The 115,343-nt window shown below is 36.0% G+C and carries 118 protein-coding genes, 4 pseudogenes and 5 other annotated features; of the genes and pseudogenes, 29 read left to right on the top strand and 93 right to left on the bottom strand.

The features are described from left to right. A pseudogene (locus tag RTP99_RS14865) lies at nt 1-546 on the bottom strand (collagen-like protein); the annotation flags it as partial. A 362-nt stretch (nt 547-908) separates the two neighbouring features. Here RTP99_RS14865 and RTP99_RS14870 point away from each other — a divergent pair. Further along, complete coding sequence (locus tag RTP99_RS14870; RefSeq protein WP_000284989.1) at nt 909-1,412, top strand: DinB family protein; 504 nt, start codon at nt 909-911, stop codon at nt 1,410-1,412. A gap of 80 nt (nt 1,413-1,492) precedes the next feature. On the opposite strand, the gene RTP99_RS14875 is transcribed toward RTP99_RS14870, so the two are convergent. The 7 genes from RTP99_RS14875 to RTP99_RS14905 form a co-directional block, all read right to left on the bottom strand. Then, nucleotides 1,493-2,188, bottom strand: coding sequence for an ABC transporter permease (locus RTP99_RS14875; RefSeq protein WP_000945203.1), 696 nt, complete (start codon nt 2,186-2,188; stop codon nt 1,493-1,495). Nucleotides 2,189-2,212: 24 nt separating this feature from the next. Continuing rightward, the gene (locus RTP99_RS14880; protein WP_000720985.1) at nt 2,213-3,082 is read right to left on the bottom strand and encodes a DUF4097 family beta strand repeat-containing protein; all 870 of its coding nucleotides are present in this window, start codon (nt 3,080-3,082) and stop codon (nt 2,213-2,215) included. Nucleotides 3,083-3,108: 26 nt separating this feature from the next. Further along, the gene (locus RTP99_RS14885; RefSeq protein ID WP_000475539.1) at nt 3,109-3,813 is read right to left on the bottom strand and encodes an ABC transporter permease; all 705 of its coding nucleotides are present in this window, start codon (nt 3,811-3,813) and stop codon (nt 3,109-3,111) included. A gap of 34 nt (nt 3,814-3,847) precedes the next feature. Further along, on the bottom strand, nt 3,848-4,009 hold the full coding sequence (locus tag RTP99_RS14890) for a hypothetical protein (RefSeq protein WP_000931764.1): 162 nt from the start codon (nt 4,007-4,009) through the stop codon (nt 3,848-3,850). Then, nucleotides 4,002-4,925: an ABC transporter ATP-binding protein gene (locus RTP99_RS14895; protein WP_000221082.1), complete on the bottom strand. Its 924-nt coding sequence runs from the start codon at nt 4,923-4,925 to the stop codon at nt 4,002-4,004. The genes RTP99_RS14890 and RTP99_RS14895 overlap by 8 nt, the downstream gene beginning before the upstream one ends. A gap of 125 nt (nt 4,926-5,050) precedes the next feature. Further along, a complete protein-coding gene (locus RTP99_RS14900; protein WP_011040738.1) occupies nt 5,051-5,986 on the bottom strand; it encodes a HAMP domain-containing histidine kinase in 936 nt (311 codons plus the stop codon). A gap of 1 nt (nt 5,987) precedes the next feature. After that, on the bottom strand, nt 5,988-6,680 hold the full coding sequence (locus RTP99_RS14905) for a response regulator transcription factor (RefSeq protein WP_000018055.1): 693 nt from the start codon (nt 6,678-6,680) through the stop codon (nt 5,988-5,990). Between the two features lie 169 nt (nt 6,681-6,849). Here RTP99_RS14905 and RTP99_RS14910 point away from each other — a divergent pair, with 169 nt between their 5' ends. Continuing rightward, entirely contained in the window at nt 6,850-7,023 is a 174-nt protein-coding gene (locus RTP99_RS14910) for a hypothetical protein (protein WP_001293581.1), read from the top strand. Then, complete coding sequence (locus RTP99_RS14915) at nt 7,024-7,218, top strand: YwbE family protein (RefSeq protein ID WP_001014318.1); 195 nt, start codon at nt 7,024-7,026, stop codon at nt 7,216-7,218. Between the two features lie 39 nt (nt 7,219-7,257). On the opposite strand, the gene RTP99_RS14920 is transcribed toward RTP99_RS14915, so the two are convergent. Beyond that, on the bottom strand, nt 7,258-8,457 hold the full coding sequence (locus RTP99_RS14920; RefSeq protein WP_001255962.1) for a class I SAM-dependent rRNA methyltransferase: 1,200 nt from the start codon (nt 8,455-8,457) through the stop codon (nt 7,258-7,260). Nucleotides 8,458-8,755: 298 nt separating this feature from the next. Between RTP99_RS14920 and isdG the strand changes: the two genes are divergently transcribed. Then, the gene (gene isdG / locus RTP99_RS14925) at nt 8,756-9,079 is read left to right on the top strand and encodes a heme oxygenase (protein WP_000587815.1); all 324 of its coding nucleotides are present in this window, start codon (nt 8,756-8,758) and stop codon (nt 9,077-9,079) included. A gap of 66 nt (nt 9,080-9,145) precedes the next feature. On the opposite strand, the gene srtB is transcribed toward isdG, so the two are convergent. The 14 genes from srtB to zapA form a co-directional block, all read right to left on the bottom strand. Beyond that, nucleotides 9,146-9,910 carry a class B sortase gene (gene srtB / locus RTP99_RS14930; RefSeq protein ID WP_046648426.1) on the bottom strand — a complete coding sequence of 255 codons (765 nt, stop codon included), beginning with the start codon at nt 9,908-9,910 and terminating at the stop codon, nt 9,146-9,148. A gap of 32 nt (nt 9,911-9,942) precedes the next feature. After that, nucleotides 9,943-10,713 (bottom strand): ABC transporter ATP-binding protein, encoded by a 771-nt coding sequence (locus tag RTP99_RS14935; protein WP_000403753.1) that lies wholly within the window; start codon nt 10,711-10,713, stop codon nt 9,943-9,945. Then, nucleotides 10,703-11,686, bottom strand: a complete 984-nt coding sequence (locus tag RTP99_RS14940) for a FecCD family ABC transporter permease (RefSeq protein ID WP_001036854.1) — start codon at nt 11,684-11,686, stop codon at nt 10,703-10,705. Before RTP99_RS14940 ends, RTP99_RS14935 begins: the two co-directional genes overlap by 11 nt. Before the next feature lie 27 nt (nt 11,687-11,713). After that, on the bottom strand, nt 11,714-12,595 hold the full coding sequence (gene isdE, locus RTP99_RS14945; protein WP_011040739.1) for a heme ABC transporter substrate-binding protein IsdE: 882 nt from the start codon (nt 12,593-12,595) through the stop codon (nt 11,714-11,716). Nucleotides 12,596-12,664: 69 nt separating this feature from the next. Beyond that, on the bottom strand, nt 12,665-15,436 hold the full coding sequence (locus tag RTP99_RS14950; RefSeq protein ID WP_011040740.1) for an NEAT domain-containing protein: 2,772 nt from the start codon (nt 15,434-15,436) through the stop codon (nt 12,665-12,667). A gap of 49 nt (nt 15,437-15,485) precedes the next feature. Further along, nucleotides 15,486-16,196 (bottom strand): heme uptake protein IsdC, encoded by a 711-nt coding sequence (gene isdC / locus RTP99_RS14955; protein ID WP_001226901.1) that lies wholly within the window; start codon nt 16,194-16,196, stop codon nt 15,486-15,488. A gap of 488 nt (nt 16,197-16,684) precedes the next feature. Next, the gene (gene brnQ6, locus RTP99_RS14960) at nt 16,685-18,010 is read right to left on the bottom strand and encodes a branched-chain amino acid transport system II carrier protein BrnQ6 (protein WP_000842667.1); all 1,326 of its coding nucleotides are present in this window, start codon (nt 18,008-18,010) and stop codon (nt 16,685-16,687) included. A gap of 121 nt (nt 18,011-18,131) precedes the next feature. Further along, nucleotides 18,132-18,383: a binding site (T-box leader), on the bottom strand. A 108-nt stretch (nt 18,384-18,491) separates the two neighbouring features. Further along, nucleotides 18,492-19,181, bottom strand: coding sequence for a 23S rRNA pseudouridine(2604) synthase RluF (locus tag RTP99_RS14965; RefSeq protein ID WP_000700720.1), 690 nt, complete (start codon nt 19,179-19,181; stop codon nt 18,492-18,494). A 75-nt stretch (nt 19,182-19,256) separates the two neighbouring features. Beyond that, nucleotides 19,257-19,754, bottom strand: a complete 498-nt coding sequence (locus RTP99_RS14970) for a hypothetical protein (protein WP_000263487.1) — start codon at nt 19,752-19,754, stop codon at nt 19,257-19,259. Next, nucleotides 19,739-21,949 (bottom strand): KAP family P-loop NTPase fold protein, encoded by a 2,211-nt coding sequence (locus tag RTP99_RS14975; protein WP_011040741.1) that lies wholly within the window; start codon nt 21,947-21,949, stop codon nt 19,739-19,741. Before RTP99_RS14975 ends, RTP99_RS14970 begins: the two co-directional genes overlap by 16 nt. Before the next feature lie 248 nt (nt 21,950-22,197). Then, nucleotides 22,198-24,558 (bottom strand): endonuclease MutS2, encoded by a 2,361-nt coding sequence (locus RTP99_RS14980; RefSeq protein WP_000893718.1) that lies wholly within the window; start codon nt 24,556-24,558, stop codon nt 22,198-22,200. 19 nt (nt 24,559-24,577) lie between these two features. Next, nucleotides 24,578-26,296, bottom strand: coding sequence for a DNA polymerase/3'-5' exonuclease PolX (polX, locus tag RTP99_RS14985; RefSeq protein ID WP_000867511.1), 1,719 nt, complete (start codon nt 26,294-26,296; stop codon nt 24,578-24,580). Nucleotides 26,297-26,351: 55 nt separating this feature from the next. Further along, on the bottom strand, nt 26,352-26,891 hold the full coding sequence (locus RTP99_RS14990) for a CvpA family protein (RefSeq protein WP_000565408.1): 540 nt from the start codon (nt 26,889-26,891) through the stop codon (nt 26,352-26,354). Nucleotide 26,892: 1 nt separating this feature from the next. Then, complete coding sequence (zapA, locus tag RTP99_RS14995) at nt 26,893-27,162, bottom strand: cell division protein ZapA (RefSeq protein WP_000082701.1); 270 nt, start codon at nt 27,160-27,162, stop codon at nt 26,893-26,895. A gap of 124 nt (nt 27,163-27,286) precedes the next feature. On the opposite strand from zapA, the gene rnhC reads away from it, so the two are divergent. The 3 genes from rnhC (at nt 27,287) to RTP99_RS15010 (ending at nt 28,856) form a co-directional block, all read left to right on the top strand. Continuing rightward, nucleotides 27,287-28,222: a ribonuclease HIII gene (gene rnhC / locus RTP99_RS15000; protein ID WP_000071611.1), complete on the top strand. Its 936-nt coding sequence runs from the start codon at nt 27,287-27,289 to the stop codon at nt 28,220-28,222. Between the two features lie 116 nt (nt 28,223-28,338). Next, nucleotides 28,339-28,608 carry a hypothetical protein gene (locus RTP99_RS15005; RefSeq protein ID WP_000925560.1) on the top strand — a complete coding sequence of 90 codons (270 nt, stop codon included), beginning with the start codon at nt 28,339-28,341 and terminating at the stop codon, nt 28,606-28,608. Continuing rightward, the gene (locus tag RTP99_RS15010; protein ID WP_000994755.1) at nt 28,605-28,856 is read left to right on the top strand and encodes a hypothetical protein; all 252 of its coding nucleotides are present in this window, start codon (nt 28,605-28,607) and stop codon (nt 28,854-28,856) included. Before RTP99_RS15005 ends, RTP99_RS15010 begins: the two co-directional genes overlap by 4 nt. Nucleotides 28,857-28,897: 41 nt before the next feature. Here the strand turns inward: RTP99_RS15010 and RTP99_RS15015 are convergent, their stop codons facing one another. The 5 genes from RTP99_RS15015 to RTP99_RS15035 form a co-directional block, all read right to left on the bottom strand. Continuing rightward, nucleotides 28,898-29,032, bottom strand: coding sequence for a YuzL family protein (locus RTP99_RS15015; RefSeq protein WP_000039588.1), 135 nt, complete (start codon nt 29,030-29,032; stop codon nt 28,898-28,900). 93 nt (nt 29,033-29,125) lie between these two features. Beyond that, nucleotides 29,126-30,517, bottom strand: a complete 1,392-nt coding sequence (asnS, locus tag RTP99_RS15020; protein WP_000432167.1) for an asparagine--tRNA ligase — start codon at nt 30,515-30,517, stop codon at nt 29,126-29,128. 52 nt (nt 30,518-30,569) lie between these two features. Next, nucleotides 30,570-30,821, bottom strand: a binding site (T-box leader). A gap of 153 nt (nt 30,822-30,974) precedes the next feature. Beyond that, the gene (gene pheT, locus RTP99_RS15025) at nt 30,975-33,395 is read right to left on the bottom strand and encodes a phenylalanine--tRNA ligase subunit beta (protein ID WP_000498165.1); all 2,421 of its coding nucleotides are present in this window, start codon (nt 33,393-33,395) and stop codon (nt 30,975-30,977) included. A gap of 18 nt (nt 33,396-33,413) precedes the next feature. After that, on the bottom strand, nt 33,414-34,448 hold the full coding sequence (gene pheS, locus RTP99_RS15030; RefSeq protein WP_000388219.1) for a phenylalanine--tRNA ligase subunit alpha: 1,035 nt from the start codon (nt 34,446-34,448) through the stop codon (nt 33,414-33,416). Between the two features lie 43 nt (nt 34,449-34,491). Further along, nucleotides 34,492-34,720, bottom strand: a binding site (T-box leader). A 48-nt stretch (nt 34,721-34,768) separates the two neighbouring features. Continuing rightward, nucleotides 34,769-35,566, bottom strand: coding sequence for a TrmH family RNA methyltransferase (locus tag RTP99_RS15035; protein WP_041184708.1), 798 nt, complete (start codon nt 35,564-35,566; stop codon nt 34,769-34,771). 82 nt (nt 35,567-35,648) lie between these two features. Between RTP99_RS15035 and sspI the strand changes: the two genes are divergently transcribed. From sspI to RTP99_RS15055, 4 genes are all read left to right on the top strand, one after another. Then, nucleotides 35,649-35,858, top strand: coding sequence for a small acid-soluble spore protein SspI (sspI, locus tag RTP99_RS15040; RefSeq protein WP_000009513.1), 210 nt, complete (start codon nt 35,649-35,651; stop codon nt 35,856-35,858). A gap of 176 nt (nt 35,859-36,034) precedes the next feature. Continuing rightward, nucleotides 36,035-36,592 (top strand): HD domain-containing protein, encoded by a 558-nt coding sequence (locus RTP99_RS15045; RefSeq protein WP_000554788.1) that lies wholly within the window; start codon nt 36,035-36,037, stop codon nt 36,590-36,592. Between the two features lie 139 nt (nt 36,593-36,731). Then, entirely contained in the window at nt 36,732-37,445 is a 714-nt protein-coding gene (locus RTP99_RS15050) for a CPBP family intramembrane glutamic endopeptidase (protein ID WP_001182127.1), read from the top strand. A 241-nt stretch (nt 37,446-37,686) separates the two neighbouring features. After that, entirely contained in the window at nt 37,687-38,361 is a 675-nt protein-coding gene (locus RTP99_RS15055) for a CPBP family intramembrane glutamic endopeptidase (protein WP_000059263.1), read from the top strand. A 51-nt stretch (nt 38,362-38,412) separates the two neighbouring features. Here the strand turns inward: RTP99_RS15055 and RTP99_RS15060 are convergent. Beyond that, a pseudogene (locus RTP99_RS15060) lies at nt 38,413-38,845 on the bottom strand (sigma-70 family RNA polymerase sigma factor); the annotation flags it as partial. Between the two features lie 143 nt (nt 38,846-38,988). On the opposite strand from RTP99_RS15060, the gene RTP99_RS15065 reads away from it, so the two are divergent. Both RTP99_RS15065 and RTP99_RS15070 read left to right on the top strand, forming a co-directional pair. Further along, complete coding sequence (locus RTP99_RS15065; protein ID WP_000950042.1) at nt 38,989-39,360, top strand: hypothetical protein; 372 nt, start codon at nt 38,989-38,991, stop codon at nt 39,358-39,360. Nucleotides 39,361-39,397: 37 nt separating this feature from the next. After that, nucleotides 39,398-39,754, top strand: coding sequence for a hypothetical protein (locus RTP99_RS15070; RefSeq protein ID WP_000467040.1), 357 nt, complete (start codon nt 39,398-39,400; stop codon nt 39,752-39,754). Between the two features lie 23 nt (nt 39,755-39,777). On the opposite strand, the gene RTP99_RS15075 is transcribed toward RTP99_RS15070, so the two are convergent. Both RTP99_RS15075 and RTP99_RS15080 read right to left on the bottom strand, forming a co-directional pair. After that, nucleotides 39,778-41,577: a DHA2 family efflux MFS transporter permease subunit gene (locus RTP99_RS15075; protein ID WP_000094780.1), complete on the bottom strand. Its 1,800-nt coding sequence runs from the start codon at nt 41,575-41,577 to the stop codon at nt 39,778-39,780. Nucleotides 41,578-41,589: 12 nt separating this feature from the next. Beyond that, nucleotides 41,590-42,243 (bottom strand): HlyD family secretion protein, encoded by a 654-nt coding sequence (locus tag RTP99_RS15080; RefSeq protein ID WP_001071400.1) that lies wholly within the window; start codon nt 42,241-42,243, stop codon nt 41,590-41,592. 297 nt (nt 42,244-42,540) lie between these two features. Between RTP99_RS15080 and RTP99_RS15085 the strand changes: the two genes are divergently transcribed. Further along, nucleotides 42,541-43,158: a TetR/AcrR family transcriptional regulator gene (locus tag RTP99_RS15085; RefSeq protein ID WP_000023673.1), complete on the top strand. Its 618-nt coding sequence runs from the start codon at nt 42,541-42,543 to the stop codon at nt 43,156-43,158. 40 nt (nt 43,159-43,198) lie between these two features. Here the strand turns inward: RTP99_RS15085 and RTP99_RS15090 are convergent, their stop codons facing one another. The 19 genes from RTP99_RS15090 to RTP99_RS15180 all read right to left on the bottom strand — a co-directional run bounded on the left by RTP99_RS15090 (nt 43,199) and on the right by RTP99_RS15180 (nt 63,386). Beyond that, a complete protein-coding gene (locus RTP99_RS15090; protein WP_000163568.1) occupies nt 43,199-44,284 on the bottom strand; it encodes a M42 family metallopeptidase in 1,086 nt (361 codons plus the stop codon). Between the two features lie 69 nt (nt 44,285-44,353). Continuing rightward, a complete protein-coding gene (locus RTP99_RS15095; RefSeq protein ID WP_000365050.1) occupies nt 44,354-44,845 on the bottom strand; it encodes a dUTP diphosphatase in 492 nt (163 codons plus the stop codon). A 469-nt stretch (nt 44,846-45,314) separates the two neighbouring features. Further along, the gene (gene rplT / locus RTP99_RS15100; protein ID WP_001138362.1) at nt 45,315-45,671 is read right to left on the bottom strand and encodes a 50S ribosomal protein L20; all 357 of its coding nucleotides are present in this window, start codon (nt 45,669-45,671) and stop codon (nt 45,315-45,317) included. Between the two features lie 37 nt (nt 45,672-45,708). Next, entirely contained in the window at nt 45,709-45,909 is a 201-nt protein-coding gene (gene rpmI / locus RTP99_RS15105; RefSeq protein ID WP_001125945.1) for a 50S ribosomal protein L35, read from the bottom strand. Nucleotides 45,910-45,930: 21 nt separating this feature from the next. After that, a complete protein-coding gene (gene infC, locus RTP99_RS15110) occupies nt 45,931-46,434 on the bottom strand; it encodes a translation initiation factor IF-3 (protein WP_000973214.1) in 504 nt (167 codons plus the stop codon). Between the two features lie 62 nt (nt 46,435-46,496). Beyond that, nucleotides 46,497-46,617, bottom strand: a sequence feature (ribosomal protein L20 leader region). 210 nt (nt 46,618-46,827) lie between these two features. After that, nucleotides 46,828-48,765, bottom strand: coding sequence for a threonine--tRNA ligase (thrS, locus tag RTP99_RS15115; RefSeq protein ID WP_000786083.1), 1,938 nt, complete (start codon nt 48,763-48,765; stop codon nt 46,828-46,830). Nucleotides 48,766-48,812: 47 nt separating this feature from the next. After that, nucleotides 48,813-49,041, bottom strand: a binding site (T-box leader). Between the two features lie 31 nt (nt 49,042-49,072). Next, a complete protein-coding gene (gene ytxC / locus RTP99_RS15120; RefSeq protein ID WP_046648447.1) occupies nt 49,073-49,954 on the bottom strand; it encodes a putative sporulation protein YtxC in 882 nt (293 codons plus the stop codon). 280 nt (nt 49,955-50,234) lie between these two features. After that, complete coding sequence (gene dnaI, locus RTP99_RS15125; RefSeq protein WP_000400100.1) at nt 50,235-51,173, bottom strand: primosomal protein DnaI; 939 nt, start codon at nt 51,171-51,173, stop codon at nt 50,235-50,237. 33 nt (nt 51,174-51,206) lie between these two features. Further along, the gene (locus tag RTP99_RS15130) at nt 51,207-52,613 is read right to left on the bottom strand and encodes a replication initiation and membrane attachment family protein (protein ID WP_016718640.1); all 1,407 of its coding nucleotides are present in this window, start codon (nt 52,611-52,613) and stop codon (nt 51,207-51,209) included. 127 nt (nt 52,614-52,740) lie between these two features. Next, nucleotides 52,741-53,202 (bottom strand): transcriptional regulator NrdR, encoded by a 462-nt coding sequence (gene nrdR / locus RTP99_RS15135; protein ID WP_001203687.1) that lies wholly within the window; start codon nt 53,200-53,202, stop codon nt 52,741-52,743. 284 nt (nt 53,203-53,486) lie between these two features. Beyond that, nucleotides 53,487-53,870: an adenosylmethionine decarboxylase gene (gene speD / locus RTP99_RS15140; RefSeq protein WP_002003660.1), complete on the bottom strand. Its 384-nt coding sequence runs from the start codon at nt 53,868-53,870 to the stop codon at nt 53,487-53,489. Nucleotides 53,871-54,257: 387 nt separating this feature from the next. Further along, the gene (locus tag RTP99_RS15145) at nt 54,258-55,286 is read right to left on the bottom strand and encodes a glyceraldehyde-3-phosphate dehydrogenase (protein ID WP_000198972.1); all 1,029 of its coding nucleotides are present in this window, start codon (nt 55,284-55,286) and stop codon (nt 54,258-54,260) included. Between the two features lie 109 nt (nt 55,287-55,395). Beyond that, nucleotides 55,396-55,998: a dephospho-CoA kinase gene (coaE, locus tag RTP99_RS15150; RefSeq protein WP_000219317.1), complete on the bottom strand. Its 603-nt coding sequence runs from the start codon at nt 55,996-55,998 to the stop codon at nt 55,396-55,398. 51 nt (nt 55,999-56,049) lie between these two features. Beyond that, nucleotides 56,050-56,682, bottom strand: coding sequence for a sporulation membrane protein YtaF (ytaF, locus tag RTP99_RS15155; RefSeq protein ID WP_000281752.1), 633 nt, complete (start codon nt 56,680-56,682; stop codon nt 56,050-56,052). Nucleotides 56,683-56,754: 72 nt separating this feature from the next. Continuing rightward, complete coding sequence (gene mutM / locus RTP99_RS15160) at nt 56,755-57,585, bottom strand: DNA-formamidopyrimidine glycosylase (protein ID WP_001114498.1); 831 nt, start codon at nt 57,583-57,585, stop codon at nt 56,755-56,757. Between the two features lie 12 nt (nt 57,586-57,597). Then, nucleotides 57,598-60,231 (bottom strand): DNA polymerase I, encoded by a 2,634-nt coding sequence (polA, locus tag RTP99_RS15165; protein ID WP_000412821.1) that lies wholly within the window; start codon nt 60,229-60,231, stop codon nt 57,598-57,600. A 285-nt stretch (nt 60,232-60,516) separates the two neighbouring features. After that, a complete protein-coding gene (phoR, locus tag RTP99_RS15170; RefSeq protein ID WP_001032130.1) occupies nt 60,517-62,280 on the bottom strand; it encodes a sensory box histidine kinase PhoR in 1,764 nt (587 codons plus the stop codon). Beyond that, entirely contained in the window at nt 62,273-62,992 is a 720-nt protein-coding gene (gene phoP / locus RTP99_RS15175; RefSeq protein ID WP_001065225.1) for a two-component system response regulator PhoP, read from the bottom strand. Before phoP ends, phoR begins: the two co-directional genes overlap by 8 nt. 154 nt (nt 62,993-63,146) lie before the next feature. Then, complete coding sequence (locus RTP99_RS15180) at nt 63,147-63,386, bottom strand: hypothetical protein (protein WP_000415561.1); 240 nt, start codon at nt 63,384-63,386, stop codon at nt 63,147-63,149. A 94-nt stretch (nt 63,387-63,480) separates the two neighbouring features. On the opposite strand from RTP99_RS15180, the gene RTP99_RS15185 reads away from it, so the two are divergent. Continuing rightward, a complete protein-coding gene (locus tag RTP99_RS15185; RefSeq protein ID WP_001241582.1) occupies nt 63,481-63,612 on the top strand; it encodes a hypothetical protein in 132 nt (43 codons plus the stop codon). A 56-nt stretch (nt 63,613-63,668) separates the two neighbouring features. On the opposite strand, the gene RTP99_RS15190 is transcribed toward RTP99_RS15185, so the two are convergent. From RTP99_RS15190 to RTP99_RS15210, 5 genes are all read right to left on the bottom strand, one after another. Then, nucleotides 63,669-64,142, bottom strand: a complete 474-nt coding sequence (locus tag RTP99_RS15190) for a MaoC family dehydratase (protein ID WP_000914180.1) — start codon at nt 64,140-64,142, stop codon at nt 63,669-63,671. A 216-nt stretch (nt 64,143-64,358) separates the two neighbouring features. Continuing rightward, nucleotides 64,359-65,297 carry a malate dehydrogenase gene (gene mdh / locus RTP99_RS15195; protein WP_000153232.1) on the bottom strand — a complete coding sequence of 313 codons (939 nt, stop codon included), beginning with the start codon at nt 65,295-65,297 and terminating at the stop codon, nt 64,359-64,361. A gap of 19 nt (nt 65,298-65,316) precedes the next feature. Next, complete coding sequence (gene icd / locus RTP99_RS15200; protein WP_000206903.1) at nt 65,317-66,609, bottom strand: NADP-dependent isocitrate dehydrogenase; 1,293 nt, start codon at nt 66,607-66,609, stop codon at nt 65,317-65,319. Nucleotides 66,610-66,769: 160 nt separating this feature from the next. Then, nucleotides 66,770-67,918, bottom strand: a complete 1,149-nt coding sequence (citZ, locus tag RTP99_RS15205) for a citrate synthase (protein ID WP_000503657.1) — start codon at nt 67,916-67,918, stop codon at nt 66,770-66,772. A 387-nt stretch (nt 67,919-68,305) separates the two neighbouring features. Then, nucleotides 68,306-68,767 (bottom strand): DUF441 domain-containing protein, encoded by a 462-nt coding sequence (locus RTP99_RS15210; RefSeq protein ID WP_000625507.1) that lies wholly within the window; start codon nt 68,765-68,767, stop codon nt 68,306-68,308. Nucleotides 68,768-69,329: 562 nt separating this feature from the next. Between RTP99_RS15210 and ytvI the strand changes: the two genes are divergently transcribed. Continuing rightward, nucleotides 69,330-70,448 (top strand): sporulation integral membrane protein YtvI, encoded by a 1,119-nt coding sequence (gene ytvI, locus RTP99_RS15215; protein ID WP_001081377.1) that lies wholly within the window; start codon nt 69,330-69,332, stop codon nt 70,446-70,448. 589 nt (nt 70,449-71,037) lie between these two features. On the opposite strand, the gene RTP99_RS15220 is transcribed toward ytvI, so the two are convergent. From RTP99_RS15220 to dnaE, 8 genes are all read right to left on the bottom strand, one after another. Then, complete coding sequence (locus RTP99_RS15220) at nt 71,038-71,427, bottom strand: FxsA family protein (protein ID WP_000871623.1); 390 nt, start codon at nt 71,425-71,427, stop codon at nt 71,038-71,040. A 198-nt stretch (nt 71,428-71,625) separates the two neighbouring features. After that, entirely contained in the window at nt 71,626-73,383 is a 1,758-nt protein-coding gene (gene pyk, locus RTP99_RS15225; RefSeq protein ID WP_001232661.1) for a pyruvate kinase, read from the bottom strand. Nucleotides 73,384-73,436: 53 nt separating this feature from the next. Continuing rightward, entirely contained in the window at nt 73,437-74,396 is a 960-nt protein-coding gene (pfkA, locus tag RTP99_RS15230) for a 6-phosphofructokinase (protein WP_000821163.1), read from the bottom strand. A gap of 128 nt (nt 74,397-74,524) precedes the next feature. Further along, a complete protein-coding gene (accA, locus tag RTP99_RS15235) occupies nt 74,525-75,499 on the bottom strand; it encodes an acetyl-CoA carboxylase carboxyl transferase subunit alpha (protein ID WP_000818797.1) in 975 nt (324 codons plus the stop codon). Then, nucleotides 75,487-76,356 (bottom strand): acetyl-CoA carboxylase, carboxyltransferase subunit beta, encoded by an 870-nt coding sequence (accD, locus tag RTP99_RS15240; protein ID WP_000942865.1) that lies wholly within the window; start codon nt 76,354-76,356, stop codon nt 75,487-75,489. The genes accA and accD overlap by 13 nt, the downstream gene beginning before the upstream one ends. A gap of 185 nt (nt 76,357-76,541) precedes the next feature. Further along, on the bottom strand, nt 76,542-77,186 hold the full coding sequence (locus RTP99_RS15245) for a FadR/GntR family transcriptional regulator (protein WP_000204442.1): 645 nt from the start codon (nt 77,184-77,186) through the stop codon (nt 76,542-76,544). A 14-nt stretch (nt 77,187-77,200) separates the two neighbouring features. Continuing rightward, entirely contained in the window at nt 77,201-78,409 is a 1,209-nt protein-coding gene (gene ystJ / locus RTP99_RS15250; RefSeq protein ID WP_011199012.1) for an NADP-dependent malic enzyme, read from the bottom strand. A 133-nt stretch (nt 78,410-78,542) separates the two neighbouring features. Next, nucleotides 78,543-81,869 carry a DNA polymerase III subunit alpha gene (gene dnaE / locus RTP99_RS15255; protein ID WP_000673748.1) on the bottom strand — a complete coding sequence of 1,109 codons (3,327 nt, stop codon included), beginning with the start codon at nt 81,867-81,869 and terminating at the stop codon, nt 78,543-78,545. Between the two features lie 42 nt (nt 81,870-81,911). Here dnaE and RTP99_RS15260 point away from each other — a divergent pair, with 42 nt between their 5' ends. Further along, entirely contained in the window at nt 81,912-82,325 is a 414-nt protein-coding gene (locus tag RTP99_RS15260) for a YtrH family sporulation protein (RefSeq protein WP_001998397.1), read from the top strand. Next, nucleotides 82,322-82,825: a sporulation membrane protein YtrI gene (ytrI, locus tag RTP99_RS15265; RefSeq protein ID WP_001265736.1), complete on the top strand. Its 504-nt coding sequence runs from the start codon at nt 82,322-82,324 to the stop codon at nt 82,823-82,825. Before RTP99_RS15260 ends, ytrI begins: the two co-directional genes overlap by 4 nt. 51 nt (nt 82,826-82,876) lie before the next feature. On the opposite strand, the gene RTP99_RS15270 is transcribed toward ytrI, so the two are convergent. After that, nucleotides 82,877-83,809 (bottom strand): DHH family phosphoesterase, encoded by a 933-nt coding sequence (locus RTP99_RS15270; RefSeq protein ID WP_000545151.1) that lies wholly within the window; start codon nt 83,807-83,809, stop codon nt 82,877-82,879. Between the two features lie 240 nt (nt 83,810-84,049). Here RTP99_RS15270 and RTP99_RS15275 point away from each other — a divergent pair, with 240 nt between their 5' ends. Further along, nucleotides 84,050-84,355, top strand: coding sequence for a YtpI family protein (locus tag RTP99_RS15275; RefSeq protein WP_001144773.1), 306 nt, complete (start codon nt 84,050-84,052; stop codon nt 84,353-84,355). A gap of 7 nt (nt 84,356-84,362) precedes the next feature. Here RTP99_RS15275 and RTP99_RS15280 read toward each other — a convergent pair whose 3' ends face one another. The 4 genes from RTP99_RS15280 to RTP99_RS15295 all read right to left on the bottom strand — a co-directional run bounded on the left by RTP99_RS15280 (nt 84,363) and on the right by RTP99_RS15295 (nt 87,564). Next, entirely contained in the window at nt 84,363-84,626 is a 264-nt protein-coding gene (locus RTP99_RS15280; RefSeq protein ID WP_000099741.1) for a DUF3949 domain-containing protein, read from the bottom strand. A gap of 89 nt (nt 84,627-84,715) precedes the next feature. After that, nucleotides 84,716-85,657 carry a phosphotransferase enzyme family protein gene (locus RTP99_RS15285; protein WP_000345526.1) on the bottom strand — a complete coding sequence of 314 codons (942 nt, stop codon included), beginning with the start codon at nt 85,655-85,657 and terminating at the stop codon, nt 84,716-84,718. Between the two features lie 103 nt (nt 85,658-85,760). Further along, complete coding sequence (locus tag RTP99_RS15290; protein ID WP_000538209.1) at nt 85,761-86,084, bottom strand: hypothetical protein; 324 nt, start codon at nt 86,082-86,084, stop codon at nt 85,761-85,763. Between the two features lie 166 nt (nt 86,085-86,250). Further along, nucleotides 86,251-87,564 (bottom strand): CBS domain-containing protein, encoded by a 1,314-nt coding sequence (locus RTP99_RS15295; RefSeq protein WP_000201583.1) that lies wholly within the window; start codon nt 87,562-87,564, stop codon nt 86,251-86,253. 244 nt (nt 87,565-87,808) lie between these two features. Here RTP99_RS15295 and RTP99_RS15300 point away from each other — a divergent pair, with 244 nt between their 5' ends. Continuing rightward, nucleotides 87,809-87,970, top strand: coding sequence for a hypothetical protein (locus tag RTP99_RS15300; protein ID WP_000976302.1), 162 nt, complete (start codon nt 87,809-87,811; stop codon nt 87,968-87,970). Between the two features lie 40 nt (nt 87,971-88,010). On the opposite strand, the gene RTP99_RS15305 is transcribed toward RTP99_RS15300, so the two are convergent. Then, on the bottom strand, nt 88,011-88,694 hold the full coding sequence (locus RTP99_RS15305) for a metal-dependent hydrolase (protein ID WP_000868938.1): 684 nt from the start codon (nt 88,692-88,694) through the stop codon (nt 88,011-88,013). Nucleotides 88,695-88,843: 149 nt separating this feature from the next. Here RTP99_RS15305 and pepQ point away from each other — a divergent pair, with 149 nt between their 5' ends. Next, nucleotides 88,844-89,941 carry a Xaa-Pro dipeptidase gene (gene pepQ, locus RTP99_RS15310; protein WP_000994055.1) on the top strand — a complete coding sequence of 366 codons (1,098 nt, stop codon included), beginning with the start codon at nt 88,844-88,846 and terminating at the stop codon, nt 89,939-89,941. 29 nt (nt 89,942-89,970) lie between these two features. On the opposite strand, the gene RTP99_RS15315 is transcribed toward pepQ, so the two are convergent. Beyond that, on the bottom strand, nt 89,971-90,345 hold the full coding sequence (locus RTP99_RS15315) for a hypothetical protein (RefSeq protein WP_000816732.1): 375 nt from the start codon (nt 90,343-90,345) through the stop codon (nt 89,971-89,973). A 94-nt stretch (nt 90,346-90,439) separates the two neighbouring features. Between RTP99_RS15315 and RTP99_RS15320 the strand changes: the two genes are divergently transcribed. Continuing rightward, nucleotides 90,440-91,267 carry a DUF2785 domain-containing protein gene (locus tag RTP99_RS15320; protein ID WP_000941488.1) on the top strand — a complete coding sequence of 276 codons (828 nt, stop codon included), beginning with the start codon at nt 90,440-90,442 and terminating at the stop codon, nt 91,265-91,267. Nucleotides 91,268-91,281: 14 nt separating this feature from the next. Here RTP99_RS15320 and RTP99_RS15325 read toward each other — a convergent pair whose 3' ends face one another. The 9 genes and pseudogenes from RTP99_RS15325 to RTP99_RS15365 form a co-directional block, all read right to left on the bottom strand. Next, nucleotides 91,282-91,488: a hypothetical protein gene (locus RTP99_RS15325; protein ID WP_001248905.1), complete on the bottom strand. Its 207-nt coding sequence runs from the start codon at nt 91,486-91,488 to the stop codon at nt 91,282-91,284. Nucleotides 91,489-91,551: 63 nt separating this feature from the next. Next, nucleotides 91,552-91,743, bottom strand: a pseudogene (locus RTP99_RS15330) (anti sigma factor C-terminal domain-containing protein); the annotation flags it as partial. A gap of 136 nt (nt 91,744-91,879) precedes the next feature. After that, nucleotides 91,880-92,335, bottom strand: coding sequence for a GNAT family N-acetyltransferase (locus RTP99_RS15335; RefSeq protein ID WP_001222303.1), 456 nt, complete (start codon nt 92,333-92,335; stop codon nt 91,880-91,882). Between the two features lie 72 nt (nt 92,336-92,407). Beyond that, complete coding sequence (locus tag RTP99_RS15340) at nt 92,408-92,752, bottom strand: DUF6176 family protein (protein WP_001100210.1); 345 nt, start codon at nt 92,750-92,752, stop codon at nt 92,408-92,410. A 2-nt stretch (nt 92,753-92,754) separates the two neighbouring features. Next, a complete protein-coding gene (locus RTP99_RS15345; RefSeq protein WP_000736737.1) occupies nt 92,755-93,543 on the bottom strand; it encodes a GNAT family N-acetyltransferase in 789 nt (262 codons plus the stop codon). After that, on the bottom strand, nt 93,540-93,872 hold the full coding sequence (locus tag RTP99_RS15350; RefSeq protein WP_000450952.1) for a cupin domain-containing protein: 333 nt from the start codon (nt 93,870-93,872) through the stop codon (nt 93,540-93,542). Before RTP99_RS15350 ends, RTP99_RS15345 begins: the two co-directional genes overlap by 4 nt. 45 nt (nt 93,873-93,917) lie before the next feature. Next, nucleotides 93,918-94,346 carry a hypothetical protein gene (locus RTP99_RS15355; protein ID WP_000534937.1) on the bottom strand — a complete coding sequence of 143 codons (429 nt, stop codon included), beginning with the start codon at nt 94,344-94,346 and terminating at the stop codon, nt 93,918-93,920. Nucleotides 94,347-94,485: 139 nt separating this feature from the next. Then, nucleotides 94,486-95,619 carry an alanine dehydrogenase gene (gene ald / locus RTP99_RS15360; protein ID WP_048532549.1) on the bottom strand — a complete coding sequence of 378 codons (1,134 nt, stop codon included), beginning with the start codon at nt 95,617-95,619 and terminating at the stop codon, nt 94,486-94,488. 213 nt (nt 95,620-95,832) lie between these two features. After that, on the bottom strand, nt 95,833-96,624 hold the full coding sequence (locus RTP99_RS15365; protein ID WP_016718658.1) for an SDR family oxidoreductase: 792 nt from the start codon (nt 96,622-96,624) through the stop codon (nt 95,833-95,835). A 147-nt stretch (nt 96,625-96,771) separates the two neighbouring features. On the opposite strand from RTP99_RS15365, the gene RTP99_RS15370 reads away from it, so the two are divergent. Next, complete coding sequence (locus RTP99_RS15370; protein WP_001066673.1) at nt 96,772-97,230, top strand: universal stress protein; 459 nt, start codon at nt 96,772-96,774, stop codon at nt 97,228-97,230. A 41-nt stretch (nt 97,231-97,271) separates the two neighbouring features. Here the strand turns inward: RTP99_RS15370 and RTP99_RS15375 are convergent, their stop codons facing one another. After that, nucleotides 97,272-97,967 carry a hypothetical protein gene (locus RTP99_RS15375; RefSeq protein ID WP_001252885.1) on the bottom strand — a complete coding sequence of 232 codons (696 nt, stop codon included), beginning with the start codon at nt 97,965-97,967 and terminating at the stop codon, nt 97,272-97,274. Nucleotides 97,968-98,062: 95 nt separating this feature from the next. On the opposite strand from RTP99_RS15375, the gene RTP99_RS15380 reads away from it, so the two are divergent. Then, the gene (locus RTP99_RS15380; RefSeq protein WP_000342760.1) at nt 98,063-98,242 is read left to right on the top strand and encodes a hypothetical protein; all 180 of its coding nucleotides are present in this window, start codon (nt 98,063-98,065) and stop codon (nt 98,240-98,242) included. Between the two features lie 45 nt (nt 98,243-98,287). Here the strand turns inward: RTP99_RS15380 and RTP99_RS15385 are convergent. The 3 genes and pseudogenes from RTP99_RS15385 to RTP99_RS15395 form a co-directional block, all read right to left on the bottom strand. Beyond that, nucleotides 98,288-98,640: pseudogene (locus RTP99_RS15385) on the bottom strand (DUF3139 domain-containing protein). Between the two features lie 98 nt (nt 98,641-98,738). Further along, nucleotides 98,739-100,127 carry an argininosuccinate lyase gene (argH, locus tag RTP99_RS15390; protein WP_000041259.1) on the bottom strand — a complete coding sequence of 463 codons (1,389 nt, stop codon included), beginning with the start codon at nt 100,125-100,127 and terminating at the stop codon, nt 98,739-98,741. Beyond that, nucleotides 100,124-101,329 (bottom strand): argininosuccinate synthase, encoded by a 1,206-nt coding sequence (locus tag RTP99_RS15395; protein WP_000412314.1) that lies wholly within the window; start codon nt 101,327-101,329, stop codon nt 100,124-100,126. Before RTP99_RS15395 ends, argH begins: the two co-directional genes overlap by 4 nt. Nucleotides 101,330-101,495: 166 nt before the next feature. Here RTP99_RS15395 and RTP99_RS15400 point away from each other — a divergent pair, with 166 nt between their 5' ends. After that, nucleotides 101,496-101,813, top strand: a complete 318-nt coding sequence (locus RTP99_RS15400) for a hypothetical protein (RefSeq protein WP_000417205.1) — start codon at nt 101,496-101,498, stop codon at nt 101,811-101,813. A gap of 28 nt (nt 101,814-101,841) precedes the next feature. On the opposite strand, the gene RTP99_RS15405 is transcribed toward RTP99_RS15400, so the two are convergent. Beyond that, a complete protein-coding gene (locus RTP99_RS15405; RefSeq protein ID WP_000910290.1) occupies nt 101,842-102,036 on the bottom strand; it encodes a hypothetical protein in 195 nt (64 codons plus the stop codon). 855 nt (nt 102,037-102,891) lie between these two features. Here RTP99_RS15405 and RTP99_RS15410 point away from each other — a divergent pair. After that, nucleotides 102,892-103,554 (top strand): YitT family protein, encoded by a 663-nt coding sequence (locus RTP99_RS15410; protein WP_001244531.1) that lies wholly within the window; start codon nt 102,892-102,894, stop codon nt 103,552-103,554. Between the two features lie 31 nt (nt 103,555-103,585). On the opposite strand, the gene RTP99_RS15415 is transcribed toward RTP99_RS15410, so the two are convergent. Further along, nucleotides 103,586-104,419, bottom strand: a complete 834-nt coding sequence (locus RTP99_RS15415) for an EcsC family protein (RefSeq protein WP_001256870.1) — start codon at nt 104,417-104,419, stop codon at nt 103,586-103,588. 136 nt (nt 104,420-104,555) lie between these two features. Here RTP99_RS15415 and RTP99_RS15420 point away from each other — a divergent pair, with 136 nt between their 5' ends. Together RTP99_RS15420 and RTP99_RS15425 are read left to right on the top strand one after the other, a co-directional pair. Then, nucleotides 104,556-105,191: a DUF1796 family putative cysteine peptidase gene (locus tag RTP99_RS15420; protein WP_001053726.1), complete on the top strand. Its 636-nt coding sequence runs from the start codon at nt 104,556-104,558 to the stop codon at nt 105,189-105,191. Nucleotides 105,192-105,413: 222 nt separating this feature from the next. Beyond that, nucleotides 105,414-105,848 carry an NUDIX hydrolase gene (locus tag RTP99_RS15425; RefSeq protein WP_000283483.1) on the top strand — a complete coding sequence of 145 codons (435 nt, stop codon included), beginning with the start codon at nt 105,414-105,416 and terminating at the stop codon, nt 105,846-105,848. Nucleotides 105,849-105,871: 23 nt separating this feature from the next. Here the strand turns inward: RTP99_RS15425 and ackA are convergent, their stop codons facing one another. From ackA to RTP99_RS15450, 5 genes are all read right to left on the bottom strand, one after another. Further along, nucleotides 105,872-107,065, bottom strand: coding sequence for an acetate kinase (ackA, locus tag RTP99_RS15430; RefSeq protein WP_000034576.1), 1,194 nt, complete (start codon nt 107,063-107,065; stop codon nt 105,872-105,874). Between the two features lie 299 nt (nt 107,066-107,364). After that, nucleotides 107,365-108,351 carry a class I SAM-dependent methyltransferase gene (locus tag RTP99_RS15435; protein WP_000084356.1) on the bottom strand — a complete coding sequence of 329 codons (987 nt, stop codon included), beginning with the start codon at nt 108,349-108,351 and terminating at the stop codon, nt 107,365-107,367. A 197-nt stretch (nt 108,352-108,548) separates the two neighbouring features. After that, nucleotides 108,549-109,049: a thiol peroxidase gene (gene tpx, locus RTP99_RS15440; protein ID WP_000024530.1), complete on the bottom strand. Its 501-nt coding sequence runs from the start codon at nt 109,047-109,049 to the stop codon at nt 108,549-108,551. Between the two features lie 134 nt (nt 109,050-109,183). Continuing rightward, nucleotides 109,184-109,579 carry a GerW family sporulation protein gene (ytfJ, locus tag RTP99_RS15445; RefSeq protein WP_000350002.1) on the bottom strand — a complete coding sequence of 132 codons (396 nt, stop codon included), beginning with the start codon at nt 109,577-109,579 and terminating at the stop codon, nt 109,184-109,186. A 13-nt stretch (nt 109,580-109,592) separates the two neighbouring features. Then, nucleotides 109,593-110,231 carry a DUF2953 domain-containing protein gene (locus tag RTP99_RS15450; RefSeq protein WP_011040757.1) on the bottom strand — a complete coding sequence of 213 codons (639 nt, stop codon included), beginning with the start codon at nt 110,229-110,231 and terminating at the stop codon, nt 109,593-109,595. A gap of 205 nt (nt 110,232-110,436) precedes the next feature. Between RTP99_RS15450 and RTP99_RS15455 the strand changes: the two genes are divergently transcribed. After that, the gene (locus tag RTP99_RS15455; RefSeq protein ID WP_000785165.1) at nt 110,437-111,240 is read left to right on the top strand and encodes an NAD kinase; all 804 of its coding nucleotides are present in this window, start codon (nt 110,437-110,439) and stop codon (nt 111,238-111,240) included. Between the two features lie 173 nt (nt 111,241-111,413). On the opposite strand, the gene RTP99_RS15460 is transcribed toward RTP99_RS15455, so the two are convergent. The 3 genes from RTP99_RS15460 to mbcS all read right to left on the bottom strand — a co-directional run bounded on the left by RTP99_RS15460 (nt 111,414) and on the right by mbcS (nt 115,176). Further along, a complete protein-coding gene (locus RTP99_RS15460) occupies nt 111,414-112,982 on the bottom strand; it encodes an amidohydrolase (protein WP_000503977.1) in 1,569 nt (522 codons plus the stop codon). Between the two features lie 71 nt (nt 112,983-113,053). Then, a complete protein-coding gene (locus RTP99_RS15465; protein WP_000600360.1) occupies nt 113,054-113,485 on the bottom strand; it encodes a VOC family protein in 432 nt (143 codons plus the stop codon). 104 nt (nt 113,486-113,589) lie between these two features. Then, entirely contained in the window at nt 113,590-115,176 is a 1,587-nt protein-coding gene (gene mbcS, locus RTP99_RS15470; RefSeq protein ID WP_000817737.1) for an acyl-CoA synthetase MbcS, read from the bottom strand. Between the last annotated feature and the right edge of the window lie 167 nt (nt 115,177-115,343).

Genomic DNA, 115,343 nt, shown 5'->3' on the forward strand with positions numbered 1-115,343 from the left:
TACTCCTGTCGCTCCCGTTACTCCTGTCGCTCCCGTTACTCCTGTCGCTCCCGTTACTCCTGTCGCTCCCGTTGGACCCGTTGCTCCCGTTATTCCTGTCACTCCCGTTGGACCTGTTGCTCCCGTTACTCCCGTCACTCCGGTTGGACCTGTTGCTCCCGTTATTCCTGTCGCTCCCGTTGGACCCGTTGCTCCCGTTATTCCTGTCGCTCCCGTTGAACCTGTCACTCCCGTTGGACCTGTTGCTCCCGTTATTCCTGTCACTCCCGTTGGACCTGTTGCTCCCGTTGCTCCCGTTATTCCTGTCACTCCGGTTGGACCTGTTGCTCCCGTTGGACCCGTCGCCCCAGTTGGACCTGTCGCTCCCGTTGGACCCGTTGCTCCCGTTGGACCTGTCGCTCCCGTTGGACCCGTTGCTCCCGTCGGACCAGTTGGACCTAGCTTAGGCACTGTCCCATCGCAACTAAAACAACACGAATCAACATGTACACCATTTTGATTATTACACTCACAATACCCATTTATATTATTGCGCCATGAAGACATGTTGATCCCCTCCTTCAAATTCAATCTTTTAAGTATAAGCAACAAATAAAAAAACACCTATCAAATACCCCAGAATAACTTTACTCCGTACATTCTAATAATTATTACATGCGATTTTTACCCCTTTTGCTTGTACTTTTGCCTTCTTACTCAAACGAAATTCTTTTTCTTAATAAAACCACTTGATGTTCTCGTACTTGGAGCACCTTATTTCTTATAGTTGATGAGGGAGAGTGGGAAGAAAGTTAATAAAAAAGAGGCTTCTTGTTAGGAGTCTTCTTTTTTATTTGTTCTTATAGGCCAAAAGGAAACTATCTTTTTTTCACGAATGTAACCTATGAACATAACTAGGAGGGATAACTATGTACCAAACAATTGAAGGCTTCTTGCAATCATGGACATACGAGACTGAGTCTACTCAAAAAATGCTCGATGTACTAACAGATGAATCTTTGTCACAAGAAATCGCACCTGGGCACTGGACGTTAGGAAGAGTCGCTTGGCATATCGTGACGGCAATTCCTGTTATACTATCTGGCACAGGGCTAAAGTTTGAAGGAGAAACGAAAGATTATCCCGTACCAACTTCAGCAAAAACAATTGCAGATGGATATCGTAAAGTGAATACAGCTTTTGTTGAAGCACTTCAAAGCGAATGGACGGATAAAGACTTAACTACTATTAATGACTTCTTTGGCCGCCCTATGCCAAATTCTATATTTTTAATGACACTCATTAATCATCAAAATCACCACCGCGGACAAATGACAGTTTTAATGCGCCAGGCTGGCTTAACAGTTCCTGGCGTATATGGTCCTGCAAAAGAAGAATGGGCTACAGCTGGAATGGAAGCTCCTAAAATGTAACTACAGAAAAAGACAAGGTGTTTACACATCTTGTCTTTTTCTGTAACTTGTTTCATGTGAAACTATTTTACGTATTCTTATCATACAGTTATATCTTCCTTCTCTATATTTTTAATTCCGTAATATGCAATGGCAACTCCAATTGCTGCCAATGCTAGTTGAAGGGGAAGAAAAGTTGCCGTTGAAAACATTGGGGTGTTATTAATTGCAATTGATACAACGATAATTGATGAAACAATTGTAGTTGGCACTGAACGTTTAAGCATTCCGAAATATAGTGGGATTAAACTTATTCCCGCAGTTGCAACGGCTAAAGGAACAAGGTTTATCCCTTCTTGCATCAATTGATCTACTGTGAATGAATGAGGAAGAATTGAAAAATAGCTATCTATCCCAAAGAAAACTCCTACTACTAAAATATTAGATAAAATAACTGTTATAAATGTTAATGTTGCTGTAATAATCAACTTACTAACCATCATTTTCTTTCGGTTAATTGGATAAGAAAACATAAGTAGTATTGTTTTGTTTTTATATTCACCAATTATTAATCTTGCGATTAACACACTACCAAAAATAATAAACGTTGCTCTTACTAATGTACTAGCCATTAACAAAACCATCTGTGGATCTCTTATTTCTGGATCGCCTTCTATTTGAGAAACGATGCTCGTAAAGATCAGTAATGTCAGTATAGCGATATTTGCAATAATCGCTCCCCTTACATACCATCCAAGCTTAAACTTCTTCATTTCTAGCTTCATAAGACGTAGCATAATAGTCCTCCTTTCATTTGAAATTTAATCGATATAAATCGCTCCTGTTTTACTTAAAATCTTCATTTCGTTTTTCGCATCACCAATGGTTCCTGCTTTTACATGTTCTGTATTTTTATCTTTCTTAAGTCCTTTTACATTCACCATTACGTCAGACGAATTACTTTTAGCCGTAAGTTTTAAAGAAGTCGGAACACCTTTATACCGTACGCCAATATCTCCTGATTTTGTTTCTACAAATAACGATTTTCCTTCTTTCATATCCTTCAGTAATACTTCTCCCGATGTTGAAGTGATGTTCATATTTGAGTTACTTACATTTGTTATATAGTTATCACCAGTCGTAGACTTTATATTTAATTCTTGTACTGAACTATCTTTTACAGCTAACTCTCCACTTTGCGATATGAATTCACCTTTCTCAGCTGATAGTCCTACAACCATTTCATCTCCAGACTTGCTTTTTGTCACGATACTTTTTACTACTATATCGCTTATTTTCACATCACCCGATTTATTATTTAATACAATTTTATCTATTTCTTTCTTCGGAATAGCTATACATATACTATTTTTCTTCCTAAACGTGAAACCATTAAAAAATCTGGTCGCCTTTTGTTTTTGCTTAACTATAACTTTATTCCCTGCCTGTTCTATTTCGACAGGATCTACCTCTTTATCTAAACGTTTACCTTGAGCCGAAATGACTATTTTGTTAGCTTCTGTACTTTTAAATTCAATATCCCAGTTTTCATTGTCCACTTCTATTTCTTTTATATTATTTATCTCAAAAGACTTTTCTTTCTTAAAATCTTTCCCCTGAAATACTTTAAAACAAAAAAACGCACTAGCAATTGTAATGAATAATATTGCAATTACTATTATTTTTTTCACTATTCATACCCCAGTTCGTTATTGTTTTATGCTACATCGATCTTGTCGATTTTACGATACGATAAATAACTAATAAAAATTCCTAATAAACAGAGTACAATTGGGATAAATATAAAATCATACATACTTACTTGACCGCTTCCAGGACCTACGTTACTGTTCATTAGCATCCCAATTATTACTGCAGAAGTAATTGTTGTCGGTGTAGATTTCTTTCTCATCCCAAAAAATAAAGGAATTAAGCTTATACCAGATATCATAAATGCACTTATAAAGGTAGCTGGAACAGTAGCTATTATTTCACCCATCGTAATAGGTGTTTCAATTAACCCCATCATTGGGTTCATAAAAAATATGAGCAAACTAATAGTGAACGTAGCAATAATCATGCTGATAAAACAAAAACTAAAAACAATTGTTAATTTCGCCCTCATTAGCAATTTCCTTTGTAATGGGTACATAAACAATAGTTGCATTGTTTTGTTCTTATATTCATCAATTACTAAACGCGATAAAATGACTGCACTAAAAATAAGAAATGTCATTCTTATAAAAATGTTTGCTAAAGTCATATATTTTGTGAAATCAGTGAGGGCTGCGTCTACTTCACCTTTCACTCCCACCCCCATAAGACTTACCGCAGCAAAAATTGCTATAATACAAATTGCTACCCCTTTAAAATAACTAGATAATTTATGTTTCTTCCATTCAAGTTTCATCAATTTAAACATATAAACCAAGCCTCCATTACTGACATAACTATCTCTATGCTACTAACATTCTAATTCCAGCAGTAACTACGCTCATCATTCCTATCACTATTATAATTAACAACCATTTCCGCTCAGGTTTTCTATAATATAAAATTGCACTTATAAACATTACGATTAATCCACTCACTAGATTCACTAACAATCCATTAAGCATGAATGCCCTCTCCATCCATTACATTTAAGAAATACTCTTCTAAGGAACTATGTTTCTTATTCATACTTTCTATTTCCACATCGTTCATAATAAGTGCTTTTGAAATAGCCTGCTGCGTCGCCTTCAATTCATACACGCGAATCATATTTCCACTCATTATTTTGTAATTTTTTATACCGAGTTTATCTTCTAAAATATAAGCTGCACGCTTCACATCAAGAACAGTAATTTCAATGTACTCTGTTTGTTTTCCGTTAATACTCTGCATTGAAACTTCTTTTATTAGTTTTCCATTTTGAATTACACCAATTGTATCCGCCATTAGTTCCATCTCACCTAAAATATGACTAGAAACTAATAACGTAATGCCATATTCTTTGCAGAGCATTTTAAATAAGTCTCGTAACTCTTTAATACCAATTGGATCTAAACCGTTAATTGGCTCATCTAAAATGAGTAATTCTGGCTTTGTCATGATCGCCCTTGCAATACCAAGTCGTTGCTTCATCCCTAATGAAAAATCTTTTACTTTTTTATTATCGATCCCTTGCAATTTTACTAAATGTAAAGCATGGTCAATTGCGTTTTTATCGTAATAGCCCATATATTCACAATGTAATTCTAAGTTTTCTTTCGCCGTTAATTTATCATAAAAGATTGGATATTCGATAATTGTCCCCATGCGCTTTAATACTTCATAAGATGTATCCGTTAACTTCTCACCGAAAATTTCAATATCACCGCTCGTCGGTTTTATTAAATTTGTGATCATTTTCATAATCGTTGTTTTACCAGCACCATTCGGTCCTAAGAAACCGTATATCTCTCCTTTTTTCACATGCATGTTAACGCTAGAAATAACTTCTTTCCCCTTAAACACTTTCGTTAACTGATTCGTTTTTAATATATATGTCATGTCGTTTTCTCCTTTCGCACTACTTTATACTTCTATAATAGACAACGGAAATCTCTTTTTTCTTACCCGTTCCTTACAAATTCCTTACGCTGAAAAAAAGCTTGTAGAATCTACTTCTCTACAAGCTAAAACTGCATCTTTGTTAATACAATTGTAAAAATTGTTTTTTCATACGGCTTACTAAAAAGATGTATTTCTCCGTCCATCGCTTCTACAAGCCTTTTCGTAATCGTTAAACCTAGACCGCTTCCTTGGTACAATCTATTTCTGGAATCTTCAAGTGTGTACATACGCTCAAACACTTTATCAATATGAGATTCATCAATTCCTTTTCCTGTATCCCATACATCTATATACACATTCGTTTCATCATCTCTTAACGTCATACCGAGCGTCTTTCCATCATCTCCATATGTAATTGCATTTGATATTAAATTATTCAATACTCTACCTAATACTTCTACATTTCCAAGTGCATATATATTTTTTTCTGGTATATTAATATGAACATGAAAACCTTTCGTCGTCACTAAATCATAAAAAGATAAAATTTTCTCACGGCAAACTTCATTCATATTTACTTTTGTCATCTCGATTGCCTTGTCACCAGATTCTAGTTTTGCTAAATCAAAAAACTTATGAATCAGTTCCATTACTTCTAATGTTTTCACATGCACCTTTTCAAGTAATATTTGTTGTTCTTCTTTATTTATCGTTTTATCCTTATTTAACATTTCTGTATATCCAAGAATAACTGTTAGTGGTGTTTTCAAGTCATGTGAAATATTTGAAAGCATTTTTCTCATCGAAATTTCTACTTTCGCATGATCAGCATTCGTTTTCTGTTTCGCATCTAACAATTGATTAATTGCCACTAACAACTTTTGCAATTCTAGATCATCTGTCATAACGAGTAACTTCTCGCCTGTTTTTTCATTAACAATACTTTCTAATTTTTCATATGTGTATCGCAAATTTTTGCTATTATTTTTCCTCATTTTATATTGTAGATAAATGACACATAACAATATAAAAATAATACCTATTAACAAATTGACCATATTACATCACGTCCAGCTTATAACCGATACCCCATAACGTTTTAATGTATTCTGGATTAGATGGATCACTTTCGATTTTCTCACGCAATCTTCTCATATGAACATTAATAACGTTATCGTCACCGTAATACTCTTCGTTCCAAATTAGCGTATATATTTGTGCTTTCGTAAATACACGATTTTGATTCTTTACAAACAGTTTTAAAATCTCAAATTCTTTTAAAGTAAGTTTGAGAGGCTTCCCGTTTTTTTCCACAGTAAAATTAATTGGATCGAGTGTTAAATCGCCAATTTGAATCATCTTTTCTGTTGTTTCTGTAGCTGAATATTTCGTAGACCTCCGAATACCCGCTTTTACACGCGCCGCCAATTCAATCATAGAAAATGGCTTACAAATGTAATCATCTGCTCCTAGTCCTAATCCAACAGCTTTATCAACATCTGTATCTTTTGCCGACATCATTAAAATCGGTACTGCACTTTTTTCTCGAATGATTCGTACAACCTCTAAGCCATCTAACTTTGGCATCATAATGTCGAGGATAATCAAATCAAATGAACCTTGTAAATATGTGTTCACGCCTTCCTCTCCATCAGACGCGATTGTAACTTGAAAGCCCTCTTTTATTAAATACTTCTGCACCATCTCTTGAATTGAAATATCATCTTCCACTAATAAAATATGATGTGACATATATCTATCCCCTTTTTTACAAACATTAACATTTTAATTGTATCGTAACTACTACAGACTGGAAACAATTATATGAATTTTCAAACCAACTTCCCTTCCTTCCATAACAATGATATGATGAAATTTACTACGATAGTTCATAATTAACTTTATATAAAGGAGACTTATCATGTCAGAAAACAAAAAAGTAAGCTTAGCTGATTTAATGCGTGAACAACTTGCAAAGAAAAAGCAAGGTAACGGTAATGGTCAAAATACAAAAAACCAAAGCCAAGAAACAAAAAAACTACAAAACCAACAAACAAAGAAAACAAACAACCAACGTAGACGTACAGGTGTATAAATGAACGGACAAAAACGTTCTAATATCGTACCCGGCCTTGAAGTTGATATTGTATTAAAACAAAATCAACGAACTGGCAAATTAACACGTGGCATTGTAAAAGATATTTTAACGAACTCCCCTTCCCATCCGCATGGCATTAAAGTGCGCTTGCAGGACGGGCAAGTCGGCAGAGTACAAAATATCGTTCAATAAGAAAAGGAGCTCAACTAAACTCGAGCTCCTTTTTCTTTATTACCCTTTAATTTTCTCAATGAAAACTACTTTTAAATAGTCTCCTTCTTTAAATTGATCGATTGTACGGAAATCTTCTGGTAAAGAATGTTCTTCTAATATTTTATATTTGCCATTCATTTCTTTAAATGCTGTATCGATAAACCCTTTAAACTTTTTCATATCGAATGCGCTACAATTTGTTGAAGCAACGATAATCCCGTTATTTTCTGTAATGGCAATTGCTTCTTTTAATAAGTTTTTATAATCTTTCGCTGCACTAAATGTATATTTTTTTGAACGCGCAAAGCTTGGAGGGTCAAGTACGACCATATCAAATTTCATTTTTTTCTTCGCTGCATATTTGAAGTAAAGAAATACATCTTCTACAATGATATCTTGCGCTTCATAATCAACTTCATTTACACTAAACTGCTCAATCGTTTTACTTAAACTACGATTTGCAAGGTCGACACTCGTCGTTTTGCTCGCTCCACCAAGCGCTGCAAATACAGAAAAGGCACCTGTATAAGAGAACATATTTAACACTGTTCTTCCCTTCGCATACTTATCACGAATTTGTTTTCGCACGTTACGCTGATCTAAAAATACCCCAACCATCGCTCCGTCATTTAAATAAACAGCAAAGTTCACACCATTCTCTTTTACGATAAGCGGGAACTCACCGCGCTCTCCTGCTACAAAATCATCGCCTTCAATGTATTTTCCTTTCGTATCAAAACGCTTCTTCTCATAAATACCTTTAAAATTTGCTACTTTTTGAAGAGCTGCTATAATCTCATCTCTGAAAGTATAAATCCCTTCGCTATACCAACTTACTACATAATAGCCGTCATAATAATCGATGATTAAGCCTCCAAGCCCATCACCCTCACCGTTTAGAACACGGAATGCTGTCGTATCACTTGATTTGTAAAATTGCTTTCGTTTATGTAAGGCAGATTTTATTTTACTTTCAAAGAAAGATTGATTAATTTGTTCACTCTCTTTTCTCGTTAAAATCCAGCCGTATCCTTTATTTTGTTTTCCATAATAACCTTTTCCGACAAAGTGGTTCTTCTCATCTACCACTTTAATGATTGTTCCTTCTTCCTGAACATCATTTAAATTTTGAATCGCATCTTTTAAAATAAGCGGATATCCACTTTTAATTTCTTTTATAAATTTCGGTTTTATTTTTACAGTTACTTCTGATCGCATATAAAAACTTCCTTTCCATTTGCATGCTTTCTCTATAGGAAGCATTTGAAAAACGAGACTGAAAAAACAGCCTCGTTTCACTATACCATATTATTGCTTTGCTAGTACAACTCACTCATTCTCTCGCTTAACCGCCACCTATTTACTACATTTTGAAATGGAAATCTTACTGTCCAACATAATAGAAAAAATACTTATATATTTCATATTTACCATTGACAATGATAATGATTTTCATTATCATTTAATGTATATGAGTTCTCGAAAATAAAGGCTACAACTTATAGGAGGAATAAACATGATTATTGTTACAAATACAGCTAAAATCACAAAGGGAAATGGACATAAATTAATTGATCGTTTTAATAAAGTAGGTCAAGTCGAAACAATGCCAGGATTTTTAGGATTAGAAGTTCTTCTAACGCAAAATACAGTTGATTATGACGAGGTAACAATTAGCACGCGCTGGAATGCAAAAGAAGATTTCCAAGGTTGGACAAAGAGCCCAGCATTTAAAGCAGCTCACTCACATCAAGGCGGAATGCCAGATTATATTCTCGATAATAAAATCTCTTACTATGATGTGAAAGTTGTACGTATGCCAATGGCTGCAGCACAGTAAAAACTGTTTTTTTAAAAGTATAGAATATGAGAAGCGTTACCACTTCTCATATTCTATACTTTTTATTTACTGTCTTTTTACTAGTTTCGCATGTACGACTAATCTTCCTGCTTCTGGATCAAGTGCATAGTCACATGTAGAAAGTGTTATAATTTCATCATTAACCTTCAATTTCGTATCCGTTTTGTAAAGGGATTTATCTTGAATTTGCTTTAAGAACGCTGTATACGCTGCATCGCTTTCAAAATCCGTTTCAATGTAATAAAAGTCCGTCGTTGTCGTATATACTGAAAAAACTTCAACGTCGTATCCTTCAAATAATGTATCGTAATACAATTTACGATGGGACATGAAGAAATCTTCATCCAACATCTTTTTTAAACTTCCAAACATAGAACCGTCCTTCATACGATGACCATATAAAATAGTATTTCGGTTTTGAGATTTCACATCATTACGATAATCCATAAAAATACTTCCCGCTCTCATATCCTCGCCTTTATAATTACGAAATAAATAGTAATCATTATCCTTCGCTTGAACGATTGGATAATTGATTTGTGTATCATCCATCGTAATCCATCCCACTATTTCTGGATTAATTTTTTGGAGAGCTTGAAACTGTTTACGTACTTCCCCATCTTCTGATTTTTCTTCCATTGGACTTCTCTTATAAATATGTTGCGCTTCAGCCATTACTTTACGATTTTCATAATAATCCATGAAAATCCCACCCAATTCATACATTGAATAGAAAAAGATTCCTAAAAATACAATTGTAAGTATTCGTTGAAAAAAAGAATTCTTTTTCCGTTCTTTCTTACTATTCAAATTATCACCTCAAAACGGATTATGCCCATCCTTTAAATTCCCATTGGTACCATGTATAACCCTGTATCTTCGTCTTGTTTTACAACGACATCTACACCGTATATTGCTTTAACCATTTCTTCTGTTATTACCTCATTAGGATTACCTTTCGTAACAATTTCCCCATCTTTCATAACGATAATATGATCACTATAACGAATGGCTTGATTAATATCATGTAGCACCATCACAATCGTTAATCCATACACTTCATTTAACTCTTTCACTAACTCTAATATTTCTAGCTGATAATAAATATCTAAATAAGTTGTCGGTTCATCTAAGAAAAGCATTGGTGTACTTTGAGCTAATGTCATCGCGATCCAAACCCGCTGTCTCTCTCCGCCCGATAAAGCATGAATTGGCTTTTCACGCTTACTTTGCAAATTCGTACATGTTAGTGCACGCTCAATTGCTTCTCTATCTTCATCAGTTTGCGAAGAAAAAACATTTTTATATGGCATACGTCCAAAGCTTATTAGTTTTTCCACTGTAATATCTGCTGGCGCCTCATTTTGTTGATGGACAACTGCTAACTTTCTAGCAAACTCTTTCGGTTTATACTCACTAATCGCTTTTCCATCAAGTATTACTTCCCCACTATTAGGAGCATGATTTCTAGACATAACACCAAGTAATGTTGATTTCCCGCAACCATTCGGACCAATGATTGTTGTAATTTTCCCAATTTCTATTTCACTACTAACAGACTTTAAACGATTTGTTACATTATCGTATGAAAAGGTTACATTTTTAATTTCCATGAACTTTATCACTCTTTCTAAGCAAGAATATTAAGAATGGCCCACCAATGACCGCCATAATTGTTGCTGCTGGAATTTCATTAGGTGGCACAATTAACCTTCCAATCGTATCCGCCGTCAAAATTAATAACGCTCCTGCAAGAGCAGAAAATGGAATCAACACTTTATGGTCTGAACCAACTAGTTGTCTCGAAATATGCGGAACAAGTAATCCAACAAAAGCAATGACTCCTGCAATCGCTGTTGATACTGCCGCTAAAAGTACTGCAATGGCAGAAATAATAAGACGAACTCTCGTCACATGCAAACCTAAGTTTTTCGCAGTCTTATCTTGTAGTGATAATAAGTTACACCAAACTCCTACCAACAGTGCAAGAATAAGACCAATTGTTCCATACGTAACCATTATTTCTACATCACCCCACGTCTTCATCGTTATGTTAGAAGTCGTCGTTTGCTTAATACTCTTAATGAAATATCCACAAATCGTAACGAACGATTCATTTAATCCAGTAAACATCGCATTAATAGCTATACCAACTAAAATAATGCGAAGTGGACTTAACCCTGACTTCCATGAAAAGGCATAAACGAGATAACATGCAAATGCACCACCTAAAAAGGAAAATACTGGTGCCCAGAAAAAGAATTGCGGGAATAACGTAATAATAACAAGTGTCATAAAACTTGCTCCTGAAGATATCCCGATTACACCAGCATCAGCGAGTGGATTTTTCATAACAGCTTGAAAAAGCACACCTGAAACTGCAAGAGCCGCCCCAGTGAACAGCGCAATAATAATACGCGGGAAACGTAAATCTTTAATCACTTCCACATCTTCATTAGCCCCTGTAAATATTCCTTGTACAAGGTCTACTATCCCTATTTCTAAACTCCCTTTCATTGCTGACAATGATGTCATAACAATAAGTAATACAGTAACAATGAGGAAACTCCAAGTTTTTTTATTCATTCCACTCTTCCTTTATATTAAAATGCATCACGGATACATCATTTTTTTCAATTCATCTAACGCTTCAATTGCTGCTAAGTTTCCTGTCGTTCCAAATAAACGCTCTTCTAAATCGTAAACACGATTATTTTTAACTGCCGCAAAATGTTTCCAAATGTCATTCGTTTTAAATTCTTTATCGAACATTTTTACAACTTCATCAGGCATACCGTGTGCTGCTCGTAAAATAATATCTGGATCAGCTTTCTTTAAATACTCTGTATTAGAAGCTAAATACTCTACTTGTTCACCTTGTACAATGTTTTTACCACCTAGTTGTTTTACTAAATCTCCAATATAAGAATGCTCTGTTGCCACTAAATAACTCCCCGGAACACCTAATAAAATAAGCACTGTCGGTTCTTTCTTTCCTTTTACTTCTTTTTGAATGCTAGCGACTTTTTTATTTAACTTAGTCACAACTTCTTCCGCCTGCTTTTCGCGTCCATATTTCTTACCTAAATCGTTAATTGAATTTTGCATGTTTTTCAAACTTGTTAAATCTAAAAAGTTTGCTTTCATACCCACACCATCAAAAACTGGCTTTAATTCATATTCAAGTGTTGTCACGGATAATACTTCTGACGGCTTTAATGATTTTACTTTTTCCATATCAGGGCTCATCGGATTCCCTACTTCTGGTAAACCTTTATATCGTTTTGGTAAAATTTTAGAACTTGTTGGAACACCAACTAAATCTACTTCTAATGCATCCATAATTTCAGTTACAGCGACTGTCGTTGCAACAACTCTCTCTTTACTCTCGCTCTTTACCTGCTTCGCCGTTTCTTTCTTTGATGATGAGCACCCAGCTATACTCACTAATAAAATAATAGCCATTAGTACACTTGCAATTTTCTTCACTCTCAATCACCACTCCTTTCCATACAATATGAAACAAGTCTTGATGCACGCCAACATGCATCAAGACTTCAAAAATTACAATCTACCTGCTCTATATTTACGAACTAGTAAAGCAAGTGAACCAAGCAGTAGCACCATGTATAACCCAAGCTGTGCTGTGTCTGCAGTTTTTGAGTTTTTCTCTTTTTTCGCATCATTATTTGTAGCTTCATTTTTCTTTTTACCATCTGCATTTCGGTTAAAATCAGGAGTTCCTACTGTTTTTACATTATCTACTTTCGGTGTAGTTACTGGATTTTCCGGATCATTCTTCGGATTTTTTTTTGGATCCTCTTTAATCGTTCCTACCGCTCCGATGTTATTTGTATCAAATTGAATTTGTACATCGTAGAAGTGATGGTAGTTCATTGAATCGATATCTACTTTTACTTTTGCATTTAATTTTGCAAATAAATCATTAGCTTCAAATTCTACGACTCTTGTATTTGCAGCCTTATCTTCACTTACTACTTTCGCATCTGCAAATCCACCATTATTTTCTGTTTGGAATTTTGTAATCCATTCACTATTTTTTAGTGTCATTGCAACATACTTCTTACCATCTTTCACAGTTAATCTTGCTGGACTTACAACATATTGATTCATCATTGAAATTTCTTCAGTCTTATCTTTTAACACTTTAAAAGCAATATCGTACTGACCGTCTTTTAAATTTTTCGGATCAACTGTTGGATTTTCATTTAGGTTATTCGTTCCATCTTGGTTGTTGTTTCCGCCCTGATTATCGTTACCATCTTGGTTATTACTTCCACCTTGGTTATCGTTTCCGCCTTGATTACTGTTATCACCTTGGTTATTGTCTCCACCCTGATTACCTAAAGCTTGAATACTATTTTTATCAAATACAAATTGAATATCGTAAAAATGATGATAATTCATTGCATCAATATCCACTTTCACTTTTGCATTTAACTTTTTAGATAAATCATCTACTTCCACTTCTACTACTCTTGTATCTTGCTCTTTATTTGCTCCTAATACTTTCGCATCGATGAACGCACCATTCTTTTCAAACTCAAATTTTGTAATCCATGAGCTATTCGTTAATGTGAATGATACATATTTCTTACCATCTTTTACTTTCAAGATACCTGGACTCTTCGTATACGTGTTCATCATTGAAATTTCTTCAGTTTTATCTTTTAACACTTTAAAAACGATACTATATTCACCGTCTTTAAGAGCGTTTGGATCAATTGTTGTGTTATTGTCTTGATTATTGTTTCCGCCTTGGTTATCGTTTCCACCTTGGTTATCGTTTCCGCCTTGGTTGTCGTTTCCGCCTTGGTTATCGTTTCCACCTTGGTTATCGTTTCCGCCTTGGTTATCGTTTCCGCCTTGGTTATCGTTTCCGCCTTGGTTGTCGTTTCCGCCTTGGTTGTCGTTTCCGCCTTGGTTGTCGTTTCCGCCTTGGTTGTCTAACGGTTTAATGCTATCTTTATCAAATGCAAATTGAATGTCGTAGAAATGGTGATAATTCATTGAATCGATATCTACTTTTACTTTTGCATTTAACTTTTTAGATAAATCGTCTACTTTCACTTCCACTACGCGTGTATCAGCTTTTTTATCTTCACTTAATACACCTGCATCAACAAACGAACCATCTTTCTCAAATTCAAACTTTGTAATCCATGAGCTATTCGTTAATGTGAATGATACGTATTTTTTACCATCTTTCACCTTTAACACACCTGGACTCTTTGTATACGTGTTCATCATTGAAATTTCATCTGTTTGATCTTTTAAAGCTTTGAAATTGATGCTGTATTCGCCGTCTTTAATTGTTTCAACATTCGGCTTCTCTACTTCTGGTTTCTCTACCTCTGGCTTCTTATCACCATCTGGTTGCTTTTCTTCGTTTTTAATTGGCTCAAGTTTATCTTGTTCAAATAAAAGTTGTACATCATGCGTTTGCTTATAATTTCTTGATGCCATTTCGATAAATACTTTTGTATTTAGTTTTTTTGATAAATCGTTTACTTCAAACTCTACTACTCTTGTATCTTTTGCTTTGTCTTCACTCACTACTTTTGCATCAACAAATGCACCATTTTTTTCCGTTTGGAAATTTTTAATTAATGAGCTGCTTTTTAGTGTTACAGTTGCTTTTTTCTTACCATTTTCTACTTTTAATACTCCTGGATTTACCATGTAAGTATTCATCTTAGATTCTTCATCTGTTTGATCTTTTAACACTTTAAATGGAATACTGTACTCTCCATCTGCAATTGTGTTAGAATTTGGTTGTTGATCTGGGTCAGGCTTTTGGTCGGGCTTCTGACTTGGATCCGGTTTTTCATTTGGATCTGGCTTATTTGCTGGATCCTCTTTTTCATTTGGTTTTTCTACATGAATCGGTGTAATACTATTTTGATCAAATGCAATACGCACATCATAGTCATGATGATAATTTAAAAAGTCTATGTCTACTTTTACTTTCGCATTTAATACCTTCTCTACATCTTCTACATCAAATTCTACTACTCTTGTATCTTTTTCTTTATCTTCACTAATTACATTTGTCGCAACTAGCTTACCTGCTTTTTCTGTTTCAAACTTCGTAATCCATGAACTATTCGTTAATGTAAAGGATACTTTCTTTTTCCCATCCTTCACTTTTAAAGTTCCTGGACTTACAGAGTATTGATTCATCATAGATTCTTCATCTGATGTATCCTTAAGAACTTTGAAACCTATTGAATATTCACCGTCAGCTAGTTGGCTTGCTGCTTGAACTGCAAGAGGTTGTAATGTTGATACGAATGTAAATATCATTAAACACATCGCAACAACAATTTTAAGATATCTATTCAATGGAATAACGCTCCTTTATTTAGTTTTGACGTACTTTACGAATGAAGAAAACACCTGAAATAAGAATTAGCGTTGCAAACAATCCAATACGTGCTTCATCGCCGGTTTTGGGGTTATCTGTTTTTTCAGCTTTTCCATTTTCATTTTTTGTTTCTTTGCTCGCTTCTTTAGCTGTTTCCTTACTCTCTACTTTTGTTTTCTCTTCTTTTACTTGTGTATCTGTTTTCGCTTGATCATTATTTTTTGTTGCAGCAGTCACGCCGTTATCACCACCTACAGCTTTTACATTTGCATCAAACGCAAAACGAATTGTATAGTGGTGGTCATAGTTTGCACTTGGTACAACAACATGAATTTTTACAGCTGCCGGCTTAGATAAGTCATCTACCTTAAACTCTACAGTTCTTTTATCTGCTGCTTCATCTTTACTAACAACTTTTGAATCAACAAAATTCCCGTTCTCAGGTGCTTTAAATTCTGTAATCCAAGCACTATGATTCATGGGAATTTGCACTCTCATCTCACCATTTTTTACAACTAACTTAGCTGGTTTTTCAAAATAATCATTTGCCATTGAAGCTGAATCATTTTCCGCTTTTTGGATGACATAGTTAATATCATAAGTACCGTCAGCTAGTTGTGCTGAAACTTTCCCATATGGCATGACAAGAAAAGCTAGCATACATACGAACGTTATAATAAAAGCGGGTAATACAGAAATCTTTCTCATTTGGCTTACTTCCTCCTTGTTCTCCTTCATTCACACTTTTGAAAATGATAATTATTCTCAATTTATAAGAAAAAATAATAATCCTTTATCATTATTTAATTGTAATTTGTTTATGTACTATAGATATTATTGATTATCATTCTCAATACATGTTAAAAATAATATCCCTCTCTATTCCTTATAAAGAGCGATTCATATTTTAACATAAGTCCTATTTGTTGATTATCATTCTCAATGAAACCCAAAAAAATAAAACTACCATTCTCCTACTCTATCACCTCTATCTACAAAAATGATATCGTTATAGAAAACCTTATACCTTCCACTCCTCACTTTCCTTCCAATATTTCCACAACTAAATCAATCTTAGCCTACTCATAATTTTTTTGTCAACTATATTACGTATAAAATTTTAAATATCTAAATTCCTCTATATGAGGCTTTTTCTACAAAAAAAGAGGCTTTCTTTCATAGAAAGCCTCTTTTCACTATTTTTCTACAACAACTTCTTGCTTTTGGAACAACGAAATGACATATCCAATTACAATACCTACTAGAGCAGGAACTAACCAACCAATCCCTACACTATATAATGGAATTTTATTTAAAATAGGTGCTAATGCCGCAATTTGAAGATTCGCATTGTGCAACCCATCAAAGAAGCTGATCATAAATGCTCCTACAATACCACCTACATACATTACTAAAGGAAGACGAATATAGTTTTCAACTAGCGATAATACAATCAGCACGATACCAATTGGGTAAATTGCAATTAAAATTGGTAATGCTAATGCATTTAACTGCGTTAAGCCAAGATTTGCTACCATAAATGCTAATACACAGAAAATGAAAACGACTTTTTGATAAGAAAGCTTTGGTAATAAAGAAGAGAAATAATCACCACAAGCTGCAACAATACCTACAGAAGTTGTTAAACATGCTGCTGTAATTGCGATTCCTAATAATAGAGTTCCGTAACTACCGAATAAATGATTTACAACGTTTGTTAAAATAATCCCTCCGTTTGCTCCCATTCCAAGAGAGACACTAGAAGCTCCGAGATAAGCAAGCGCCAAGTAAACTAGTAGTAAACCAAGTGCCGCAATAAATCCTGCAAAAATTGTTACTTTTGCAATGCTATTTTTATTTGTAATACCTTTTTCTTTTAACGCATGAATTACAACATTTCCGAATACAAGTGCTGCAAGTCCATCTAAAGTTAAATATCCGTCAATAAAACCTTTAAATAGCGGAGCACTATATGCTTCTGTTGGTGCACCAAATTCACCCATTGGTGTAATAAGTGCTTTCACTACAATAATTGCAATAACAGCTAATAAAATCGGAGTTAATACTTTACCGATGCGGCCCACTAATTTTGATGGGTTTAAAGCTAAATAGAAAGTGACAGCAAAGAAAATAAATGTAAAGATAACAAGTGGATACGATTGACCAGCTATTTCACTTGATAAAAACGGTGCAACACTCATTTCATAAGCAACAGTTCCTGTACGCGGCACACTTACGAATACGCCTAAACATAAATAAATTGCAGTAATAAAAACTAGTGCGAATATAGGGTGTACACGCCCTGCTAGCTCATTAATATCTCCCTTTAAAGCTATAACGATAACTCCTAATAAAGGCAATCCAACGCCTGTTACGACAAAACCAAATAGCGCGATCCATACATCTGTTCCAGCGCCTTGTCCTAATGCTGGTGGAAAAATCATATTACCCGCACCGAAAAATAGTGCAAATAACATTAAACTTATTGCAAACATCTCAGAAAACTTTAAAGATGATTTCATTTCTACTAACCTCCTACATAATAATTATAAATTAACAAAATATTCTGAATCAAAATCCGTCGCATATCCTCTTTCAAGCATACTTCCCCGTAAAAGAACGCAAAAAAACACCCGTCCCTAACAAAGGGACGAGTGTTGAAATCGTGGTTCCACCCTTATTCTAATAAAATGAATTTATAACGAAATAAGCTCATTTTATAGCTCGTGTAAATTGATAACGGTTTTATCCGCCAAGAATTACAATGCATCATGCAGTTCACTCTTGAAGTTTAGAGGTGGTAAGTCTGTCTTTTCGTATTAGGAAGCTCACAGCCTAAGGCTTCCCTCTCTGAGAATCGTAAAAAACAACTCATGTCCTCATCATTACTTTTATAAAATATCTTGTCGAAACTTGTTGTTTTTTATTATATGGGCTATTTTTAAAAAAATCAATAGTTTTATTTTTTCTGACAAAAAAATATAGGGAGAAAATTTTCCCTCCCTATAGCTGCCCTATTAATATTTCTAATTCCCCATCTGTAATGTTTCGCCATTTTCCCACTTCAAGATCGTCTAGCTCTATATTCATAATGCGTTCTCTCTTTAACTTTGTTACAGTAAACCCGAAAGCCCGACTCATTCTACGAATCTGTCTGTTCATTCCTTGCGTTAAAACGATTCGAAATGTAGACTGATCAACCCTCGTCACTTTACACGGCTTCGTCATCCCATCTTTAATCTTTACACCGCTGGACATCTCATCAATAAACCAATCTGTAAAAGGTTTATCGACTGTGACAACATATTCTTTCTCATGCTCATGATCACCGTGTAAAATTTGATTTGCAATCGCACCGTCATTCGTTAATAAAATAAGTCCTTCTGACGCTTTATCTAATCTTCCAACAGGAAAGATACGCTCAGGATAATTAATATAATCAATAATATTATCCTCAATATGATCGGCTGCTGTACAAGTAATGCCAACTGGTTTATGAAAAGCGATATACACCTTTTCCTTCTCTTCTTTTGCAAGAACCTGTCCATCAATCGTTACAACATCACCATCGTTCACGATTGCACCGTGCGTACAGATTTCGCCGTTAATAGCCACGCGTCCTGCTTTAATAAGGCGGTCTGTTTCGCGTCTTGAGCAAGATTTTGCTTCGCTTATGTATTGGTTGATTTTCATTTTTTATTCCTTTTCATATAAATTGTTTAAAGATAAGACGCATCAATCCATGGTGATGTCTATAGGACCTCAGAATTAATTAACGCTCACAATATTTCTATTCTTTAACTGAACAACACTGCTCTGTATTATATCTTGTAATCTTTTGTCCCCATACTTCTCCAAGCATTTTAAGCTTTCCTCAAGATTATTTATGAATATAGACTCTTGATAGTCTATATTGCCAAATCTAGTTGTCAAAGCATTCTCACTGTAATCTTTTTGCTCTATTATCCAATCTAATGTATTAACAAGGGATTCTCCTATATTTTCCACTATGTTTCTCAGCTTAGATAAATTAGGATATTCTGCTCCACTACAGTTTTCGTTATTTTCGTCCAATTCTAAATAATTTTTGATTTCTTCTACATCTATTAACTCAATAATCCTAATATATCGCCCTATAAGATTTCTATTCTCGCCACCGATTGGATAAAGTATCAGTGGCATTAGCATCTCAAGATCATCCTTTTTTTGTATCCACTGTCTAATGATTTTTCTCTTTTTTTCTATATCTTCTATTTTATCCCACAATAAAAAAATTCACCGTTATCCTTAAAACTATATTTATTAAAAATATCTTTGGAACTACGAACTACCATGTATTTCCTTATAGCCTTGTTTAAATTATCAATCAAATATTGAACTTCAGTTACTGAAACTTGATTAATTTTGCTAACTTCATTTATCCCACTTATATATCCAGTTAAAATTTTATTAATTCTAGGTAATAGCCATATATCTAAATCCCTATTAAAAATAGGATTTTTTTCACTGTCTCTCAAATAAATACTCAGTACAACAATTAATCTTACATATTCTTCATGATAGCTATTTTTTTCTCCTCGCTCTTTTATAAGCAATCCCTGCAATATTTCTATTACGTTTGTATACTGTATCTCATTAAATCTATCTACATTATATTCCACAATAGCAAAAACTTTCTCCACAGAATACAAACTCAAAAGAATTTCAAATTGACCACTTAGTTCTTCTAATCGTTGAAATTTTAGCTCCTCAAAGAATTTAGATAGAACCTTTTCACTTTCTGGTACATCATACATAAAATATCTTTTAAAATAATCTTCTGAGCAAATTCGGTTCTTTCTTTCTATTGCATAATACTTCCTAGAATCCTTGTCATCCTTAGTTCCAAAATCAGGGAACAAACTATTTATTATCATTTCGTATCCTGAGTACTTTGTGTCAATTCCTCCCCTCACCAGGGTATTGGTTGAATTATTCCCCAAAAGTTCAGATGATGATACTCTAATGATTTCATATAAACCTGGCGCACTAACTTTAATAAATAATAAATAGAGCAAATCATCAATATAAGTTTCATCTTTTAGAAGCGGAACCATAAACTTTAATATATTCAAATATCGGTTAATATTTCGAGGACTAAATTCAAACTTTTGCAAATCAATTAATCGATGCATACTCGATTTTTCAATTCTTAAAAATTCAGATTTTCCCATCAGATCATTTTCTTCTAAAATCTCTCTGACACCAGCCCATAACATTTCATTCAGACTGTAGACATCCGTTTCTGGTATATACAATGGAATTTGAATAAACTTCTCTAAATAATCTCTACCGATTTTTTTAGCATCACCATTCTCATCTTTCCCATGTAATTCAGCTAAAGCAGAAGCAACAATCTCTTCATCTAACGCTACAATATATGTTATGTTAGGAAAATCGCAAATTAATCTTACTAACCTAAATATTGTTTGAATCTCTTCTTTATTTAGCCTATCTATATCGTCGATAAATACTACAATTTTTTTATTAGAAGTTTCAAGTGATTTTTCAATAGCCTCTTTAATATCTTTTATACTTTGAGATTTTTTGCCAAATAATTCTTCAATTAAACTATGAGTTTCTTTTAAATTAATAGTGATTCCAGGTAAACGCAGACTAATAGAAGAAAGAGCATTTGAATACTTAATAATATTTTTTTCAATTTTAGGATCAAATCCATTTGATTTTCTTATTTCACTTAATAATTGCTCGAGAAATTCAACAATTATTTCATGATCTTCTTTTCCAAAATACCAAGGCTTAAATTCAAAAATTAAGTATTCATCCTTATTATTTCCGTCCTCAATTTTTTCTTTGATCATCTTGAAAATAGACGTTTTCCCTGTGCCCCACTTACCATAAAATCCAATTGTTAAATTTTCTCCATTTATCTTATTTAAGCTACTAATAACATGATCAACAAATTTTTCTCTATGCAATCTATCGTCTTTATTATTAATAACTGGATTATCAGAATAAAAATATGCATTACTATCTTTTTTCTGTTCCTCCATTTTTGGATGTATCCTACGCTTATTTAGTGCATATAAAATAAATACACCTATACTAATACTCGAATAACAAAAAGCAATATCAAATAACACTGACAATAAATTCCCCTGAAAGTTCATTTGATGTAATGGAGGAGTTAGGTAATTCAAAACTACCCCTATCCAGAACACTAATTGTATTAGATAACGCTTTGGAAGGTATTCATCCCCTCTATAATATGAACCTTCGAGCTCCACTTTTATATTTATATAACTCACTAAAAATAATACATATGCAAAAATTGCAATGAAAAATAATTGCATCATATTATTTACAAATAAATTATTCAAAGTAGCTAAATTCAATCTACAAATAGACAATATAAAATATATAAATATACTCCCTATAGCTACTCCAAAAAACTTTTTCATATATTCTTAGTCCCCTTCTCTAGTATCCGTATAGCCTTATACAAAGATACATTCTTTTCTCTAAATAAAACAGCGTCTATCCAATGATATACTCACCATTAAAGATTGACGCTGTTCACAATTCTTCACTTCGCAAAAACAACTAAATAAATAACCCCAATCACCAAAAATATTCCGCAACAAGCTAACAATACTTTTGCAAGTTTGTCCATAAACATATAATGGTTTCCCCTTTGTTTCGTTGTTTTCTATTTTAATTCGACAACTGTTACGCCTAGGCCTCCCTCGCCCATATCACCGTAACGGAATGTTTTCACACCGCGATGCTTCTTCAAGTAATCTTGTACACCTTGGCGAAGTGCTCCTGTTCCTTTACCGTGAATGATTGATACGCGAGGATAGCTTGCAAGCTGGGCATCGTCTAAATATTTCTCGACGCGCGCCATTGCATTTTCAAATCGTTCTCCACGAAGGTCAAGTTCTAAAGAAACGTGATAGTCTCTACCTTTTACTGTTGCAACTGCTTTTTTCTCTGTTTGCTTCGGTGTGTTAATGTATTCCATATCGGATTCTTTTACTTTCATCTTCAGAATACCGATTTGTACGCTCCACTCTGTATCGCTTACTTTTTCAAGTAATTGACCTTTTTGACCGAACGTTAATACTTTTACTTCATCACCTGCGCGCAACTGTTGTTTCGGCGCAGTGTTTTTCACGTTTACCTTTTGTTTCTTTACAAGCTCTGGCGCTGCGCCTTCTAGACGGCTCTTCGCTTCAATTAGCTCGTGATCTTTCACGTTTGCAAGCTGTGCTTTGCGCAATTGACGAAGTTCTTGAATAATGCCTTCTGCTTCTTTCTTTGCAGCTTCGACTTTTTCTTCCCCTTCTTTTTGCGCTTTTAATAATCGTTCATCACGTTCTTCGTTAAATTCAATAATTTGACGTTGTAATTCGCGATGCAGTTTTTCCGATTGCTTGCGAAGCGCTTCTGCTTCGTTCCAGTCACGCTCTGCATTCTTTTGACTTTCTTCTAGCTTCGCAATCATATTTTCAATTTTGTTTGTATCTGTACTAATGTGGTTACGCGCTTGTTCAATGACGCGATCAGATAATCCAAGACGTTTCGAAATTTCAAAGGCATTACTACGTCCTGGTACACCGATTAATAATTTATACGTTGGGCTTAACGTGTTTACATCAAACTCAACGCTCGCATTAATAACTTGCTCACGGTTATATCCGTATGCTTTTAATTCTGGATAATGCGTCGTAGCAACAACGCGAGCACCACGATTACATACTTCATCTAAAATGGAAATGGCTAGTGCAGCCCCTTCTTGCGGGTCTGTTCCAGCACCTAACTCATCGAATAAAACTAAGCTTTCAAAATCAGCTTTTTCTAAAATATCAACAATGTTCACCATATGTGAGGAGAACGTACTTAAACTTTGTTCAATCGATTGCTCATCACCGATATCAGCAAAGATATTTTTGAATACACAAATCTCTGACTCATCCATTACTGGAATGTGAAGACCTGATTGCGCCATTAATACACAAATACCAACTGTTTTCAGCGTAACTGTTTTACCACCTGTATTCGGTCCCGTAATAACAATTGTCGTGAAATCTTTCCCTAACATAATGTTATTTGGCACGATAACTTCTGGATCAATAAGCGGATGACGTGCCTGTCTTAAATCCATATAACGCTCGTTATTTACGATTGGCTTCGTTGCTTTAATACGCTTCGCATAAAAAGCTTTCGCAAAGATGAAGTCAAGATTTGCAACTACTTCTACGTTTGATAAAACGATATCCGCTTCTACTGCCACTTCTTCTGTTAACATTAATAAGATGCGTTCGATTTCTTGTTTTTCTTTCACACGTGCTTCTTGAAGCGCGTTATTTAATTCTACAATGACTTGCGGTTCAATAAATAACGTTTGTCCAGAAGCCGATTGATCGTGAACAATACCGCCATATACGCCGCGGTATTCTTGTTTTACTGGGATTACGTAACGTTCGTTACGAATCGTTACAATCGAGTCAGACAGCATCTTTTGCGCGTTTGAAGAACGCGTCATATTTTCTAACTTTTCACGAATACGGCTTTCCGCAGTACGAATTTGAGTACGAATACCGCGCAGTTTATCACTTGCGCTATCGACTACTTCCCCGCCATCACCGATACAATTTGTAATTTTCTTTTCTAAATCATATAAAGATACAATTTGAGCAACATGCGTTTCTAAAATGGGAAGATCGACACCATTATCAACCATATCTTCAATGAAACGTTTCATATTGCGACTACCATACATCGTATTCGCAATATCAAGTAGTTCATTTGGACTTAACATACTTCCAATCTTTGCACGCTTCACATTGGAGCGAATATCCGTAATACCACCTAATGGTGCACTACCTTTTAAACGAATGACTTTCGCTGCTTCATCCGTTGTATCTTGCATTTCTACAATTTCTTCAAAATCAGTGCTCGGCACTAAATGCTTCACTTTGTCACGACCAAGTGAAGATGCTGTATGTTCAAGTAATTGTTCTTTTACTTTATTGTATTCTAATACACGCAACGTTCTTTCTAACATGTTGCAGGTCCCCCTTGTGTTACTTATTACGTTTAATATAGTCTAATAAACGTTCAATATCCCACGTGTTAATCACGTTATCTTTTTGAATCCAACCTTTACGCGCTGCCGCTACACCTGTTTCCATATCTTCTAACATTTCAAGTGTATGAGCATCCGTATTAATCGCTACTTTTACACCAGCATCTTGTGCTTGTTTTAATAATTTCGCGCTTAAATCTAGACGGTTTGGATTTGCATTTAATTCTAAAACTGTATTTGTTTCTTTTGCGAGTTCGATTAATAAGTCTGTATCTACATCATAACCTTCACGGCGTCCAAGAAGACGTCCTGTCGGATGAGCAATCATTGTGACATGCTTATTCTCTAGCGCCGCACGAAGACGTTTCATAATCGTTTCACGGTCTTGTGAGAAGCTCGAGTGAATTGCTCCAATGACATAATCTAATTCTGCTAATACTTCATCATCAAAATCAAGCGAAGCATCCGGTAAAATGTCCATTTCAATTCCGCGTAAAATTGTAATGTCTGGATACTTTTCGTTCATACGTTCAATTTCTTTCGCTTGTTCACGAAGGCGCTCTTTCGTTAAACCGTTCGCTACTTTCAAGTATTGTGAGTGATCCGTAATTGCCATAAATTTATATCCACGAGCACGGCATGCTTGTACCATCTCTTCAATAGAAAAAGCACCGTCACTCCATGTTGTATGCATATGTAAATCACCTTGTATGTCAGAGAACTGAATTAAGTTTGGATACTCTTTAATTAATTCAATTTCTTTTCCATCTTCACGCACTTCTGGCGGGATAAATGGAAGACCGAAATGAGCAAAGAATTCTTCTTCCGTCTCGAATGTTTTCACTTCACCTGTTTCCAAGTTCTCCACGCCATATTCACTAATTTTCTCGCCTTTATCTTTTGCGATTTGACGCATTTTTACGTTATGGTCTTTTGATCCTGTGAAATGGTGAAGAGTTGTAATAAACTCTTCTGGTTTTACTAAGCGGAAATCAATCGAAATATCATATTCATATTGAAGACGAACAGAAACTTTCGTATCCCCGCTCGCAATTACTTCAATCATATTATCGAATTGTAGTAAATGCTCACGTACTGCAGCTGGTTCTGTCGTTGCAATAATAAAGTCTAAATCTTTCACTGTTTCACGAACGCGGCGCAAACTACCAGCGCGCGAGAAACGAATTACCTCAGCAATATTCGACAATTTCTCCTCTATTTCCCCGGCAATAGGCAATACCATCGCGATTGGTAAACGCTCCGGACGAGATCCTACTTGATCGATTGCTTCTAATATTTTCTCTTCTGTCTTCTTACCGAAACCAGCTAAAGCTTGTACTTTATTTTCCTCACAAACCGCTTTTAGCGATTCCATATCAACAACACCAAGTTCTTTATATAACTTAGCTACCTTTTTACCACCAAGGCCTGGTAATTTTAATAACGGTAATAAGCTACTTGGCACTTCTTTTTCAAGCTCTTGTAATACTTCAGATGTTCCCAACTCTATATATTCTTGAATAACTGCTGCTGTTCCTTTTCCAATGCCAGGAATCTTCGTGAAATCTTCAATCTCAGAAAGACTACGATCATCACTTTCTAATGCTGCTGCCGCTTTACGAAACGCCGATATTTTAAATGGATTCGCGCCCTTTAGTTCCATAAAAAGCCCGATTGTCTCTAATAATTTAATCACTTGTTTTTTATTTACTTTCATCATTGTCCCGCCTTTCTTTCATAGAAAAAAACTTCTCTTTCCGAAAAAAGAGAAGTTATACTCTGCTACCTGTCTGCCATAGTTCCTTCACCTTTTCAGAGAGAATCGGTGTATCGTCTACAATTATTTTGCTAATTGATGATTGTTGTAATGGTGTTTGTAATTGTTCAATCGGAAGAATGTTCCCAATGATAATTAAGACAAACAAAATAATATATACTTCTAAAAATCCGAGGATTGCCCCCGCAAACGCATTTACTTGCTTTAAAACCGGTATTTCTGCAAACATATTTAACAAATTACCAAGTAATGAAAGTGCAATTTTTGTGATAATAAACAATATGATAAACGCAAGCGCTTGATAAAATACTGTCTCAATATTATTTGCATCAATCCATTCTGGAACAGATACGTTTTTATCAAATGGATACGGAATAAATTTCGCAAGTGCTGGCGCTAAATCTTTACAGTACCAGTATGCAACAAGGTATGCGATAATAAAGCTTGTTAACTTTACAAGTTGCAAGATGAACCCTCTGCGTAAGCCGAGGAAAAATCCCATAACAAGCAGTAAAATGATAATAATATCAATCATGTTATTCCATTCCTTTTTTTGTCATACTTTCTTTCAATTTCTCATGTTCTTCTTTTAATTTTATGTAATCGTGTATGACGTTTACCGCCGTCAATACCGCTAGTCTACTCGTGTCAAGCGAAGGATTCTTGGCATTGAGTTCGCGCATTTTATCATCCACAATCGCTGCTACCATGCGGATATGACTTGTACTTTCATCGCCAACAACTGAATATTGCTGACCATAGATTTCTACATTAATTCGACTTTTCTTTCCCTTTTGTTGTGACAACTCACCGGCCTCCAATCACGTACAGAATCCTAAAGTTTATCATACCATGAACCTTCATAATATGGAAACAGAAAGAACAATCCGATATGATAAAAATAACAATATAAAAAAAGGGGCGACCATTATGTCAAATTCTATCGTAATTCAAACAAGTTCTACAGTAATTGAAGACATGAAACAACAATATAAACATTCGCTTAGCCCGAAAACTCCGCAAGGCGGAATCTTCATGGCAAAAGTGCCATCGTGCACCATTACAGCGTATAAATCCGGAAAAGTAATGTTCCAAGGTGGACGTGCTGAAGCAGAAGCTGCCCGTTGGCAAACTGTCTCCCAAACTCCAAAAACAGCTGTAAAAAAATCTGTCGATTCACACCGTTATGCACCGCCTGCTTCTATCGGTACAATGTCAATCGTAGGGTCAGATGAAGTGGGTACTGGTGATTTCTTCGGACCGATGACAGTAGTTGCTGTATATGTGGATGCGAAGCAAATCCCACTACTAAAAGAGCTTGGTGTAAAAGACTCTAAAAACTTAAATGACGAACAAATTACTGCCATTGCGAAACAACTTCTTCACGTTGTCCCTTACAGCTCTCTCGTCCTTCATAACGAAAAATATAACGAGCTATTTGATAAAGGAAACAACCAAGGTAAGTTAAAAGCTTTACTACACAATAAAGCTATTACAAACTTATTAGCTAAAATTGCACCTACAAAACCTGAAGGCGTCTTAATCGACCAATTTACACAACCTGATACATACTACAAATATTTAGCAAAACAAAAACAGGTACAGCGTGAAAATGTTTATTTTGCGACGAAAGGCGAAAGCGTCCATTTAGCAGTAGCCGCTGCTTCCATTTTAGCTCGTTACTCATTCGTAAAACAGTTTGATGAACTAAGTAAAAAAGCTGGTATGCCGCTTCCAAAGGGTGCTGGTAAACAAGTTGATATCGCCGCTGCTAAATTAATTCAAAAGCTTGGTAAAGAGCGATTACCTGAGTTTGTGAAACTGCATTTTGCTAATACAGAGAAGGCGTTTCGCTTATTAAAATAGTATCGACAAAAACAGGAGCCTACAAACTCCTGTTTTTTGTTTCACCCTACTATTGTCCTTATAGTTTTGTTATAATTATAATATACAGATTATTCTAACATAGGAGGAGATTCCCATTGCTACTTCTACAAATGATTCTAAATATTTTACTAGGTAATCCACACGAAAGACAGTTTGAAATTAGAGAAAACATTCAGCTACTCAGTGAGCAACGAGAGTTCAACGATTTAATAGAGCGTTACGGCCGGTCTTTCTTATTAAACTTTCGGATTCGAAGATTTATCGGGAAACACGATGCCCGCTCGTTAATACATAATCCAGCAAAACTACAACACTTCTGTGAGGAACTTGAATGTATGATTAGAAAAAGAAGGTTTTTCATATGAACGCTGTAAAAGTTAAAAAGGTACTATATGCTTTCGTACACATCGTAGGTCCTCTTTCTTACCTCACTATTTCTACCATTTGGGGAGCTTTTTTCACTACTAAATCTACATTTGAAAATATATCTGATAATCTCGGCGTGATGGCCATCTATTACGTGTTCATAAGTTTACTGTGGTTTTTCTATTTAGATCGATTAGACAAAGATGTAGATAATATTACAAAAGAGATTCATGATAAAAAGATGTAATACATAAAAAAGGAGAGTCTTGGCGACTCTCCTTTTTTATGTTAGCTTCGTTTCTGCTTCTTATTAGATGAAGGTACTTTATGAGAACCTGTTTCATGTGTCGTCGTTCCTTGTCCTTCTACTTCTGGAGAACCTAGGCCCGATCTTGAATGATCTTTTTTCACTTTTTTACTCATTTTATATTCACCCCTTCGCGTTACTTTTTGCTACGAGGGAATAAACTATACAAAATAAAAAGCGAGAGGAAATCCTCTCGCTTTTTTCACATTTTAGAATTCAGAAGAACCTGGAGTTCTTGGGAATGGAATTACGTCACGGATGTTAGCCATGCCAGTGATATACATTAGGAAGCGCTCGAAACCTAGACCGAATCCAGCGTGTTTTGTACCGCCGTATTTTCTAAGTTCTAAGTACCACCAGTAGTCCTCTTCGTTCATACCTAATTCTTTAATTCTGTCTACTAAAACGTCCATTCTTTCTTCACGTTGACTTCCGCCGATTAATTCACCGATGCCAGGAACTAGAAGGTCAGTAGCAGCCACTGTTTTACCGTCGTCATTTAAGCGCATGTAGAATGCTTTAATGTCTTTCGGATAGTCCGTTACGAATACAGGGCGTTTGAAGATTTCTTCTGATAAGTATCTTTCATGCTCTGTTTGTAAGTCAATACCCCATTCTACTGGGTATTTGAAGTCAGCACCTGATTCTTGAAGTACTTTAATTGCTTCTGTATAAGTGATGCGACCGAAGTCAGAGTTGATTACGTTGTTCATGCGCTCTAGAACTGTTTTATCAACGAAACTGTTGAAGAATTCCATTTCTTCTGGTGCATGCTCTAATACGTATTTCATTGCATATTTCAGCATATCTTCTGTAAGGTTCATTACGTCACCTAGTTCAGCGAATGCAATCTCAGGCTCAACCATCCAGAACTCAGCTGCGTGGCGAGTTGTGTTTGAGTTTTCTGCACGGAATGTAGGTCCGAATGTGTATACATCACGGAATGCTAATGCATAAGCTTCAGCGTTCAGCTGTCCACTTACTGTTAAGTTTGTTTCTTTGCCGAAGAAGTCTTTTGATTCATCAACTTGTCCGTCTTCGCCTTTTGGTACGTTGTTTAAATCTTGCGTTGTTACGCGGAACATTTCGCCCGCACCTTCTGTATCACTACCAGTGATGATAGGTGTGTGAACATGTACGAATCCACGCTCTTGGAAGAATTGGTGAATCGCAAATGCTGCGATAGAACGTACGCGGAACGTTGCAGAGAATGCATTTGTTCTTGGACGTAAGTGAGCGATTGTACGTAAGTATTCAAACGTATGACGTTTCTTTTGAAGTGGGTAATCAGAATCTGATAAGCCCTCAATATCAATTTTTTCTGCTTTAATTTCAAATGGTTGCTTCGCTCCAGGCGTTACAATTACTTTACCTTCTACTTTAACTGAAGAGCTAAGTGGAAGTTTTGCAATTTCTTTGAAGTTATCTAATTCTGTATCGAAAACGATTTGAACGCTTTTGAAGAAGCTACCGTCGTTTAATTCGATGAAACCAAACGCTTTTGAATCACGTAAGTTACGAATCCACCCTGATACTTGTACTGTTTGACCTGCGTATTTATCTGTATCTCTATACAGACTTTTTACTAATGTGTTTTCCATAGTGAAATTCTCCTTTGCTGATATATTTAAATACAAAAAAACCTTTCATCCATAAAGGGACGAAAGGTTAAACTTCGCGGTACCACCCAATTTGTCATAAAGACCAACTTTAACTCGTATGTAATACATACTTCCCGGTTTGTAACAGGCCGGATTCCCGTCTAAGTCTACTCTTGAATACAAGATTCAATTTCGGTTAGCAACTCCAAGGTGTTCTTCACATATACCGCCTCATCAGGCTTTCACCGTCCCTGACTCGCTTTGGATTATAGTATATACTACTTTTCCTTATCATCGTCTTTCATTTTGTTAAACTAAAATTAATGTACTACATTCGAGAGAAAGATGCAAGATGTCGGAAAATATATCGGCGATTTTTGTAATATATCGACTTACCGACATTTTCCGACAACCAATCCAATAAAAAAATCACCGGAATAAATCCGGCAATTTCTTATTACTTACGTAACTCCGCACCAAATTTCTCTTCTACCGCTGTTAATACACGGTTATGTGCTTCTGTTACTTCTTCGTCTGTTAACGTACGCTCTGGATCGAAGTAGTTCATAGAGAATGCAAGTGACTTCTTGCCTTCTTCCATTTTTTCACCTTCGTATAAGTCAAATAGTGTTACGTCTTTCAGAAGTTCCCCGCCAGCTTCAGCAATAACTTGCTTCATTTCGCCAGCTTTTGTTTCTTTCGTTACGACAACAGCCATGTCACGTGTCATGGATGGGAAACGTGGAATCGCTGAGTAGTAAGTTTCTTCTGCGTCTGCACCGAATACTTTTACAAGAGATAGTTCAAATACGAATGTATTTTTCACATCTAATTGTTTTTCTGCTTCTGGGTGCAATTGACCGATGAAACCAATTACTTCGCCATCTAATACGATGTCAGCTGTACGACCTGGGTGCATACCTTCACGTTTTGCTGGTGCATATGTGATTTGGTTTGAAACGCCAAGTACGTCGAATAGTCCTTCTAGTACACCTTTCATAACAAAGAAGTCTACTACTTTTTTCTCACCTTGCCATGCATGGTGAAGAGCAAGACCTGTCATAACACCTGCAAGATGTTGTTCTTCTTTCGGAAGTTCTCCTTCTTCTGTCGGTAAGAAGATAGAACCTACTTCGTATAAAGCAACACTGTCGTTTTTACGTGCAACGTTGTATGAAACTGCTTCTAACAATTGTGGTACTAAGCTTAAACGAAGTTGGCTACGTTCTTCACTCATTGGAAGTGCAAGAGCGACAGGCGCCTTTTCGTTTGGCTCAACCATATATTGTTTCGCTTTGTCAGTGCTTGTTAATGAATACGTGATTGCTTCATATAAACCAGCACCTTCTAAGAAGCGACGTACTTTACGACGTTTCGTTTGTGCTGATGTTAATTTACCACGAGTCATTGTTCCAGAAGGTAATGTAACTGGAATGTGGTCATAACCGTATAGACGGCCCACTTCTTCTACTAAGTCTTCTGAAATTGTAATGTCAGGACGACGTGCTGGTACATTCACGTGGAATGTTCCTTCTACTTCTGTGAATGGGAACTTTAAGTTTGTGAACATTGTACCCATTTCACTTGCAGAAATATTTGTACCTAATACACGGTTTACTTTGTCAGCAGTAACAGATACTGTACGCTCTTGTACTTGTAAGTTGTCAGCTTCTACTACACCTTCAAGCGCCTCACCGCCAGCGTATTTCGCCATTAAAGCAGCTGCGTGTTGAATTGCTTCAAATGTACGTGTTGGGTCGATTCCTTTTTCGAAACGCGCACTTGACTCACTGCGAAGACCTAAGTCTTTTGATGTACGGCGCACTGTTTGACCCGCAAAGTATGCAGACTCAATTAGAACGTTTACTGTCTCATTTGTAACTTCAGAATCCGCTCCACCCATTACACCAGCAACAGCTAAAGCTTTTGTACCGTTTGTAATGACAAGATGGTGGCTTTGTAATGTACGTTCTTGATCATCTAACGTTTCAATTTTTTCACCTTCTTTTGCAAGACGAACAACGATTTCTTTTGAACCTAATTTATCGTAATCGAATGCATGTAACGGTTGACCGTATTCCATTAAAATGTAGTTTGTAATATCAACTACGTTGCTAATTGGACGAATGCCAGCTGCCATAAGGCGCGTTTGCATCCACATTGGTGACGGACCAATTTTTACGTTCTTTACCATTTTTGCAATGTATAATGGGTTTTCTTCTTTCGCTTCTACACTTACAGAAATGTAATCAGCAGTTTTTTCTGCTGTTTCTTGTAAGTCGATAGCTGGAAGTTTTACTTCACGGCCATAAATAGCAGCTACTTCATATGCAACACCTAACATGTTTAAGCAATCTGCACGGTTTGGTGTTAAACCAAGCTCAAGTACTTCATCATGTAAGTTTAAAATTTCAAGTGCATCTGCACCAACTTCAGCGTCACTTGGGAAGATGAAGATACCATCTGCATATTCTTTTGAAACTAACTTTCCATCAATGCCAAGCTCTTGAAGAGCACAAACCATACCGTGAGAAGCTTCACCACGTAGTTTTGCTTTTTTAATTTTGAAATTACCAGGTAGTACAGCGCCAACTTTTGCAACTGGCACTTTTAAACCTTTTGCAATGTTAGCAGCACCACAAATAATTTGAACTGGTTCTTCTTCACCGATATCGATTAAGCATTTGCTTAACTTATCAGCTTCTGGGTGTTTTTCACATTCTAATACGTGACCAACTACAACACCTTTTACACCTTTATTTAATACTTCAACGCCTTCTACTTCAATACCACTTTTCGTGATTTTGTCTGCTAGTTCTTGTGCCGTTACATCTTTAATATCTACATACTCTTGTAACCAACGATATGATACGAACATACTTATCCTCTCCTTCCCTTACGCTCGTTTGAATTGTTGTAAGAAACGTACATCATTTGTATAGAAATGACGAATGTCATCTACGCCGTATTTCAACATTGCGATACGCTCTGCGCCCATACCGAATGCGAAACCTTGATATTCTTTTGAATCATAACCAGCCATTTCAAGTACGTTCGGGTGAACCATACCTGCGCCTAAAATTTCAATCCAACCAGTTCCTTTACAAGTGCCGCAACCTTTGCCGTGACACATCATACAAGAAATATCCATCTCTACAGATGGCTCTGTGAATGGGAAGAAACTTGGACGAAGACGGATTTCACGATCTTCACCGAACATCTTTTTCACGAATACTTGCAGTGTACCTTTTAAGTCACTCATACGAATATTTTTATCAATTACAAGACCTTCAATTTGCATGAACTGGTGTGAATGCGTCGCATCATCGTCATCGCGGCGATACACTTTACCAGGACAAATAATTTTAATTGGGCCTTTTTCTTTATTATTTTCCATCGTACGTGCTTGCACAGAAGATGTATGTGTACGTAGTAACGTTTCTTCTGTAATGTAGAATGTATCTTGCATATCACGTGCTGGGTGATCTTTCGGTAAGTTTAATGCTTCGAAGTTGTAGTAGTCTTTTTCTACTTCTGTTCCTTCCGCTACTTCATAACCCATACCGATGAATACATCTTCAATTTGTTCAACAACAGCTGTTAACGGATGGTGACAACCTGTTTCAACAGGACGACCTGGTAAGGTAACATCAATTGTTTCAGTAGCTAATTTCGCTTCAATTACTGCTTTTTCTAAGTTGCTGATTTTGTCATCTAGACGCGTTTGAATCGCTTCACGTACTTCATTTACTAATGCTCCCATACGTGGACGCTCTTCTGCTGATAATTTTCCCATGCCGCGTAATACTTCTGTAATTGGACCTTTTTTTCCTAAATACGCTACGCGTACATCGTTTAAGCCTTTTAGCTCTTTCGCTTCTTCAATAAGCTCTAACGCTTTTTGCTTTAGCTCTTTTAAACGTGCTTCCATTTGGAACCCTCCTAATTTTAAAAATAAAAAAACCTCGCTCCCAAAAAGGGACGAGGTAAATTCGCGGTACCACCCTAAATTGACAGAACATGTCTGCCCACTCATTAGTTATAACGATCAATTCTGACCGGAACGCCTTTACATATACATGGTCCTGGCGTCAACTCCAGAGGTGAATTCACTTCCGTCTACCATAAGAATGCTTTCAGTCTACGGCATTCTCTCCCTATATGGCGATTTTGTAAGCTACTCTTCTCTATCAACGTTTTTCGTTATTTAACTTTTAATATAATGTACTTCAACTTATTATAAGAAGTTTTTTATTTGTTCGCAACCGGGCTTTGCAAATAATACGTTAAAATCCCTGCTGCAACTGCAACATTTAATGATTCTGCCCCGCCGTAAATCGGAATATACAAGTTTTGATCCGTTTTCGCAAGAATTTCTTGACGTACGCCGTTTCCTTCATTTCCTACAATTAATGCAAAACTACCAGCTGGTGTTACTTCCCCGTACGGAACTCCATTTTCAAGAGCTGTTCCATATACAGGAACGTTATTTTCTTTTAACTTGTCTACCCATTCTTCTAAGTTCCCTTTTACAATTGGTAAGTGGAAAATAGAGCCTTGTGTAGAACGGAGTACTTTACTATTATAAACATCAACACAACCTTCTCCAAGCACAACGGCATGAATGCCAGCTGCATCAGCTGTACGAATAATCGTCCCTAAGTTACCTGGGTCTTGCAGACCATCTAGTAAAAGAAACTTTCCATCAGCAAGAGCTACTTCTTTCTCATGCTTTTCACAGACAGCAAATACACCTTGCGTCGTTTCTGTTTCACGAAGTACTTTTACGATTGATTCCGGTACGATATACATCTCTACATCATTAACTGTCCAATCTTTCGGAAGGTCTGTCTGATCTGAAACGATAAGTTCTGTTACAACTCCTACTTTTAAAGCTTCCTCCACTAAGTGGAATCCTTCTACAAAAAATAAACCTTTTTTATCGCGTTCTTTTTTCGTTTGCAGCTTTTTCCACTGCTTCACACGCGGATTTTGTACTGAATCAATGTTTTTCATAATATGTATTTCCCTCTCTTCTTGTCTTATCATTATAGCCTATTTTTCATACATATTTACATAAAAAAGAACAAAAACTAACGTCAGTTTCAATTCTGAAGAAGAGGTGAAAACAATGAGTTTTAATTTACGCGGTGCTGTATTAGCAAATGTATCTGGTAATACACAAGATCAATTACAAGAAACAATTGTCGATGCAATTCAAAGCGGTGAAGAAAAAATGCTACCAGGTCTTGGTGTTTTATTTGAAGTCATTTGGAAAAACGCCGATGAAAATGAAAAGCACGAAATGTTAGAAACACTAGAGCAAGGATTAAAAAAATAAGCAATTTGAAAATCACCTTTGCATAGGCCAAGGTGATTTTTTTTGCGGAAAAATTTTTTCTTCTCCTAAACATTTCTACTTTACTAACGAACTATGATGGAGTACAATGTTCAAAATACATTTAAACCGATCGATTTTCTTTATAGACACCATAAGATAAAAGGAGTGAATGTTTTATGCACCGTATTACGCTTGAACAAATTTTTAAACACCATATTACACAAAAATACGTAAATCGTTCTGGGATGGTCCACGCGATTGCTGTCGCTTACCATGCGTTTCACTTAGCTAAAAAGCATCACGCCTCAGTCGATGCTGCTACAAAGGCTGGTTTCCTTCATGATATCGGACATCATACGTGGTACACAGGCGGCGAATGGGACTATGATTTATATAAAAAGAATGATATACACGCAATTAAAGGAGCAGAAAGAGCTCATAAATTGCTTATTAGATTAGGAGAGCACCCTAAACTAGCAAAAGAGATTTCTATCGCCATTCTTCTTCATACTGATTCTTTCTTAGTAGAACAAGAAATCGAAAGAACATCTCTTCAAAACATTATTAAATGGGCAGACGAAGCAGATGAAGAACCGGGCGGAGCGCATCATTATCGAACAATTTCTTATGAAAAAGCATTAAAAGCTATTCAACAGTTAGACCGTTTAGTAGAGCGTGAATTGCAAATAGAGCAATCAAAATCGAATAACAAAGCAGAACATAGTTATCAATAAGAAAGAGGCATCACTATAGGGTGATACCTCTTTTATTATTTTATGGAAAATACACCTTTATATGTAATATTTAAATGTTACACCCGAAAACAATATGCTTTATAATTAAATATACAAATATAAAGAGGTGATTTTACAAATGCAACCCGCTACACAACTTTCTAATGAACAGAAATACTCTATGTCATGGTTACAATTTATTAGCTCCGTTTTATTCGCTTTTTTCGGAACCGGACTTATTACTGTGTTCCTCGCAATGCCATTAACAATTTATACAGCTGGTCTCACAAATAAAAAACAAATTGCCCTGTACGAATCTATTGCCAATACCGCAAGTACCGTATTACAACTAGCCGTACTGTTATTCTTCATTTTTAAATTCGAACCCGCAAAAAAATTACTACTAAAATCTTTTAACTTTAAAGCACTGAAAGAATGGCGCACATACGTATATTTACTTCTTTTCTTCGTTATAAACATCGTACTCAATTACATACTGTTAAATTATGTGTTCCAAAATGCAACGAAGCAGCAATCTTCCGCACTAAGCTTAGACGTCTTTAAGCAATATCAAATATTATTGCTTCTCAGCTTCGCCATACTCACACCCATTTTTGAAGAACTTATTTTCCGTGGTTTTATACTTCGCTTCTTCTCAGAACGCTTTCCATTTTGGATCGCAGCCATCGTAACAAGTTTCTTCTTCGGTATCGCTCATACATACTCACTTGGGGTTATGGTAATTACTTTCTTCATGGGATTATTAATGGCTATTTTATGTAAAAAAACAAAATCCATTATTCCAGCTATGTTATTTCATATTATGAATAATATGTTGGCGTTCTTGAGTTAAAAAGAGGTATCATCGCGATACCTCTTTTATCATAACTTCAAACTCTTCTTCCGTTTACACAGAACATCAATGTAAAATTACTACGGTCTGTAAATATTAGCCTCAAAATATCATTTTTATTACAATGATGACTTTTTTGTATAAATATCCTATAATTTTTATATATAATTATAAAGTATAAAAGGATAGGTGATTCACTATTATACAAGCCACGCAACTAACTTACCCACAAAAACATCCTATGTCACTCTCACAATTTCTATTTTCACTCGTTTTTGCAATTTGGGGAACAGGATTTCTAGCCGACCTCTTTATAGGTCTTCCTACCGTTATTTATACAGAAGGTTTAACCAATTCAAAACAAATTGCTTTAACAAAATCACTTACTACTTTTGGGAAGAATTTATTTGTATTGTGCATTTTATTAATTTTAATTTATGCATATAAGCCATTAAGAAATTTAATTGTCCCAACACTAAACTTTACAGCATTAAAAAAAGTAAGCACATACATCTATATCATTCTTTTTTATGGACTACATATCGTTAATGATATATTTATAATTAATAATATTCTTCCTGATGCGGTAAAAGAGCAGTCATCCGCTTTAGACCTAGAAATGTTAAAACAATACAAACTATTATTACTAATAGGTGGCGCTATACTTGTACCTATTTTTGAAGAACTTATAGTCCGCGGTATTATTCTTCATTTCCTACTACAGCGTTTCCCATTTTGGATTGCAGCGCTTGGGTCTAGCTTCCTCTTCGGAATAGGTCATATATACTCAACTGGTGTGATGTTTAGTATGTTCATCATGGGTCTATTTATGGCCATTTTATGTAAAAAAACAAAATCCATTATTCCAGCTATATTACTTCATATTATGAATAATATGTTAGCCTTTTTAGGATAAAGAGAGGTATCATCACGATACCTCTCCTTACTCTTTTATCACAACTTCAAACTCTTCTTCCACATAATGCTTCATAAAGATTTCTTTATCTTTCTTCTTTAAATGATTTAATATATGTTTCATATCATTACTAATCTCTTTTTTAGTAGTATCGGTATGTACCGCTATTTCATCTATTTGATCTATTCCTTTTTCATTTACTGTCTTCGCATATTTTCTCGCATAATCGATAGATTTATATTTTGTAATAGCTGCAATCCAATTTTTCAGCATATTTTTCTCTTCATCATACTTTTCAATATGATTTCAAATTGCCAATAACACATCATCCATCCATACATTCCTCTTGCACATCTTGAAACGAAGCTAAATGCTTCTGAATAATACTTTTTATTAGTCCGCTGTACTGCTCGATAATAAAATATAATGCTTTTTCGTCCCTTTTCCTTAGCTGATTCACAACATTTTCTTCTGTAATTTTCATACGTCTCCTCCTCTCTCATGCTCTACATCTATTAATTCGTATCGGTACTACTCATTTCTATCAATTTATACATATTTATTAATAATATCCAAAATAAACCTAATGTAGTAAAATATAACTGATTACAAAGAAGGAGATTATATATGTTGAGCTTACTTTGGATTGTTTATATGCCACTTCTTGTTTTATGCGGATTTTTCGGTGGTATTTTTTTAATTGTTACTAGCGTGAAACACCGTAAATTATTTGTCGGTTTAATGGGGCTACTTAGCTTTTCCTTTGTCACACTACCTTTTGTTTTTTGGGGCATGGGAGTGGAGAGCAATACAATCATCCCTATTTCAACTACTTTATATTGGATACTGTTTTCTTTAACTGGATTATTAGCAGGGATAAGTGGATTACAAGCCAAAATTAAAAGTATACGTAATATGGGATTCATTATTTTTACCGCTGGAATATTAGGGGTTATTTTCTGGGTGCTCATGTCTGTAGGTGATTCATTCTATATATAACATTTTTTGAAACCCAAAAATCGGATGTAATACAAAAGTGTTCGGAATATTAATTCAGATGATTTTAGCTCTTACTTTCATGTTACGCGAATTCATCGTCGGCATTTTTTTAATTATTGCTGGCATGAAATATCGTAAATTACTTACTATTATAGCTGGTTTCATTAGCATATTACTTATCGTTGTTCCTATCTTTTGTATAGGTTCTGGAATAGATTTAGAAGGGATGGTTCCAATTTCGGGAACTTTATATTGGTGCTTCTTCTCTTTAACTGGACTATTAGCTATTATAAGCGGCAGACACATATCGAGTATTCGTTCTATGGGGACGATTTTGTTTATAGCAGGGCTTTGCTCCGTAGCTGGTTATCAGCTTTTATATGTAACTGCATAAAGAACACAAAAAAAGCAGGGAAATTAATTCCCTGCTTTTCTATTTGGTTTATTTCCTGATTGTAAGAAGAACGATAACACCCATGCAACACCTGCTAATATTGTTGCAATTAAGAATGCATCGTTAATACCGTTAATTGCAGATAGCTTTGAAATTTGTCCATATAATAGTTGCGTGCTCATCGCATCTCCTGCTTGCGCTGATCCAGCTAAGGCCGCTAAGCTTTGCCCCATGCCATGTACTTTATCAACTAAAATTGGGTTTGACGTTGTTAACATGTTACCGTAATCTGCTACGTGAGCAGTTGTTTGTTGCGTCATAAGTGTGATTAAAATCGCTGTTCCGATTGAACCAGCTACCTGCCTTGATGTATTTTGCGTTGCTGTACCGTGAGAAATTAATTTCATCGGCAGTGCGTTCATACCAGCTGTCATAATTGGCATCATAATGAATGACATACCAATTGAACGTATAATATAGTCCGTCATAATAACGCTATATGGCGTATCCATTGATAACTTTGTAAATTCATATGTCGCAAACGTTGTAATAGCTAATCCAACAATCGCTAACGGACGAATTCCATATTTATCAAATAGTTTACCTGCAATAGGTCCCATGATTCCCATAATTAATGAACCTGGAAGTAATAATAAACCTGATTCAATTGGTGTGAAGCCACGAATGTTTTGCAGATATACTGGAAGTAGTAACATACCTCCGAATAATGCCATCGTAACGATTGCGTTAATTAATAAAGTGAAAGTAAATACTGGATATTTAAATACTTGTAAATCAAGCATTTTATTGTCTGTTGTCAACTCTCTCCAAATAAATAACGCTAAACCAATTACACCGATAACAAGTGAAATAACAACTTCGGCACTAGTCCAACTATTATTTCCAGCTTCACTAAATCCGTACAACAAGCTTCCTAGTCCAATACTTGAACTAATAACACCAAATACATCTAATTTCGTTTTAGATACTGGCTGAGCTAGTGTAAAGAATTTTAAAGATAGGAAGGTAATAATTAAACCGATAATAAACATCGCATAGAACATTAAGTTCCAGCTGTAGTTTTCAATTACCCAACCTGTTACAGTTGGTCCGATAGCTGGAGCTAAAATCATCGCTACACCTAGTAATCCCATCGCTGCTCCGCGCTTATGAGGTGGGAATAATGTCATGAAGATATTCATACCAACCGGCATTAAAATACCTGCACCGACCGCTTGAATAATACGACCTGTCATCATCATTGTAAAGTTTCCTGATGTAGCACAAATGATAGATCCTACAGTAAAGAATAACATTGCTGCTACGAATAATTTACGATACGTAAATCGTGAAACTAAAAAGGCACTAATCGGTACTAAAATACCATTTACAAGCATGAATCCTGTAATTAACCATTGTGCTGTTGAAGTTGATACGTTAAATTCATTCATTAACGGTGGCAATGCAACGTTAATAATTGTTTGGTTTAAAATAGAAACGAACATACCGAGAATTAATACTGTTACAACTGCTTTTACATTTACATTCTCTATAGGCATAGACGTTTGTTTTTTCGGCATTTCTTTTTCTTGTTTTACTTCTTCTTGCTTGCTTGTTTCTAACTCAACTACATTAGAAATTTCTACTTCTTGCTTTTGTTCATTTTCTTTCTCTTCTGTTTCTACCTTACTTACTTCTATTTTACTTACGGCTGGGACTTGTTCTTCTCCCACGTTCGTTTTTTTCTTTCGTAAAAGACGATTTACAAGGAAGAAGACGATTATACAAAATAGTGCATATCCTACAATTGCAATTGAGGACATCTCATCTCCCCCTTACTTATGAATACGAACTGACACATTCATTCCAGGAACAATATTTACTGATTTACTATGATCTAAAGAAATTTTAACTGGTACAACTTGCTTTACTTTCGTATAGTTCGCTGTTGCGTTACTTGATGGTAACATTGAGAATGTGTTCGCTGTTGTTAAGCCAACTTGTTCTACTTTTCCTGTTAACGTTGTATCTGGGTATGCATCTACATATACATCTACTGTTTGGCCTTTTTGAACATCATCAATTACTGTTTCTTCAATATTTGCTGTTACCCATAAATTGTTCATATCAAATGCATAAGCAATCGGGCTACCTGCTCCAACGAAAGCATTTGTTGTTGCGTTTGATTGTACAACTGTTGCGTTTTGCGGAATTGTTACATCTACTGTTTGTTCTCCATTTGCTGCTGCTACAGTAACAGCACCTAATTTATCGTTTTCATTGTAGTTCTTACCTACTTCTGCTTTCCAGTCAGTTAGTTTACCTGCTACTGGTGACGCAATCGGAATTACCTTTCCGTCAATCTTTGCATTGTCTGTTTTTAAGTAATTTTCCGTTTGGTTGTAATAGTAATAAGCGCCAATACCGCCGCCAACTAGTACAATTAATGTGATAATGTTGATAATTACCATTCTTCGAAACTGATTCATTGCATTCCTCTCCTTATATCGCATATAATTTTTTTCTAAACTATTTATGTCCTTATTGTTTAGATTGCTTAATTGTTAATTATATTAACTTTTAAACAAAAAAATCACACCATCTGCGGTGTAAATCGAAATTTATCTACCTGCGAGCGGTGCTGATTTCTGAAGGACTATCGTTTATAATTATAAATAATTATTTTAAATCTACAACCGACAATTTACGTATGAAATGTCGTTTAAACAACAATATAACGCTGATATGTTGTTTAAGTAAAGAAAATTAAACAAGGGGAAATAAAAATGTCTATTAAAAATACAAATGATCCACGTGTAAAACGGACGAGACAACTCATACAGGATGCTTTTGTCGCTTTAGTAGGCGAAAAAGGGTTTGAAAATGTAACTGTTCAACATATTGCAGAACGTGCTCCTGTAAATCGTGCTACGTTTTATAGCCATTATCACGATAAATATGACTTATTAGACAAAAGCATTGAAGAAATGTTAGAGAAGTTAACAAAAGTCATTAAACAAAAAAATAGAAATAAAGAAGATTTTCAACTTACATTTGATTCACCACATCCAAGTTTTTTGGCCTTGTTCGAACATATTGCAGAAAATGCGAACTTCTATAACGTCATGCTTGGTGATAAAGCTGCCGGAAATTATACGTATAAAATGATGAAAGCAATTCAAACACATTTAACATTAAGCCTCTCTATTTCACAACCTAACGATGAAAAACTAATGGTTCCACGTGATATTCTTATTAGTTATGTTACTGGTGCCCACCTCGGCATGATTATGTCATGGCTAAAAAAAGGAATGATATATACCCCGCATTTTATGGCCATGCAATTAACTCGTTTAATCATTTTAGGGGCTCATACTGCAGCTGGATTAGAACGGCCTTTTTAAAACATAAAAAAGCGAAGGAGAGGCTCCTTCGCTTTTTCTATTAATTAAATGTAATGTTATGTACTGCCTCTTTATCAAGACGTTTAATAACTTCTACAATTAACTTCACTGCATTTTCATAGTCATCACGGTGTAACATTGCCGCATGAGAATGAATGTAACGCGTTGCAATCGTAATGGCCATAGACGGAATACCATTTACAGCAATATGAATTGCACCTGCATCCGTTCCACCGCCCGCTACTGAATCATATTGGTATGGAATTTGTAATTCATCAGCAACATCAACTACAAAGTCACGTAAACCTGTATGACCAATAACAGAAGCATCATATAAAATAATCTGTGGTCCATCACCCATTTTACTTTGTGCTTCTTTTGATGTTACACCAGGTGTGTCACCAGCGATACCAACATCTACTGCGAACGCGATATCTGGTTTAATATAGTTTGCAGATGTTTTTGCACCACGAAGACCGACTTCTTCTTGTACAGTCCCGACGCCATATACAACGTTTGGATGCTTTTCATCTTTTAATTGTTTTAATACATCAATTGCAATTGCACAACCAATTCGATTATCCCATGCTTTTGCAAGTAACATTTTTTCATTCTTCATCACTTGGAATTCAAAGTAAGGTACAACTTGATCTCCTGGTCGTACGCCCCACTCCATTGCTTCTTCTTGGCTAGAAGCACCAATATCGATGAACATGTCTTTAATTTCAACTGGCTTTTTACGCGCTTCTGGAGGTAAGATATGAGGTGGTTTTGAACCGATAACACCTGTTACATCTCCTTTACGCGTTACAATTGTTACGCGCTGTGCAAGCATAACTTGTGACCACCAGCCACCAACTGTTTGGAAACGAAGGAAACCTTTGTCATCAATTTGCGTAATCATAAAGCCAACTTCATCTAAATGACCTGCAACCATAATTTTCGGGCCGTTTTCTTCCCCTACTTTTTTCGCAACTAAACTTCCTAAATTATCAGTAGAAAGTTCGTCCGCAAACGGCTCAATATATTTCTTCATTACTTCACGTGGTTCACGCTCGTTACCCGCAATACCACGTGCATCTGTTAATTCTTTTAGCATTGTCAATGTCTCGTCTAATTTTGTCATTGCCAACACCCTCCTTTTTCTTCAGTCACTTCATTATACAAAAGGAAATTGAAATATTCAAAAATTAACTTAGTATCCTTGTGTTTGACGCTGATGATTTACTTCGTTTTTATCTAAATATGCCTTTTCAATCTCTTCTTGTTCAAACTCAAGCGCTTGTCCTAGTCGAAGGTAGCTTGTAAATAATTCAATATAGTTCGTAATAGATGGTTGATCTGTAAAACGAATTACCTTCGCATATGTGTCTAAGAAAATTTCTACTTGTGTTTTATTCGTCTGTGCACACTTATAGAATAGGAAGTTTTTATCAATACCTAAATCAATTCCGATTGATAAAATAAAATGTAAACCATCTACGTATTCTTCTAGTATGACTTCACGTTCTGATGCTGGTTTGTTGCTCCAATATTTAAAACAACGTGTTTCATTTGCAAGTTCTCCAATTTCTACAAGAAGAGCTAACATTTTCTCTTTTAACAATTTTTTCGGTTGTAAGTCATGTTCTTTCGCAATACGGTCATCTAATTCTTTTTGTAATTTAAATAGTTGTAGTAAGTCCACTCTATTGTCCTCCTCCAACATCGCATGTTACGCAACAATGTTGTTTCATTTCAAAGTTCATTATTATTTTTCATTTCTTATTAATAAGTAAGCCATTTACCTCTTTACAAAATAGCTTGTCCTTAATTTACAAATACGTTTCAATCATCACGATTAGATTGTTCACTCCGATTGGTGATAGGTAATCATTATCTGTGTATTGTCCACTAATGAAAATGTTATTTTATCTGATGAAAGTTCCATATCATCTTTCCATTATAGCAGTGTCGTTTCACCTAGGAAAGATACTCTTCTTTCCAAAGGGGCATAATAAAAAAAAGCCAGAAGGATTCTCCTGACTTCATATGTATATTCTTCTATATTGCTATAGCTTTTATATAGGTTTTGTCATATCAATAACGATATCTCTCTCTTTGTATACAAATAAAAAACCTTAGAAGAAAATTCTCCTAAGGTTTCAACTAATTAATTAGTTAATGTTGTTTTTTGCAACTGTTGCTAATTCAGCGAAAGCTTTTTCGTCATGAACAGCTAAGTCAGCAAGCATCTTGCGGTTAACTTCGATGCCAGCATTTTTAAGACCGTGCATTAAGCGGCTGTAAGAAAGACCATTCATACGAGCTGCTGCGTTGATACGTGTAATCCATAATTTACGGAAGTCACGTTTCTTTTGACGGCGGTCACGGAATGCATACATTAGAGATTTCATAACCTGTTGGTTAGCAACCTTGAATAATGTATTTTTTGAACCGTAGTAACCTTTTGCTAATTTAATTACTTTTTTACGACGTTGACGAGTAACTGTACCACCTTTTACTCTTGGCATAATATTACCTCCTAATTGTTCTATATATCAGCCGAACTTATTTTAAGTTGTCAAGCATTTGACGAATGCGTTTGAAGTCACCAGCGCTTACTACACCAGCTTTACGTAGTTTACGTTTAGCTTTTGTAGATTTGTTAGCGAATAAATGGCTTGTGTAAGCGTGAGAACGTTTCAGTTTACCTGATCCAGTCTTTTTGAAACGCTTTGCAGCGCCGCGATGAGTTTTTTGTTTAGGCATAGGTATTTCCTCCTCTATCTATTACTTATCGTTTTTCGGTGCTAAAACTAAGAACATACTGCGTCCTTCCATTTTAGGCTTAGATTCGATTGTACTAACTTCAGCACAAGCTTCTGAGAAGCGATCTAAAACACGTTGACCGATTTCTTTATGAGTAATGGCACGTCCTTTAAAGCGAATTGACGCTTTAACCTTGTCGCCTTTCTCTAAAAACTTGATAGCATTACGAAGTTTTGTGTTAAAGTCGTGTTCATCAATTGTTGGACTTAAACGAACTTCTTTCATGCTAATTACTTTTTGATTTTTGCGCTGTTCTTTTTCTTTCTTCTGTTGCTCAAAGCGGAATTTACCGTAGTCCATAATGCGGCATACTGGCGGTTTCGCATTTGGAGCAACTAATACTAAATCAAGATTAAGATTTGCAGCTAAGTCTAAAGCGTCATTACGAGACTTGATTCCAAGTTGATCGCCATTTGCGCCAACTAAACGTACTTCACGTGCACGAATTTGCTCGTTAATCATCATATCCTTGCTAATAGTAAGCCACCTCCAAGGTTTTCTCAGAACATAGTTTGTAGTCATAGAACCCGACAAAAAAAGTGCGGGCATACGACACCCACACTTGTAAAATCTTAAGTAAGAAATACATTTACCTGTAAACTGCGAATGCGTCCATCAGGTGAGAAGCGGGTGCTTCTACTTGTTCCACAAAACAATATTCTATTATCCTTGATGAGTTTATCATAGGACATGACGTCTGTCAAGAAGACGCGATGTGTTTTACTAACAACAAGAAATATTGTAACAAACAACTAACATACTTGCAATACTTTTTTACGATAAGTGTTACATGGTTTTTTTTTCTAATTTTCCTTACTCATATTACATAGAAAAGCCGCGGTATACCGCGGCTTTTTCTTATCGTTTTCCTTCTACTTTAATCATATCAACAAAAGCATCTAATGCGATTGTTTCTGATTTTTGTTCACCGTATTTACGTACGTTTACGCCGTTTTCAGTTACTTCATTGTCACCTACTACAAGCATGTACGGAATTTTTTGCATTTGTGCTTCACGGATTTTGTAACCAATTTTCTCTTCACGAGTATCTAATTCAACACGGATACCAGCACGACGCAATTCATCTTGTACTTTCTTCGCGTAGTCTAAATGTACTTGCGGAGAAACTGGAATTACTTGTACTTGAACTGGAGCTAACCAAGTTGGGAATGCACCTTTGTATTCTTCAATTAAGAAGGCTACGAAACGTTCCATAGTAGATACAACACCACGATGAATTACAACTGGACGATGTTGTTTACCGTCTTCACCAACGTAAGATAGTTCAAAGCGTTCTGGAAGTAAGAAGTCTAATTGTACAGTTGAAAGTGTTTCGTCTTTTCCAAGAGCAGTACGAACTTGAACGTCAAGTTTTGGACCGTAGAATGCCGCTTCACCTTCAGCTTCATAGTAATCAAGACCCATTTCATCCATAGCTTCTTTTAACATACCTTGTGCTTTTTCCCACATCTCATCATCAGCATAGTACTTTTTAGTATCTGCTGGGTCGCGATAAGATAGACGGAATGAGTAGTTCTCTAAACCGAAATCTTTGTACACTTCTAGCGTTAAGTTTACAACACGTTTTAATTCTTCTTTAATTTGATCTGGGCGTACGAAAATGTGCGCATCGTTTAAAGTCATTCCGCGTACACGTTGTAATCCAGATAACGCACCTGACATTTCATAGCGGTGCATTGTTCCAAGTTCCGCAATACGGATTGGTAATTCACGGTAGCTGTGAATATCGTTTTTATAAACCATCATGTGGTGAGGACAGTTCATTGGACGAAGAACTAACTCTTCATTATCCATTTCCATTGATGGGAACATACCATCACGGTAGTGGTTCCAGTGACCAGAAGTTTCATAAAGCTCTCTGCTTCCTAGTACTGGAGTGTATACGTGATCATAGCCTAAGCTTGCTTCTTTATCAACGATGTAACGCTCGATAATGCGGCGGATTGTTGCACCCTTTGGTAACCAAAGTGGTAAACCTTGTCCTACTTTTTGGCTATTAGTAAATAGTTTTAATTCTTTACCTAATTTACGGTGATCGCGCTCTTTCGCTTCTTCAAGCATACGTAAGTGCTCATCTAATTCTGCTTTCTTAACGAATGCAGTACCGTAAATACGTTGTAGCATTTTATTATTGCTATCGCCGCGCCAGTAAGCACCTGCAACGCTTAATAATTTAAATACTTTAATTTTCCCTGTAGATGGAAGGTGAACACCACGGCAAAGGTCGAAGAATTCGCCTTGCTCATAGATTGAAATAACTGCATCTTCTGGAAGATCGTTAATTAAATCTAATTTTAACTCATCGCCGATTTCTTCAAAACGACGAATTGCTTCTGCACGTGGTACTTCATGACGAACGATTTCTAAGTTCTCGTTCACAATTTTTTGCATTTCTTTTTCGATTTTCTTGAAGTCTTCAACTGTAATTGCTTCTTCCATATCAATATCGTAGTAGAAGCCATTTTCAATTACTGGACCAATGCCAAGCTCAACCTTAACATCTTTATATAAACGTTTTAACGCTTGTGCTAAAAGGTGAGCTGTTGAGTGGCGTAAAATATATAAGCCATCTTCAGAATCTAATGTAATGATAGAAACTGCACCATCTTCTTCGATTGGTGTAACAAGATCGATCATCTCATCATTTAATTTTCCAGCCACAGCTTTTTTCTTTAAGCCTGGGCTAATAGAAGCTGCGATTTCTTCAGTTGTTACGCCTTTTGGAAACTCCTTCACAGCTCCATCAGGGAAAGTAATTTTAACTACATCTGCCATCACTGGTCACTCCTCTTTTTCTCAAAATAAAAAACACTCATCCCGTAAAAAGGGACGAGTGTTGAATTCGTGGTTCCACCCTTGTTCCAATTAACATAATTGTTAATTGCTCAAGTTCAACATAACGGTGTTGTCCGTTAGCAATTACTAGAAAAACCGTTCACTGCTAAAGTTTAGAGGTGGTAAGTAATAATCCCGTACTAGGAAGCTCACACCCTAAGGCTTCCCTCTCTGAAAATCGTAGAAAACTACTCATGTCCTCATCATGACATTTCAATATATTTCATTTATGTAGGTAATTATATGCTCAAAAACTTAGAAAATCAAGGGCGTTACCTTTATTTTTTAAATTTTTCACATTGCGCTCAAACTCATGTAATCCATGTAATTGTACCCGTTCTTGAAATACATTTCGCAAAGTAATAATCATATTATGATCTTGTTCCTTCGTATATAAATAAATTTTTTTCGGCGAAATAGAAAGAAGTGGTGCAATTACTTTCGTATCAATATATACATCCTTTTGTTTTAATAAGTCTTCATCTATATATTGAACCAATTTCTCTTGTTTTAAACGTCTACCTTTATCATCATAGAAAATAAAACTTTCATCAAAAATAAGATGCACACATGACAAACGTGATTTCCGGCTACGAACTTGTTGCCGGAGCGTTTCAATAAACATTTGATATTCTTGTTCCAACTTATACTCATCAATTGCCACTTCAGCAAGCTTAGCTACCATTTCCCTATATGTACGAAGACGAAAGCGAACATATGATGAAAACGAGAATGAAAGTGGATCACAAAGCCAGTTATTTAAAGAGGATTTAATATATGATTCAAGTGTGTGACGTGTTAATTCACGAGCAATTCCTTTTCTTCTCCCTTTTAAAATCTCTTGTGCCATATGCAATATTTGATGACACTCTTCCTCTTCTTCATAAAAAAACTTCTCTTTTAAGATTGTATATATCCACTCATTTTGTTTCACATTCACAATGAAATATACCATTACCGGCAATAAAATCTTTTCAATATAATTTGATTCACATACTGGTATGTGAATCACCACTTTTTGTTCCTGTAAATACACACTCGTTTCCTTATATAACAGTTCCGCTCTTTTCAGTAGTTGTCTATATACATGCATAGCATCATTTTTTTCTTCGAAGCAAATTTCAATCACTTTTGTCCCCCCTTTTATCCCTGCTCTAAAGGACTGTATCTATACGTTACAAATCCTATAAGAGTCCGTCCCGCGTGAAAGTTCACTCTTAGTAGAATTACATTTCCTATCGTTAGAAAATCCACTCGATATGGCTTGCTAATTTTATATATATTAAGGGAGGGAGAAAAAAATGATACAAGCTACTAGGAATTTTCAATAAGAACTTTTCATTTTATCATTCGACTACTTTAAAAAGCGTTTAACTACGAAAAAAAGAGTAAGCTTCTCAGCTTACTCTTTACTTATGACGACGGTTTTTCCCGCCAATTGGAATTGGTTTCGCTAAATATTTGATTCGCTCCATAATACGAGCTGCTTTCATTTCTTCAGCTTCACCGCGCTGCGTATATGTTAAATGATGTTCTAGCTGTTTAAAATCAAAGTTAGACGTAAAGAACGTCGGTAAGTTTTCTAACATACGGAATTGCAAAATTGCACCGAGTACATCATCACGCACAAAGCTTGACATCGCTTCTGCTCCAATATCATCTAACATTAAAACTTGTACGCGTTTCACTGCATCAATCTTTTCCCCAATTGAATTATCTTGAATCGAACTTTTAATTTCACGGAGAAATTCAGGGAAGTATACGAGCATCGAACTTATTTTCTTTCGAGCAAGCTCATTCGCAATTGCTCCTAACAAATACGTTTTCCCTACACCAAATTTACCGTATAAATATAAACCTTGTACTTTTTCACCAGGTTCATATGCACTTAAAAACTCATTAGCTGCACCAATTGCATCAATACGCGCATCTAAATCTGAAGGGTCTAAGTTTTCCATCGTTGCTTGTAAAATATCAGTTGGCATATATACACTTTGAACGAGCTTTTCATATTTCTTCCTCTCGTCATATGCTACTTTTCTAACGCAACGATCATATTGAATATCAATCATCTTCCCTTGGATAATGAGCTTTGGCTCATATCCTTGCAGCATGTTTTTACACGAACCTAAATCCGGACAATCCGCGCAACCTACACTTTGTCCAATATATTCGTATAATTTCACAAGACTGCGTTCAATCATAGACGTTGTTACTTCCCCTTTATGTTCGTCTATAAATTCTTTCACACGCGGATGTGCCATTACTTCCGCCTTTAATACTTCATATCTATTTTTAAAATTTTCATTTTCCATTAACTTTGCAAATGAATTTTGAATATGCTCCATTTTCTCACCTCAAAGAGCGTTCATTCTCTTCTATTAATCACGCTTATATTTTTTTAACACTTCTTCTAATCGTTTTCGTTCGTCCTCTAACGTACTTGCACCTTTTTCAGCACTTACATCTTTTTTCACAGTTTCTTTCTCTTGTTCTTTCGGCTCTTCTTTCAGCCAATCTGGTACCATTTCTTTTCGTACTGTTTTCTTGGATGTACGACCTTTCTTCTTCGTCTCAGCCCATTCTTGATATTGACGATTTTCTTCTTTCGCTAATGCCATTGCTTCAGCAACTGTACCGACCTTTTTACGTGCCCAATGTCCAGCAATCTTCTCCACATACGTTTTCGCAAGTTTCATATCTGAGCGTAGCATAACGTAATAAATAAGTACATTCACAACACCTGGTGTTAACTTTTGATTCATCATTACATCTTCAACAATTTGCAAGTCAGCCTTCGTCGCCTCTGCACCGCCAGAGATTTCTTTCAATAGTTGCTTTGGTGAGATTTCCTCTAACTGTTTGATTAACATCTCTTCTTGCGATGTAGGCTCTTTTTCTTTCATCATACGTGCAGCGTGAGGCTGTACTCTTTCACTTAATACAGGTAACGCTTGACCGTTTTCGAACTGATACCAATCACGCGCTCCTTTTCTAAGCCTTTCGATATCAATTGTCTGCATCTCTGTCACCGCACCAAGAACGATATTTTGCATCGATAACACATCTACATCATACACGTAAGCAAGTGTAATGACACATTCTCGCACTTGATCTGTAATCGCCTTTTTAGGAACAAGAGCGGACAAGCCGTCTACAAATAAGGAGAAATCAAAGAAATCATTCCAAACTTTTGGAGCATCTCCCTTTTCATTACTTGGCATAACTGTCGCTTTTGGAATACGAAGATCTTCTTGCGCATGCTCAAGCTGTCCTGGATTAAACGAACCAAATACATCATTAAAAGAACGCGTAACATTTTCATACGATACAAAATCAAATTCTTCTTCTAAGAAATATTGTTTTACTTGATTATATTTTGTCCGACTCAATCGATTGTATAAAAAGATACTTAAAACAATATCATCAAAAAACTGCTTCGGGGATAAAGGTGGTTGCAGCTCATATATAAACATTCGAATATCTTTTTCTTTCTTAATATATACTTTTAAAAGCCCAATTGCTTCTAACTTTACTCGTTCCTCATACACTTCGGGAAGTTGCATTTGCATGGTCACCATAAGGGAATGGTGCGTATTCTCTTTTCCAAACACACGATCTTGCTCTAACTCTCCCCATAGCGTCATGTACAAGCTAAAAGCTCTACTACCTATTAACGGCTGATATAACATCGTTAACACTTTTCGGTCGTAATTATGCAGTAACCCTTTCGCACTTACTTTATAACGATCAATCGGCAATAGCTCCATCCATGACTGTTTTTCCATTCTTGCTTTTCCTTTCTCTCATCCAATCTTCACTATATAATTTATTAGCGAAAAAGAGCTATTAGCTTTCGCTTCTAGCTCTCTTATCTCATTATTTACGGTATGTAAAGAGAATACAATACAGATTCTACTCTCTTTCTTTTTGCAGTATATCTTTTAATTCTTCAATAAATACATTTAAATCTTTAAATTGGCGATATACAGAAGCAAAACGCACGTAAGCAACATCATCGATATCACGTAGTTCTTCCATAACAATTTCACCAATCATATCACTTTTCACTTCTGATATACCTAAATTACGAAGTTCACGTTCCACACTTTGAGTTACTTCTTCTAATTGTCTTAAAGATACTGGTCTTTTTTCGCACGCTTTAATTAAGCCGCGTAAAATCTTTTCTTTATTAAACTCTTCTCGTGTTCCTTCTTTTTTTACAACGATAAGAGGTGACTCTTCCACTCTTTCAAATGTCGTAAAGCGGCTTAAACAGCTTTCACACTCTCTCCTTCTTCGAATAGAGCGCCCCTCGTCTACCGGACGCGAATCTAACACTCTTGTACCATTATGAGAACAGGATGGACAACGCAATATATTCACTCCTTTACACTATACTCTTTATTTTTCTCTACTTACTTCATCTGACAATATATATACAGTATTATATAACTCATTCTAACTCTCTTACCACTTTAAGTTTAAACGCATTATGTTATCATCTCGGTTCCAAAAATAAGATGGTAGAATAGGGCGTTAACTTATTCGCAAGAGCTCAATTCATTCAACTAACGAGTACGTCATATTTTCCTTTTTTTCAAACTAAAAAAGAGGTGCATTATACACCTCTTTACATTTTAAATCAATTATGTTCTTTTTTAAAGAGCTTTTGTTTCTCTCTGCTTAATTTCGAAGCTACCAGTGCCTCGAGGAAGCTCGATGCTCTCACGCGTTTTCGCGTTTAAACCTTCTGCAATATATTCTGCAGCAACATTTGGATCAATACGATCCCCACAAGTATAAACATCAATACTCGCGTAACCGTGCTCCGGAAAGCTATGAATTGTTAAATGTGATTCCGAGATAATTACTACTCCACTTACACCTTGTGGTGCAAATTTATGGAAAGCCACCTCACGCACTTCAGCACCAGCTCTTAGTGCTGCATCCACAAATAATTGTTCAATATACGGCATGTCATTAAGCTTGTCGAAATCGCAATCCCAAAGTTCAGCGATCACGTGACGACCCATCGTATCCATAGTATCCATTCTACAGTTCCCCCTTGTAAATTTATTCTAACTGTTCGAATTGAAAACTAATTTGCAATTTGGCTTGCTCCACTACCACGGGGGAAAGTTAGTCCAGAGAGGTCCTAACCCTTTAAGTAGTGACTACGTACCTCAGCTCTTAAGTTTACGAGTGTTAGTATACTTTGTTTATTTTCATTTTGCAACAACAGTTTTTTCGATTTTCTGTCATATTTTCCTCTTTACTTTTCCCTAAAAAAAATAAATGATTCACGAATACAGTAACCTCAACGTTTCGTGGTATGTCCACTTCTAAAAATATACTTATATAATTTTTTTCCTTTTCAGAAAAAAATAAAAAAAAGAGGGCAAATATTCACTTGCCCTCCCCTTATTCAATTAAATATGTTGTACATTTTCTTGTTTCGCTAATTCATCCACAACTAACGTTACAAGATCTACAACACGACGAGAGTAGCCCCACTCGTTATCATACCAAGCAAGTACTTTCACTTTACGATCACCCATTACCATTGTAGATAAACCATCAATAATAGCTGAGTGTGTATTTGTATTAAAGTCAATAGATACTAAAGGCTCTTCGCTGAATTCTACAATGCCTTTTAACGCACCGTTTGCAACAGTTTTGAATGCATCGTTAATAGCTTCTACTGTCACATCGCGTTTTACATCTACTACTAAGTCAACAAGAGACACGTTTGGTGTCGGTACACGAAGTGCCATACCATGAAGTTTTCCATTTAAATGTGGAAGAACTTTTGCTAGCGCTTTCGCAGCACCTGTCGTTGTCGGAATAATTGATTGTCCGCAAGCACGTGCTCTTCTTAAATCTTTATGTGGGTTATCAATATTTTTTTGGTCATTTGTATAAGCGTGAACTGTCGTCATTAAACCGTTTTCAATTCCAAACTGCTCATCTAACACCTTCACAACAGGTGCTAAACAGTTTGTTGTACAAGATGCATTTGAAATAACAGTATGTTTTGTAATATCTAATTGGTCTTCGTTCACACCTACTACAATTGTTACATCTTCATTTTTACCAGGCGCTGTTAAAATAACTTTTTTCGCTCCAGCTTCAACGTGAAGAATTGCTTTTTCTTTTGAATTAAATTTTCCAGTTGCTTCAATTACAACTTCAACACCTAAATCTGTCCAAGGCAATTCCTTTGGATCGCGGTTGTTTAAAAGGCGAATCATTTTCCCATCAACTAATAAGTGATCTTCAAATGCTTCTACTGTTCCGTCAAACTTGCCGTGAACTGTATCATATTTAATTAAATGTGCTAACGTTTCAGATGGATAGCTTGCATTGATTGCTACAATTTCGAATGCGCTTTCTTTTATTGCCTGACGAAATACCATTCTCCCAATACGTCCAAATCCATTAATTGCCACACGAGTCATAATATGTTATCCCCCTTGAATGCGTTATACTATTTATCTCCAATCCCAATAATAGTATAACACAAAAAAGGGATATGTCACTAAGCATTTTCATTAATTTCACAATTTTTTAGTCAATAATGTTCCAATTCTTTAAAATGACCTCCAATTGTGTTTTCGTTTCCATAATTGTGCCATCATTATTTATCACTTCATCTGCACGTTTCACTTTTTCTTCTAACGGCATTTGAGATTGAATACGAGCTGTTGCTTCTTCTTCTGAAAAATCGTTTCGCTTCATTAAACGTTCTAATTGCGTACGTGGCTTAACTGCTACAACTAAAACGCGGTCAACGAGACTTGTTAATTTACTTTCAAATAAGAGAGGAATATCTAACACAACCGCTTGCATACCTTCTTTTATGTACATTTCCTTTTGCCTATTCATTTCCTCACGCACTGCAGGATGCACAATTTTGTTTAACTGCAATCGTTTCTCTTCATTATAAAAAACGACACTTCCTAATTTCGGCCGATCCAGTTCCCCATCTTCTTGTAATACTTCCGTTCCAAACACTTCTACAATTTTGTTATATGCTGGCTTTCCTCGTTCTACAACTTCTCGTGCAATAATATCTGCATCAATAACTGGTATACTGAGCTCGCGAAACATTTGAGATACTGTACTTTTTCCGCTTGCAATACCTCCCGTTAATCCAATTACTACTGTCATCATACCCCTCCTCATAATAAAAGGCGCGAAACTAATGTTCCACGCCCGTACTTACATTTTCCAAATTCCAATAATAATGAGTAGTACTCCAGGCAGGAATGTAAATTTTTGCAACCATTTCATATTTGATAAAACCGTTCCAAGTTTCATTCCAATAAATAAAAACAAAGAACTCATCACTGCAACTAATATCGCCATCATAGCGGGTGTATACCCTAATAAAGATGCACCAATTCCAGCACCGAATGAATCTACAGAAAGAGCGATACCAAGAAGCAATGCTTCTCCTGCAGAAATGGTGCCTGATTTATCGAAATCTGCTACAGTCGGTTTCCGTAAAATTTGAATGACTAACCCAAGCGAGGCAATCTCTAACTTCCAGACCTTCTCCTCTTGCTTCGGTTCTTCTTTTTTCTCACTTCGAAAAAATTGGTATAATACCCAAATTCCTATTCCAATAAGAACAAGCCCACCGATACGCGTTGCGATAACAGGTGAAAATACTTTCGCGATCATATGTCCAATTCCCATTGAAACAAGCATAACAGCCGCTGAACACATTCCGATAATTACAATTGATCTTAGTGGAATTCTTACGCTTCTTAAACCATATGTTAGCCCTACACTACAGCTATCTAAGCTTAATGTAAAAGCTAATAAAATAAGAGATAAATAAAGGTACATCGGTAAGCTCCTCCCTTATACATAGCTCTGCTGTATGTATATGACAAATGCCTATCCGATGTTATCTCTTTTCTATATTCTTGGCTGACAAATCGGGCAGTAATGCGTTCCTCTTCCGCCAACAACTGTTTTTTCTAATATCGTACCGCAAGTCACACACGGTTCTCCTTTTTTTCCATATACATTTAGAAGTTCTTGGAATGAGCCAATTTGCCCTTGTGAGTTGATATACGTTCGAATTGTACTTCCGCCACGCTTCACTGCTTCGCCTAACGTTGTAACAGTCGCCTCATAAATTCGCTCAATTTCTTCTGCTGTTAAAGACGACGCTTCTCGTTCTGGATGAATTTGAGAACGGAATAAAACTTCATCTACATATATATTTCCAAGTCCTACTAAAAGACGCTGGTCTAATAATACAACTTTTATTTTACGATTCGTCTTTTGCAATCTCTCTTGTAAATACTGTGGTGTCAATTCAGCATCAAATGGCTCTGGACCTAAGTCAGCAAGAGGCATTTGATTCATTTCCTCACCTTTTTTAAAGAGATGCATCGTACCGAACTTTCTCACATCTTTATAATGTAATTCAGTTCCATCTGTAAATAAGAAACGGACGTGCGTATGCTTATCAATTGGCTCATCCTCTTGATGCAGTAAAAATTTACCTTCCATACGCAAATGTGAAACAATGACATAATTCGTTACATATAAAAGCAAAAATTTTCCTCTTCGCTTTATATTTTCAATCGTCTCGCCTTTTAGCATTTCTTTAAAGATTTTTGCATCATCTGGACGTTTTACTATTTTGGGATAGGTAACAATGACATCTTCAATTGTTTTTCCTGTTACAAGATTTTCAAGTGTCCGTCTGACGTTTTCAACCTCTGGTAATTCAGGCATTTCATCACTTCCTTATTTTGCATCGTACCAAGTTGGACCGTAAGAATAATCAACTTTCAGCGGAACTGCGAGTTCAATTGCATGCTCCATTACTTCTGGTACAAGCTTCTCTAATTTTTCAATTTCTTCTTTTGGTGCTTCAAATATTAATTCATCGTGTACTTGCAATAGAAGACGTGCTTGTAATCCTTCTTCTTCTAAACGATCTGCCATAATAATCATCGCTTTTTTAATAATATCTGCTGCAGTACCTTGAATTGGTGTATTCATAGCTGTACGCTCAGCAAAGCTACGCAAGTTGAAATTACGACTCGTAATTTCCGGAATGTAACGGCGGCGATTTAATAATGTAGCCACATACCCTTTTTGTTTCGCATCTTTTACGATGTCATCCATGTATTCTTGTACACCAGGGAAACTTTCTAAATACTTTTCAATAAATTCCGCTGCTGCTTTTCTTGTAATTCCTAAGTTTTGTGAAAGACCATAATCACTAATACCATACACAATTCCGAAGTTAACAGCTTTCGCTTGTCGTCTCATATTTGAAGTTACTTCATCTTTTTCAACGCCAAATACATCCATAGCTGTTTTCGTATGAATATCCATGTCATGTTGGAACGCTTCAACTAGCCCTTTATCATTTGCAATATGAGCTAATACACGAAGTTCAATTTGCGAATAATCTGCCGCGTACATAATCCATCCTTCTTCTGATGGAACGAATGCCTGACGAATCTTTCTTCCTTCTTCTAGTCGAATCGGGATATTTTGCAAGTTTGGATCCGTTGAACTTAATCGGCCCGTTTGCGTTAATACTTGATTGAAACGAGTATGAATTTTAGATGAATCTTCATGTACAACTTTTAATAAACCTTCAATATAAGTTGAATTTAGTTTCCCTAATTGACGGTAATGTAAAATGTTTGGAATAATTTCATGGTGATCCATCAGCTTGTCTAGTACATCAGCTGACGTAGAATAACCTGTTTTCGTCTTCTTAATAACCGGTAAGTTTAAATTCTCAAACAGAATAACACCAAGTTGCTTCGGTGAATTAATATTAAATTCTCTTCCCGCCAGCTTATAAATTTCCTGTTCCATCTCCTTTAATCTACCGGCAAGTTCTTCTCCCATATTACGAAGACGTTCTGTATCAACTTTTACACCTTTTACTTCCATATCAGCTAATACACGTGCAAGTGGTAATTCTAACTCTGTAAACAGTTCATATTGCTCATTCTTTTCTAACTCTTCAACGAACGTTTGCTTCACATCATATAATACATGCACTTTACGAGCTACATGCTCCGCTACTATCTCTAGCTCTGGAACAGCACGCTTCGCACCTTTTCCGTAAACTTCTTCATCGGATTTCACAGCATGCGTTTCTTTCATTTTCGCTACAGTACGGAAATCTTTATCTGTATCAGCCGGATCAAGTAAATAAGCAGCAATTAATAAATCAAAGTCAATCCCTTGCATATCTATACCGTTCCATTTCAGTGCAACGATCGCACGCTTCGCATCAAATGTATACTTTCTCATTTCTCCATCTGCAAGCCACTCTTTAAAAGCATCTGACTTAAGAGCAATGTCTGTCTGAATAAAGTAACATCCGTTTTCATTTTGAATACCGAAACCTTGAATGTCTGCTTTATGATAATTATCTTCTTGTACTTCAACGATAAGCGCACTATCTTGTTGAAGCATTTCTTCTGTAACTTCTTCCACGATATCAAATGTAATATCATCTAATTCAGCTGGAGCCGTTTCTTCTGGCGTAACACCTAATTTATTTAAAAGAGATGTGAATCCTAAATTCTCGAACATTGGAATGACATCACTTGCTTCATACCCTTTATACTCCATATCATCCACATGCACAGTAATCGGCGCATCTGTAATAATCGTTGCAAGATCTTTACTCATAAGAGCTTGCTCTTTATTTGCTTCCAGCTTTTCTTTTAATTTCTTCCCGCTTACTTGATCTATATTTTCATACACTTCTTCAACTGTTCCAAACTGTGTTAACAATTTAATCGCCGTTTTTTCACCAACTCCTGGTACACCTGGAATATTATCTGATTGGTCTCCCATTAAGCCTTTCATATCGATAATTTGCTTTGGTGATAAGCTGTATTTCTCAAATAAAGCTTCTTTCGTATATTCATCTACTTCCGTAATCCCTTTTCTAGGAATGCATACAAGCGTGTTATCAGAAACAAGTTGAAGTAAATCTTTATCTCCTGAAATAACTTTTACACTAGCTCCTTGTTCACTCGCTTCTTTCGCTAGCGTTCCCATAATGTCATCCGCTTCATAATTTTCTAATTCATAACGCGGTACGTTGAATGCATCGAGCATCTCACGAATAAACGGGAATTGCTCTGATAACTCAGGTGGAGTCTTTTGACGTCCTCCTTTATACTCACTATATGTTTTATGACGGAATGTCGTTTTACCCGCATCAAATGCTACTAACATGTGCGTCGGTTTTTCTTCCTCTAATATTCTCATTAACATCATTGTAAAACCGTAAATTGCGTTCGTATGTATACCCTTGTCGTTATTTAAAAGCGGTAGTGCAAAGAAAGCACGATACGCGATATTATTACCATCTACTAATACGACCTTTTTTTCCAAATCAGAAACCTCCCCATACAAATTTGAAATGATTTTTTTCACAGAAAAAAACCGTTTCTTTCCTCTCTCTATATTAACATGACTAATAGAGAGAAGAAAAATAACGGTTATTTTCTTTCATATATAAAACAGACTTATATTGGCATAAAGGGAAGTGACGAGAACAGCTTAACTATTCTCGTCCAAAGTTACTCCTTGGATGAAGGGGTTTTCATGTATTATATTAACAGAGCTTTATTAATATTTAATTAAGCCATTGTTAATATATTGTAAACATCCTTCATCCTATTTTTCAGTTGCTGATTTTGGTAAAACAACTGTAAATGTTGTCCCTTCCCCAACTTCACTATCCACTGTAATCGTACCGTGATGCGCCTCGACTAAATGCTTTACAATTGATAATCCAAGGCCTGTACCACCAGTATTTCTACTTCTCGCTTTATCCACTCGGTAAAAGCGTTCAAAAATACGTGGAATTTCATCTTTACTAATACCAATTCCAGTATCTGATACTTTTATATAAGCATTATATTTATCTTCTGCTAATTCTACAGAAACAACGCCTCCAGCCGGTGTATATACGATTGCGTTATTCATTAAATTAATAAAGATTTGCTGCAAACGACTTGGATCTCCAATGACAGAGACACGTTTTAGCGTAGTTACTTGTAAAGAGATTTCTTTTTCTCCCGCTTTATTATCAAGCACCATATGAATATCTTCAAGAAGTCCCTTCATATCAACGGTCCCCATACTCAATTTAAATCCTTGTTGCTCAATCTTTGATAAATCTAATAAATCTTCAATTAATCCTTGCATACGTTCACTTTCTTTTAAAATAATATGCAAGAAATGCTCGCAGAATTTTTTATTATCCATAGCACCGTCTAAAAGTGTTTCTGAAAAACCTTTAATAGAAGTAATCGGCGTTTTTAGTTCATGAGAAACATTCGCTAAAAAGTCTTTTCTCATTTGTTCTAACTTTTTCAGCTCAGTAATGTCATGGAATACAAGGACAATCCCTTTCCATTCATGGTTCGTCCCGATAATCGGTGCTCCATATACTTCGAAATGCTTTCGCTCAATGCCAAGTGGCAATAACATTTGTTTGCGCACTTTCACTTCTGTCATAAAAATTTCTTCCACAAGCTCTATAATTTCCGGATGATGAAACGACTCATAATATAAACGATCTAAATATTCTTCATCTGTGACGTGGAAAGTTTCCTTATACGAACGGTTTACAAGGTTGATATAACCGCGGCTATCAATTAAAATCATTCCACTTCCCATATTTTCAATTAACGTATGCAGACGATCTTGTTGCATTTCTTGCTCAAGTGTCATCTCTTGTAAATTACGAGCTAAAATATTAATCGCTTTACTTAACATTCCCGTTTCATCCGAATGACTTTCATAAGCGCGCGCTTTATAATTCCCCTTCGCTAATTCGATGGCAACTTTCGTAACGGATTCAATCGGCCTAATATATTGCCCTGTAATTTTCATACCTAAAAATACGACGACGAGACACGCGATAACAAATCCGATAATTAATAATCCCCACGTTTTTTGATGAACGTCTTTCAAAGGCTCAATTGTGCTCTTCACCAAAATGTATCCTTGTTTCCCTGCTACATCTTGCACGAACACCGCATGGTAAAATTCGTTATTCTGATCTGTTTCTTTCGTAATGACTTTATTTCTTTGTTTCGTTGTTTCAGAAGTAAGTTCTTTCATTATCCCTTGGCTAAACGCAGACTGTTCGCCTCCGCTATATTGAACCTTCTTTTTTTCATCTACAAATGCAATAGAAGCCTGTATTTTTTCTTCTAACTTCTCAAATACATATGGATTTTTTAAAACATCATCAAAACCTTGTTCTTCTGCTAATACCGCAACATACTCTGTCTCTTTTACCATTCTCTCTTTCGCATGATCTATATAATAGTTTTCAAACACGGTCTCCAGCAATAAACCGAGTCCGACTAAAATAAAAACAATAAGAGAAACAAATGTAAAAAGAAGCCTGGAACGAAATTTATTCATCCCCTTTTGGCTCCTCTAATTTATATCCTAAACCACGTATCGTTTTAATGTACGTCGGTTTTTTCGTATTTTGTTCAATTTTATCGCGTAAATGGCTAATATGAACGTCAACAATTCGTGTATCACCAGCGAAATCATAATTCCATACAGCACTTAATAATTGATCACGCGTCAACACGCGACTCTTATTTTTCGCAAGATAAACAAGTAGTTCAAATTCTTTTGGTGTTAATTCAAGCTTTCTTCCTTGGAAATAAGCCTCATAAAACTCTGGTAAAATTTTAAGTTCAGCAATTGTAATGCTCTCTTCATCAGACGATTCTGTAACTTGCTCTTCTTGTTGTAATTTCGTGCGGCGTAAAATTGCCTTCACACGCGCAACAACTTCCCTTGGGCTAAATGGCTTCGTCATATAATCATCTGCCCCAAGTTCAAGACCTAGCACCTTATCAAATTCATCATCTTTTGCTGTTAACATTAAAATCGGCGTCATAACGCGCTGCAATCGTAATTCTTTACATACTTCCATACCATCCATTTTTGGAAGCATTAAATCTAATATAATTAAATCTGGACGTTCTGTTGTCGCTTTTTGAAGCGCCATTTCTCCATCCATCGCTGTTATCACTTCAAAACCAGCTTGTTGTAAATTAAATTCGATTAAAGTTAAGATAAACTCCTCATCATCAACTACTAAAATACGATTGTTCATTCTTTTCCTCCAAGTTATAGACTTGAAACCTTCTTCATCCTAGTATTTTCCCCGTTATTCTCATCATACTAGAAAACAAGGTCCCTCTCAATATAATTGTCTATACATGGAGCTCATTTGTACTAACACTTCGAAAATAAAACCAATTAAAACTTCATCCCCTCTCAGCGCTCCAAACTCGATAGATGAATCTACCTTTTTCAAAATGTTTTTCCGTACAAACCGTAAACTCCCTCTCCTGGGCTAAGAAAAAAGAAAGAGCATACGCTATTTTATAATCTAGCGTTTCATACCCATCAAATACTCTTCCATGCATTTCATTCGCAACCCCGTCCGCCCACACTTCAGCCTCTCTCATCGTTTCAAAGATAACCTCTTCTCTTCTCTTTTCCATCTCACCTTAAAAATCACTCCTTTCATTGACTTACATTAACAATTTATATATTGTAAATTTTAATATATAGATATAAACAATGTGGAGGTCTATTATGCGACTAGTACTACCTATTCTATCTTTACTAGTAACGTGCATTCTTACATTCAACGCCCCAAGCTGGGATACGATTAAAACAGGTTGTTCAGATTTCGCTCAAGGATTTACTGAAGGATTCTTCAATTAAAAATAGCGCTAGCTCCTTTATGAAAGGTATGCTAGCGCTATTCATATTTTCATGTTTTAAAAATTATCTAATGCTTTCTCCATAATAGAAACTGATTTGAAAGGGGGCGTTACTGTTAAGGAACCTTTTACAACCGTTTCTCCTTTTTCATCATGAGCAGATACAAGCATATCAATTGTATGTTCCTCCTCAGAAACAGCCACTACTTCAAAGTGGATTTGTAACGTTTCATAATGGTGAACATGCTTCACGAACGTAAGGTCCTTTCTCGTAATATGACTACCTGGACCTGGTAAATATTTCGTAACTGCCGTTGTAATCATTCCAGTTAGCATAATGCTTGGTACAATCGGCTTTTCATACGGAGTTTGGGATGCGTAATCATGCTGAATATATAATGGATTGGCATCATTTGTTAACCCTAAGTACAATAACAAATCTTTATCCTCAATTTTTTCAGTGATAGATAATTTCTCTCCTACTGTAATTTCATCCATTTTACGACCGATTTGAACTTTTTTCTTTAACATGTTACAACCCCCTCCGATTTTTTCACCTTATTATCCTACGAAAAGCGATACCTGATCCGAAATTTACTATGATGAGGGCAATGTATAGTATAAATCTACAGTTTCATTATAGGATATTACAAATGATAGCGTTTTCATGTTATTTCAAAAAAACATTTGTATAAATAGTAGAAAAAGATTCGGGGCCCCGAATCTTTTTCTACTTCTATTTCATTATTAAACAAGAACTTTCATAACGTTACGTACAGATTCTACAGAGCGATCTAACGCCTCTTTTTCATCTGCAAGAAGTTCTAATTCAATAATTTTTTCAATTCCGTTACCACCAAGAATTACTGGTACCCCTAAGTAAAGATCGCTATAACCATATTCACCTTCAAGGTACGCAATAGCCGGTAATACACGGCGTTGATCTTTTAAGATTGCTTCTGTCATTTCAACTAAAGAAGCAGCTGGTGCGTAATATGCACTACCGTTTCCTAATAAGCCTACAATCTCACCGCCACCTTTACGGGTACGTTCTACGATTGCTTCTAAACGCTCTTTCGGAATTAACGTTTCTAACGGAATGCCACCTGCATAAGAATAACGTACAAGAGGTACCATATCGTCACCGTGTCCACCAAGAACAAATCCTGTAATGTCTTTCACAGAAAGATTTAATTCTTGAGCGATGAATGTACGGAAACGAGCTGTATCTAATACGCCCGATTGACCGATAACACGCTCTTTCGGGAATCCCGCTTCTTTAAATACAGAATATGTCATTGCATCAACTGGATTTGTTAATACAACAATAATTGCATTTGGTGAATGTTTTGCAATGTCGCGCGTAATACTTTTCATAATTTTAGAGTTTGTTGCTACTAAGTCATCACGGCTCATACCAGGCTTACGCGCAATACCTGCTGTAATCACAACAACGTCAGAATCAGCAGTATCTGCGTAATCAGATGTTCCAATAATGTTAGCATCAAAACCTTGTACTGGGCTCGCTTCTAACATATCTAACGCTTTCCCTTTTGTTGGATTTTCCAGTTGTGGAATGTCCACTAATACAACATCTGCAAGTTCTTTTTGTGCTAATAAGAATGCTGTTGTTGCTCCTGTAAATCCTGCACCGATGACTGAAACTTTCTTGCGTTTGATTGTCATAATTTACCCCCCGCTTTAATTATGCGTTTTTGATTATCGCTACATCCATGTTTTTAATAAGTTCATTAGCGAACTCAGAACATTTCACTTCTGTTGCACCTTCCATTAAGCGTGCGAAATCATAAGTCACTACTTTTGAAGCAATTGTTTTCTCAACTGAAGCAGTTACTAATTTCGCAGCTTCGTTCCATCCTAAGTGCTCTAATAATAATACACCAGAAAGAAGAACTGAAGATGGGTTTACTTTATCTAAACCTGCATATTTTGGAGCTGTACCGTGTGTAGCTTCAAAGATAGCATGTCCAGTCACATAGTTAATGTTTGCACCAGGTGCAATACCAATTCCACCTACTTGTGCAGCAAGTGCATCAGAGATGTAGTCTCCGTTTAAGTTCATTGTTGCAACAACATCGAACTCACGTGGACGAGTTAAAATTTGTTGTAAGAAGATGTCTGCAATAGAATCTTTTACGATGATTTTTCCAGCCACTTCAGCGTCTGCCATCGCTTTATTCGCTGCATCTTTTCCATCTTTCTCAACGATACGATCATATTCAGCCCAAGTAAATACTTTGTCGCCGAATTCTTGTTCCGCTACTTCGTAACCCCAGTTTTTGAAAGCACCTTCTGTAAATTTCATAATGTTTCCTTTATGAACTAATGTAACAGAAGAGCGTTTTTCGTTAATTGCATATTGAATTGCAGCACGAACAAGACGCTTTGTCCCTTCTTCTGAGATTGGCTTAATACCAATACCAGATGTTTCTGGGAAGCGAATTTTATTCACACCCATTGCTTCTTTTAAGAAAGTAAGAACTTTTTCTGCTTCTGGAGATCCTTGCGCATATTCAATTCCAGCATAAATGTCTTCTGTATTTTCACGGAAAATAACCATATCAGTATCTTCCGGACGCTTTACAGGTGAAGGAACACCTTCAAAATAACGAACTGGACGTAGACATACATATAAATCTAATTCTTGACGAAGTGCTACGTTTAGAGAACGAATACCACCGCCAACTGGAGTTGTAAGTGGACCTTTAATCGCGATTAAATATTCACGAATTAAATTTAAAGTTTCTTCTGGTAACCACTCGCCTGTTTGGTTGAATGCTTTTTCCCCTGCAAGCACTTCTTTCCAAACGATTTTCTTCTCACCATCATAAGCTTTTTCAACTGCTGCTTCTAGTACACGAGATGCAGCTGCCCAAATATCAGGACCAATTCCATCTCCTTCAATAAATGGAATAATCGGATTGTTTGGTACATTCATAACACCATTAGTTACAGTAATTTTTTCACCTGTCGTCAATGTGATAACCCCCATGTTTGAAATTTCATATGTATGAAACTGAGGGAATAACCCCTCAGTTCAAACCGTTATTCAAATTAAAATATTCTAATCATTACATCTTTCCGAAAAAATCAGACTTTTGAAAGCGTATTTTCACTATCAAAATAGTGTTATTCGCTTATCGTTGTGCAATCGGAACATAAACTTGATGTGTTGGTCCATTATAATCAGCACGCGGACGGATTAAACGGTTATTTTCATATTGTTCTAGAATATGAGCTAACCAGCCTGACATACGGCTAATTGCAAAAATAGGTGTAAATAAGTCATGGTCAATTCCTAAACAATGGTATACAGAAGCTGAATAGAAATCAACATTTGGTGGAAGACCTTTTTCTTTTGTTACAATGTCTTCAATTTTGATAGACATATTATACCATTTCTCTTCTCCTAAAAGCACGCATAATCTCTTAGACATTTCGCGTAAATGTTTTGCACGTGGATCACCATGCTCATATACACGGTGGCCAAAGCCCATAATTTTCACTTTATTTTGAAGAGCATTATGAATATATGATTCTACATTTTCTTCTTCGCCAATTTCAGTTAACATCTTCATTACATTTTCATTTGCCCCGCCGTGAAGAGGACCTTTTAACGCACCGATTGCTGCTGTAATACCAGAATATACATCTGAAAGTGTAGCTACACAAACGCGTGCAGTAAATGTAGAAGCGTTTAACTCATGATCTGCGTGAAGTACAAGCGCCTTATCAAAAGCTTCAATTTCAACTTCATTTGGCTCGCGATCATTTAACATGTACAAGAAGTTTGCAGCTAATGATAAATCATTTCTAGGCTCAACAACATCTAAGCCTTTACGGATTCTTGCGTAAGCAGCAACTAAAGTTCCTACTTGAGCCTGTAATTTAACCGCTTTCAAATAATTGGACTTTTCATCCATAATTTCAGCGCTCTCATCGTATAATGATAGCATGGAAATTGCAGTTCGTAAAACAGACATCGGATGTGCGATTTTTAAATCTACTTGTTTCAAATATGCTAAAATCTCACCTGGAACTTTATAGTATTCCGATACAATTTCCTTAAATTCCGCTAGTTCTTGCTCGTTAGGAAGCTTGCGATGCCATAATAAGTACACTACTTCTTCAAATGTAGCATTCTCAGCTAAATCATCAATATTATACCCAACATAAGTTAATGTATCATCAATAATAGAGCTCACAGATGATGTTGTTGCTACTACCCCTTCTAAACCTCGAATAACAGTCATGACATTCTCTCCTTTTCCTGAAAATTCTCCCAACCTTGCTCCTTATATCTATTTGCTCCCCTTTTGAATTATGAACGCCCGTTCACTCTTTAGGCAAGCAAAATGCACGATCATGCAAATTTGTTGCGATGTTCCCCTCTTATTGTCCATTGTTTACATGGAAAGCATGAGCGTGAATGTCTCCCCGAATCCTCACGCTCAAAACAACAAGTTAGTGAGGAAAATGAATTCCGAAGAGTTTTATGATAAAAACAACATAAAGCAATATCATTATAAAATTGTTTTATGTTGTTTTTATTTTATCTGGTGTAAAGTCTCTGCTGTTATGTAACTTTTCAAAGTTTCTAATCCTATTATAAACAATTATCTGACTTTTGTGAACAGAAAGAATTCAAAAATTTTATATTACTATAAAATTCTTTATTTAAACATCTGTATAATACTCATAACTGCATAGGCAATTCCAGCACCAATTAATGGACCTACAGCGACCCCATTAAATAAAGCAACTGCTATAATTGTCCCGAAAACGAGTGCAGTTGTAATATGAGGATCTGTCGTTAATAATTGTACGCCACCTTTCGCTAACAGAGCAACTGCTACCCCTGAAGCTAAAGCAATCCATGCATAATACGATTTCGCTGCTTCCCCAAGTTGTTTAAAACCTATTTCCCCCGTTGCAATCGGTACGAGTACTGCTATTGTAATAACCGTAACACCGAGGTTAATCCCTTTCGTTTGTAGATAAGGGAAGACTTTATCTCCTAGAAACGTAAATTTCAATAGAAATAACACACCAATAGCTACAGTAAGCGATTGGTTTTTCGCAATAAGTCCTATAATAAGTAGTATGAATAAAAATAACGTTGACTGACTAATCATGTTTGCACTTCCTTTCTGAAAATAATGAACTCATTTCCAAACAAAAATACCTTTAAACCTATCGTTATACATGCTATATCGATGCCTATCCAACATGAATCACTTCATTTTTTATGCATTTTAAAATGAAAAACTGAGACTTTCACCATACAAATGTAAGCATGTATACATTTTAAAAAACGGGCGTCTCTCCTTTCTTTTCTAATTAGAAACAGGTAAAATAAAAAGAAGAGAAAATGAAGTTTTTACCATATAGTAGAAGCATCAACACCAAGCTTTCACAGTCACTCACGTACTGAAAAAGCAGGAAAAATCCATCATTCCACTATAACATAAAGTGAAACTTTAATCAGTGGGGCATTTTCCACTGATTATTAGCCTTCACCAATCGGGCTTTTACGGACAGTTTATCTCCATGTAACTCCTTTGATACAGCTGCACTTCGGGCAGGAGATTTACTGCCCGTTAAAGCGGGGTAAAGTGAAACTTTAATCAGTGGGGCACACTCGTTATAAGTTGAACGAATTAGGATAATCCAAATTGGAATGGGAGGTATACATCTTTGAATCGAAACTTACTATATATGATATTGCGACTCATATTTGTCATTGTAGCTACGGTAGCCGGGTTCTATGCATTACTATATATGTCAGGACTTATCTATCCTTTTATTATCGCTTTCGCATTTGCTTATTTGATTAATCCTGTCGTCAATTTTCTTAATCAAAAACTACAATTTCCTCGCGCACTCGCAGTACTCGTTAGCTTAATTCTCGTATTTGGAGCTATCGTCGGACTCGTTACATACCTTGTAACAGAAGCAATATCTGCTACAACATACTTACTACAACTTGTTACAGTAAAATTTCCGGATATCGTTGCATTCGCTCAGCAGTTTGCACTTAATCATATTATGCCTCTCTATGATGATTTAATTTCTAAATTTAATCATCTTGGGGAACCACAGCGCTATACGATTACACAAAACATTCAAAACTTAGGAACTGAAGCAACGACGCAAATGAAAGAACTTTTAACCGCTATTATAAGCGGGTTAACAAATTTTATTAGTGCACTACCAACTACTTTAACTGTACTTGTTTTCGTTTTATTAGCCACTTTCTTCATTAGTTACGATTGGCATCGTCTTGCTCAGAAGGTAAGAAAGTTTTTGCCCAACCGTGTTCATGGCTATGGAAAAACTATTTTTGTGGATTTAAGAAAAGCTTTATTCGGTTTTGTTAAAGCACAACTTACACTCGTATCTATGACAACTGTTATTGTATTAATCGGACTTTTAATATTACGCGTACCATACGCCATTACTATCGCGATTATTACAGGGGTTGTAGATTTACTCCCGTATTTAGGAACAGGAGCTGTCTTCGTTCCTTGGGTTATATACGTATTTTTCACTGGCGACACTGCTTTCGCCATCGGTCTTCTCATTTTATACATCGTCGTGATTGTCCAAAGACAAATTATGGAGCCAAAGGTACTTTCATCTAATATCGGCCTTGATCCATTAGCAACACTGATTGCTCTATTTGTCGGCTTTAAGCTCTTTGGCTTCTTAGGATTAATCATCGGTCCAGTCACCTTAGTACTACTTAATACATTACACAAAGCTCGTGTATTCCATGATTTGTGGAAATATATTAAAGGCTCACCTTCAAAATAATAGTTTCTAATTCATACACAACAAAAAACTTACATGTAATCAGTGGGAAATTCCCACTGATTATTCCTTGTACTTATTTTTCATACTCATTACATAAAACAAGAGAATTGCACTCAAAAAAGATAATTCTCTTGTTTTTTTGCATAAAAAAACGCATATTTCGTGGTGTTTTTACATATTTATTCTGTTATCATTATAATTATTACTTACATTTATTACTTTTTATGTAAATGAATAAATATACAAAATGGCATAAAATGAGACTTAAACTGACCGTTTGCCTATTCTTATTTAACTTTTTTCATTCCAATTCATTCTTTTTTACATACAAAAACAATCTTAAGTTCAGATTCCCACTTTAAACACACTAATTCAGAGTTAACAACTCCCCAAATCACATATCCAATCGAAAAAATACACAACAAATACAACAAAGTAAAACTTTAATCTACAAGGATCCTATCCCCATCGATTATTAACCGTCACATTCGCCGCATGTTAAAACACATCTTTCATTAACTGAACTTTAACCACCCTCTCATCCTTTTACAGACAAAAAAATAGTGCTTAGATCGCTATAATCTAAGCACTATTTCTGCACAATAATAGTTGAGTTTTTTCTAAACTTCCATTCCATCCACTTCATAACAAACGGCTTCAATACAGCCCTCGTCACAGGGACAACAAAGATGAAACCTATTATATCCGTTACATATCCAGGAAGTACTAAAAGAATACCTCCTATAAAGATAAAAATACCATCTAAGACCGCTGCTCCTGGCATTTCTCCTCTATTCAACTTAGATTGAATCTCTCCAAGCACTTTAAACCCTTGTCTTTTCGCCAAATATACACCTACAACGCCTGTAAATACGATCATAGCGAACGTAGACCACAAACCTATTACATGACTCGACCCAATTAAGACTGTAATCTCAATAGCCGGTATTAAAATAAACAAGAATAGTAACCACTTCATAGTTCTACACTCCTTTCATATCCCATCACTTTAAACACCCTCACAACGTCCATATACACCATATAAAAGCCAAACGCAATTTCCCATCAAACTTCATAATAAATAGCTTTTAAAAGCAATTTCAGACGTTTTAAGCTAATTTTACCTCATTTTTGTGTAAAAAAAAGAGAAGGACTCCGATCCTTCTCTCCGTATTACTTATAGCACTTCCGCATGTCCATTATAAACAATTCCGCGTGCTGCATCAACTGTTACTTCTTGGCCATTTTTTAAAGTTGCTGTTACGCCGTTTACACCAACGATAACAGGAATACCGATTGATACACCTACAACAGCCGCATGGCTTGTTAGACCGCCTTCTTCTACAACTAGAGCAGCAGCTTTTTCGATTGCAGGGATCATATCTTTATCAGTGCTTGTTGTAACAAGGATATCACCTTCGTTTACGTTCGCTACAGCTTCAGCAGCTGTTTTCGCTACAACTACTTTACCTTTTGCAGCTTTACGACCGATTCCTTGTCCTTTAGCAACTTCTTCACCAACAACGTGGATTTTCATTAAGTTTGTTGTACCAGTTTCAGCAACTGGAACACCAGCAGTGATTACTACAGTGTCTCCAAGTCCGATTAGACCTGCATCCATACCTGTTTGAATCGCTGTATCTAACATTTCGTCAGTAGAAGCTGCGCGCTTCTCAGCCATAAATGCTTGTACACCCCAAACAAGCGCAAGACGACGTCCTACTTGCTCGTCAGATGTTACAGCTACGATTGGAGATTTTGGACGGTATTTAGAGATCATTTTCGCAGTATATCCACTTTCTGTTGGAGCTACGATTGCAGCTACATCAAGAGCAAGTGCTGTATGCGCAACAGATTGGCTAATTGCATCTGTAATTGTTGGAGTGAACTCTTTAATACGTTTTTTGAACATATCTTCATATTGTAATGATTTTTCAACACGTACTGCAATGTTAGCCATCATTGTTACTGCTTCTACTGGGTATTGTCCAGCAGCTGTTTCACCTGAAAGCATGATTGCGTCTGTACCATCGAAGATTGCGTTAGCTACGTCACTTGCTTCCGCACGAGTTGGACGTGGGTTACGTTGCATAGAATCTAACATTTGTGTTGCAGTAATAACTGGTTTACCTAACACGTTACATTTTTTGATTAGACGTTTTTGTACTAATGGTACTTCTTCTGGTGGAATTTCTACACCCATGTCACCACGAGCTACCATTAAACCGTCAGAAACTTCTAAGATTGAATCGATATTGTCGATACCCTCTTGGTTTTCGATTTTTGGTACGATTTGGATGTATTGAGCGTTATGCTCTTCTAGTAATTCACGGATTTCTAATACGTCAGCTGCTTTACGTACGAATGAAGCTGCGATGAAATCAACTTTTTGCTCGATACCGAAGATGATATCTTTTACGTCTTTTTCAGTGATACCAGGAAGCTTAATGCTTACGTTTGGTACGTTAACACCTTTTTTATTTTTTACAGTTCCGCTGTTAAGAACTTTTGTACGGATGTTTCCGTCAGCTTTTTCGATTACTTCTAGCTCGATAAGACCATCATCGATTAGAATGCGAGAACCTGGGTTTACATCGTCATAAAGACCAGCATAAGATACAGAGAACTTCTCTGCAGTACCTAATACTTGCTCAGTAGAAATAACAACTTCTGCACCTGTTACAAGCTCAGCTTGTCCGTCTACGAAGTCGTGAGTACGGATTTCTGGACCTTTTGTATCAAGTAAGATACCAACTGTTTTACCAGTTTTCTTTGAAGCTTCACGAATGTTTTTAATACGAGCGCCGTGTTCTTCATGGCTACCATGAGAGAAGTTTAAACGAGCAACGTTCATACCTGCTTCGATTAATTGCTCTAATTTTTCAATACTTTCACTAGCAGGACCTATAGTACATACAATTTTAGTTTTACGCATATTGCACCTCCGAAAATTATGAAACCGTTCCCAAATATCCGACATTACGCCGATTAGATGGATAATTCTTTAGATAATTGATACATATCTTTATCGATTGTATGCTTTTGAGCTAACGCTTCGATAATATCATGATCAACAAGTTTGTTATCTTGAATACCTACACAACGTCCACCTTTACCAGCAATTAATAATTCAACTGCTCTTGCACCAAGACGGCTTGCTAATACACGGTCTTGTGCACTTGGTGATCCACCACGTTGTACGTGACCTAATACAGTTACGCGAGTATCAAAGTTTGTTGCTTCTTCAATGTGCTTACCGATGTCAATTGCACTTCCAACACCTTCAGCTACAACGATAATACTGTGTTTTTTACCACGTTCACTACCGCGCTTCAGACGAGCGATAACATCTTCCATGTCATACTCTTCTTCTGGAATTAAGATTGTTTCCGCACCATCAGCTAAACCAGCCCATAATGCGATATCACCAGCGTGACGTCCCATTACTTCGATAACATATGTACGTTCATGAGATGTAGCTGTGTCACGAATTTTATCAATTGCATCAATAACAGTGTTTAAAGCTGTATCGAAACCAATTGTGAAGTCTGTTCCAGGGATATCATTGTCAATTGTACCTGGTACACCAACACATGGGAATCCTTGTTCAGTTAATTTTTTAGCGCCTTGGTAAGAACCATCTCCACCAATAACAACAAGTCCTTCGATACCGTGTTTCTTTAATTGCTCGATACCTTTTAGTCGTACTTCTGGGTCTTTAAACTCAGGACATCTTGCTGTATATAATTTCGTACCACCGCGGTGGATAATATCGCCAACAGAACCTAGTTCTAATTTTTCAATGTGACCAGAAATTAATCCAGCGTATCCATGGTAAATACCATATACTTCAATATCATGGAAAATCGCTTTACGAACAACTGCACGAATGGCAGCATTCATACCAGGTGAATCTCCACCACTTGTTAATACACCAATACGTTTCATTTGTACTCACCTCATAAAGATTATTTGCCTTATAATAAAATAACACGAAAAAATATAAAAATACAATGGAGAAGATGTGTCTTTTCATAATAAAAACGTGCATTCGCGAAGTGGAACGCACGCTTTTCTTATTTTATCCAAATGGAAGCGTTTGAAAACGAAACTTGCCCAATTTTCATATATTTTTCATAACGTTTTTCGATTAATTCATCTTTCGAAATTCCGTTTAATTGTTCAAAAGTTTTCCCTAGCATTAAATCTATATTTTCTGACTGTTTCAAAATATTACGGTGTGCTCCACCCTTTGTCTCTGGAATAATTTCGTCAATTACACCTAATTCTTTCAAATCCGCTGCTGTAATTCTCATCGCCTCTGCAGCTTCCTTTGCTTTTCCTGCATCTTTCCAAAGAATTGCCGCTGCACCCTCTGGCGTAATAACAGAATAAGTGGAATTTTCTAGCATATGAATATAATCTCCTACTCCAAGACCTAGTGCACCACCACTACCACCTTCGCCGATAACGATACAAATAACAGGCACCGTTAAGCCTGCCATTTCGAATAAATTGCGGGCGATAGCTTCACTTTGACCACGTTCTTCAGCGGCTTTACCAGGATAAGCTCCTTTTGTATCAATAAAACAAATAATTGGACGGTTGAACTTTTCCGCCTGCTTCATTAAACGCAATGCTTTTCGATATCCTTCTGGGTGAGGCATCCCAAAATTACGGCGAATATTTTCTTTCGTATCTTTTCCGCGTTGATGCCCGATTACAGTTACAGGCATCCCTTTATACTTCGCAATGCCGCCGACAATCGCTGCATCATCGCCAAATAGACGATCTCCATGACATTCAAAAAAATCAGTAAATAAGTGCTCAATATAATCGAGCGTTGTCGGTCGTTCTGCATGACGAGCAATTTGAACACGGTCCCACACTTTCATATTGCCGTATATATCTTCCTCTAAATTTTCTAGCTTGTCTTCCAAAATACGAATCTCCTCACTGAAGTCCATCTGGCTGTTTTTCGTATAGTCTTTCAGTTCACGAATCTTATTTCTTAGCTCAACAACTGGTTTCTCAAATTCTAGCTCTGCCATACAGCCATTTCCCCTCCTTGATGAACTTCTAAAATCTTACGAAGCGATTCTCTCATATCATCACGATGTACCACCGCATCTAATTGACCATGTTCTAGTAAGAATTCTGCCGTTTGGAAATCTTCCGGTAGTTTCTCACGCACCGTTTGTTCAATTACACGTCTACCAGCAAATCCGATCAGCGCCCCTGGTTCTGCAAGATTATAATCACCAAGTGAAGCGAAACTCGCTGAAACCCCGCCCGTCGTTGGGTGAGTCATAACAGAAATAAATAATCCTCCTGCATTACTATGCTTTTTCAAAGCTACGCTTGTTTTTGCCATTTGCATTAAACTTAATATCCCTTCTTGCATACGGGCACCACCCGAAGCAGTAAAGATAATAAATGGAACTTGTAAGTCGTACGCCTTTTCAACCGCACGGGCAATTTTTTCTCCTACAACAGAGCCCATGCTCCCCATTCGAAAACGAGAATCCATTACTGCAACAACAACAAGCATGTCATCAATTGTTCCTTCACCAGTTACAACCGCTTCGTTCAATTCAGTCTTTTTACGATCGCTCTCTAGTTTCTCTTCATATCCTGGAAACTCGAGTGGATTTAATGAAACCATTTCTTTGTCATACTCACGGAATGACCCTTCGTCCAATATACTATCAAGACGTTCCCATGCATTCATAGGATGATGATATCCACAATTCACACATACTTTTAAATTTTTTAGAAGCTCTTTCGTATACATGATTTTTTTACATTTCGGACATTTTGTCATAACGCCGTCTGGTACATCTTTTCGTACTTGTTCTGAAGGTATTGCAGCGTACTTTTTCTTTTTCACGAATAAATCTCTTAGCACAATTTGACCCCCTTCGTTGAGAGCTAAGGTTAGCGTAAGAAGAAAATTGGGCTAACACCAAAGTTTGATGTTAGCCTTATCTTCTCAATCTGTCTAATAACCTCACTCTTTACGTTTAACTTTAACCGCTACGCGATAGAATGTTTGTCATAACGTGTCATGGTCATTTCGACAAATTTTATACATTACGAGTGAAACTGTATATTCTCTACTAATTCATCGTAAATTTTTAGTGCATCATTTTCTTGTTTTTCTTCCAAAATAGCGTAAAGCTTTCTATACATATCGATAGAATCTCCTGAAACTTTACAAGAAAGAGTTGATACGTAATCATTTACGATCATCCAAATGCGATATAGTAAATAATTATCGACTTGTTCAATAAGTGTTTTAAAGAACGTTTGGTGAAGCATTGGAACTGAGTTTTCATTTCCTTCAAGCACTTGATGTAATTTACTTAGCACTTTAGAAAACGTTTCTTTCGGTAAATTACATACAATTCGAATCATATCTTTCTCAAGCAATCGTTTTGTTTGTAATAAATCACGAATTGTTTTCTCATCTTGCAGCAAGAACGGAGCAATCAATTGTACAAGACCGTTATCGTAAAAGTTTCGAATAAACGTCCCTTCACCACGTCTCGTTTCAATTAATCCTACAAGTTCTAAAGCACGCAACGCTTCTCTTACAGAGGAACGTCCTACATTTAAACGTGAACTTAACTCACGCTCAGACGGCAAACGATCCCCTGCTACCAATCCATCCTCTTCCATAATGGAACGGATTTTTTTTACAATTTCGAGATATACTTTTGTATTTGATGATGTCAATGGAAATTCCTCGCTTATTCTTTACCAATCAGCGCTAATTGTTTTGTTTTCTCAGCAACTTCATTTGGATCTACTTGACGGCGAGCTACTCCTGTCTCCATTGCAGCTTTTGCAACGTAAGCTGCTACTTGAGGCGCTACACGCGCGTCAAACGGTGCTGGAATGATATAGTCTGCATTTAACTCATCTTCTGCTACAAGCTCAGCAATAGCTTGTACAGCTGCCATCTTCATTTCTTCGTTAATTTGTGTCGCATGTACGTCAAGTGCACCGCGGAAAATACCAGGGAACGCTAGTACATTATTTACTTGGTTTGCGAAGTCAGAACGACCTGTTCCAACAACAGCTGCGCCCGCTGCTTTTGCCAATTCTGGCATAATTTCTGGAACTGGATTCGCCATTGCAAAAATAATTGCATCGTCATTCATTGTACGAACCATCTCTTCTGTTAATGCACCTTCTGCAGATACACCAATGAATACGTCCGCACCTTGTACAACATCAGCTAAAGAACCTTCGATACGATTCTTATTTGTATATTTTGCCACTTCATCCTTCACCGGATTCATACCTGTAGGACGACCTTCATAGATCGCGCCTTTACGGTCACACATAATAATGTCGCGTACGCCATAGCGATATAAAAGTTTAATAATTGCAATACCTGCTGCACCTGCGCCATTTGCGACAACTTTAATGTCAGACATTTTCTTTCCAACTAATTTTAGCGCGTTCACAAGACCTGCTACTGTTACGATAGCTGTTCCGTGTTGATCATCATGGAAGATAGGAATATTTGTTTCTTTTTTCAAACGTTCTTCAATAATGAAGCAGTTTGGTGCTGCGATATCCTCTAAGTTAACGCCGCCAAAAGTTGGCTCCATTAATTTTACAGTTTCAACAATTTTATCTACATCGTTTGTATTTAAGGCAATTGGGAATGCATCTACACCAGCAAAGCTCTTGAATAATACAGCTTTACCTTCCATTACTGGAAGAGATGCTTCAGGTCCGATGTTACCAAGACCAAGTACAGCCGTTCCATCAGTCACAACTGCTACCATATTTCCCTTCATCGTATATTCATATACCTTACTTTTATCGTCATAAATTTCTTTACAAGGTTCTGCAACCCCTGGAGAATATGCAAGACTTAAATCTTTTGCATTTTCTACTTTTACTTTTGATACAGTTTCTAATTTTCCTTGATGCACTTTATGCATGTGAAGTGCTTCTTCACGAAGTGTTGACAAACTATCCACTCTCCTCAAATTATTCTTGCTGATATCAATTTCTCCAAGTGGTCTGACCACGAACACTACTACTATAATAATCGAAGTGTAGGGAAATTGTCCATTATATTTTCACAACCACATTTTCTTCCCCGACAATTTCACGAAGTGCTCCTAAACATTCTTCACTTGGATGAATCGATAAACTTCGAGATAATTGTACCATTTTATGTTCCTTTTCATAATAAATTAGTACTTTCGCAAAACCCGAATAGTCAAACAATATTTTAGTAACCTGATTTAAAAGCTTTTTCTCATATTGAGACGGCAATTTCACGTAAACAGACGCATCTTTTTTTCCCTCATACACATCCATTTCTTCTAACGGATATAGTCCATTTACAATCCATTGCAGCTTATGATTTCTAAGCTCAATCATGCCGTCAACTAAAACAATTGCTCCTTCTTGTAACTTATCTGAGAAATGTATATACGTCTCGGGGAAAAGAACTGCTTCCATTTCATCATTTTGATCACAAAATGTAATAAATGCCATCTTTTGCAACTTTTTCGTACGAATCACTCTCACGCTTGTTATGTACACGATAGCTCTTTGTACTTTTTTCTTATGTCGCATCGCCTGTGCGAGAGTTGGAATTTCTAATTCTTTCGCTAACTTCACATACTGCGCTGTCGGATAGCTTGATAAATAAAAACCTAGTACTTCCTTCTCTTTATTTAACTGTTCAATAAAAGAGAGCTCTTCTCCTTGTACGTATTTTGATTTCGGAACAGCATCTCCTAAATCACGTGCAAGATTGGCATACTCTAACGCCCCTTTAAGACTTTTCCATAAATTCGTTCTCGAAACACCAAAATCGTCAAAACATCCAGACCAGACGAAAGCCTCTAAATTTCGCTCTGTTACAAACTTTGATGGCATGCGCAGACAAAATTCAAATAAATCTTCAAACATTTTTTTCTCTCGTTCTTCGATTAATGCTGTCACTGTAGCCATTCCGATGTTTCGAATGGAAAGTAAGCTGTAACGTATCGCATTTCCTTCTATTTGGAAATTGTAACCACTTCTCTGAAGAGACGGCGGCAAAACATGAAAACCTTTTCGCTTCGTTTCGCGTATATACTGCACAATCTTATCTTCATTTCCAATTGCACTCGATAATAGTGCCGTCATAAATTCCAGCGTATAATTCGCTTTTAAGTAGGCAAGTTGATATCCAATCATACTGTAGGCTACAGCGTGACTTCGGTTAAAACCGTAATTTGCAAATCTTACAATTAAATCATAAATTTTCTCTGCCGATGTCTCGTCATAACCATTTTGTAAACAACCTTGCACAAAATGCTTACGTTCCTGATCTAAAATATCACGATTTTTTTTACTCACTGCACGACGTAATAAATCTGCTTCTCCGAGCGAGAAGCCCGCCAACTTCGACGCAATTTGCATAATTTGTTCTTGATATACAATTACACCGTATGTTCTTTCTAAAATCGGTTTTAAGTCCGGATGTAAATATTCAATTTTTCTTTTTCCGTGCTTTGATTCAATAAAGGTTGGAATTTGCTCCATCGGTCCTGGTCTATATAACGAGTTAACAGCAACAATATCTTCAAATTCATTCGGCTTTAACCCGCGAAGTACATTTCGCATACCACCTGATTCAAGCTGGAATACACCTGTTGTATCCCCTCTACCTAACAATTGGAATGTCTTTTCATCTTGAAGTGGTAAATTTCTTATATCGATTTCTTTTCCTGTTTTTTGCACGATAAACTTTATAATATTTTCAAGTAACGTTAAATTCCGTAATCCTAAAAAGTCCATCTTGAGCAACCCAAGTTCTTCTAATGCATCAGCGGGGTATTGCGTAACATATACATCGTTATGCCCTTCTTGAATTGCAACACTTCCGGTTAATGGCTCTTGGCTCATAATAACGCCAGCTGCATGAATAGACGTATGACGCGGTAAGCCTTCTACACGTTTTGCAATTTCAAACACACGCTCATGCAAAAGGTTTCCTTGTATAAACTCACGGAGTGATTGCGATTCCTCATATGCATCTTTTAACGTTATACCAAGCTTTGATGGGATAAGTTTTGAGAATATGTCGATATCTCGCGGCGGAAGCCCCATTACACGCGCAATATCTCTAATTGCCGCTTTCGCTGCCAGCGTCCCGAACGTTACAATTTGAGCAACACGAAGCTGACCATATTTATCTTTCACATATCGAATCATCTCATCACGTCTTATATCTGGAAAATCGATATCAATATCTGGAAGTGTCACACGTTCGGGGTTTAAAAATCTTTCAAATAATAGATCGTATTCAATTGGATCAATATCTGTAATTTCTAATACGTAAGAAACGAGTGAGCCAGCCGCCGATCCACGACCTGGTCCTGTTAAAATATGATTTTCATGCGCGTACTTCATAAAATCCCAGACAATGAGGAAATAATCACTAAACCCCATGCTAGAAATCACGTTTAATTCATGATTCAAACGCTTTATATGTACTTCTTTCGGCGTACCATAACGTTTCTGCAATCCTTCTTCACAAACGCGGCGTAAATACATATCATTCGTTTCGTTAGATGGAACAGGGAATTTCGGTAATTGATTTACATGAAACGGTATTTCTACTCTGCAACGTTCTGCAATTTCTACTGTGTTATAAATCGCTTCTTCTACGTGAGAAAATAGTGCTTCCATTTCATCTGATGATTTTAAATAATATTGATCTGTTTTCAGCCTCGGTCTATCTGGATCCGTCATTTTCGTTCCACTTTCAACAGATAATAAGCATTCATGAACAAGTGCGTCACTTTGATTGATGTAGCGTACATCATTTGTTGCGACGACTGGAATATTTATCTTACTTATAAATGCAGGTAATTTCTCTTGCAGAAGCAGTTCATCTTGAATCGCATGATGCTGTAAACTCATATAAAAATTGCCGAACATATTTTGATACATACGAGCTACTTCTTCGGCTTGACTCTCTTTGTCTTCTAATAATAATTGTTCGATTTCCCCATCTTTACCTGGTGAAATAGCAATTAATCCTTTCGCATAATGTGCAAGCCATTTCTTAGGAATACCTTCTTTTGACTTCGTCATAATGCTACTAGAGATCTTTAATAAATTTTGATAACCTATTTCATTTTCAGCAAGTAAGACAAGCGGATAAGACTTTTCTTCTTCTTCACTAAAAATAGAAGCTGTTAAGCCGATAATAGGATGTATACCATGTTTCTTACATGCTTTATAAAACGGAATAACGCCATACATAACATTTTCATCCGTAATAGCAAGTGATGAATAACCGAGCTCTTTCGCCCTAACTACAAGTTCATCAATTTTACAAGCACTTTTTAATAAACTAAAAACGGTTTGACATTGTAAATGCACAAACTTCACTGTTGTACCCTCTCTTTACCTATTTGACTACTTTTATTATAGGTGAAGAGGAAAGAGGAAATCAAAACATACTTCTTATACTTTGTCCATATATATGAAGAAGAAAGGGGAATGACGATGGATGTAAGAGAACACACTTTTTTCTCTCTGCTTATTATTAGTTATTTTATTGCCTTTGGGGTTATACTTGGTGGTTCATTAATTGGTGGATTTGGTGCATTTCTTATCGGAAAACCAACTCTCACTTACATTAATCAATTCGCCCAAAATTTAAGAATTTGGGCACTCGTTGCAGCGATTGGCGGAACATTTGATACTTTTTATAGTTTTGAAAGAAGTTTCTTTGGCGGGGATATGAAAGATATCGTAAAACAAATTCTCCTTATTTTTTTCGCAACAGGTGGTATGCAAACTGGTCTTATTATTATTAAATGGCTAACGCAGGAGCATGTATGAGAGTACCAAGTGCCAATACAGCGAAAAGATGGTACTTAGTTTTAGCTGGCGCTGCTGTTGGAGGTGTGTTGAGCTGGTTTATTTTTTTGTACATATACGGTGTTTTTCAAGAAGAACAAGCTAGTAAAATAGCAGAACAAAGAGAAATTATAGAAAAACAAGAAGCAAAGCTCCACGTCCTTCTCGAAGATCAAGAAAAATTGAATACTGAAAATAAACGGCTCTTAACCATTCAAGAGATTAAAATAAAACTTATAAATCGAGAAAAATACGATTTAGACAATCTTACACTCGAAAATATGACTACATCTATCCATAATGACCTCCAGCATCTTTTAACGAAAAACATACAAAGTATCGCAAAAAATAAAGACCTACTCAAAAAAGTAATCGAAAACAAGACGTACAAACATTACGATCGGCTATACCGTTTTAAAGTCGATACAATATCTTTTGATACCGTGCTTGAAATTAGCATTACGATAGAGAAAGAAAAATAAAGAAGGAGGGCTTTAGCGCCACTCCTTCTTTTCGTTCTAACATATAATTTCTTATTTACAAATCTCACGTAAATCAGCAAATAGACGATCCGCTTCTTCCCAAGAAGATGCTTTTGCACCAGAAGCCATCGGATGTCCTCCACCGTTATATTGCATTGCTAATTTATTTATAACTGGTCCTTTGGAACGAAGGCGAACACGAATCACATCGTCTTCCTCTAAAAATAGAACCCATGCCTTTAATCCATCAATATTACCAAGTGCTCCAACAACGCCAGATGCCTCAGAAGGAAGTACATCAAACTTTTCTAATACTTCTTTCGTTAATTTAATGTAAGCTGCTCCTTCTTCTACCATCGTAAAGTTTTGTAAAATATAACCGTTTAAACGAGCGATTTTTTCTTTTGTTTTATACATTTCATTGTATAAATCTGTGAATTTCACATCCATATCAACAAGCTCACTTACGTAACGAAGTGTTTTCGCTGTTGTATTCGGGAATAAGAAACGACCTGTATCCCCAACAATACCCGCTAAAATAAGACGAGCTGCTTCTTTCGTTATTTGTAATCCTTTATCTTTTCCATAATTATAAAACTCATAAATCATTTCGCTTGTAGAACTTGCTGTCGTATCTACCCACGTAATATCTCCGTATGGATCTTCATTTGGATGATGATCAATTTTGATTAACATCTTCCCTTTTGTATAGCGTTGATCGTCAACACGTTCTTGGTTTGCTGTATCACAAACGATAACAAGCGCATTTTCGTATACACTATCTTCAATCTCATCCATTACTCGTAAATATGCTAATGACGGTTCATTGTACCCAACCGTATAAATATTTTTCTCTGGAAACGATTCTTGTAGAATTGTACTAAGACCGCCTTGTGAACCTAACGCATCTGGATCCGGACGCACATGACGATGAATAATAATTGTATCAAACTCTTTAATTGCTCCTAAAATTTGCTCATGCATATGTATAATCTCCTTTTTATTCAACTTCTTCACTTCAACGTGCAGTAAAAGCCCAATAAATGTAGGCTAATCATTAGCGCGCGGAAACATCCCCACACTAATGAAAGTCTCACTTTATTCTCCATTATAACGGAAAGTATTTCATACATGCGAACAATTGCTTTATAATAAAAGTTAGAAAGTTTAGATATTTCTTTTTTCTCCACTATTATTTTTCATAAAACGATGGGAGTGTGCATGATGCCAGTATTAGTCTTCTGTATTATCGTCTCATTTATGTTGTATCTCTTCTACAAAACAAAATACTTTCGTACAAACCGCCCAATGGAGAAAGGTTGGCTCTCAGGAAAATCCGCAATGGCACTCGGTTCATTCGTCTTATTCTTCGGGATAAACCAATTCTTTTTAGAACTTTCAACCGCTCGTATTATCGTTGGTGTTTTATTTGTTCTATTTGGTAGTGCAAGTGTATTTAATGGATTTCGCCAATATAAACATTTCTTACCATTAGCAGTTGAAGAAGCCGAAGTCTATGAAACAACGTAAAAAAGCATCAACATTGTGATGCTTTTTTACGTCCTCTAACTTTTAAAATCATATATGCAACAAACGCAGAAGGGATATTGAATGGGTTGCCTTGCACATGAAGGTGTAATTGTTCTTCCCCAAAAGACATTTTTTCATATAGCTCTCGCTGAGATAATCCTGTTTTTTTCTTTTTTTCATGTAAACCTTGTAAGTATAAATATTGAATTGGTATCATCACAACGAAGTAAAATAGTGCGATACTACCAAAAAAGAGTACTGTTGATGACATAATGCATACCACCTTCCAGAAATCCATTTTCTTACAATATAATTATACCATAGTCTAAAATTTAAATGAATTAATATTCTGTTTTTTTATCAGACAATTGTCTCACCGCATAATTCCTCTTCCGCATACTGAATATATCGACGAATGAAATGATCAGGATTCTTTTTAATAGGTTCAATATCAAGTCTTAATGGTATTTTCCCTGCCATATAAAAGATTCTTGAAGCAGCTCCAAGTCGAATGGCTGATTCTGAAATATTTTCCCCATATCCCATCATAAAATTCCCCCATGCATCTTCTAACTGTCCCGAAGCAATTAAATGCAATCTTGGAACACCAATATCAAACTCTTTATACCCAAATCCACATTCATCAAAATCGAGTAAATACCAATCCTCTTTGTCTACAAGAATATTTCCAAAATGCATATCTCCGTGAACAAATTGTTTTTCTCTCAATTGAATTGAGTTTGTGAGTTCTTGTATTCTTTCTGCAATTCTCAAGCATTTATTTTTATCCTCATAAGATAAAAAAGAAGTATTTAATAAACATTGTAAAGGCTCATGAATCATCTTTTTTTCGCTATATATAGGTCTTTCATAACCTCTCCAAGTTTGCGGCACACTTTTAAGCACTCCATTTGTTTTTTCATGAAACATTCGCATGAATGATCCAAGCTTTTCATAATCTTTATCCTTTGGTTCTATAATTTCATTTCCATTTATAAACCTAAAGACAACAAAATACTGAATACTTCCCTCATCTTTCATAACAGGTGTGACCCAGTCACCATCTTTATTTACAACTACTTCTGGTACTAACATTTGTTTTTGTATTGCTATTAACCAATGTATTTCAGCTTCTATTTGCTCGGCTGTATAACGCCCTTCCCTATACTGCCTAACTACAAATTTATTTTTGTCCGATTCGAACATATATGTTTGATTTTCTCCCCCATGCAATAATGAAACTTTCGTAAAACTATTTAAATTATATTGCTTACATAACCATTTTCCAGTGTGAAAATCCATTCCTATCCCCCTAGTTCGTATAGTGAAGCATAGTAATAATTAGTAGCGTAAACTTTCTTATCGAGTAATCACCAATTTTCTATCCGCACCGATACATATCCTGCTATTTTTTTACTTCTCTACCCGAGCCCTTACGTAGCTTAAATAATAAATTCAAAACAAAATAAAACAAAATAAAGTTAAAGAAAAAGCCTAAGGGATGAAACGAAATTTCCCATCCGCCATAATAAACAAATGTTTCAGCTGGTACACCAAAGTAAAGAAAATCGCCCTTATTTTCTCCAGCTGTAGAGATAAAGGAACAAACAATAGCGAAAATCAAACTTACTACATACAATTTCTTTTTCTTTGTATCCATTCTTCTATGTGTTAACACATGAAAAGTTATTGCAAATACTACCCCTAAAAAGAGAATTATTACTCCCATTCGACACCCCCACAATTATTGTTCAAGCACCTTCAAGTGATTGCATGCCCATACTTATAAATATGAAACAGAACTTGGTAGATTCAGTTGCTAACTAAATTTAAAAACTCCCTATTGTAGCGTTCTAAAAAAAATGGAACAAACCAAAGCGGCTTGCTCCATCTTTTTATTTATCAATTAACTGCACCATAAGTAACGCTTTTCCAACAACATTACCTTCATGATGTACTTCTACATCAACCTTACCAAATTTACGTCCAATTTCTAATACTTTCGGATGAACGGATACAACATTGTCAATTTGAACTGGTTTTACGAAATAGATTGTTAAATTCTCAACAATTAAATCACTCTTCTTTTGCGCACGAATAACGCGATTCGTTGCTTCCGTCACAATCGTTGCGAATACACCGTAAGATAGCGTTCCGATTGAATTCGTCATTTGCGGTGTCACTGAAAATTGATATAAGTGTTCATTTTTCGCTTCTTTCGGCGTCATAAATTGATTCGTTACAATATCATCGATTGTTTCGCCGACTTGCGGTTGACGCTGAATCATTTGCAACGCCTGAAGTACATCTTGACGGCTAATAATACCTTGCAACTTATTTCCTTCATCAACAACAGGAAGTAACTCAATACCTTCCCATACCATCATACGCGCCGCAGCTGCGACAGACATTTTTCCATTTACCGTAATCGGATGCTTTGTCATCACTTTATCAATTGGTGTTTCTTTCGCTACACCGATCATATCTTTTGAAGTTACAATACCTAATACCTTTTTATTTTCATCAACAATCGGATATCTTCCGTGCATCGTCTCTTCGTTATACGCATGCCATTGCTGCACTGTATCATCTGGCTTTAAATATAACGTTTCTTCAATTGGCGTTAAAATATCTTCAACGAGTACAATTTCTTTCTTAATAAGCTGATCGTAAATCGCACGGTTAATTAATGTTGCAACTGTAAATGTATCGTAACTACTTGAAATAATCGGCAGTTTTAATTCATCTGCTAATTTCTTCACATGATCTTCCGTATCAAATCCGCCCGTAATTAACACCGCAGCTCCAGTTTCTAACGCTAGTTGATGTGCGTTCGTACGATTACCGACAATAAGTAAGTTTCCAGCTTCTGTATAGCGCATCATCGCTTCTAATTTCATTGCTCCGATTACGAATTTATTTAACGTTTTATGTAGTCCTTCTCTGCCTCCAAGTACTTGACCATCGACAATGTTAACGACTTCTGCATATGTCAGCTTTTCAATATTTTCTTTCTTCTTTTGTTCAATTCGAATTGTTCCGACACGTTCAATCGTACTAACATACCCTTTATTTTCTGCATCTTTAATTGCACGATAAGCTGTACCTTCACTTACACTCAAATCTTTTGCAATTTGCCTTACAGAAATTTTATGCCCTACTGGCAGGCTATTAATATGTTCTAAAATTTGGTTATGCTTGGTAGCCAAATGGTTTCACCATACTTTCTTTTCCCTAAATTCTTCATGTGTTGTATTTTCAGTATACTATATTTTCAAAACTGTTACACTCTCTCTTTATATATCTGTACTATTTTTTTTATAACAAAATACGCCTTACATTACACCACCGCTTCCATTACAACAATGTAATGGTATTGTCATCTCGTTCGATAGTTTGTCCAGCCGCTTCCATATACAATGAAGACAAGAAATAAAACAAAGGAGCGGATACATGATGAAAAAATTATTAGAAGTTGTAGGTGCTGTATTTTTAGCTTTCGTAGACGGGAAAAAAGTTGCAATGGAATTGAATGAAACACCTGAACAGCCACTTCCAAAAAGAAAAGAATCATCAAAACAAGTACAACCTTTACAAGCTGTTCTACACACGTAAAAAACCCTTCACTTGTCTTTTCAAATGAAGGGTTTCTTTTCTATAGTGTAATACTTTCTCCAGCTTCTAATACTTTCCCTGTACAATTTTGTAGCTTTTCTACAAATTGATATGGATCTTGTTCAATTACTGGGAACGTATTGTAATGCATCGGTACAACAGTTTTCGCCTGAACCCATTTTGCTGCTAAAACAGCATCTTCTGGTCCCATTGTGAAATTATCACCAATTGGTAAAAATGCTACATCAATGTTATTTAATTCCCCAATTAATTTCATATCAGAGAATAGAGCGGTATCCCCTGCATGGTACAAAGTCTTCTCTTCTGCTGTAAATAAAATACCCGCTGGCATACCTGTATATGTAATCGTCTTATTTTCTTCATCAATATAACTAGAGCCGTGGAATGCTTGTGTAAACTTCACTTTTCCGAAGTCAAATTCATGTGAACCACCAATATGCATCGGATGTGTTTTTACACCTTGCCAACTTAAAAATGTCGCTAGTTCAAATGGTGCCACTACAACTGCATTATTTTTCTTCGCAAGCTCTACTGTATCTCCAACATGATCACCATGTCCATGCGATAAAAGAATCGCATCTACTTTTACATCTTCAGCCTTTAAATCTGTTTTCGGATTTCCTGTTAAAAACGGATCAATTAAAATTACTTTTCCATTCGTTTCAATCTTTACAACTGAATGCCCATGATAAGATACTTTCATTATTACATTCCTCCCCTTATTACATTCTCACTTTTTATTCTACATGATTTTTCAATTCCCTGTCTTTTCTAACATCGATTTACTTGTCATAACGCTTTCTTCCGAGTTAAAGTTATATTTGTAATTAAATATCTCGGGGGTGCCAATCGATGAATGCTAGATTAGAAAATTTAATGCAATGGCTAAAAGAAAAAAACGTTGAAGCTGCGTTCTTAACTTCTACACCGAACGTCTTCTACATGACAAACATCCACTGTGAACCACACGAAAGACTTCTTGGTATGTTTGTATTCCAAGAGAAAGAACCTATTTTAATTTGCCCTAAAATGGAAGAAGGCCAAGCACGTAACGCTGGCTGGGCACATGAAATTATCGGTTTTACTGATACTGACAGACCATGGGATATGATTGCAAAAGCAATTAAAGACCGCGGTATCAATGCAAATGCAGTTGCAATTGAAAAAGAACATTTAAACGTAGAGCGCTACGAAGAATTAACAAAACTATTCCCAAATGCAGCTTTCACGTCAGCTGAGGAAAAAGTTCGTGAACTTCGTTTAATTAAAGACGAAAAAGAACTTTCTATTTTACGCGAAGCAGCTAAAATGGCAGACTATGCTGTTGAAGTTGGTGTAAATGCAATTAAAGAAGATCGTAGCGAACTAGAAGTATTAGCAATTATTGAACACGAATTAAAAACAGAAGGCATACATAAAATGTCATTTGATACGATGGTATTAGCAGGTGCAAACTCTGCCCTTCCACACGGTATTCCAGGTGCAAACAAAATGAAACGCGGCGATTTCGTACTATTTGATTTAGGCGTAATCATTGATGGTTATTGCTCTGACATTACACGTACAGTAGCATTCGGTGACATTTCTGAAGAACAAACTCGCATTTATAACACTGTACTTGCTGGACAACTACAAGCAGTTGAAGCATGTAAACCAGGTGTTACACTTGGCGCAATCGACAACGCTGCTCGTTCTGTTATCGCAGATGCAGGTTACGGCGACTTCTTCCCGCACCGCCTTGGTCACGGACTTGGAATTAGCGTGCACGAATACCCAGATGTAAAAGCTGGTAACGAATCTCCATTAAAAGAAGGTATGGTCTTCACAATCGAGCCAGGTATTTACGTACCAAACGTAGGTGGCGTTCGTATTGAAGATGATATTTACATCACAAAAGACGGATCAGAAATTTTAACGAAATTCCCGAAAGAATTACAATTTGTAAAATAACAAAAAGGCAGCTTGAGTGCTGCCTTTTTCTATTTCCGCTTTAAAACCATCTTCTCCTCATACTTATCATCCCATTTAATCACAATCTCTATCGGTTCATCTTTAGATAGAGGCGCGCAACTTACACAAGAAGACTTCATTTCAATCCTTGCTCCTTTATGAACTTCTGACGTTTGTGTCATTGTACGAAACGTTTCACTAATAGAAATCTCCAAATTTTTGAATTCTGTATTCCCATCCCCGCCCTTATACTGAAACGTAAACATTCCATCTTCACTGTCATCCTTAATATATCCTTTATATTGCCCCGTCCAACTTTTGCTCTCGCTTGAAAAAGTAACATACCAAATCGAACAACTCCCTAAAAAGAAAATACTAATGAAAAAGAATAATGCTCTCTTCATAATGCCCCCTCCATTCAAAAGCACTTATTTATTGTCTATTCCTTCCTCTTATTATACTATTAAAATACAGAATTTTCTAAAATAGGAGGTTTATATGTTACAACAACAGTTAGAAGAACTTCGTAATAATAATTACATCATAGATAACACACTTCATATTGATTCTTTAAGTTCCAGCATGCTTGAGCATATCGGTGTTACTGATAGCTATTTAAGAGACAAACTTATTTACTCTACTTTTTATCATCTCATCAAGAAGGACTACCTTTCACACACACAATTACAAAAACTATTATTAGAAAGCATCGGTGAAAAATTTTTATTGTATAAGATTTATTCAAATGACGAAGATGCTGTATTTACCCGTTCATTTACAACATTATTAATCGCGCTCATTATTGATGCCGATACAAATCATAATTTCTTATCACAGAATGATATTTTAAATGTAAAAGATCAATTAATTCTATATATGAACAATGAACATGATTTCCGGGGATATGTGCAAGACCACGGCTGGGCACATAGTATCGCTCATGCTTCCGATACATTTGAAGCGCTTGTTCGTAGTCCTAAATTGGAAACTTTATATTACGAGGAAATATTACAAACTTTATTAAACAAAGTTTGTGTCCATTCCATCTATTACAAATATGAAGAAGATGAACGTATTGTTTATCCAATTGTCGCAATGCTGCAAAATGGCTTAAAAGAAGAAGTACTCCTATTAGCCCTTCATGAATTAGTAGCTCAATTACCCGCAAAAAAACAAACATTACATATTGAATCGTACGAGTTTCTATATGGGAACATAAAATCTTTCTTACGCAGCTTATTTTTCAGCCTGCGCAAGCTTTCTATATGTGAAGAAACTGAACGTGAAGTTGAAAAATTGCTACAAGAGCTTCCAAAATATTATTAAAAAAAGAAGGCCACTTAGAAAGTGCCTTCTTCTATTTCACTAATATTTAATTGAAATTTCACGATCCAAACTGAGAAAAGGTGGACAAGAAGCGCAAACGCCATACATGCTCCGCTTAAAAAAGTTAGTATAGGATGCGAATACACGTGCCCTAATCCATAAGATATTGCCACGAAAAACATTGTTATGTAAATATAAATTGCTCCATGTATTTGCCTCATATAAACCTCCTTTTCACATAGTATACCATAAATTTTCTGATTATTCACATTAATAGACTGTAATTAATATTTCTCAACTGTTACACCTCTAACAGCAGCCTTAATATATGGTGCTCCTTGTAAACTTTGTAAATCCTCTGTTTTTCCTGTTACGACTACACCATATATTGGTAGGTCTTTTGGTTTGGTGTTTTTTATTTCTTTATAGTTTGTCCTAAAAGATTCGTGATATCCCCTTTTATTTTCACTTAAAGATATCTAAATACAGCTTTCTAAATGTTTATTATAATAAAAAGCACATCTATTTTGATGTGCTCTACGCATATACTTTAGTAACATATGAATCATTTTTTGAAACAAAAACTCCCACTCATCTCTCCTCACACTATAGTTATGACTTAGTCGCCATAATAATTGAACGAGGATAAAACCCCAGCTTTTCATAAAACGATACAGCTTCATTTCCGTACACTACTGTTAATTCAATTTCATCTATCTTCTTCGCTTTAAACCATTCCACTGCACTATTCATTAATTTCAAACCAAATCCGTTTCTTCGGTATTTTTCATCAACGAATAAAACTTCAATCTTCCCACTTGCTCTTTTACTATACGCTATACAAAATCCTAATATATCATCTGTTTCCGACTCAACTAATAATTCAATTCTATATTCTCCGTACTTTGAATTTTGTTTATAATTTTCAATACGTTCCTCAAATGTCATTCTTGGATAATCACCAGAAAAATATTTTGATTTATTGTTATGATATTCATGCAATTTATTTAAAGGTTCTCTTACTATTTCTATTTCATCGAGAGTGATATATTTATTATTAATTCTCATCCTACAGCATCTCCAATAATATATATTCCAACCAAAAAGATGACCATGTTACGGTTACAAAATACCAATCTATTATTTCATCGCATCCTTCACAACATCTTGAATCATAACGACTTCTGTTTTCATATCAACAGACGGGACTTCCTCATCGATACATTCATACCAAAATTCCAAATGCTTTTTATCAATTTCATGATGAGAATTTTCGACAAGAACCCCGCCTTCTCCTTGCACAGAATACCAATATAAGTACTCTTCTCCATCTCTTATTTCCCGGAAAATTGTCTCAACGTACATCTTTTCGTCGTTTAATGTCAAAAGTACTTCTTTCATATTGTCATTCAGAAGCTGCATCCATTCATCTACACGATGACTTTTACCAGGCTTCACTTTAAATCTCGTTAATTCCACATTCATTTTTATTCCCCCGTTTTCTTCCGTACAAATAATCTATATTCTATTGGATTATGAAAACTTAATTTGCTAGCTAATTTTCGCGAAGAAATATTGTCTACATAACAATCCCAGCACGGTGTAATATCATTTTGCATGCAATGTTCAATGAACCGTGTTGCAACAGCTTGGGCTAATCCTTTCCCTTGATATGCTTTATGCGTCACAATATCAATTTCAGCGAATCCATTCCCACTAAATATTGAAACACATTCCGCTACAATCATTCCCTCTTGTTCTATACAAAATCCAAAACCACCGTTTAAAAACGTTTCTTTTGATCCCCAATATTCTTTGTAATACTCCTCTGTAAATTCACTGCTTCGTTCTATATCTCTTCTATCAATACGCTTCACTTCATATGTATTTTTGTTACAATCTCGTTTTCTCCCTTCAAAGGTTACGCTTTGAAATTTCATTCGCGGAATGTTCCGAAGTACATGACTAAAACGCTCTTCTATCATCATTTCCCACTCGTCACTCGAAGTAAACAATGTAAATCTCTTCTCTGTTTTTTCAATAGACGTTTTTATATACGAAAATAAATCTTCGTTATAATTTTGATCATCCGTATGACCAAATACATAATAAATGCCATTCGCTGTACGAATTAGTCCTGCTGTTAACTTCTCGTTTACAAAAACCTCACCATCTATCATTTGATCACATACCGCATAAGCAAACGTCGTCGTTTTTGTATGACTTTCTAAAATCGGAAGGATTTTTCTATACTCGGCTACAGATAATTTTTTCATAATTGCTCCACTTTAATCGTATCCGCCTCTATATTTTCAAAACAAAGATTTACCGTTCTCTTTAATGCTCTCGTTCTATGAATCGTACATGCCGGAATTAAAATAGAATCATTTGGCTTTAATACCGCTGTTTCTCCATCTTCAAAATCGATAAGTAATTCTCCCTCTAACACAATAAATAATTCATCCGAATTAGAATGATAGTGCCAATCGTATTCACCAGTAAATACAGCGATTCGTAAGCAATGACTATTCACATTTGAAACGACGAAGTTTTTATGTTGATCTTGAATGTCTTTTGTTAATTCTAATAAATTCACAGTCTCCATATTTCATCCCACCCTTTCATTAATCGTTCTTCTGAAAAAACTAATTTAATCTCCACCACCTCCGCAATCTCCTCCGCCATCACTTGAGCTACTACAATCACTGCTACTGTAGTCACCGAATCCACTTGATGAACTTGAGGCGTATGAAGATTTTTTGCTCATTTTTCTTTGCTTATCTTTCTTACTTTCATGACTAGGCCATACTTTATTAAATAATATAAAGAATAAGATTCCTTCTACCATAACAAGTGTAACGCCAAAAATACCTTCAATAAAATTAGGGGTGATCCCCAAACTTTTAACCATTCCGCATAAAAACACACAAAAAATTACGTACAAGAACATACAAATATACCGAAATGTTTTCTCTATCATAATGACTATTTTTTTGGAAAGAGGTATGTTCTGTTCCTGTTTTTTCTTTATATACTTTTGTCTTTTAGCTTGCTTTTTCTTCCTCTTTTTGCTCCCCATTGAATCCCTTCTTTTTGTTATATAATTCTAAATTATCATAATAAAAATCGATTTACACCAATAAATAACAATTATTCACATTTTATTTCTCCATAAAAAAAGACCCTCCTCATAAAGGAAGGTCTCGAATGTATTTCTATTATGATAAAGCAGGAGCTTTTTCAAGAAGCTCTTTCGCATCAGCATATTGTAAGCCGTGAGCTTCTGCAACTGCTTCGAATGTTACATATCCATCTAATGTGTTAATACCTTTTAATAAGGCAGTGTTGCCTAGGCAAGCATCTTTGTAGCCTTTGTTCGCAATTTGTACTGCATATGGTACTGTTACGTTTGTTAATGCAAGAGTTGATGTACGTGGAACCGCACCTGGCATGTTTGCAACTGCATAATGAACAACGCCGTGTTTTTCGTAAGTTGGGTTATCATGAGTTGTAATACGGTCAGTTGTTTCGAAAATACCACCTTGGTCAATCGCGATATCTACAACAACAGAACCAGGTTCCATTGATTTAATCATTTCTTCTGTTACAAGTTTTGGCGCTTTTGCACCTGGGATTAATACTGCACCGATTACAAGATCAGACTCTTTTACAGCTTCTGCAATATTGTACGGATTAGACATTAAAGTTTTTACTTGGTTTCCGAAAATGTCATCTAATTGACGAAGACGTTCTGCACTTAAGTCGATGATTGTTACATCTGCACCTAAACCTACTGCAATCTTCGCTGCGTTTGTACCAGCTTGACCACCGCCGATAATTGTTACTTTGCCGCGTTTTACCCCTGGAACGCCTGCCAGTAAAATACCTTTACCACCTTTGTTTTTTTCAAGGAATTGTGCACCAATTTGTGCAGACATACGACCAGCTACTTCACTCATAGGTGCAAGTAATGGCAGTGAACGATTGTCTAATTGTACTGTTTCGTATGCAATTGATACAACTTTGTTATCAATTAATGCTTTCGTTAATTCTGGTTCTGGAGCTAAGTGTAAGTATGTGAATAAAATTAAACCTTCACGGAAATAGCCGTATTCACTTGCAACTGGCTCTTTTACCTTCATAACCATATCTTGATTCCATGCTTCTTCAGCAGTTTCAACAAGTTTTGCACCAGCTTGTACGTATTCTTCATCCGTAAAGCCAGATCCTAAACCTGCTCCTTTTTGAACAAAAACTTCATGACCATTTTGTACTAAATGTACTGCTCCCGCTGGCGTCATTGCCACGCGATTTTCATTGTTTTTAATTTCTGTTGGAATACCGATACGCATGATTAGTTCCCCCTTGAGTTATGAAATGACCCCTGAATCATTTTTTAAAGCGCTTTCTACGCTCTTATATTTTAACATAATATCTCAATATTTGACAAAAAATAATACAAGTTTTCCGATAGATTTAATCTTACATGAAAGGACAGTATTATCCGCACCTCTTTGCATACAGGATAAACTGTCCAATCATTCGAAACTTCACTTTATTTTTCTCTATCGATGTCTATGAATAACATCTACTGCACCAGTCACTTCAATAATTGTACCGGTAATCATATCGGAATCGTCCTCACATAAAAACGAAATCGTTCTTGCGATATCTTCGCCTGTTCCAGATCTACCAATTGGTGTGTTACGTTCTTTCAACTGACGTGCTTCTTGAATTGTCGCTTCTTTCATATCACCAATAATATCACCAGGACATACCATATTTGCAGTAATTCCATATTCTGCTTCTTCGTAAGCAACTGTTTTCGTTAATGAAACAAGTCCTACTTTCGCTGCGGCAAAAGCTGAACGATAAATCCATCCCGGTGCGCTATCTGCCCCTTGGAATCCGTAATTAATAATACGGCCAAAGTTCTGTTTTCTCATAACTGGAACGACAAGTTTCAACAAATGAAATACCGCTGTTAAATTACCCTGAATCATTTCATTCCATTCATCTTCTTCATAATCGACTAACTTTTTTCGTTCAAATACATATGGACCAGCATTATTAATTAAGAAATCAATTTTGCCAAAACGGCTTATCGCTTCTTCTACTATTTTATGTAAATCTTCCTTTTTCGTGACATCCGCTTGCACGAATTGTAGACGCTCTTCCATATTTTTATATGTTTCTTTCATCTTTTCCATAGCCGTGATATCGCTATGATATGTTACTGTTACTGAATAGCCTTTAGCCAATAATTTTTCTGTTACTTGCTTTCCTAAACCTTTCGTACCGGCTGTAATGAGCGCGTGTCTCACAAAACGGCCCCCTTTTAAATTGCTATAGTTCATATGTAACAAGTTCTCGCACCAATTACAACTAAAATGAATCAAAACAGAGTTTTCGAAATTCTGTAACGTTTCCGACAAGCACATTACCAAAATTTGTTTTATAATAAAGTTGTAAACGGTAATAAAAATGATTGGGAGGAATTTACTATGAATAATACATATACAAATATTTTAATCGCGGTGGATGGTTCTAAAGAAGCAGAAAAAGCCTTTAAAAAAGCAATTCAAGTCGCAAAACGCAACAATGCAACATTAACTATTGCTCATATCGTTGATGTAAAAGCATACTCAGCAGTAGAAGCTTATAGCCGTGCAATTGCTGAACGTGCAAATCTATTTGCAGAAGACTTATTAGAAGACTACAAAAAAACTGCGCTTGAAGCTGGCCTTGAAAAAATTGAAACTGTATTAGAATTTGGTAATCCTAAATCAAAAATTTCAAAAGAAATTGCTCCAAATCATAAAGTAGATTTAATTATGTGTGGTGCAACTGGTTTAAATGCTGTTGAGCGTTTCCTAATTGGTAGCGTCTCTGAACATATTATTCGCTATGCGAAATGCGATGTCCTTGTTGTTCGTGGTGATGAGGAGCAAGGTGAGCTTTAATTTATAAATAAAACACCAAGTCCAGATGGGCTTGGTGTTTTTCATTTCACATATTTTACTAGAAATACAAGACAAGCTATAACAACAACGGTAATTGCCAACACATAAGGCGGAAGAAACTTCAAAGACCACAATGCCATCATAATCGTAGCTACTGTTAAATAAGATTGCCTTGCATCTTCTGTCATTTTTTTACGAAGGCAGAATACATACAAATAACCAATTGGCGGCGTAATAAAGCAAAGAACATATATGATTTTAGATTTCAAATACCATTTTTGTTCCCCTAGTTTCTTTATATCTTCTTCTATTCTCTTATGCTCTTGTTCTCTCGCTTCTTCTACAAGCGGATCTTCCTCTTCTCTTCGCTTTTCTTTCATATAAGGAAGAAAGTGCATGAAAAAATAGTATGCAAATACGAACGCTCCAAATTCAATATTTAATCTTTCTAATGGGATATTCTCACTAAAAAAAGCAGCAGCAATCGCTAAAGAAAAACAATACGTCGTCATCCAAAATGAACGTTTTCTCTTTTTTCGTTCTATCTCTTTTTTATCATGTACATGTTTTCTTTTCGAAAGCCATATCGAAATACAGCAATCTACTACAAATAGAATAAAGATAAATATCCCAACGTGTACTGTCTCTACATCCTCAAATGAAAAGATATTTGGGAATGCACTGTGTAATACAATTAATGTGTACAAAATTAAACCTATAAAATAAATACGTCTCATTTTCCATCCCTTTCTTATTTCCTAACATTAGGTTAACATACATTTTTTAGAAATAGACGGACAAAATATATATGTTTAAAAAAGGAGGATGCTATATGGATGATTCTGAACGTATTATTTTAGATGTGAATGGAAAAGAAATCGAAATGTTAGATACGATTCGTACTCATTTTAAAGAGAAACATGGTGTGGAACTAAGTAACGGTGCATTGCTTAGAGATTTGATGGATATTGAGTATATTCGAATTACGGAAGATCGGCATAAGTATGATTAAAAGAAAAACGACTGCAGGCGAATGCCATCAGTCGTTTTTCTTTCTTTATTTAAGCTCTTGATGCTTCCCCCCATACCACCTGGCTCATTGCTATCTTGGTGTACGGCTACTTTATTGGTTTTCGCATCTTTCGAAACTCTATATGTATATGCTTCGTTTGGTTCATCTTTAAACTGTACATTCATACCGTAAGAACCGATTTTACTATAAAATGCCGGTTTTATGTACGAAATATCACTTTCTTTATATCCTTTTTCTTGCAAGTGCCACATCGTTGCAAGAATCGCTTCCTCTCGCTTTACTTGTTCACCAACAAAGATATATTTGTCTAAGAGAAACACTTTAACATTTGCACTTAAGCTAATTAACAGTAAAACGATAAATATTATTTTTTTCATAGACTTCCCCTAAATTGTTATTTTTTACTATATCATAACTTAAATACTAGTAAAAAAGAAAGTACGCCAGACTTTAACAGACTGGCGTACTTTTCAACTCAATTCTTAATAACTTCTTTCGTTAATCCTTTCGCCTTCTCCAAAGCCTTTTCAATTTGTTCAAACCCAGTCCCGCCAGCACTGTTACGGCGCTTTACAGCCGCATACGGTGACAGCACTTCATACAAATCTTCTTCAAATAACGAGCTCATTTCTTTATACGTTGCAAGTGGTACATCTACTAAATAAATTCCTTTTTGTGTGCAGTGCAGCACTAGCTTTCCAACAATTTCATGAGCTTGACGGAACGGTAGTCCTTTGTTTGCTAAGTAGTCGGCAATTTCTGTTGCGTTAGAGAAATCTTGCGTTACAGCTTGCCCCATTTTTTCTTTGTTTACAGTCATCGTCTCTAACATGCCTGCCATAATATGAAGGCATCCTTCTACTGTTTTTACTGTATCAAACATTCCTTCTTTATCTTCTTGCAAGTCTTTATTGTAAGCGAGCGGTAATCCTTTCATTACTGTAAGTAAACTAAATAAATTACCGTATACTCTGCCTGTTTTACCACGGATTAGTTCCGCCATATCTGGATTTTTCTTTTGCGGCATAATGCTGCTTCCCGTTGCATATTGATCGCTCATTTCAATAAATTGAAACTCTTGGCTACTCCATAAAATAAGTTCTTCGCAAAAGCGCGATAAGTGCATCATAAGCATAGAGGAGTTACTTAGGAACTCCAGTATGAAATCACGATCGCTTACTGCGTCTAAACTATTTTCATACATTCCATTAAATCCAAGAAGCTCCGCACTATATTCTCGGTCAATTGGGAATGTCGTTCCTGCTAACGCTCCTGCTCCTAATGGGGAAATGTTAATACGCTTTAATGAATCTTCATAACGATTCACATCACGCTCTAACATCCAAAAATAAGCGAGAATATGATGCGCAAATGAAATTGGCTGGGCACGCTGCAAGTGCGTATAACCAGGCATAATTGTTTCAATATTATTTTCTGCTTGATGAACAAGAACAGTTTGCAATTGTTTTGTAGCTTTTATAATATGTTCTACTTTTTCTTTTAAATATAAATGCATATCTGTCGCTACTTGATCGTTACGACTTCGGCCAGTATGAAGTTTCCCGCCTACTTCACCGATTTTTTCAATTAACATCTTTTCGATATTTAAATGAATGTCTTCCGCTTCAACGGAAAAATGCAATTTATTTTGTTTCGCTTCTTCTAATAAATATTGAAGACCTATCTTTATTTTCTCTGCTTCTTCTTTCGTAACGATGCCTTGCTTTGCTAGCATCGTTACGTGTGCAATACTTCCGTTTATATCTTGATTTACTAATTGTTGATCGAAGGAGATGGATGCTCCGAACTCTTCAACCCATGCTTCCGCTTCTTCTGTAAAACGTCCGCCCCAAAGTTTGCTCACGCTTCCACCTTCTTTTGATTCACTTGGCTGTATACTTTCGTCGGTAAACCGAATAATGAAATGAATCCAACTGCTGCATCATGATTAAATTCATCCTGAGCAGTATACGTTGCTAATTTTTCATCGTATAAAGAGTACTCAGATTTACGTCCTTCTACAATCGCATGGCCTTTAAATAATTTCACACGCACCATGCCTGTTACATTCTTTTGCGTTTCTTGTAAGAAAGCATTCAGCGCTTGTTTTAAAGGCGAGAACCATAAACCGTTATAAATAAGTTCTGTTATTTTCTGCTCAATCATCGGTTTAAAATGCGCTACTTCTTTTACGAGTGTTAAATCTTCCAGTTCCTTGTGCGCCGTAATTAATGTCATCGCTGCTGGGCATTCGTATACTTCACGCGATTTAATACCAACAAGGCGATTTTCTACGTGATCGATACGTCCAACGCCATGCTTTCCAGCAAGTGCATTTAACGTTTTAATAAGTTCTGAAAGTGGATAGGCAGTACCATTTAAAGTCGTCGGTACGCCTGCTTCAAAGCCGATTTCTACAAACTCTGGTTTATTCGGTGTATCTTCTAATGCTAATGTCATCTCATATGCATCTTCTGGCGGCGCTGCCCATGGATCTTCTAAAATGCCACATTCATTGCTACGTCCCCATAAATTTTGATCGATTGAAAACGGGCTATCTAAATTAATCGGAATTGGTACATCGTTTTCTTTTGCATATGCAATTTCTTCTTCACGTGACCATTTCCATTCACGTACAGGCGCAATCACTTCTAAGTAAGGATTTAACGCTTGAATAGAAACTTCAAAACGAACTTGATCATTCCCTTTCCCTGTACATCCGTGTGCCACTGCAGTCGCACCTTCTTGTTCTGCAATTTCCACTAATTTCTTCGCGATAAGTGGGCGTGATAGCGCCGAAACGAGAGGGTATTTCCCTTCGTATAACGTGTGCGCTTGCATCGCCATCAATGCATATTCATTTGCAAATTCTTCTTGAACATCAATCATATATGATTTAATTGCACCTACTGAAAGTGCCTTTTCTTTTACAAATGCTAAGTCTTTACCTTCCCCTAAGTCTAAACAAAGCGCGATAATATCATAATTCTTCTCTTGTAACCATTTAATTGCAACGGAAGTATCAAGACCTCCGGAATATGCTAATACAACTTTTTTCTTCTCCATTTTGCATCCCCCTAAAGAATAAATATTCATTTTATTTTATAATAATTCACACTTTAACACCTTTTACAAAATGTATCAAGAGTCATTTTCAAATTTTTTCAAACAATTTCGTCGAACTTCTTTCTGTTTTTTTGTACAATATAAGCAGGAAAACGGGGGTGAACTTATGGAAAAGTATTTCTTATACGATGATCATCTAGGAATTGAAATTCCGCATTTACAAGAAGACTGGGAAGATATCCCCGAAAAAATGCAACATGCGATTTTATTAAAATGGGAACAAGTTCGCGGAAAGATTCCTGATCGTATAAAAGAACTCGAACATTATATTAATGCAAAACAGCATCATTTAAATAACGAAGAAGACTTCGAAATTTCTTGCAAACTGAATTCAGAAATTGCCGATCTCGCTTCCATCATTAATGACCTTTGGCTTTGGTATCGACTCACTCAAAATGTATCTGAGGGGAAAGCACACCAATAAAAAAAGCATGCCCCTCAATTACTTTGGGTCATGCTTTTTTGTCGTAACACGATTTACAATATATTTCTTGTGCTGTTTTTGCCAAACACGCATCAAATGGACCAACTAATATACTTCTTTCTTTCGGCAACTTTACAAAAGCAACAAGCTCTTCTTCATATTGAATCTTTTTCTGACATGAAACACATGTTAACTCTTTTCTTTTAAACATGTCTTTTAGCATATTCTCACTCTCCTCTTTATCTATCTATATTAATATACTCTCATAATAGTTAAAATTTGTAAAAATATGACACATTATAAAGTAAATGATTCATATACTATGTACAAAAGGAGGCCTTACACTTATGCGCGCTTTCGTTATTATCGCTTTAACTTTTTTAAGTGTGATTAGCTGGGATGCGTTTTTTAAAGATAAAAATGATGATAAAAATACAACTGAATAGAAACTCTTCTTTTCTTACTTATTGGACAAACTAAAAAAAACTGTCCAATTCTCCAAAATAACTTAGGCTTTTCTACAAAAATATTTAAACATAACAATTTTTGTAGATTTCCTCCGTTTATTGTCGGTTTCCATCCGCATACATTTTTTGAAAGTATGATATAATAATATAAATCTTGAAGGAAGGGATTTTGATATCATGATCGCTCGAAGGAGCATGTGGCATCGTATTGATGAATCATACACGTAGCGTATTTTCCAGCTCAGATACTTTAGTCTAGCGAAAAAAATACGAGAGTGGGGAAATTATGATTGCCCGAAGGATAATTTGGCAAAAAAAAGACTCTTCTTACACATAGCGTTTTGTTTAGGGCTTAATTGTTACTAGCTAAACAAAACAAAGAAGAGCAGGATTGCTAAATGAAGAATCCTACTCCACGTTTTGTTTAGTCGTTTTAAGACTTAAACTAAAACGAAAGTAGGGAGAATTGATGGACGAGAGGATTATTCGTTATTTCTTCAGCGACATATAGCGTAGTTAGTTTTTTCGTAAACTAACTGAAGCTACATGTGAGCTCGTAGTTAGTTTACAACACAAAAAAGGACTACTAACTACGGAAAGAAGGAATAACGATGAGGAACATCCAAAGTCGACAAATTATTAAAGAAGTTTTTATGGTTTTAATCGGTTCATTTATTTTAGCAGCAGCGCTATATCACATTCACTTCCAAAACCACTTAACAGAAGGTGGCTTTGTAGGTATCGCACTATTCATCCAAAATTTTTATGATATTTCACCATCTATTTCAACTGTAATGATGGATATCCCAATTATTTTACTATGTGCGTCATTGTTAGGTAGAAAAATGGTTGGCTATTCATTTTTAGGTTCAATTTCATTCGGAGTATTTTATTCTCTTATGGAAAATTATTCTCCATTTACGGTCGATTTATCAAACAATTTATTTATAGCTGCAGTAGTTGGCGGTGCGTTAGCTGGTATTGGACTCGGTTTTATATTGCGATTTGGCGGTGCAACCGGTGGAGACGATATTTTAACAATTGTATTAAGTAAAAAAACACGTTTTACAATTGGGCAAATTTTCTTCGTCTTTGACGCGATTGTTCTTGCGCTTTCATTATATTATTTAAATTGGACAGAAATTGCTTTTACTATTCTTTCGATTGCCGTACAGGCAAAAACATTAGATTTAATTTATTATCCAAAAACAGAAAAAGCAGAAGAAAAGCAGCCAGTATCTATTCCAATGTCCAAAAAGCATGCAACAAATTAAAAAAGCGAAAGGCTTCGGCCTCTCGCTTTTTTTATGCCCGTTTTTCCTTCTCGACTATGTGGCGCACTTGATAAAATCTATTTGCAAATTCAGTAACGTTTCTTGTTAAACGATAATTCACTGTAGACCCGATTGCCATTCCAATTACCGGAATACCTTGGAATAATTTACGACGAAGAGCATAAATCGAAAATGTTTTCAAAATTTGTTTTAAAATAATTTCAGTAGAAGCTGGTTGTAACACCGCTTCATCTCCTTCGTAGAAGAAGGAATCTTCTTGTTCTAGCTCTTGCAGTAAATTGTACCATGCGTATTGCTGAAGTCTTCCTGGTAGTAATGACGCATGAAATACCTTTAACGCAAGCATCATTTCATACGGCTTGTTCACATCATGCCCAAATGACGTTGCAATCAGTTGGACAGCCTTCACATTTAACGCAATCATAACCGGAAAATCAGCTGTTAATAATAATAAACCTCCAGCACCCGTTGCTCCGCCTTGTACGAATGAATATAGGCGATGGCGTGCTGTTTGCTGCTCTGCTATGTATGTTAATTGATCAATAGATAATGCTTTTAAATCCTCTAGTTGCTCAATCGATTCATCAAATAATCTCGATGTTCCTAAAATACGATTACGCGCATCTAACTGTGATTGTGAACTTTGAATCAATGCATGCAAATGAAAGAGCCATCCATCTGCTTTCGTAAAGAAATCTTTTCGTTTTTTCTCAGGTAGTTTCGCAATTGTAGTATGTACCCATTTATCAAACAGTTTTTGAAAATCAGTCGCTTCTTGCTCAACTAATTGCGATTCCCATTCTTTTATATTGTCTAAAATGGCTTGTTCTCGCTTCGATCGCATCGTAACAACCACCTCGTTCGATTTTTTTCTATTGTAACATATTTCTGCTTATTCTTTGCAAATATGCTTGTCTATCTTTATTCACATACCATTTTTAGTGACATAAAATATTAACAAAAAGGATGAGATAAATCACATGAATCTATCCGATATAAAAAAAGAATATCATGCAGTATTCAGTTTAGGACAAAACTGCTGGCCTGCTTGGGCATTATATCAATTCAAATTATCACCATTTTTTGGCGTTATTGATTTTATGCTAAGCCCATCATTAGAAAAAGTGAATATATTATTACAAAATCGATTTGACCGTTTTTTACAGTTAGAAAACTTATCCTTCATCTCATTTTGGGATGATGGTGCGAAATTAAGACTCCGGGACAATCTATATGAAATCGACTCCTGCCACGACTTTAAAACAGATGTAAACACACCAACTTCTTGGCCTTCTTATACAGAAATCAAACTAAATTATGAGCATCGTATTACTCGTTTTCTAAATACAATTGAAACGGCACAATCCATATTGTTTATTCGAACTGGAGGAACATACGAAGAAGCACGTTCCTTAGAACAGATTTTATCTCAAATCGTTACACATACATTCTCTGTCCTATTACTCATTCCTGAAGATGTACCAACTGTTACGGAAGAAGATTGGGGATTGCAAAATATTTGCGTTATAAAATGTCCTATTATGGATGTATTTCAGTACAATGAAGCATTTTGGAATGACTTATTTAATGGCATCGTAATTCGACCACATTCTTAAATACACGACACTTTTATTACGCAATACATTATAATCATCCTTATACAAAATAAAGTGAAACTTTAATCAGTGGGGGTTTTGTTCATCCCCCACTGATTATTAGTTGAACCAATCGGACTTTTACGGACAGTTGATCCCCCACCTAACTTCTTTGCTTCCGCTGAATTGTGAGGTGGGGGTCTTACTGCCCGTTAAAGCGGGATAAATAAGGAGTGATTGTATATGTATCCACGTGCAAAAGCTTTCGGTCTTGCTATACATCACGAGCGGCTTCTCGTACAAGAATATCATACAGGCGATGAAACATATTACCGGCCTCTTGGCGGTTCAATTGAACTTGGTGAAAAATCAGCACATACCGTTATTCGTGAATTTCAAGAAGAACTTCATACAGAAGTGGAAATCACCGCTTATTTAGGTTGCTTAGAAAACATCTTTCATCTTGATGGAGAAATTGCTCATGAAATCATTCAGTTATATTCTTTACGCTTATTAGACACGTCACTATATGGAATGGAAGTACTGAATATACAAGATGAACAAATAGTATCGTATGCGAAGTGGATTCCCATTACAGCATTCATTCAGGAGAAAAAAGCACTATATCCAGATGGAATTTTAAACTATATTCAAAAGAAAAAAGACGAAATCCTATAGGATCTCGTCTTTCTTTTCATATATTAACCAATGTTTCCAAGACGTAGTACGTCACGAGCGATCATAACTTCTTCGTCAGTTGGAATTACAATAATTTTTACTGGAGAATGTGGGAAGTTGATGAATGCTTCCTCGCCGAATACGTTATTGCGTTTTGCATCGAAGTATACGCCCATGTATTCAAGGCCTTCTAATACGCGTTCACGAATAATCGCACTGTTTTCACCTACACCAGCTGTGAAGATGATTGCGTCTACACCTTTCATACGAGCAGTGTAAGAACCGATGTATTTGTGGATACGGCTTACGAATACATCAAGTGCTACTTTCGCACGGTGATCGCCTTCTTCTTCTTTCGCAATGATGTCACGTAGGTCACTAGAGTAACCAGTAAGACCTAACATACCACTCTTCTTGTTCAATACGTTAACTACTTCTTCTACTGTTTGGCCTGTTTTTTCCATGATGTATGGAATTAACGCAGGGTCAATGTTACCAGAACGTGTACCCATTGTTACACCAGCAAGTGGAGTGAAGCCCATAGAAGTATCGATAGATTTACCGCCTTCTACTGCTGCGATACTTGCACCGTTACCTAAGTGACAAGAAAGTAAGCTTAAGCTTTCAAGTGGACGACCTAATAGCTCAGCTGCACGCTCAGTTACATATTTATGAGAAGTTCCGTGGAAACCGTATTTACGGATACCGAATTTTTCATAGTACTCATATGGTAAGCTGTATAGGAATGCAGATTCCGGCATTGTTTGGTGGAATGCTGTATCGAATACTGCTACTGCTGGTACGTTTGGTAATACTTCTTGGAATGCTTTAATACCAACAACGTTTGCTGGGTTGTGAAGTGGTGCTAAATCGCTTAATTCTTCGATATCAGCTAATACTTCATCAGTAATTAGAACAGAGTCAGCAAATTTTTCGCCGCCGTGAACAACACGGTGACCGATACCGCCAATCTCGTCTAGAGATTTAACGATTCCGTTTTCAGTTAATTTTTTAAGAAGCATATTAACTGCTACTGCGTGATCTGGAATGTTTGTAATTTCTTTTTGTTTTTCGCCATCTACAGTAATAGTGAAGATACTATCTTCTAAACCGATACGTTCTACTAAACCTTTTGTTAATACTGTTTCACTTGGCATTTCAAATAATTGGAATTTCAAGGAAGAGCTTCCTGCGTTAATCGCGATGATTTTTGACATCTAGTCTTTCGCCCCTTTTTCTCTTGGTAGTTGTGTGGATGTTTCCACAAACCGCTCGATTTTATCTGATCAAATTTACTAAATATGAAAACGTTTCATCATTAGCAAATTTTATACTCACGATTTTAATTTAAACATCGTACGACATATATTTCAAGTGAAAAAATTGTAACACCAAGAAAAAAAATATATTACAGATTTCAAAAAAATTCAGTTAAATCTTGTATATATTTAAAAATATGACATATCATATAAAACTGTACTACATGAATTACTAACCCTGTTACATATACCTGGCCTTATTTATGCGTTGCAAACCAAGTATTTAATTGGTCCATAATGTCCTCCATCGCCTTCATGTTGGAGAATTTAGGTAACTCCACTAATAACGCCTGTTTTGGCATCGTTACACTAGGGCCTTTCTTTTGGAGAACAAATATACTTTTTGCATTTTTCTCGTTTTTAAACATGGAAACAGGTAGCTGTAATAACCCCTGAATAAAGCATGTTTCTTTAATAAATGCATGCAATTTCGGTGCTTGATCACTTTCAAAAATGAAGTTCGGTACTAGGAAGAATAAGTATCCGCCTTCTTTCGTATGCTTCACACTTTGTTCAATAAATAGGTGGTGGGCATATGACATTCCTTCATCTGCTTTTAACTTATATTCACTTGCACCGATTTCATTTGGATAGTAACCAACCGGTAAGTCTGAAACGACTGCATCAACTGGATCGATATAAAGCGGTGCTAGTCCATCTTGATGGAAGAATTCGATTGCATGCTTTTGTAAATTCGCATTTACTAAAGCAAGTTTAATTAGCACTTCGTCCACTTCTACACCAAATCCACTCATCGTAATGTTTTCTTGAGCACTATTGAAAACTGTCGTCATCAAGTTACCCGTTCCAATTGCAGGGTCTAACACAGTAATTTCATTTTGCCCCTTCATAAATTTATGGAATAAGTAGCTCATGAACATACCAACTGCATCAGGCGTCATTTCGTGATTCGCTTGTACGCCTTCTTTCATTCCTTTTAAGATGGCTAACTGAAATGCTTTACGAATTTCTTCACCTTTATATGTTTCTTCATTAAACGTACTATATTCACGATTCAGCCTTTCAATTGCTGATTCTGATAATTCCTCTTGTAAAATCGCTCCTTCAAACAAGTTATCCCCTGTTTCTACAAGCGCCTCTAAATATGTTACATCTAATTCTTTACGTAAAACTACCGCAGAAGAATCAAAAATAGAAAATAAAGTTTCTACTGTCTGACTCACGTACATTCCTCCTTCTCTCTTTTACACATAACTTATATCATACCATAATCTGATTTTTTCCCAAAAGAAAAAGCGACCTCTTTTTTAGAGCTCCCTTTTTAGTGATGTATGATGTAACGTCTTCTCTCGTATATCGATTCCATATAGCAATATATGAGAGAAGACGACCTCTTTCAAAGAGGTCATCTTCCTTCACATTATTTTGCAGCTTTTGCTGCTTCTAATGCTGCTTCATAGTTTGGATGGCTTGTACCTTCGCTTACGTATTCTACGTAAACTACTTTGTCGTTGCTATCTACTACGAATACCGCACGAGCAAGTAAACGAAGCTCTTTCATTACTAAGCCGTAAGCTTCACCAAATGAAAGGTCGCGGTGGTCAGAAAGTGTAACAACATTTTCTAAACCGTTTGCTGCACACCAGCGTTTTTGAGCAAATGGTAAGTCAACGCTAATTGTTAATACTTTCGCGTTTTCAATACCTGCTGCATCTTGGTTAAAACGACGTGTTTGTGCATCACACACACCTGTGTCGATTGAAGGTACAACACTAATTAATTTCACTTCACCTTTGTATGTTTCTAAACTTACTGGAGATAAGTCATTTGCTAGCACTTGGAAGTTTGGCGCTTGATCGCCAACTTTAACTTCTGTTCCAACTAAAGTCATTGGGTTACCTTTAAAAGTTACGTTTGCCACTTGAAAATCCTCCCTTATTTAAACAAAATATGTACAATGTAAATGATAGTTTGTCCCTATCGATAATGCAAATAAAATCGCTTTATTTACAAAAAAATTAAAGAAGCTAATCCATTGATTAGCTTCTTTATTCGTTAAATTTGAAATTCCGGATCGTCTTCTTTTCGTTTATCCATCATTTCTTTCACTTTATCAACAGCTTGTGGCGCTAATTCAATTATTTTATCGATGACGTGTGTTTGCTTATCTAAATGTAACACTTTTACGCCTTCTCCATTTATAACGAGAAAAGCAACAGGATTAATAGAAACTCCTCCACCACTTCCCCCGCCAAATGGATGACGGCCTGAATGTTCTATTTTACCAAATTCACTTCCACCTGCAGCAAATCCGAAGCTAACTTTTGAAACGGTAAGAATTACACTTCCATCTGCCGCTTTAATTGGATCGCCTACAATTGTATTTACATCAGTCATTTGTTTTAAATGCTGCATTGCAGTTGTCATTAAACCTTGAATTGGATGGTCCATTCTATATCCCCCCTTATGCTTGAACAGAGTTTTCAGTCGTACCAGACCTTTGTTTTCTCATAAACGCGATTAATTTAATACCTGTTTTTATAGCACGGAATATACGAAAGGATGCTGTTAATTCACATCTTGACGCAAACCCTTTCCCTTGAAAAACAGGAGTAATTTCAAATTCTGGTACGTCGACAATATGCATATATTGTCCTACAACTCCAGCAGCCATTCCTTTTGTCCCCCATGCATATCCGGTAACAATTCCAGTACTAGCTGCATCACCTGCACCAATTTGCGTGTGCCATCTCCAACCATTGATTTTCACTCGTTTGAGAAAATCTTTAACGATAGTATGAACTTCTTGAAGCTTTTTTATCAGTTCCCCGATGCTATCAAGTTGTGCCATAATTTTATTATCGAGCCCGCCATCCTCTTCAGCTTTTTCGATTTTTTGCCCTGTTTTCTTCTGTTGCTTCTCAATTCTTTCCAACACATCAAATGTATAGCGAATCATCCATATTTTCACTTGAAACAAACATTGCTTTTCCATTTCTGAATATGAAAATGTCACTTTAAGCTTTATTTTCGACAATAGTATAAGCAAAATAAAAAGGAGAAGAATTATTATTCCAATTACGAACCACTTCATACGTATCATCCTTTCACTCCGTACCCATTATCGACAACTTTATTCATCATTAAACAGAGTTTCATAAGATTGAATATAAAAATTTTTCTAAAAATAAAAAGGTATTTTGACAATTTATATCGAAATATATTATTTGAACATATCATCAGGGAACGGACTCTAATGATATGTAGCACGAAGCATAGAAAATTTAACTGCAGTGGAGGGATACATAATGGCAGATCGTCGCAATTTATTTTTCTTTTATGGTGATGACAAAGCAAAGCTCGTTGAAAAAATGAAACCAATCTATCGTATTTTAGAAGAGAATGGATTTACCATATTAGATCATCCAAAAAATGCAAACGCTATCGTCAGTGTTGGAGATGATGCAACTTTCTTACAAGCCGTTCGTAAAACTGGTTTTAGGGAAGATTGTTTATACGCAGGGATTTCTACGAAAGATGAAATTTCATTCTACTGCGATTTCCATATTGATCACGTTGATATAGCCCTTCAAGAAATTACAAAAAATGAAATTGAAGTGCGAAAATATCCAACAATTGAGGTAGATGTGGATGGCAGCACATCCTTCCATTGTTTAAATGAGTTCTCATTACGTTCTAGCATTATTAAAACGTTCGTTGTAGACGTTCACGTTGATAATTTATATTTCGAAACATTTAGAGGTGACGGTTTAGTTGTTTCTACCCCAACAGGAAGTACAGCTTATAATAAATCGTTACGTGGTGCAGTTGTTGACCCGCTTATCCCTTGCTTCCAAGTAAGTGAATTAGCATCTTTAAATAACAACACATACCGCACGCTCGGTTCACCGTTCATTTTAAATCACGAACGTACATTAACTTTAAAACTAAGACCAGACGGTAACGATTATCCTGTTATCGGTATGGATAATGAAGCGCTTAGCATTAAACAAGTGGAAAAAGCTGTTGTACGCTTAAGCGATAAACAAATTAAAACAGTTAAATTAAAAAACAACTCTTTCTGGGAAAAAGTACAGAGAACGTTTTTATAGTATTAAAATAACCGTAGAATTATGGTGGCCCATAATTCTACGGTTATTTATTTACCTCAATTGGCGCGAACAACAACTTCTCGCTATCCGGCCGTTATTCTTGTCAGTTTTTGTCGGTAAGTCGATATATTTCGAGTTACCGTCGATATATTCCGATAATCGCTCATATATTTTTACGCATCTTTTCTATAGACGACTTTGCCATCTATTACGGTCATCTCTGCTTGTACTTCTTTTATTTCTTCTGCCTCTATTTCAAAAATATTGCGGTCTAATATCGTAAAGTCCGCTTCATATCCTTTTGTAATTTGCCCTCGCTTCTCTTCTTTTCCAATTGCATAGGCACTTCCTGTTGTAAATAAAGAGACAGCCTCATATGCCGTTAACCTTTCCTCTGGCATATAGCACACACCGTCAATAAAACTTCTGCGTGTAACAGCGCTATATATGCCTAGAAACGGATTCACTTGCTCAATTGGAGCATCCGAGCCCCCGTTACAGTGTAATCCCGCTTCCAGTAACGTCTTCCAAGCGTACGCATAACGAAGACGATGCTCGCCTAGTTTTTCAATGACTGATGGAAAATCCGATGAAACAAAGACTGGTTGTATATCAATAATGGCTTGTAAGTTTTTCATTCTCTCAATCAACTCTTCACGAGCTAGCTGACAATGAATAATGCGGTCACGTAATCCTTCTGCTGGCGGATACAATTCAAGCGCATCAATGACATATTCAAGCGATAAGTCACCGATAGTATGAATCGCAACTGGCATATGTAAATCTCGTGCTTTCTTCACTAATTCCGCAAGTTCTTCACGTGAGAAAATCGCAACCCCATTCGTTTCCTTCGCATCTTCATACGGTTCACTTAATAATGCTGTTCTTCCGCCAAAAGAACCGTCAGAAAAAATTTTCATTGCCCCAAATTCAATATAATGCTCATTTTCATATTCCTTTCGTTCCTGTGCTACTTCATGGTGAACGAGTAAATGTGCTTTAAATGGCATTTCCTTTATGACATGAGAAAACGCATTGTGCGTTTTTCTAAAACCACCGTAATAATTCAAATCTTCCGTATGCCCACCAACGAGACCATATTGCCAGCAATCTTTAATTGCTGTTTGCAAAGCGCTTTGTAAATAAGCTTCATCAATTTCAGGCTGCACATGTTTAATTAACTCTTGTCCTTGTTCATATAAAAGCCCTGTTAACATATTTGATGAATCACGGCCAATTTTCCCGCCTTTTGGATCTTCTGCCTTTTCTGTTATATTTGCTTCTTGCAGTATGTATGAATTCACCCATGTAACGTGACGGCAAACTCTCTTTAATAAAATGGGATGTTCTTTCGAAATTTCATCTAAATCACGCGCGTGAACATCTTTCGTATCTGTAAAGTTATTCTCATTCCAACCTTCTCCAATAATCCAAGAACCTTTTGGTGCTTCTTCTACGCGCTTCCGAACGAGAGTCAGCACTTCGCTATACGATGTACAATTTGATAAATCTAGACGAAGTAATCTCTCCCCGTGACCAATAAGATGCATATGGCTATCAACGAGGCCTGGAATCATCGTTTTGTCTTCTAAATCGTACAATGTAACCGCAGCATATCGGTTTTCTAACTCTTTTTTACTTCCAACATCAACAATCATACCGTTTTCAACGTAAATAGCGTCCACTTTTTCATTTTCTTCTCTCATTGTGTAAATGGTGCCGCCATACCAAATTTCCCCCATATATTTCATCTCCTTTATTTTTTATTGTATAAAAAAAAGCACCATTTCAAAACATGGTGCTTTTCTAAACATTACTTTTGTTCAGTAGTAGACGTTGTAATTTGCCATTCAATATTAAATTTATCTTTTACTTGTCCGTATGCTGGGCTCCAGAACGTTTCTTGAAGTGGCATAATAACTTCGCCACCCTCTTGTAACTTATTGAATACTTCTTTCGCTTTTTCCGCGTTACTAATTTGAATTGCAATTGTTACTTGAGATCCAATTGCATGCCCTTTACCTGGGAATGTATCAGAAATCATAAGGTCCGTATTACCAACTTTTAAAGTAGCGTGTAAAACGCGCTCTTTTGCTTCAGCTGGAACCGGGTATTCTGGATTTTCAGGCATATCACCAAACGTTTGCATGACTTCTACTTTTGCATCTAACGCCTCTTTATAAAACTGTACAGCTTCTTGCCCACTACCATCTAAAACTAAGTACGGATTAATACCTAAAATCATACGGACACCTCATTTTTTTAATTTACAAAATCGAACTTACGTTCGTTTTTATAATATCATATGCTTAATACTTCATTCAACTATTTTTTTCACTATTTTCAAAATTATTTTGACGGAATCTCCATCTCTTGTTTTCTAAGTTCAATACGGCGAATTTTTCCGGAAATCGTTTTTGGTAGTTCATCTACAAATTCAATTTTGCGAGGGTATTTATATGGTGCAGTAAGTTCTTTGACGTGTTGTTGGAGTATTGGAATTAATGTTTCTTCGTTCTTTTCTATATTCTCTCTTAATACGATAAATGCCTTCACGACACTTCCGCGAATTTCATCAGGGCTTGCGACAACTGCACATTCTCTTACGTAAGGATGTTTTACAAGTGCATCTTCTACTTCAAACGGCCCGATTGTATAACCAGAGCTAATAATAATATCATCACCGCGCCCTTCAAACCAGAAATAGCCGTCTTCATCTTTCTTCGCTTTATCACCAGTAATATAATAATCACCGCGGAATTGCATCGCTGTGCGCTCATCGTCTTTGTAATATTGTTTAAAGAGGGCTGGCGTTTCAATGTGAACTGCAATATCACCAACCTCGCCTACTTTAACCGGAACACCTTCCTCATTTACGATATCAACGTGGTTGCCTGGCGTTGGTTTTCCCATTGATCCTGGTCTAATATCCATCCCTTTCATTACACCAACAAGCAATGTATTTTCCGTTTGCCCATAGCCGTCTCTTACTGTAATATGAAAGTGCTTTTGGAACGTTTCAATGACTTCTCTATTTAACGGCTCACCTGCGGATACAGCGCTATGTAACGCTTCTAAATTGTACTCGCTTAAATTTTCTACCTTTGCCATTAATCTATACTCAGTCGGCGTACAACAAAGCACATTCACCTTATTATCGTCTAATAAATTTAAATACGTTTTCGGTTCAAACTTACCGTGGTATACAAATCCTGTTGCCCCTGAGCCTAGAGTTGCTAAAAACGGGCTCCAAATCCACTTTTGCCAGCCTGGACTAGCCGTCGCCCATACAACATCATTCTCTTCAATTCCGAGCCAATTTGGAGCGCTCGTACGTAAATGAGCGTATGCCCACGCATGCGTATGCACAACACCTTTTGGATTTCCTGTCGTTCCTGACGTGTAAGATAAAAAGACCATATCTTCTTTATCTGTCTTCGCCATTTCTAACATATCACTCTCTTTTTCTAACGCTGTTTTTAAGTTAATCCATCCATCTACTGACTGCTCGCTCAGAACGAATTTTTGAAGAGAATCCATCGCTTCTATATCATCAAACTGTCCAATATAGGGCTCATAACTTACGATTGCTTTTACTTCCCCGTGTCCAATGCGGTATTCGATATCCTTTTTACGTAACATTTCTGAACTCGGAATTACGACAAATCCTGCTTTAATCGCAGCGATATACGTCATGTACGCTTCAATTAAACGAGGCATCATAATGAGGAGCTTGTCCCCTTTTTGCAGACCACTCTTTATAAAAGCGTTTCCAATTTTATTTGCACCTTTCATTAACTCAGCGTATGTAACTTCTCGTCGATTCCCTTTATCATCTTGCCAAATTAAAGCAAGCTTCTCTTTATCACCTGTATATTTCTCTATTTCAGAAACTAAATTATAAGACGGCGGTGCCAACAATTCTTCTCTCTTCATAAACATCCTCCTTTTTCTTTATGCCTCCCTTATATAATAAAGAATTTTCTGTAAATTTTGAACCCTCTTCTTTTGACAAATTTTTCAGTTCTGTCGAATTGGTAAATGAAATTATATCGAGAGTTTTTCAAATACATCGACTTACCGACAAATGGCGACACAACATA

It is taken from the genome of Bacillus sp. (in: firmicutes), assembly GCF_031983925.1.
Classification (GTDB): domain Bacteria; phylum Bacillota; class Bacilli; order Bacillales; family Bacillaceae_G; genus Bacillus_A; species Bacillus_A pacificus.

Coding starts and splice junctions, on each gene's coding strand:
- RTP99_RS15305 (WP_000868938.1), bottom strand. CDS start 88,694: ATGAAAGTATCTTATCATGGGCATTCAGTTGTAAAGATTGAAACGAAT.
- RTP99_RS15325 (WP_001248905.1), bottom strand. CDS start 91,488: ATGAGGCAAATACATGGAGCAATTTATATTTACATAACAATGTTTTTC.
- RTP99_RS15080 (WP_001071400.1), bottom strand. CDS start 42,243: ATGAATCAGTTTCGAAGAATGGTAATTATCAACATTATCACATTAATT.
- RTP99_RS15190 (WP_000914180.1), bottom strand. CDS start 64,142: ATGTTAAAGAAAAAAGTTCAAATCGGTCGTAAAATGGATGAAATTACA.
- RTP99_RS15075 (WP_000094780.1), bottom strand. CDS start 41,577: ATGTCCTCAATTGCAATTGTAGGATATGCACTATTTTGTATAATCGTC.
- infC (WP_000973214.1), bottom strand. CDS start 46,434: ATGATGATTAACGAGCAAATTCGTGCACGTGAAGTACGTTTAGTTGGC.
- RTP99_RS14935 (WP_000403753.1), bottom strand. CDS start 10,713: ATGGAAATTAAAAATGTAACCTTTTCATACGATAATGTAACAAATCGT.
- RTP99_RS15315 (WP_000816732.1), bottom strand. CDS start 90,345: ATGAAGAGAGCATTATTCTTTTTCATTAGTATTTTCTTTTTAGGGAGT.
- mbcS (WP_000817737.1), bottom strand. CDS start 115,176: ATGAAGAGAGAAGAATTGTTGGCACCGCCGTCTTATAATTTAGTTTCT.
- pheT (WP_000498165.1), bottom strand. CDS start 33,395: ATGTTCGTATCATATCGTTGGTTACAAGAGTATGTAGATATTAAAGAT.
- RTP99_RS14890 (WP_000931764.1), bottom strand. CDS start 4,009: ATGCTTAATGGATTGTTAGTGAATCTAGTGAGTGGATTAATCGTAATG.
- phoP (WP_001065225.1), bottom strand. CDS start 62,992: ATGAACAATCGTATTTTAGTAGTTGATGATGAGGAGTTTATCTTAACT.
- phoR (WP_001032130.1), bottom strand. CDS start 62,280: ATGAATAAATTTCGTTCCAGGCTTCTTTTTACATTTGTTTCTCTTATT.
- RTP99_RS14940 (WP_001036854.1), bottom strand. CDS start 11,686: ATGAATAAAAAAACTTGGAGTTTCCTCATTGTTACTGTATTACTTATT.
- accA (WP_000818797.1), bottom strand. CDS start 75,499: ATGGCAGAGCTAGAATTTGAGAAACCAGTTGTTGAGCTAAGAAATAAG.
- RTP99_RS15180 (WP_000415561.1), bottom strand. CDS start 63,386: ATGGAAAAGAGAAGAGAAGAGGTTATCTTTGAAACGATGAGAGAGGCT.
- coaE (WP_000219317.1), bottom strand. CDS start 55,998: ATGACAGTAGTAATTGGATTAACGGGAGGTATTGCAAGCGGAAAAAGT.
- RTP99_RS15065 (WP_000950042.1), top strand. CDS start 38,989: ATGTTGAGCTTACTTTGGATTGTTTATATGCCACTTCTTGTTTTATGC.
- isdG (WP_000587815.1), top strand. CDS start 8,756: ATGATTATTGTTACAAATACAGCTAAAATCACAAAGGGAAATGGACAT.
- brnQ6 (WP_000842667.1), bottom strand. CDS start 18,010: ATGAAATCATCTTTAAAGTTTTCTGAGATGTTTGCAATAAGTTTAATG.
- RTP99_RS15220 (WP_000871623.1), bottom strand. CDS start 71,427: ATGAAGTGGTTACTATTCTTGTTTATTTTAATACCGGCTATTGAGATT.
- RTP99_RS14910 (WP_001293581.1), top strand. CDS start 6,850: ATGTCAGAAAACAAAAAAGTAAGCTTAGCTGATTTAATGCGTGAACAA.
- RTP99_RS15405 (WP_000910290.1), bottom strand. CDS start 102,036: ATGCTAAAAGACATGTTTAAAAGAAAAGAGTTAACATGTGTTTCATGT.
- RTP99_RS14990 (WP_000565408.1), bottom strand. CDS start 26,891: ATGATTGATATTATTATCATTTTACTGCTTGTTATGGGATTTTTCCTC.
- RTP99_RS15085 (WP_000023673.1), top strand. CDS start 42,541: ATGTCTATTAAAAATACAAATGATCCACGTGTAAAACGGACGAGACAA.
- RTP99_RS15375 (WP_001252885.1), bottom strand. CDS start 97,967: ATGAGACGTATTTATTTTATAGGTTTAATTTTGTACACATTAATTGTA.
- pfkA (WP_000821163.1), bottom strand. CDS start 74,396: ATGAAACGTATTGGTGTATTAACAAGTGGTGGAGATTCACCTGGTATG.
- RTP99_RS15350 (WP_000450952.1), bottom strand. CDS start 93,872: ATGGAGACTGTGAATTTATTAGAATTAACAAAAGACATTCAAGATCAA.
- RTP99_RS15410 (WP_001244531.1), top strand. CDS start 102,892: ATGAGGAACATCCAAAGTCGACAAATTATTAAAGAAGTTTTTATGGTT.
- RTP99_RS15400 (WP_000417205.1), top strand. CDS start 101,496: ATGGAAAAGTATTTCTTATACGATGATCATCTAGGAATTGAAATTCCG.
- rplT (WP_001138362.1), bottom strand. CDS start 45,671: ATGCCAAGAGTAAAAGGTGGTACAGTTACTCGTCAACGTCGTAAAAAA.
- RTP99_RS15035 (WP_041184708.1), bottom strand. CDS start 35,566: ATGATAAGACAAGAAGAGAGGGAAATACATATTATGAAAAACATTGAT.
- pepQ (WP_000994055.1), top strand. CDS start 88,844: ATGAATGCTAGATTAGAAAATTTAATGCAATGGCTAAAAGAAAAAAAC.
- RTP99_RS15290 (WP_000538209.1), bottom strand. CDS start 86,084: ATGGGAGTAATAATTCTCTTTTTAGGGGTAGTATTTGCAATAACTTTT.
- thrS (WP_000786083.1), bottom strand. CDS start 48,765: ATGGCAGATGTAGTTAAAATTACTTTCCCTGATGGAGCTGTGAAGGAG.
- RTP99_RS15210 (WP_000625507.1), bottom strand. CDS start 68,767: ATGATTAGTCAGTCAACGTTATTTTTATTCATACTACTTATTATAGGA.
- RTP99_RS15395 (WP_000412314.1), bottom strand. CDS start 101,329: ATGGAGAAGAAAAAAGTTGTATTAGCATATTCCGGAGGTCTTGATACT.
- RTP99_RS15460 (WP_000503977.1), bottom strand. CDS start 112,982: ATGGGGGAAATTTGGTATGGCGGCACCATTTACACAATGAGAGAAGAA.
- RTP99_RS15320 (WP_000941488.1), top strand. CDS start 90,440: ATGTTACAACAACAGTTAGAAGAACTTCGTAATAATAATTACATCATA.
- pyk (WP_001232661.1), bottom strand. CDS start 73,383: ATGCGTAAAACTAAAATTGTATGTACTATAGGTCCTGCTAGTGAAAGT.
- RTP99_RS14885 (WP_000475539.1), bottom strand. CDS start 3,813: ATGTTTAAATTGATGAAACTTGAATGGAAGAAACATAAATTATCTAGT.
- RTP99_RS15280 (WP_000099741.1), bottom strand. CDS start 84,626: ATGTCATCAACAGTACTCTTTTTTGGTAGTATCGCACTATTTTACTTC.
- RTP99_RS15055 (WP_000059263.1), top strand. CDS start 37,687: ATGTCACTCTCACAATTTCTATTTTCACTCGTTTTTGCAATTTGGGGA.
- ytaF (WP_000281752.1), bottom strand. CDS start 56,682: ATGTACCTTTATTTATCTCTTATTTTATTAGCTTTTACATTAAGCTTA.
- RTP99_RS15380 (WP_000342760.1), top strand. CDS start 98,063: ATGGATGATTCTGAACGTATTATTTTAGATGTGAATGGAAAAGAAATC.
- pheS (WP_000388219.1), bottom strand. CDS start 34,448: ATGGAAGCACGTTTAAAAGAGCTAAAGCAAAAAGCGTTAGAGCTTATT.
- RTP99_RS14920 (WP_001255962.1), bottom strand. CDS start 8,457: ATGCGATCAGAAGTAACTGTAAAAATAAAACCGAAATTTATAAAAGAA.
- RTP99_RS15425 (WP_000283483.1), top strand. CDS start 105,414: ATGTATCCACGTGCAAAAGCTTTCGGTCTTGCTATACATCACGAGCGG.
- RTP99_RS15010 (WP_000994755.1), top strand. CDS start 28,605: ATGAACGCTGTAAAAGTTAAAAAGGTACTATATGCTTTCGTACACATC.
- RTP99_RS15130 (WP_016718640.1), bottom strand. CDS start 52,613: ATGGAAAAACAGTCATGGATGGAGCTATTGCCGATTGATCGTTATAAA.
- rpmI (WP_001125945.1), bottom strand. CDS start 45,909: ATGCCTAAACAAAAAACTCATCGCGGCGCTGCAAAGCGTTTCAAAAAG.
- dnaI (WP_000400100.1), bottom strand. CDS start 51,173: ATGGAGCATATTCAAAATTCATTTGCAAAGTTAATGGAAAATGAAAAT.
- RTP99_RS15365 (WP_016718658.1), bottom strand. CDS start 96,624: ATGAACTATAGCAATTTAAAAGGGGGCCGTTTTGTGAGACACGCGCTC.
- RTP99_RS15455 (WP_000785165.1), top strand. CDS start 110,437: ATGGCAGATCGTCGCAATTTATTTTTCTTTTATGGTGATGACAAAGCA.
- RTP99_RS14895 (WP_000221082.1), bottom strand. CDS start 4,925: ATGACATATATATTAAAAACGAATCAGTTAACGAAAGTGTTTAAGGGG.
- ackA (WP_000034576.1), bottom strand. CDS start 107,065: ATGTCAAAAATCATCGCGATTAACGCAGGAAGCTCTTCCTTGAAATTC.
- RTP99_RS15420 (WP_001053726.1), top strand. CDS start 104,556: ATGAATCTATCCGATATAAAAAAAGAATATCATGCAGTATTCAGTTTA.
- RTP99_RS15415 (WP_001256870.1), bottom strand. CDS start 104,419: ATGCGATCGAAGCGAGAACAAGCCATTTTAGACAATATAAAAGAATGG.
- mutM (WP_001114498.1), bottom strand. CDS start 57,585: ATGCCTGAATTACCAGAGGTTGAAAACGTCAGACGGACACTTGAAAAT.
- RTP99_RS15275 (WP_001144773.1), top strand. CDS start 84,050: ATGCCAGTATTAGTCTTCTGTATTATCGTCTCATTTATGTTGTATCTC.
- RTP99_RS14950 (WP_011040740.1), bottom strand. CDS start 15,436: ATGTGTTTAATGATATTTACATTCGTATCAACATTACAACCTCTTGCA.
- RTP99_RS14965 (WP_000700720.1), bottom strand. CDS start 19,181: ATGAAAATCAACCAATACATAAGCGAAGCAAAATCTTGCTCAAGACGC.
- RTP99_RS15090 (WP_000163568.1), bottom strand. CDS start 44,284: ATGACAAAATTAGACGAGACATTGACAATGCTAAAAGAATTAACAGAT.
- RTP99_RS15340 (WP_001100210.1), bottom strand. CDS start 92,752: ATGAATGTGGAATTAACGAGATTTAAAGTGAAGCCTGGTAAAAGTCAT.
- RTP99_RS15145 (WP_000198972.1), bottom strand. CDS start 55,286: ATGACTCGTGTGGCAATTAATGGATTTGGACGTATTGGGAGAATGGTA.
- sspI (WP_000009513.1), top strand. CDS start 35,649: ATGAGTTTTAATTTACGCGGTGCTGTATTAGCAAATGTATCTGGTAAT.
- RTP99_RS15370 (WP_001066673.1), top strand. CDS start 96,772: ATGAATAATACATATACAAATATTTTAATCGCGGTGGATGGTTCTAAA.
- polX (WP_000867511.1), bottom strand. CDS start 26,296: ATGAAAGTAAATAAAAAACAAGTGATTAAATTATTAGAGACAATCGGG.
- rnhC (WP_000071611.1), top strand. CDS start 27,287: ATGTCAAATTCTATCGTAATTCAAACAAGTTCTACAGTAATTGAAGAC.
- isdC (WP_001226901.1), bottom strand. CDS start 16,196: ATGAGAAAGATTTCTGTATTACCCGCTTTTATTATAACGTTCGTATGT.
- RTP99_RS15335 (WP_001222303.1), bottom strand. CDS start 92,335: ATGAGAATTAATAATAAATATATCACTCTCGATGAAATAGAAATAGTA.
- RTP99_RS15285 (WP_000345526.1), bottom strand. CDS start 85,657: ATGGATTTTCACACTGGAAAATGGTTATGTAAGCAATATAATTTAAAT.
- speD (WP_002003660.1), bottom strand. CDS start 53,870: ATGGATACGATGGGTCGTCACGTGATCGCTGAACTTTGGGATTGCGAT.
- RTP99_RS15045 (WP_000554788.1), top strand. CDS start 36,035: ATGCACCGTATTACGCTTGAACAAATTTTTAAACACCATATTACACAA.
- mdh (WP_000153232.1), bottom strand. CDS start 65,297: ATGACAATCAAACGCAAGAAAGTTTCAGTCATCGGTGCAGGATTTACA.
- RTP99_RS15465 (WP_000600360.1), bottom strand. CDS start 113,485: ATGATTTTAGGTATTAATCCGTACTTAGTTTTAGATGGTAGTGGGCAA.
- ytrI (WP_001265736.1), top strand. CDS start 82,322: ATGAGAGTACCAAGTGCCAATACAGCGAAAAGATGGTACTTAGTTTTA.
- RTP99_RS14905 (WP_000018055.1), bottom strand. CDS start 6,680: ATGTCACATCATATTTTATTAGTGGAAGATGATATTTCAATTCAAGAG.
- asnS (WP_000432167.1), bottom strand. CDS start 30,517: ATGGAAAACACATTAGTAAAAAGTCTGTATAGAGATACAGATAAATAC.
- RTP99_RS14980 (WP_000893718.1), bottom strand. CDS start 24,558: ATGTTAGAAAGAACGTTGCGTGTATTAGAATACAATAAAGTAAAAGAA.
- RTP99_RS15015 (WP_000039588.1), bottom strand. CDS start 29,032: ATGAGTAAAAAAGTGAAAAAAGATCATTCAAGATCGGGCCTAGGTTCT.
- RTP99_RS15345 (WP_000736737.1), bottom strand. CDS start 93,543: ATGAAAAAATTATCTGTAGCCGAGTATAGAAAAATCCTTCCGATTTTA.
- RTP99_RS14915 (WP_001014318.1), top strand. CDS start 7,024: ATGAACGGACAAAAACGTTCTAATATCGTACCCGGCCTTGAAGTTGAT.
- RTP99_RS15270 (WP_000545151.1), bottom strand. CDS start 83,809: ATGCATGAGCAAATTTTAGGAGCAATTAAAGAGTTTGATACAATTATT.
- RTP99_RS15450 (WP_011040757.1), bottom strand. CDS start 110,231: ATGATACGTATGAAGTGGTTCGTAATTGGAATAATAATTCTTCTCCTT.
- RTP99_RS15300 (WP_000976302.1), top strand. CDS start 87,809: ATGATGAAAAAATTATTAGAAGTTGTAGGTGCTGTATTTTTAGCTTTC.
- RTP99_RS14900 (WP_011040738.1), bottom strand. CDS start 5,986: ATGGTCAATTTGTTAATAGGTATTATTTTTATATTGTTATGTGTCATT.
- ald (WP_048532549.1), bottom strand. CDS start 95,619: ATGCGTATCGGTATTCCAACAGAAATTAAAAACAATGAAAATCGCGTG.
- RTP99_RS14870 (WP_000284989.1), top strand. CDS start 909: ATGTACCAAACAATTGAAGGCTTCTTGCAATCATGGACATACGAGACT.
- RTP99_RS14875 (WP_000945203.1), bottom strand. CDS start 2,188: ATGCTACGTCTTATGAAGCTAGAAATGAAGAAGTTTAAGCTTGGATGG.
- RTP99_RS15050 (WP_001182127.1), top strand. CDS start 36,732: ATGCAACCCGCTACACAACTTTCTAATGAACAGAAATACTCTATGTCA.
- ystJ (WP_011199012.1), bottom strand. CDS start 78,409: ATGCATAAAGTGCATCAAGGAAAATTAGAAACTGTATCAAAAGTAAAA.
- RTP99_RS15185 (WP_001241582.1), top strand. CDS start 63,481: ATGCGACTAGTACTACCTATTCTATCTTTACTAGTAACGTGCATTCTT.
- ytfJ (WP_000350002.1), bottom strand. CDS start 109,579: ATGGACCATCCAATTCAAGGTTTAATGACAACTGCAATGCAGCATTTA.
- RTP99_RS15355 (WP_000534937.1), bottom strand. CDS start 94,346: ATGGGGAGCAAAAAGAGGAAGAAAAAGCAAGCTAAAAGACAAAAGTAT.
- RTP99_RS14975 (WP_011040741.1), bottom strand. CDS start 21,949: ATGAAAAAGTTTTTTGGAGTAGCTATAGGGAGTATATTTATATATTTT.